This window comes from Bradyrhizobium sp. S3.7.6 (genome assembly GCF_054061875.1).
In genome coordinates this window covers 2585532-2699636 of the sequence record NZ_JBSSEQ010000001.1, presented here as the reverse complement: position 1 = coordinate 2699636, position 114105 = coordinate 2585532, and the positions used below count along the sequence as shown (strand labels likewise).

Sequence of the window (114105 nt, the reverse complement as noted above, 5' to 3'; positions counted from 1 at the left end):
CCATATGCCCGGTAATGAGCGTATAGCCGTCATTGGCCGCGCGCGCAGCGCGCGTGGTCGCGGTGGTGCCGCCGGCGCCGACCACGTTCTCGATGATGATGCTCTGTCCGAGCGTCTGCGCCATGTGCCCGGTGACGATGCGCGAAATCACGTCGGTCGGTCCGCCGGCCGCGAACGGCACGATCATGGTGATGCTGCGCGTCGGATAGGTCTGCGCCTCCGCCGGTGCGACAAAGCCGCACAACGATGCGAACGCCGCAGCACATGCGCCCGCAAGCGCGCGAATGGAAGTCATCTCGATCCCCTCGGACGTAAAACAAAAATGCCGGCCACAGGGCCGGCATTTTCATTTCACGAAGCGGTCACACAAGTCGATTGGACTTCCGAATGCGGCGTGCGGACGCAGGGCGCCGCGACGACGCAGGCGCGGTCAGTTCTCGGATTCGGTGAACACCTCATCGCGCTTGGCGCGCAGCACGGGCAGGACCGTGAGGATCAGCAGAAACGCCGCGATCGCCAGCAGCACCGCCGACAACGGACGCGTCAGGAACACGCTCCAGTCGCCGCGCGAGATCAGCAGCGCACGACGCAGGTTCTCTTCCATCAGCGGTCCGAGCACCATGCCGAGCAGCAGCGGCGCCGGCTCGAAATCGTGCTTGATCAGCCAGTAGCCGACCAGACCGAAGACGCCCGCGAGGATGACGTCGACCGGTGCGTTGTTCACCGAGTAGATGCCGATCGCGCAGAAGATCACGATCGAGGGGAACATCAGCCGGTAAGGCACGCGCAGCAGCCGCACCCAGATTCCGACGAGCGGCAGGTTGATGATGATCAGCATCAGATTGCCGATCCACATCGAGGCGATCATGCCCCAGACCAGATCCGGCTGCTTCTGCATGACCTGCGGGCCCGGCACGATGCCATGGATGGTCATCGCGCCGACCATCAACGCCATCACCGCGTTCGGCGGGATGCCGAGCGTCAGCAGCGGAATGAACGATGTCTGCGCCGCAGCGTTGTTGGCGCTTTCCGGCCCCGCCACGCCCTCGATCGCGCCGCGGCCGAACCGCGACGGGTTCTTGGCGAGCTTCTTCTCGAGTGTATAGGCGGCAAACGACGCGATGACCGCGCCGCCGCCCGGCAGAATGCCGAGGATCGAGCCGAGCACCGTGCCGCGCAGGATCGCAGGCGCCGAGTCGGTCAGGTCTTTCCTTGTCGGCATCAGGCCGGTGATCTTCTGCTGCACGAGATCGCGATTCATCTCGGCGCCGGCGTCGAGATTGCGGATGATCTCGGCGAAGCCGAATACACCCATCGCCACCGTCGCGAAGCCGAGGCCGTCGGCGAGCTCCGGAATGTTGAAGGCCATGCGCGAGGCGCCGGTCTCGATGTCCGAGCCGACGATCGAGAGCAGCAGGCCGAACACGATCATCGCGATCGCCTTCAGCACCGAGCCTTTGGCCAGCACCACCGCGAAGATCAGGCCGAGCACCATCAGCGAGAAATACTCGGCCGGACCGAACGCCAGCGCGAGCTTCGTGAGCGGCGCGCCGAGGACGGCGATCAAGACGGTCGCAACGCAGCCGGCGAAGAACGAGCCGATCGCGGCGATCGCCAGCGCCGGGCCGGCGCGGCCCTGCTTGGCCATCTGGTGGCCGTCGATGGCGGTGACGACCGAGGTCGCCTCACCGGGTATGTTGACCAGGATCGACGTGGTCGAGCCGCCATACTGGGCGCCGTAATAGATGCCGGCGAGCATGATCAGCGCGCCGACCGGCGGCAGGCCGAAAGTGATCGGCAGCAGCATCGCGACCGTCGCGATGGTGCCGATGCCCGGCAACACGCCGACCAGCGTGCCCACGAGGGCGCCGATCAGGCACATCAGCAGGTTGATCGGAGAGAACGCGACGGCAAAACCGTGAGCGAGGTTGGCAAAGAGCTCCATTACACCCTCACTGAACCAGGAAACGCGGGAACATCGGCATCGGCAACCCGAGCACGTACGGGAACAGGATTGCGCAGCCGAGCGTCAGGCAGGCGCCGACGATGGCGGCCTCCAGCCAGCGCGTCTCATGCGAGCCCAGCGCTGCAATCATGAAGCTCACGAAGGCCGTGACCACGAGGCCGAGCGGCCGGATCGCCAGCGCGAAAAACAGGATCGCGACCATCACGAACAGCGGCCCGCGCCAGGAATAATGGGCCATCGCCGGCCCATCGGTCAGAAGGCCGGTCAAGGCGATGCCGGCCGACAAGGCCACCAGCAATCCACCGAACATCCGCGGTGCCGTGCCGGCGCCGAAGGAGAAGCCGCGCATGCCCTGCAGATCGCTCGACGCCCACAGCGCGAACAGGGCGAGCGCCATCAGGATGACGCCGCCGACATAATCCTGCGCCGACCGGATCGTCATGAACAGCGTGAGGATCGCCACTGCAAACAGTGGATAGGAATAGATCAGGGCCAGCAGCACATCGGATGATGCCTTCTTGGCGCCGCCACCGAACGATCCGAATATGGCACTGGGCGCGCCGGCGAGCAGCGCGGTCGCATGGCCGGTTACGACCTGCAGTGGGCCGCGCCCGGCACCCCAGCCGAAGATCGTCCCGATCGACCAGATGAATTCGAAAATCTGCGGCGCGATCGCCAGCAGGCAGAAGCCGATCGCCACCGAGGTGTTTCGGGTGGCAGTCGCCGAGTGGCCCATCGTGTCGGCCATGCTTGTCTCCTCCGCGACTCCTAAGTCACGAGCACTGTTGTTCTAATCGGCTGGAAAAGGATCCCCCGCCCGGATCACTGCCTAGCGATTTTCATTACACAATGCCAGCAAAACCAATCAGGCCTCCGGCGAGCAGAAGCCAGAGTGGATTGATGCGCGAGACGGACGCGAGCACTGCAACCGCCGCGGTCAGAAGCAGCGCAGCAAAGGTGCGATCGGTCGACTGGGCCAGGATCAGGGCGCTGGCTGCCATCAATCCAATCGATAGCGGAACCAGTGCAGTCTGAATCAAGGCGGGCCAGCGGGATTGGCTGGGCCGGCTCAGCAGACGGCTGACATAATAGGCAAGCAGCGCCGTTGGCAGGCACATCGCCAGCGTCGCCGCCAGCGCGCCGGGGATGCCGGCGACGGCATAGCCGATTAACGTGACGATAAGCACGTTCGGACCTGGCGAGAGCTGTGCGATCGCATAGGCGTCGGCGAACTGCTTCTCGGTCATCCAGTGATGCACGTCGACCGCGATGCGGTGCATCTCCGGTACCGCCGCCGCAGCGCCGCCGACTGCGAACAGCGACATTAGACCAAAGGTGGAGATCAGCGCCCAGATCGGGTTTTCGCTGTTCATGCTGCTACCTTCCGCCGCACCCAATATGTGACGCCGATACTGATTGGAATCGCGACCAGCAGCACCGCCTGGAGCGGCAGGCGAAGCACGCCGATCGCAACGAACACGCCGAGCATGAGAATGAGCACGACGACGTCCATCCGCTTGAGCAGGGGCATCATCATGCGAAAGACCACCGCGATCAGCAGCCCGACCGCCGCGCAGGAGATGCCCGCGAGGATCCGGCGCAGCACCTCCACATCGCCGAACCGGGCGTAGATGATCGCAAGCACGGTCATGATCACCGTCGGCGGCAGCAACAGCCCGGTAAAGGCGGCAACGCCGCCGGCGATGCCGCGCAGCCGCGACCCGAACACCATCGACAGGTTGACGATGTTGGGCCCGGGCAGGAAATGGCAGAGCGCAAAGGTCTCGTTGAACTCGTCCGCCGTCATCCAGCGGTGCTGATCGACGATGGCGTGGCGGGCAAACACCAGGACCCCGCCGAAGCCGGCCAGCGACATCCGGGCGAAGGCCAGGAACAGCGCGACGAGGCCGGGCGGAGGAGCGTGGGCGGCTGGATGGTCCGGCTCTTGGGCGGCCGGTGCTGAATCCGTGGACATGTCAGGAGCTTAGAACGCTGGCCGTCCCAGGGCCAAGATCATACCGAGGCCCGGCCGGAACCTATCCAAAGGGAACCGTGGGATCGCCGCTCGAAACACCTGTCATTTGAAACCTTTGCCCCCTATATTGGGGGTGCCGGTTCGCCGGCTATGGAAATAAACGGTCGTCGCAATAAACCATTCGGACCCGGGGGCGGTACCCGGCGCCTCCACCAAAGCCCACCAGCGGGCTCACCCAGAGCGGGTTTTGGCGGGGGCGAAATAGGATCGACGAGGGCGTAAAGGGCGTGCTTTTTCCCGGTATTGTTCCGCCGTTATCGGGCTACTGCAATAGTTGCCAACGACAACTTTGCTCCGGTTGCTCAGGCTGCGTAACGCAGTTTGAAAGACCATCTTAAAGTCCTAACGGGTTAAGCTCCGTTAGGCGGGGTTCGGAGGCACCTGGCAACAGAAGCCTCCACTTACCTCTTATTTTTATTTCCTTCCCGGCGGGGACTCCTGCTGACCCGTCAGGCGCGGTACTATTGCGGCTTGGCGAGTCGGGCCGGCAGGGCCCAACTCCTGGAATGCAACAGGACCACCATGGCGACCGATCATATCCGATACGATGTGCTGGCCCGCGACGCGCTGCGCGGCGTGCTGCGGAAGGTGCTGACCGATGCCGCGTCCCATGGACTGCCGGGCGAGCACCATTTCTTCATCACCTTCGTGTCGAAGGCCGAGGGCGTGAAGCTGTCGTCGCGGCTCCTGGCGCAATACCCGGAAGAGATGACGATCATCCTCCAGCACCAGTTCTGGGATCTGACCGTGCTCGAGGACCGTTTCGAGGTCGGCCTGTCCTTCGGCGGCATTCCGGAGCGGCTGATCGTGCCGTTCAGCGCGATCAAGAGCTTCCTCGATCCGTCCGTGAAGTTCGGCCTCCAGTTCGACACCTCCGATGTCGCCGAGGTCTCATCCGAGACATTGCCGGCCGCTCCCGCGCCGTCGGCCGTCGCAGTGCCCGCGCCTGCCAGTGAGCCGGCCGAAAGTGCCGAGGAGCCGACCGCCCCGAACCAGGGCGGCGCCGAGGTGGTGCGGCTCGATCGTTTCCGCAAGAAATGATCTAGGTTGGGCGCGAAACGGTCGCGCCCGGCCAAACTGCCGATATAGAAGAGCACATGAAGAGGCTGCACGGCATTCCGTGCCGCAGAATGGATGTGCTCATGGCCAAGACTGCTCGCTCGAAGACTGCTCGCTCGAAGACTGCCCGCCCCGCCAGCCGCACCGAGACCGACAGTTTCGGTCCCATCGAGGTCCCCGCCGATCGCTATTGGGGGGCGCAGACCGAACGCTCGCGCCAGAATTTCCGCATCGGCATCGACCGCATGCCGATCGAGCTCGTGCATGCGCTCGGCATCGTCAAGCTCGCCGCCGCACAATCCAACCTCGCGCTCGGCCTGCTCGACCAGCGCCGGGCCAACGCCATCATCCGCGCCGCGCGCGAGGTGATCGAGGGCAAGCTGGACGATCATTTCCCGCTTGTCGTGTGGCAGACCGGCTCGGGCACGCAGAGCAACATGAATCTCAACGAGGTCATCGCCAACCGCGCCAATGAGCTGCTCGGTGGCGAGCTCGGCGCCAAGAAGCCGGTGCATCCCAACGATCACGTCAACATGAGCCAGTCGTCGAACGACTCGTTCCCGACCGCGATGCACATCGCGGCCGCAAGCCGCATCAATGCCGATCTCGTCCCTGCCCTCGGCGAGCTGCTGCGCGCGCTCCGCAAGAAGGAGAAGGAGTTCGCAAAAATCGTCAAGATCGGGCGGACACACACCCAGGACGCCACGCCGCTGACGCTCGGCCAGGAATTTTCCGGCTACGCCGCGCAGGTCGAAAGCGGCATCGCCCGCCTCAAGGTCGCGGTGAAGGACCTCTATCCGCTGGCCCAGGGCGGCACCGCCGTCGGCACCGGCCTCAACTCCAAGCCGCGCTTCGCAAGACTGTTCGCAAAGCACGTTACTGGGATTACGAAGCTGCCCTTCACCAGCGCCGCCAACAAATTCGAGGCGCTGGCCTCGAACGACGCCTATGTGCTGGCGCACGGCGCCATCAATTCCGTCGCGACAGGCCTGTTCAAGATCGCCAACGACATCCGCCTGCTCGGATCGGGCCCGCGCTCGGGCCTCGGCGAGCTGATCCTGCCGGAGAACGAGCCGGGCTCCTCGATCATGCCCGGCAAGGTCAACCCGACGCAGTGCGAGGCGATGACGATGGTGTGCTGCCAGGTGTTCGGCAATCACACTGCGATCACAGTCGCCGGCAGCCAGGGCCATTTCGAGCTCAACGTCTACAAGCCCGTGCTCGCCTACAACATGCTGCACTCGATCCGGCTGATGGCGGACGCCGCGCGCTCCTTCACTGAACATTGCGTCAGCGGCATCCGCGCCGACGAAAAGCGCATCAGGGAGCTGATGCAGCGCTCGCTGATGCTGGTGACCGCGCTCGCCCCGAAGATCGGCTATGACAACGCCGCCAAGGTGGCGAAGACCGCGCATGCCAACGGCACCACGCTGAAGGAGGAGGCGCTGCGGCTCGGCTTCGTCTCGGCCGACGAGTTCGACCGGCTGGTGCAGCCGGAGAAAATGACGCGGCCTGGATGAATTCCGAATTCCGATAGTCATCCGTAATGATACGGTGCCCTGGGGCTCATAAATATAAGGCCTAAGGGCCGGGATTTGATTACCGTCAATGTTGTGGCGAGGCGGCGTGCTACGCAGGCCTCTCTGCCCTTTGACGGGGCTAATTCATCGTTTGATGGCCCGAGGGGCCAATTGACGAGGACGAGCGAATGGCGATCAAGTCTCATAGGGCGCAACACGGCACCCAGTTTCTGAATGTTTCATCCTGCCAGAAGAGGAGCGGATGATGGAGACGCGGCATGGGGAACGTCATCAACCTGAATCGTTTCAGGAAGCGCGCCGAGCGGGAAGCCACGGCGAAGCAGGCGGACGTCAACCGGGCGAAGTTCGGCCGCACGAAGGCGGAGCGGTCGGCGGAGGAGACACGCGCGGACCAGGCGAAGGCGCATCTGGACCAGCATCAGATCGATCGCGAGGATCAGTCATGAAGTCGCCCGTGGTGAAACGGTCGATCGTGGTCGCCGGCCACAAGACCAGCGTCAGCCTGGAAGAGGCGTTCTGGAACGGCATGAAGGAGATCTCGGGCCTGCGCAACATGACGCTGTCCGAGCTGGTCGGCGAGATCGACGGCAACCGCCAGCAGGGCAATCTGTCCTCGGCGATCCGCCTGTTCGTCCTCGACTACTTCAAGAGCCGCGCCATGGCCGCCATCCAGCCGGAAAAGGTCCCGGCCCAGTAGCCGTTGGGCGTCCCCCAACGGCGCCTCACGGTTCTGCACTTTAAAATCACTCTAAGGTGCAGTTTCAGCCGACCCGCGCGCTTGACCTCACTGCCCTGCGTTGAAAATACAGGGCATGACCGACACCAATGACACGCGTTCGCGGATGCCGCTGGGCCTGGCCCAGCGCGGCTATATCGGCATCATCCAACACCTTTCCGCCGGGGATGCGGGCTCCGCGCTCTCGGACATCGAGCTCGAGAGCCGGCTGATCGAGCTCGGCTTCGTCGAGGGCGCCCGGGTCGAGGTCCTGCACGAGGGCCTGGTCGGGCGCGACCCGATCGCCGTCCGTGTCGACAACATCACGATTGCGGTCCGCCGTCGTGAAGCCATGGCCATCATTGTCGCCTAGATAGCGACCGGAAATCTGATCCCATGGAAGCTCCTCTGCTGCATCTCGCCCTGGTGGGCACGCCGAACAGCGGCAAGACGTCGCTGTTCAACGCGCTGACCGGCAGCCGACAGAAGGTCGCGAACTATCCCGGCGTCACCGTCGAGCGCAAGGAAGGCTTCTTCGTCACGCCCCTGGGACGCCAGGTCTCGGTGGTCGACCTGCCCGGCACCTACTCGCTGCGCGGCCGCAGCCCGGACGAGGAGATCACTCGTGACTTCGTGCTCGGCAAGGCGTCCGGCGAAACCGTGCCCGACCTCGTGCTGTGCGTGGCCGACTCGACCAATCTGCGCCTGACCATCCGCCTGCTGCTGGAGCTGAAGCGCACCGGCCGGCCGATGATCCTCGTGCTCAACATGTTCGACATCGCGAGCCGCCGCGGCATCACCGTCGACGTGGAGCGGCTCGCCAAGGAGCTCGGCGTGCCCGTGGTCACCTCGATCGCGGTGCGCAAGAGCGGCACGGCCGACCTGTTGGCGCTGACGGACGAGATCTCGGCGAAACTCGCCGCGGAGCCGCGGGAGAACAGCTGGAGCGCGCTCAGCGTCGCCGAGCTGCGCGCCACCCAGCGCGAGGCCGACCGCATCATCGCCGACTGCGTCAGCCTGCCTGCTAGACCCGACACCTGGACCGCGCGGATCGATGCGGTCGTGCTGCATCCGGTCGGCGGCCTGATCGTGCTCGCTCTCATCCTGTTCGTGATGTTCCAGGCGGTGTTCGCCTGGGCACAGCCGCTGATGGACCTGCTCAACAACGGCTTCGACGCGCTCGGCGAATTCGTGCACGCCACCCTGCCCGCCGGCCTGCTGCAGAGCTTCCTTCAGAACGGCGTGATATCTGGCGTCGGCAGCGTCATCGTGTTCCTGCCGCAGATCATCATCATCTTCCTGTTCATCCTGCTGCTGGAAGACTTCGGCTACATGGCGCGCGCCGCGTTCCTGATGGACCGCATCATGGGCGGCGCCGGCCTGCACGGCCGCGCCTTCATTCCGCTGCTGTCGAGCTTTGCCTGCGCCATTCCCGGCATCATGGCGACGCGCGTGATCGACAACAAGCGCGACCGGCTGACCACGATCCTGATCGCGCCGCTGATGACCTGCTCGGCGCGCATTCCCGTCTACACGCTGATCATCTCTGCCTTCATTCCGGCCAGGGACGTCTGGGGCTTCATCAACCTCCAGGGCCTCGTGATGTTCGGCCTCTACGCCGCCGGCATCACAAGCGCGCTGGTCGTCTCGTTCCTGATCAAGTTCTTCATGCTGCGCGACTATGCGCCGGCGCCGTTCATGCTGGAGCTGCCGGACTACAAGATGCCGCGGCTGAAATCGATCGCGATCGGCGTCTACACGCGGGCGAAAATGTTCCTGCATCGCGCCGGCACCACGATCTTCTCGATGATGGTGCTGATCTGGTTTCTGGCCTCGTTCCCGCAGCCGCCCGCGGGCGCCACCGAACCCGCGATCGACTTCAGCCTCGCCGCGATCATCGGCAAGGCGCTCGAGCCGCTGCTGGCCCCCGTCGGCTTCAACTGGCAGATCGCGGTCGCGCTGATCCCGGGCATGGCGGCGCGCGAGGTCGCGGTCGCAGCCCTCGGCACCGTCTATGCGATCGAAGGCGGCAAGGAAGCGGCCGAGCAGATCGGCCAGGTGCTGGCGACGAAATGGTCGCTCGCCACCGCGCTGTCGATGCTGGCCTGGTACATCTTCGCCCCGCAATGCGCATCCACGCTCGCGGTGATCCGGCGCGAGACCGGCAGCTGGACCTGGATGGCCGTGACCTTCTTCTACATGCTGGTGCTGGCTTATGCCGCGAGCCTTCTGACCTACAACGTCGCGGTCGCGCTCGGCGCGGGGTAGCGCCCTCTCCAAACTAAAATTGCGAAAACAACCCCATGCACAGTAGACGGGGATTGTCGGGCTCGTGATCGGTGACGTCAGTGAAGTCGTTGATGCATCCGAGGAAACAGACGTAACCCGGATGGAGCGCAGCGAAGTCCGGGAAAGCGCATCTGATGCGAGGATTCCCGGATTGCGCTACGCTCCATCCGGGCTACGGCGTGCCGGTTGCGCCGTCGGGCAAAACAGGAGCAGATGGCATCCTCCCGGGATTCCCACCTCGACTGCGCCACCATACGACTGGACGCGTTCGGTCCGAACCAAAATCAACAAATCAAATGGAGGCGACGCAAGGCCTCCTCCGGTGCCTCATCATTACTGGCAAACATAACCGCAGGAATTGATGCCGGACATCCGCGCGTTTGCTTTCGCTCCCCATGAAAAAGGCCCCGGTCGATGCCGGGGCCTGAGTTCACTGGGAGGACTTTGGATCAATAGCGCGCCGCGCCGTAACCGCCGAAGCGATAGTTCACGCGAACCGTGACCATGTCGATATCCTGGGTGACACCGCTGCCGGTGAGGGTGAACCCACCGGGTGTGACCACGCCTGCGAAGGAGGTGTTGTCACGCCCCATCCAGAGGTGGTCGTATTCGACACCGACCGTCCAGTTCGGGCTGAAGCCATACTCCCAGCCAACACCCAGGGCACCGCCCCAGCGCGTGTGACCTGCCGAGGCGAGGCCGACGCCTGTGACGTTGTTGAAGATGTCAAAGCGATTGCGCGTCACGGCGGCGCCGCCCTTCACGTAGAGCAGTGAGGCGTTCCATGCCCAACCGAGCTGAGCCGTGAACAGCCCGATCGCATCGGTCTTGCCCGTGGTCGAGATAAACGGATCGATCACGCTGACGCGTGTGTTCTTGATCTCGGCCCAATCACCCTGAGCTTCCAGGCCGAGCACGAACTGATTGGTCTGCCAGCGATACCCGATCTGTCCACCGACGAGGCCTCCGGAGCGATCGGCGCAACCACTTGCGACGTTGCCTGCGGGCGTTATCAAATCGACGCAACCGTGGCTCTGCCCCCAGCCTCCGTTGGCGCCGATGTAAAATCCGGTCCAGTTGTAAACCGCCACCACCGGTGCCGGCGGCGGCGCCTTGACGGCCATATCGGCCGCCATGGCCGGAGCCGCCATGCTCAGCGCAGCGAAGCCGATCGCCGCGATCGAAAGCTTTTTCTTCATCGTTTCGTCCCCTTTGCTCAAATTTCTTTCGTCAGAAGCGAGCCCTAATGCAGGCTGGCGTGCATAAAGCTTGCGAACATCCTGAAGTTTACGCGCGAGGGGATTTTGGGCTCGTATCAAAATGGCAACACCCAAGCGCCATCGCTGTGCACAGAAGAGTGCTTAGTCAGTCTTTGAAGTGCCGTGCGCTCCAGCACCGTCCTGTTCGTCAGCAAGCCACGCGCCGATGCCGGAGGATGGGATCACCCGCTTCGGCAGGTGCGGGTTGATCGTGCCTGCAAAGACGGAAAGTCCCTCATCGCGCTTGGCGCGCGCAAACAGCTTGGCTTCATGTTCAGTCGCGAAGGTCTTCGTCTCGCGCGGACTTCGTTGTCTCGGCAGAACGCCTCGCCGTTGCACTTCGAAGGTGACGTACCAGGTCGGACTCATTGCGCACACCAACATGTCACCAGTCCCTAGAGTCGCCTTATGGTGCGGCTGTCATCCGCCTGTTTGATTCAGATCAAGCAGCGACTTGACTGCGAACGCTTGACGCGCCGGGCTGCGAACTGAGGATCGGTTGACCCGTCGGGCAACACAGGAGCACGATGGCATCGTCGGCTTCAGTGACATCCGGCTCGCGACCTTCTCCGTCCTGCGAGTGGCGGTGCGGTACCGTCTTCGGGCTGGATCGGCGTCGTGATCAGGGCCGACCGCCACCCCATCAGCAGGGAACCCGGCGCCGATCTGAGAGTTCGTTCCAAGGCCGTTCGGCTTAACCGGGCGCGAGCCCTGGGACTCGCGCAGGGGCGGTGGCGCCCTTCTCTCGAAGCGTCAAAGGGGATCAATGAGCAGTCCATCCAGCACTGTTACGGACAGTGCGCCCCGAGAGCTGTCCAGAATATCGACCGGCAGCGCCGGGCTGGACGACATCCTGGGTGGCGGCTTCGACGCCAACCGGATGTATCTCTACGAGGGGCAGCCCGGCACGGGCAAGACCACCATCGCGCTTCAGTTCCTGCTGAGGGGGGTGCGGGACGGAGAGCGCGTGCTCTATATTTCGCTGTCCGAAACCAAGCGCGAGCTGGACGTCGTGGCGCAGCGGCACGGCTGGACGCTGGACGGCATCGACATCTTCGAACTGGTTCCGCCGGAGACGACGCTCGATCCGGAGCGCGAGCTCACGGTGTTTCATCCCGCCGAAATGGAGCTGAGCGAGACGACCGGCCTGATCTTCAGGGAAGTCGAGCGGGTCAATCCCAACCGCGTCGTGCTCGACAGCCTGTCCGAACTGCGCCTGCTTGCCCAGAACCCGCTTCGTTACAGGCGCCAGGTGCTGGCCCTGAAACATTTTTTCACCAACCGCAATTGCACAGTGGTCCTGCTCGACGATCTTTCGTCATCTCAGGACGATTTGCAGCTCCATTCCATTGCGCACGGCGTGGTGATGCTCGAACAGGTCGCGATCGATTACGGCGCCGAGCGGCGCCGGCTCCGCGTGATCAAGATGCGCGGCATCCGGTTTCGCGGCGGGTTTCACGATTTCACGATCGAGCGAGGCGGCCTGCAGATATTCCCCCGCCTGGTGGCGGCCGAACATCACAAGACCTTCGTCGGCGACTTCACCCCGAGCGGCAACGCCGAGCTCGACCAGCTCCTGGGAGGCGGCCTCGAGCGCGGCACCAATGCGCTGCTCATCGGCGCCGCCGGCGTGGGCAAATCATCGGTTGCGCTCACCTACGCGATCGCGGCGGCCGAACGTGGCGAGCACGCGGTGTTCTTCGCGTTCGATGAAGGCCGCGGCACGGTCGAAGCGCGCGCCCGGACACTTGGCCTGCACCTGCAAGAACACGTCGATTCGGGGCTTGTCCGGTTTCAGCAGATCGATCCCGCCGAGCTGTCGCCGGGTGAGTTCGCCGCAAACGTGCGAAAGAGCGTCGAGGCCGACAATGCCCGTCTCGTCATCATCGACAGTCTGAACGGCTATCTGGCCGCGATGCCCGACGAGCGATTTCTCATCCTGCAGATGCACGAACTCTTGAGCTACCTGGGGCAGCAGGGTGTGCTGACCATCCTGGTCCTCGCCCAGCATGGCCTCGTCGGTCCGATGGATACGCCTCTCGACATCAGCTATCTCAGCGATTCCGTGGTCATGCTGCGCTATTTCGAGGTCGGCGGAACGGTGCGGCGCGCTCTGTCTGTCGTCAAGAAGCGCAGCGGCCGACACGAGCATACCATCCGGGAATTTCGGCTTAGCAGCGCCGGCATCACGCTCGGCCCGCCCCTGAGGGAGTTCAGCGGCATCTTTTCCGGCAATCCGCATTATACCGGGGCACCTAAGCCCGAAGGGTCGGTTGAATGAGCGTTGAGCGAGATCACCATGTTCTCGTCTTTGCTCCGATCGGGCGCGACGGACTTGCCTCCGCCGAGCTGTTCCGGAGTTCGCACCTGGAAGCGACCAGCTGCCGCAGTCTGCCCGAACTCGTCAGCGAGATGGCAGCCGGCGTCGGCGCCGTTTTCGTTGCCGAGGAAGCTCTGTTCGGGAAAGACACCTCGCCGCTGGCACAATGGATCGAGAGCCAACCGCCCTGGTCCGACCTGCCCTTCGTCGTCCTGACCAGCCATCGCGAGCAGCCGGCCGTCCTTGCCTGGCGCCGCAGCATTGTCGCGCTTCTCCGTAACGTCTCGCTGCTCGAGCGGCCGGTTCAGCCAATGACGCTGACCAGCGCCGTTCAATCGGCACTGCGCGCGCGGCGGCGCCAATACGAAATCCGGGCTCTGTTCGCGGCGCGCGAACAGGCGGCTCAGGAGCTCGAGACGCTGGTGGTCGAGCGCACGCGGGCCCTTGCGGAAGCCGTCGAGCAATTGCGCGTCGAGATGGACGAGCGTGCCCGGGTCGAGGAGACGCTTCGGCAAGCCCAGAAGATCGAAGCCATCGGACAGCTGACCGGCGGGGTGGCGCACGACTTCAACAATCTGCTGATGGTGATCTCCGGCGGCCTCGACATGCTCGACCGCCAGACCGATCCGGACCGTCGCCGCCGGCTCATGGACGGGATGGTCCAGGCCGCCCAGCGCGGGGCCAGCCTGACCAGGCAGCTTCTCGCGTTCTCCCGCCGGCAGACGCTCCGGCCGGAGCCCGTCGACGTCGCCTCGCAGATGGGCGGCATGCGCGAACTGCTCGATCGAAGCCTGAGAGGCGACGTCCATGTCGAGTTCGATTTTCCGGACACGCTCTGGCCGGTGGAGGTCGATCCCGGCGAGCTCGAACTCGTGATCCTCAACCTCGCCGTCAACGCCCGCGACGCCATGCCCAATGGCGGCACGATTCTCGTGCGCGGGGAAAATCTGCCCGATCTGAATGACGAGCAGATCGCCGGAGACTATGTGCGCCTGTCCGTCGTCGATACCGGTGTCGGCATGAGTCCGGAGATCCTGTCACGCGTTTTCGAACCATTCTTCACGACCAAGGAGGTCGGAAAGGGCTCGGGGCTCGGGCTCGCCCAGGTCCATGGATTCGCGACGCAGTCGCGGGGGACGGTCCGCATTCGATCGGAAGTCGGCCGAGGCTCCAGCATCGAACTCTATTTGCCGCGATCGCTCAGCACTCCTTCCAGGGAGCGACACCTGATCGATCTCAACATGGTGCGGCCGAAGAAGAGCAATCATGGCCGCATCCTTCTGGTCGAAGACGATGACGAGGTTGCCGCGCTGGTGAGCGAGATGCTGGGCCAGCTCGGTTACGAGGTCACGCACGCGGCGAGTGGCGCGGCCGCGCTCGGTGCCCTGGCCGACGGCCGCGCCGTCGACCTCGTCTTTTCCGATGTCATGATGCCCGGTGGCATGAATGGGGTCGAGCTGGCGCGGGAGATCAAGAGAAGGCGAAGCGACATACCCGTGCTTCTGACCAGCGGATACTCCGAAGCCGCAGTTCACGACGCCGAATTGGCGGGTCTGCAGATTCTGCCGAAACCCTACCATATCGACGAGCTGGCCGCGGCGCTCAGCGCGGCAAAGGCAGAACCCGGGCGCGACATGGAGTCCAAGCGGTCCAGCCGCTGCTGACGCGTGCGGTGTCGCATCGCGAAAGCGATCGACGACCGGCCGCCAAAGCGGCTATCAGTCTCCATGGACCGCTTCAGCACCGACAGATTGACCGCCGAGAGGCTTCGCGAAGACCACCTCGACGACCTCGTCACGCTGCATCTCGATGCCGAGGTGTCCCGCTATCTCGGCGGCGTGCGTGCACCCGAGGTCACCAAGACCTATCTCGCGACCAACATGGCGCATTGGGACCAGCACGGTTTTGGGCTGTGGGTGCTGCGAACGAAGGACGGCGCCTTCGCCGGGCGAGCGGGCATCCGGCACATCCTCGTGGACGAAATCGACGAGATCGAGATTGCCTACGCATTCAAGCGCGAGTTCTGGGGCCGCGGATTTGCGAGCGAGGTCGCAATCGCGCTGACGGACATTGGGCTGTCGCACCACGAACTGCCGTCTCTCATCGGCCTTGTCTATGTCAGCAACGGCGCATCCCGCCGCGTGCTGGAGAAGGCCAATTACATCCTCGAGAAGAGTACGACGCGTCATGGCAATGATGTCGTGATTTACCGCGCTCGGCGGTGAGATGCGTCTCGCAGGATGGGTAGAGCGAAGCGAAACCCATCCTTGCTTCCGGGCGCGTTGAAGCGTGATGGGTTTCGCTGTGCTCTCCCCGTCCTACGGGCTATCGCAAAGCCGCTTTAGGCTCCGCCGGTGCGGAGCCGGACAACCGACTGCGGCAACGAAGCGAGAAACAGCACAACGCACACACACAGCAGGACGATGTCCTTGAACAGGAACTCGCCGGCCAGATTCCACGCCATCGGATCGGTTGACAGGCTCCATGTGACGACGCCCGGCGTCGTGAAGAAGAACGACCACGTGATCGCGAAGGTCATCATGCCCATGAACGAACCCAGCGCCGACAAGACCGGACTGAAGCTGCCGGCCACGAGCAGCGCCGCGATCACGAATTCGGCGACACCGAGAACATAGGCCTCTCCCCTCAGGCCGAATACCGACAGCCAGGAGATGAACGGGCTGTGGCTGATGAACTGGGCGATACCCTGTGCGGATTGCAGTGTGAATTTCTGCATTCCAAACGATACGAATATGACCACCATGACCCAGCGCAGAATGGCGAGCGGACGATAAGAGCCTCCACCATTCTCCGCGACGTTGAATCCCATCATGCGACGATTTCTCCCCGGATTGCGCATCCATCTATTGGCGAACGAAGCGTCCGCTACGGGCTATTCGGAGGGGAGCGTCCGTCGTTACATCCGCGGCGGGGTTCCACGATCACAGCTGCGTGCAATGCGCGTGTCCGCGCCACGGTCGAGACTCGCGCATTTCGGATCGACAGGCTCTAGCCGTCGCCGCAATTGCGATGACAGTGCATTCAATTGATGCGCACGGGGTCCCCGGCTTCGAGTTAAGTGCACTGTCACCGGCTACCCGGGTGCCGGGCCGACAAGGCCTGACCGGCAGGTAAGGCCCGCAGATGACGAAAGCAGACAAGGCGGTTTATGCGGCCGTTGAGTTTTCTAGTCCTCGCGGCGAGCGAGAACTCTGTCAGCAGATCCGCACATTCACGGACAAATCAGTACGGGAGTTTTCGCCTGTGCCAGCACCTTGTTTGTCACGCTACCGATGAGAAGCATGGAGAGTCCGCTGCGGCCATGGGATGACATCACGATGAGATCGCAACCTTTATTCTCGGCTGCTGCGATGATGGCTTGATGGGGTTGCCCGTTCTCCACTTGAATCGGTTCGCAGGAAACGCCGGCCTCCTTGGCCGCATTTGCCGCGCGATCCAACGCGCTCGTGGCCTGTTCCTTGCGCAGCTCGGCATATGTTGCGACTGCTTCACGGAACCGCCCTGTCATTTCTGAAAACGGCTCCACAACGAAGATTAGAGATACCTTGGCTCCAAGGGATTTCGCCAGCGCCAACCCATGCGCCACGCCGTGCTCCGCTAGCTCCGACCCATCTGTCGGAATGAGAATATGCCGGTACATGCTTCACCTCCCGCCTGTCTGGACGTATCGCTGCCTTCCGAATGTAAGCTGGGCCCGCGTTTCGGATACGGTCTTGAGATAGATCAATCTCTCGGCCCAGCTCGTAGGATGGATAGAGCGGAGCGAAACCCATCAACACGCCTGGATGGAACGATGGGTCTCGCTGCGCTCTACCCATCGTACAGGCCGCGAGCTACCGCTCGCCCGGCCACATCGCCATGGCCGCCTTCGCTACGCCTCTCAACTCCTCAGGCGTCGCGTCGTCCTTGGCCTGGATCGCCATGCCTTCGAAGACGCTGAGGTAGAACCGGCTCAGCGCATCGATGTCGGTTGCGGCAGGCAGTTCGCCGCTCGCGACCGCAGCCTCCAGCCGCCCGCGCAAATTGCCGAGCATATCGAGCCGGGCCTTCTTGATCTCGCGGGCAATCGTTGCCGGCCATTCGTCGCTGACGGCGCCCAGCACGGCCATGCAGCCGGCCGGCGCTCTCCGGGATTTCGGCAGGGTCTCGGCCGCCCCGATCAGCAGATTCTCGATGCCGGCGCGCGCGGTCGCGCCTTCCGCAAGCCGGTCCCAGACCGGCTGGCCCTGGGTCTCGACGTAATGCTCGATCGCGGCAAGGTAGAGTGCCTCCTTGCTTTCGAAGGCCGCATAGAGGCTGGGCGAGCGGACGCCCATGGCGTCGCAGAGGTCGTGCATCGAGGCTGCCGCAAAGCCCTTGCGCCAAAACAGCAGCATGGCGGCCTCCAACGCCGCGTCGCGATCAAATTCCCGTGGCCGACCTGCCATCGCCCGTCTTTCTGTAATGATCAACACATAATTCACTTGACCGCGGCAATCAAGACTCCACATATTCTGTGTCGATCATTACAGAATTGGAGAGATCACATGACACTGGCAGGAAAACGGGCCCTGGTGACGGGCGCAAGCAGGGGTATCGGTGCGGCCATCGCGAAGGCGCTCGCCGCGGAAGGCGCCGATGTCGCGATTACTTACGAGAAGTCGGCGGAGATCGCCGCCAAGGTCGTGGACGCGATCAAGGCGACGGGCCGGAAAGCCGTAGCGATCCAGGCCGACAGCGCCGATGTCGCTGCCGTTCAGGCTTCGGTCGACAAGACCGTCAAGGAGCTGGGCGGGCTCGACATCCTGGTCAACAATGCCGGCATTCTGCGATTGGGCGGCCTCAACGACATCTCGCTCGCCGACATCGACGCGATGCTGAACGTCAACGTGCGTTCGCCGATCGCCGCGAGCAAGGCGGCGCTGCCGCACCTTGGCAAGGGCGGCCGCATCATCACCATCGGCAAGCTATTTTGCGGACCGCGTGCCCTCGCCGGCGCTCGGCGTGTACGCGGCGTCGAAGTCGGCGCTAACCGCATTCACGAAGGCGCTGGCGCGGGAGCTTGGCCCGAGGGACGTCACGGTCAACCTCGTGGCACCGGGCTCGATCGACACCGACATGAATCCGGCGCACGGCCCGACCGCGGAGACGCTGAAACAGTTCATGGCACTGGGCCGGTATGGTGCGACGGATGACATCGCGAATGCCGTGGCATTCCTGGCGAGCCCGAAGGCAAAATACATCACCGGCTCGACCTTGACCGTCGACGGCGGCGCGAACGCCTAGACATTCTGGCGCTTCGTGTTCGTCCAACAGGAGGTTGAGAAGCTGGCCACGACGGCGATGGCAAAATAAGATGATGTTCGCGATCATCATGGCGGGCGGCCGATGCCTCGGCCGCCCCCGAGCGTTAGATGGAGCGTGTCGCGTGCTTCGTCTCTCGTCCAGCTTCGAGCATGACAGCACGACTGTCACTTTGGCTTGAACGTCAAAATGCCGTTTGCACTCATCGTTCGCACCCGTCATTGTTTCGCAACGCCGCCCGGATGTTGAGCGGGTTCCGGTGATCAAGCGGGAGGCCTTGCCATGCAAGACGTCGAGAAGCGTGTCATTGGCAAGGTTATGTGGCGGCTTATACCGTTCCTGATCGTCTGCTATTTCGTGGCCTATCTTGACCGCGTCAATGTCGGCTTTGCCAAGCTGCACATGAACCAGGCGCTGGGTTTAAGTGAAGCGGCGTTCGGACTGGGCGCGGGCTTGTTCTTCGTCGGGTATTTCCTGTTTGAAGTCCCCTCCAACATCTTCCTGGAACGAGTCGGCGCGCGCGTCTGGATCGCCCGCATCATGATTACGTGGGGGATCGTCTCGGCGGCCTTCGCATTCATCCCATCGATATCGGCAGCAACGGGAATACCGACGACGGGCGTCTTCTACTCTCTTCGGTTGCTGCTCGGCGCCTGCGAGGCGGGGATTCTTTCCGGGCATCATCTTCTATCTGACCCTGTGGTTCCCGGCGGTTTACCGGGCTCGGGTCATCAGCCTGTTCATGCTGGCGATCCCGATTTCGTCCATCATCGGGTCGCCCATCTCCGGACTTCTGCTCGGCGTGACCGTTGGGGATTGGAAGGCTGGCAGTGGCTGTTCATTCTCGAGGCGCTGCCGTCGGTCGTGGTAGGCATCTGCGTCCTGCTCTATCTGACCGATTTTCCGCGCCAGGCCCGCTGGCTGCAACAAGACGAGATTGCCTGGCTGGAAGACGTGCAGGCCACCGAGAAGCGAAACAAGGAGAAGGTCGAACACCTGTCATTGGGTCAGGCGCTCACCGATTACCGCATTTTGTTGTGCGCTCTGGTGTACTTCTGCCTGAATGCTGCAAGTTACGGCGTGGCGTTCTTCCTGCCGACCATCATCAAGGGTTTTGGCGTCAGCGATACCCAGACCGGCTTGCTCGCAGCGCTGCCCTTTATTTTCGGGGCCGCGGGCATGGTGCTGCTTGGTCGTCATTCCGATCGGACCATGGAACGAAAGGGTCACGTCGCCGCGGCACTGTTGATGGCAGCGGTGGGCATCGGAGTGGCAGGTCTCGTTTCCAACTCCGTCCTTGTCATGGCATTGCTTTGCTTCGCACAGATCGGCGTCTCCGCGGTCCCCCCGATGTTTTGGCCGCTGCCGGCGAGCTTTCTAACGGGAGCATCGGCTGCCGCCGGCATCGCCGCGATCAACTCGCTTGGAAATCTTTCCGGTTTCGCCGGTCCTTACGCAATGGGCTATCTGAAGGATTTAACCGGCAGTTTTACCGCAGGTCTTCTGTTGCTGGCGGGTTGCGCGCTGGTGGGCGCAGTCGTTGTCGTGCTGCTACGCATCGATGCAAGGCGCGAGCAAGTGTCCGGCGAAATCGCGATGGCGCACTAGACGCTGGTGATCATCGCTACCTGAAATAGCCGAGCACGAGATCGATATCCGCGCTGCCGGCAACCGTGCCGTTGAGCTCGGCGTCGATGACGCGGCGGCAGGCCGCTATCGCGGCGTGATCGCCGAGATCGTTGGCGGCTTCAAGCACGAGCCAGGCGGCGTCGACGGAAGCCTTCTCGGGAGCCGAACCGCCGGCATCGACGGGCAGGCTCTTGTTCTTGCGAATTGCGGTGCCGAATTGAGGCAACATGGCAAATACTCCCCTCTGGCTCAGTGCACCTGGAGCTCGGGCTGACGGCCCGTATCGGCACCCGCGCCGGTCTTGCGCGACTGGTAGAACTTCAGAATGCTGCGCGACGTCTCGATCTTGAGCTTGCCGAACTCGCGCTCGCTGTCATGGAGCTCGCGCGCCGTGATCAGATGATCCTTGGCGCCGAGGAACAGCAGCGACATGGTCGTGTCCCACGAGAAGTCGAGCGCCTTGCACAGCACCAGAAGTATCTCGCGATTGCGGTCCATCATCGCGCGCTCGATCACGTCGACCGGAAGCGACGACAACAGCGACAGGCCGATCTGCACCTCGTCGAAACGGTGCTGGCGCGCATAGTTCGAGATCGAGTCCTGGTTGAGGTTGCCCTGGCGGTACTGCGTCGTCACCACGCGCTTGGCGACGAAATAGCTGCGCGAGGACGGACCGAACTTGGACTGCAGATCGCCGGTGACGTCGGTCACCGAGCTCTGGATCTGCGCCATCATCTCGGGCCGCTCGTGCTCGAGGCGGCGGCGGACGTCTTCCGACGCCTTGGAAATGAGCTGCTGGAAGATGTGGCGCGGCACGTCCTTGCGCAGGCCGAGCTGCTCGGCGAGGATCGAGTCACCCTCCGCGCGCCTGACCATGTGCAGCAGGCCCGAACCGGAGAAGCGCGCGCCCTCGTTCTTGGCGACGGAGGTCACGACCGCCTGGTCGCCGCGCTTGACCAGCACGTCGGTGACGGCTTCGCCGATCGACTTGCGCTGGGCGATCGCAAGCAGGTGCGCCTGGCCCTTGGTCATGGCGCTCTCGACCAGCATCTTCTCGTCGATACGGCTGGAGTCGCGCAGCACCGGACCGGCCACGTCGATCTCGTCGTCGAGGGCGAGCTTTTCGATAACATTGAGCGGAGCATGGTCGCAGGCCGACATCAGTTCCGAGAGCTGCGCCCGCGCGGCGACCTCGATCTCGTCGGCAAGCCGTCCGATGACCTCGCCGAACATGCTGATCTCGTCGTCGCTGTAGCGGCCGGTGATCAGGATGTCGGTCGCATGCCACAACGCCTTCGCCCGGCTCTCGTCGGTGCCGCGCGCGATCGCGTCGTCCAGATCCTGCAGAAGCGATTTTGCCCCGTTCATCTCGTTACCCCAGTTCTTGGTTAGCCATCCTGCTTGTGCGGGCAGGACGCCGAATTCCTCTGGGAACCGACACTAGAGATCAAACGCGAGAATCCAGTAAAGTCGGCAGATCAGTTTTGCCGAGCAAAATTCGTTAAAATGCGCGGGAATGGGTTTACCGGCGGGCAAGGGCCAGCGCTTGCCGAACAGGCTGCCGCGTTCACGGATTCGACGGCGTCAGCACCAGCGGTGGCTTCGGCTTGGGTTTTGCGGGCGGCGGGCCTGGCGCCGGCCTCACCTCGATCGGCGGCGGCAGCGGGGCGATCTGCTGGCTCGCGAGCGGCGGGCTTGTGAGTGGCGGGCTCGGCACCGCGGGGGCGGCCTGCGGCACCTTCGGCGTCGGCGCGGCCTTTGGCTTCGGCGGCGCGCGGCGCGGATCGCGGCCGGGCAACGGCACGTCGGTCAGCGACGGCTCGGGCACCGGATCGGGCGAGACCAGCGTCGGCAGCGCCGCAGTCGCCGGCGGCGGCTCGCCACGCTCGATCGCGTCCAGCCGGCGCGTCTCGCGATCGATCGTGCGCACCGCGAGCCAGGACGACAGCGGCGCGAGATCGACGGTGCGGTTGAGCCTGTCGGGGGGACCCGCCGCGAACAACTGGATCTCCGGCGGCGCGCCCGAAAGTCCGGTCATGATCGGCGTCAGGCTGGCGCGGATGTCGGCCTGGTCGGCGGGAATATCGTAGCCGCCGGAGACGATGGCCCGCGCGTTCTTGGCTTCCAGCGGTGTCGCGCCGACGCGCAGGCGCCCGTCGCGGATCGTGAACGGGATCTGCGCCGAGGCGACCGCGATCGGACCGGCCGACAGCGCAGGCTCGACGAGCTGCCGCAGCCTGTTGTCGTCGGCAACCTGGCCGCCGTCGCTGGCGCGGATGGCGATCTCGAAGGCGCGCGGATTGAGGCCGCTGATTTCCGCGGCCTCGAGCGTCACCGTGCCATTGCCGGCGAGCGCACCGGTCAACGCCGCAACGCTGCGGCCCTGGCTGGTCAGCGCCATCTGCACCGAGGCGCGTCCCTTGGGCAATGCGAGATCGCGGTAGCGCAGCGCCGCCGCATCGACATTGCGCAGCTCGATACGTGCGTTCAGCGCAACGCCATTGGCGCCATTGCGCGCGTCGAAGCTCGCCGACATCTCACCACCGCCGACACCGCCCTTGAGCGCGTCGAGCGCGAGCGACTGGCCGTCGCTCCGGATCGTGCCGCCGACGGGGCGCAGCTCGATGCCGTCAGGCAAGGTGCCGCGCAGGGCCTGGAAGGCGATGCGGCCGCGCCAGCCGCCGAGCAGCCCCGCACTCAGGGGATCGCCGGCATCATGTCCGGCGGCGCCGATGGCCATCGCGAACGCGGGCGCAAGATCGAGCGCGTCGAGGCCGATTTCGCCATCGACGCTCTTCTCCTGATCGAGCGTCACCGCGAGATGCCCGCGCAGATGCGAGCCGGCCGCGCTGCTGTCGAGATCGTCGAAGGTCAGGCGGTTGCCGGAGAGGCCGACGCGCGAGGACAGGTTGACGCTCTGCACTGACTTGTCCGCCGGGCTGGTCCCGAACAGCGGCGCCAGATTGGCATTGCGCACGCGCAAATTCACGCTGGCCTTCGGCTGGAACGAACTGGGGTCCGACAATTCGATGCTGCCTTTCGCATCCGCATCCAGTCCGCCGCCACCGAGCTTTGCGTTCAATTGCAACGGCCGGCGCCACGCGCCACTCAACCGGCCTTCGAACTGCGAAGGGCCCTCGCCCGCGGCAGCGACGCGATCGAGGCCGAGCAGCGCCAGCAATGCGCCCGCCTTCGGCGTCGAGATTTTCGAGTCCAGCGTGAAGTCGCTGTTGCGCAAGCGGTCGATGTCGATGTCGATGCCGTTGACCGCCGCTACCGGCGTCTGCCCGGCCAGCGTCGCTGTGGCCTTGAGCTGCGGCGCATCGAGATCGAGCACGGCGCGCGCGTCGCTGCGATCGGCATGGTCGGCGTTCTTGTCGAGGCTGAGGTCGAGCTTCAGCCGCGTCGCACCGGGCAATGACGGGATGGCGTCGAACCGTGCGCGCACCGAAGGCGCGATCGGCTCGAGCAGCGCGGTGAGCTCACGCAGCGAATTGGCCGAGGATTTCAGCGCGAGCTTGCCGGTGGCATGAACGCGGTCGAAGCTGCCGCTTGCTTCCGTGGTCACCCCGCTCGCCTGGCCGAAGCGCAACTGCTCCAGCGACAGCGCCGCAGGGCCGTAGCCGAGCTTCGCCGTGAACGGCCGCAGCTCCTGTCCGGCCGACATCGCGCGGCCGACATCGAGCGCAAGCTTGGCTTCCTCCGGCCATTCGCCCTGTGGCCCCGCGAGCGCGCGCACGAAGCTTGCGGCGGCATCGAGGTCGAGACGGTCGGCCTTGAGCTCGGCGTCGATCCGCGAGCCCTTGCTCGCGCCGGTCTGGACGAAGGCGATGCGGCCCTCCACCGCGCCGCCCTCGATCTCGGCCTTCAGCCTGTCGACGGCGAGATGGTTGGCGGCGATGGTCACGTCGCCGGCAAGGCGCAACGGCCGCGTGCTGCGGCGGTTGATCTCGCTGCGGCCCTGGAGCCAGGCCACCAGCGTATCGGGGTCGGACGACTCGACGCTGAGACGGCCGCTAAAGCTGTCGGCGCCGGGCGTTGCGCCGTTGAGCGAGAGCTGCGTCATGCCGGGCGCGCGCAGCTCGAGCCGCTGGAAAGTCCAGGACCTTCCGTCGGTCTGAAGCTCCGCCGTGATGTTCTGGAGCGGACGCCCGCCCAGCATGATCTGGTCGGAGTTGAACTCGATCTGCGCCGGCATCGGCGCCTGCGGGATCGCCGCAAGGCCCGCGCGCAGCGCCGGCAGGACGCGCTGCGGCTCGGCATCATCCTTGCCCGCCAGCTTGTCGGCATCGACCTGGCGCGCCGACAGCACCGCGCGCAGTAGCGGCGAGGCGCCGAACCTGACATCGCCGACACCGCCAAACTTGAGCGCATTGTCCTCGGCGCCGAAGCTCGCGTCGATCTGATCGAATTTGGCGCCGGCCGGATCGGCCTTGAGCTTTGCCGTGAGCTTCCAGGGTGTCGGCCCCGCCGTGCCCGCCTTCTTGACCGGGGGCACAGCGAGCGTCAGCGCGCCGTCGAATTTCGGCAGGCGGTTGTCGAAGGCGAGCACGCCTTCGAGATCGGCCAAGATCGCGCGCTCGCCGGGATCGATGTTGAGGTGGAGACGGGTGGCGCTGCCGTCGGCGCTCGGGCCGGAGGAGACGCGGAACGGATAGCGCACCCCGGTGGCGGTGAAACTGCCGTCGCCGCGGACCGAGCCGGCCAGCGAGCGCACGTCGCCGGAAAAGGTGATATCGTTCAATTCCAGCGTCGAGCGGCTGGCGGCATCGTGCAGGGCGATGCGGCCGGTGAGGTTCAGCCGCTCGATCGCAAGCGAGGCCAGGTTGAAGGTGCCGCTCGCGGTGGACGGCAAATCGACCCGGCCCTTGGCATCCAGGCCGAGATCCACGGCCATGCCGTTGACGGTCAGCTCGGTGGCGCGCCATTCGCCGCGCATCAGTGAGCTCAGGCTGAACTCGACGTCGAGCTTGTCGGCGCGCAGGCGGCCGAGATCGTTGTTGCCGCCGAAGGTGACCGAGCGCAGCCGCAGCGTCGGCGCCGGCAGCAGCCGCGCATCCAGCTCGCCCGCCACCCGCACCGGCACGCCCATGATCGTGCCCGCCTCCGCCTCGAACTGGGGCCTGAACTGGTTCCAGTCGATGAAGTAAGGCCCGATCAGCGCGGTCAGCAGCGCAATGATGAAGGCAATCGCCAATCCGAGCAGCGTCGTCTGCACGGGTCTCCCCTCGGCCAAATCGGCCCGGGCCGAACCTGAGGGCCTCAGGCGCGCCGGAACAGCCCCTTATATAAGGGGAAGTGTGGCGAAGTCACAGCGACTGTTGCGCGCGGAGGTTAACGCTGGCGGGAGACCCTCATGGTGAGGAGGCGCGCTAAGCGCCGTCTCGAACCATAGAGGCCCCCGCGCCCGCGGCTATCCTTCGAGACGGCTGCTTTGCAGCCTCCTCAGGATGAGGACCGGCGCTCGCAGATGCAGCGCCGCCGGCCATCACCAGCTTGCCGGCAGGCGTTTCAGGCCGCGCAGCACGAAGGTCGGGCGCCATTCCGGGTTCTCGACGTCGTCGATGCGCAAATCCGGCAGCCGCCGCAACAGCGTCGCGATGGCGATTTCGGCCTCGATGCGCGCCAATTGGGCGCCCAGGCAGAAATGGATGCCGCCGCCGAACGACAGCGGCTTGACGTTGGGCCGGGTGACGTCGAGCCGGTCGGGGCGATCAGGGTAGACCGCCGGATCGCGGTTGGCCGAGCCGAGCAGGCAGAGCACGGTCTCGCCCTTGGGGATGCTCTTGCCGCCGAGATCCGCGATGTCCTCCAGCGCCACGCGCCCGGTCATCTGCACCGAGGAATCGTAGCGCAAGAATTCCTCGATCGCGTTGACCATCAACTCGGGCCGCGCCTTCAGGAGCGCGAGCTGATCCGGATTGCGATGGAGCGCGAGCAGGCCGTTTCCGATCAGATTGACGGTGGTCTCGTGGCCGGCGCCGAACAGCAGGATGATGTTGGCGGTCAATTCTTCGTTGGTGAGCTTGTGGCCGTCTTCCTCGGCCTGCACCAGCTGGGTGGTGAGATCGTCGCCGGGATTGCGGCGGCGCAGCTCGAACAGCTGCTGGAAATACATCTGCGCCATCATGTTGCCGGCGTTGCCCTTCGCGATCTCTTCCGGCGTGAGGGGCACGGGGTCAAGCAGCCGCCCGCCATCGCGCGAGCTGTTGTAGAAGGTCTCGCGATGATCCTCGGGGATTCCGAGCATGTCGCAGATGATGGTGACCGGCAGGCGGAAGGCGAAATCCTCGATCAGGTCCATGTGGCCGCGCTCGATCACCGCATCGATGGTCTGGTCGACGATCGCCTGGATCCGCGGCCGCATGTCCTCGACGCGACGGGCGGTGAAGGCCTTCACGACGAGGCCGCGCAGGCGGGTGTGGTCGGGCGGATCGGATTGCAGCATCCAGTGGCTCATGCTGCGAAACACCGGCTCGTCCATGATGGCAGGGCTATAGCGGCGCTTGGAGCGCTCGACAAAGTCCTTGCCGAAGCGCTTGTCGCGCATCACGAAGCTGACGTCGGCATGGCGGCTGGCGACGAACTGGCCGAACGGCGTCACATGGATCGGCTCGATCGTGCGCAGCCGGTCGTAGTGCGGATAGGGATCGCGGATGAAGTCCGGCGACAGCGGATTGAACAGCGGTCCGCCTGCGGGTTGCACTTGCTCGTTCATGGTGACCTCAATCGGTTGCCGCATGACACGAATACGCCGGCAGCCCCCTTGCGCGCGCGGCGTAACCATCCCCAAGATTATAAACTCGATACATTGTTGTATCGAGTTGCATTCTGCCCTAACCTGCGCCGATGTCAAGGGTGAGAACCAGGCCGACCAGGGACGACACGCGCGACAAACTGTTCGAGGCGGCCGCGCGCGTGTTCGAGGCGGACGGCATCGGCGGCGCCAGCATCGAGGCGATCGCGGCCGCCGCGGGCTTCACCCGTGGGGCGTTCTATTCCAACTTCAAGAGCAAGGACGAATTGATCATCGCCATGCTCGAGGATCATGTCGAGCAGTCGATCCGGCGCAACCTCGACATCCTCGCGCAGCACGACAATCTCGACGATTTCATCGCGGCGCTGAAGACGATGGATCGCAGCCGGCAAGACCCGCTCGGCCGCTCGCCCCTTCTGCACATGGAGATGATCCTGTTCGTCGCGCGCGCCGAGAAGCGCCGCCCGGAGCTTGCCAAGCGGCTGCGCGCGCGGCGCAAGCTGGTGGCCGACATCGTCGAGGCCACGTTGAAGAGCAACGGCAGGAACGACACGCTGAATCCGCCGTGGATGGCCTCCGTCGTGCTGGCGCTGGAAGATGGCTTTCGCCTGCACCGCCTGATCGATCCGGAGACGACGCCGGCCGACAGTTTTCTGCGCGCGATCACGGATCTCAGGCGTAGGACCGGATTGTCGCCGAACTAGCCCGGGTCGCCGATATCAGGCTCGCGACCGGACCGTCATCCGACCGGCGTTGGATTCTCCGACAACTCGCCGTCCGCCCCCAATCGTGCGTTTGTGAAAACGTGGGCCTGCTTGCGGCAGGATCGGACAAGGCATGGCCGCTTCGGGAAATACGCCGGGCCTCGGCGCCGCTAACCGGCTAGGCGCCGGGCGATTGGCGCAGGCGCGTCCGTTAGCAGCAATCTCTCGACAGGGACGGCAATCGCTCTGGCGCAGTCGACGATCCGGTTGGCTAAACATCGCAACGTCACATCATGGGGACGGAGACAAACGATGGACAGGAAACGGTTTGCAATCGCGCCACGACGGAAGGCGGTCTCGACGGCGCTCATGTACGGGCTTTCACTGACCGTGCGTTTCACCTCGCCGACGGCCGATGAGGCGCCGCCACAGATCGCACAAGACGCCAAGGTCTCGACGTCGATCCTGATCGATCGGGGCTGGACCAACAAACCTGCGCTGCCGGTCGCCCTGCGCGGCTGGCCATCGGGCCCGCGAATTTGCCGCGCAGGATGTGAAGGCCCTGCGCTGCTGTCCTCGCTGCCCAACTGCGCCGCGCCGTAAGGACCAGGCGGTCTCCGTCTCACCTCTTCGCGTCATCATCGCTCGCAACAGGCACTGCTCGCATCGAGCGGCGGCGATGGCGCGCGTTTCGAACCAACAAACCCAGAACCAAATCCAGGAGTGAACCAAATGCGACTGCTCATCATTGGCGCCGGCTTCGCCGGCATGTACGCCGCCCTCTCCGCCGCTCGCCTGCGCGACATTCAGGGCGTCTCGCCGGAAGAGCTCGAGATCGCGCTCATCGCACCCGAGCCGACGCTGGTGGTCCGCCCTCGGCTCTATGAGCCGAAGCCGGAAACCCTGACGGCGCCGTTGCTCGATGTCCTCAAGGCGATCGACGTCGATTACATCCAGGGGAGCGCCGAGACTGTCAACACCGAGGCGCTGACGGTGCAGATCTCGACTCCCAAAGGCACCCGCAAGACCCTGTCCTACGACCGCCTGGTGATCGCTACCGGCAGCCGCCTCTTCCGACCCAACATCCCCGGCCTTGCCGAACACGGCTTCAGCGTCGACTCGCTCGACGATGCGGTTGCCCTCGACAAGCATCTGCATGGCCTCGCCGACCGGCCGGCCGTCAATGGACGTGACACGGTCGTGGTCGCCGGCGGCGGCTTCACCGGCATCGAGGCGGCGACCGAGCTGCCCGCGCGCCTGCGCGCCATCTTCGGACAAAACGCCAGGACGCGCGTGATCATCGTCGAGCGTAACGGCGCGATCGCTCCCGACATGGGCGAAGGCTCCCGCCCGGTCATCGAGCAAGCGCTGCGCAAGCTCGGCGTGGAGACAAGGCTCGGCACCGGCGTTGCCTCGCTCGACAAATCCGGCGTGACGCTGTCGACCGGCGAACACATCGAAACCGAGACGGTGGTCTGGGCAGCCGGTATTCGCGCCGCGCCGTTGACGGCGCAGATTCCCGCCGAGCGCGACAATTTCGGCCGGCTGCTGGTGGACCGCGATCTGCGCGTGCCCGGCATCGCCGGTGTCTTCGCCACCGGCGATGCCGCGCGAGCCGCGTGCGACGACGAGGGCAATTACGCGCTGATGTCTTGCCAGCACGCCACGCGGATGGGCGCCTTTGCCGGCAACAATGCGGCAGCCGAACTCCTGCGCGTCCCGACCAGGCCGTATCACCAGAAGGCCTACGTCACCTGCCTCGATCTCGGCGAAGCCGGCGCGCTGTTCACGCGCGGCTGGGAGCGCAAGGTCGAGATGGTCGGCGACGTCGCCAAGAAGACCAAGCAGGAGATCAACACGGTCTGGATCTACCCGCCCCGCGCCGAGCGTGCCGCAGCGCTCGCCTCGGCCGATCCGGAGCGTGTGACGAGCCTCTAGAAGCACGAAACGATCACGGCCGCACCTCCCTGGCTGCGCGGCCTGCTCAACCAAGACCAGCCGGGAGCCCTACCTTGAAACAGGAGACCAACATGAACCTGCACAACACCTCAAACCCCGCGACATCGAAGCCGGAAGAGCTCGTTCCATCGCGCTACGCGCTGAAGGTCGGCGAGATCGACGTGCTGGTGGTCAGCGACGGCGTGCTGCCGCTGCCAACCACGATGCTGGCGCACAATGCCGACCCGGCCGTCCGGGCGACCTGGCTGCACGACATGTTCCTGCCGCAGGACGCTTTCGACTGGGCGTTGAATGCGGTCGTGGTCCGCAGCGGCGACAAGACCATCCTCATCGACGCTGGACTGGGGTCCGACCCGGATCTGCACTTGCCGCGCGCCGGCCAGTTGATCAAGCGACTGGAGGCCGCCGGCATCGATCTTTCGTCCGTGACCGATCTGGTGCTGACCCACTTGCACATGGATCACATTGGCGGACTGCTCGTCGACGGGGTGAAGGAGCGGCTGCGTAAAGACCTGCGGATCCACGTGGCGGCCGCCGAGGTCAAATTCTGGGAGGCGCCCGATTTTTCCCACACCGCCATGCCGCCGGGCTTCCCGGACGCGCTTCGGGCGACCGCCAAGCGGTTCGTCAAGGAGTACGGAAGTCAGCTGCGGAAGTTCGATGAGCAGCACGAGGTTGCGCCGGGCGTCGTCGTTCGTCGCACCGGCGGTCACACCCCCGGACACAGCGTGGTTCGCGTGGCATCCGGCGGCGACGGGCTGACGTTCGCCGGCGACGCCGTGTTTGCCGTCGGATTCGATCAACCCGACTGGCACAACGGTTTCGAACACGACCCCGAGGAGGCGGCGCGCGTTCGGGTCGGTCTGTTGCGAGAGATTGCCGCGAGCGGCGAGATGCTGGTGGCGACCCACATGCCGTTCCCGTCCGTCGGCCATGTGGCGGTCGCCGGCGACGCCTTTCGCTGGGTGCCGGTGTTCTGGGACTACTGATCGCTCGCTGAGCCAACGTGAGACCAGGGCGCGCGCATTCATGGCGGGCCCTGGTTTCGATGCGGCGAACCGAGTCAGCGCGGCGCGCCGCCGATATCAGATCCGATCGTTGATCAGGACGCCGGACAACGACGGATCGTTCGCATTGGTCGTATCGCCTGCTTTCGTCGCGCTATATGTCGAGTCCGCAAGCGAGCTTTTCAGCTGCTGGAGAAACTGCTGCAGCAGCTCTGCCGTCGAATTGCCACTTGACGAGTCGTCCGTGCCGTTCACCGAGGGAGGCTCGCCGGATGGCGGTGGCCCGTCCGGCGGCGGTCCACCCGCTCCGTGCGGTCCATGCGAGAGCGCCGCCTTGAAAATTCCTTGCAGCTCGGTGGCCTGCTCGTCCGTCAACTTGCCGGCCGACACTTGCTGCTGGATGAGGCCATTAATCTTCGACGCGAAGGCGTCGGGCGAAGATGTCCCGCCGCCGGATTGATCGCTTGCACCGGTTGACTGCAACGCGGAGCCGATGCTGCTGAGCGCGGCCGACAGCGCCGACTGATCCGACGCATCGATCGTGCCGGAACTGACTTCCGCTTGCAGCTCGTCTTGTAATTGTTGCAACGGTGATGAGCGGTGGTGATTGGAGGAGAGCGCAGAAATCGAGGTCATGGTGGCTTTCCGTGCTTTTGGCGGACCCGAGGTGACGTTGCCCCGAGTCCCATCCAGTCCTGAGTTCGCCCTGGCAGTTGGATTTGCCTGGTTGCGCGGTGGTAGGAACGGGAGCTGGCGCGGAGCATTTGGCAGGGCGCCGCGCCGGTTGCTCGATATTGCCAATCGGCAATTAGTAATATCCAGAAACAAAAATCCGACCAGCCGATCATCAGCCGGGGCTGGAGCTACCCGTTGAAAGGGATGACTGCCGGATTGTGCGCGAACGCCCTGGAGCCGACTATGCCGACCGCTTCACCACGTCGCGACCGGCCGGCGTAACATCGATCCGCCCCAGCATCGCCCTCGTCTGCTCGGCGCAGTGCTCGATCAGCCAGCGTTCGAATACGACCGGCGGCAGCGCGGGCGCGTAGAGGAAGCCCTGGACGACGTCGCAGCCGAGCTCGGCCAGCGTCTTGCGCTGGCCTTCGGTCTCGACGCCTTCGGCGACGACGGTCATGCCGAGGCCCTGTCCGACGCGCACCACGGCGGTGGCGACCGCGAGCGCGCCCGCGTCTCTCTCGATGTCGCGCATGAAACTGCGGTCGATCTTCAGCTCGCGGATCGGCAGATGCGCAAGCCGGCTGAGGCTGGAATAGCCGGTGCCGAAATCGTCCACGGAAAGCCCGACGCCGAGCTCGCGGATCGCGTTCATCGTCTCCAGCGCGGCAACGCTGTCCCGCATGAACGTGCCCTCGGTGATCTCGAGCATCAGTGCGTCCGGCGGCAGATCGTATTCGGCGAGGATGTCCTTGAGCCGCGCCGCCAGCGTAACGTTGCGGAAATTGATCGGCGACAGGTTCACCGACACGCTGGGAATGTCGAGCCCGGCGCGGCGCCAGTCCGCCATCTGCCGGCAGGCCTCACGCACCGACCACAGGCCGATCTGCTCGATCAGGCCGCACTCCTCAGCGAGCGGGATGAATTTCGCCGGCGAGACGTCGCCGAGCACGGCATCATGCCAGCGCGCCAATGCCTCGACGCCGTGGACGGCACCGTCGCAACTGCGGATCTGCGGCTGGTAGCTGAGGGTCAGCGCGCCCTCGGCGATGGCGCGGCGCAGCGCTGCGATCAGCGCCAGGCGCTGCTCGGTGAGCCCGTTCATTTCGGCGCTGAAGATGCGATGGGTGGAGCGGCCGGCCTGCTTGGCCATGTACATGGCCGCATCCGCCTGCTGCATCAAGGTGTCGATGTCGGTCGCATGGTCGGGATAGAGGCTGATGCCGATGCTCGCCGACATCTGCAGCTGCCTGGAGCCAAGCCGCAGCGGCGCGGCGAGCGCCTCCGCGACCCCGGCCGCGACGCGCTCGGCGCTCTCGGCATTGCGCTGCGGCAGCAGGATGACGAACTCGTCGCCGCCGAGCCGTCCCAGCATGTCCTCGGGGCCGATCTGCTCGCGCAGGCGCTGCGCGAGCTGGATCAACAGCTCATCGCCCGCGGCGTGGCCGAACGTGTCGTTGACGTCCTTGAAATGATCGACGTCGAGGAAGGCCAGCGCAACGTGGCTGCCGGTCGGGCAGGCATCGATGGCCGTGGTGATCAGGTGCCGCAGTTGCGCGCGATTTGGCAGCCCGGTGAGAATGTCGTGATAGGCGAGCCGCGCGATCTCGGCCCGCGCTTCCTTGCGCTCGATCGCGAAGGCGCCGAGGTCGACGCAGGCGTTGACGATACGGCGGTGCCAGTTGCTCGGCGCGCGCGGTTCACGGAAATAGAAGGCGAAGGTGGCGATGACCCGGCCGTCCTTGGCCTTGATCGGTGTCGACCAACAGGCGCGCAGGCCCACTTCGAGCGGACGCGTCTTGTAGGGCTGCCAGCGCGGATCGGTGTCGAGATCTTCGGCCAGCACCGGTTCACCGTAGAAGGCCGCGGTGCCGCAGGATCCGACATTCGGACCGATCGCGATGCCGTCCAGCGCACGCGAATAGTCCTCGGGCAGGCTGGGGCCGCCGAGCGGATGGACGAGGCCTGCGGCATCGACGTGGAGCAGCGAGCAAACCACGTCAGGCGCGATCTCCTCGACCCTTCGGCACAGCCTGTCGGCGATATCGGTGATCGGAACCTCGTCGGCCAGCGCACTCATGATGAGCTGCTGGAGCGAGCGCGGCTGCCTGGTCTCGGTGATGTCCTCGAGTAGCGCGAAGATGTGCCTGGCACGGCCCTTCTTGTCGCGGAAGACGTCGATACGGGCGCAGACCCAGATCTCCTCGCCGCCCTTGTTGTAGACCAGCGTCTCGATTTCGCCGCGGCGGCCGCCGGTCATCAGGCGCTTGACGAGCTTCGCGACGGCCTTCCGATCGGTGTGGCGGCCGGCGATCAGCGCGCCGGCGCGGCGGCCCTCGGCCTCCTCGCTGGTGTAGCCAAACAGCGTCGCGAAGGTGGAATTGACGTAGACGATGTTCTGGTCCGTGTCGGTGATGAGCACCGCGCGGTTGGTCTGGTCGGAGACGGCGTGGAGAAGCCCGATTCTGACGCGGCGCTCGGCCTCCGCGGTGACGTCACGCGCGAACACGACGTGATGGGTGACGCCGCCACGCGTGACGGATGACAGCGAGATGGCCGCCCGGATCCGGGTGCCGTCGCGCCGCACGAGGCTGATCTCGTCGCGGAACTCCGCGACCGGATCGGCCCGAAGGCATTTGAGCGTGAGAAGTTCGGCGTCGCGGCCGAGCACCTCGGCGCGCGCGAGTTTCCAGATCCGCTCCGCGCCGGCATTGAAATGCGTGATGCGACGCGCGCCATCGACGATGACGATGCCGCCGTCGGCGCATTCGAGCGCAGCCAGCAGCACGTCCGGAATTTCTGTGGGACAATCGGCGGCGGACATCGTTGGACCCGGATGCATCGGGAAGATGGCAAGGGGGGCCGAGGCTAGCGCCGCGATGGTGTCCAAGACGTTTTTGCAGCCAGGTCGCGTCCGGCCAAGACGCGACATGTTTAACGGCTCGCGAAAGCTGCGAAGGCAATCCGATGCATTCGGAACCTATTCGGCCGCGCTTGTGGGCTTGAGCTTGTGCAGCCGGCCGGCCACCGCCCGCACCTTGCGTGGAGCGGCCTGCCAGACCGCGAGCGCCGACAGTCCGCTCACGACCATGGCGATGGCGAAGGCGAGCGTGTAGTCGCCGGTGCGATCATAGAGGAAACCCGTGAGCCAGGGACCCGCCGCGCCGCCGGCCAGGGCCGCCAGCATGATCGTTCCAAAAATGCTGCCCTGGTGCCTGCCCTGGAAGATCTCGAACACCACCGCGCCCATGATCGAGGTGAGGCCGTAGCCGAGCGCGCCTTGCGCGAACACCATGACATAGACCAGCCACAGCGACGGCTGGAATTTCAGCGCCATCAGCGCCGCGAAGCAGATCGCAAAGCCGGCACAGCTGATCGCCCACACCCATTCCCGCCCGATCCGGTCGGAGACGTGGCCGAGCAGGATCTGGCCGGGAATGCCGAGCAGGCTGACGATGCCGAGCGCCCACACCGCGACACCCGGGCTGAAGCCGATGTCGAGCAGGAATTTGGTCTGGTGCACCTGCACCGCGTACCAGATGTACAGGCCGCTGAAATAGCCGAGCGCGATCCACCAGAAGCGTGCGGTCGCAACCGCCCGCTTGAGCGTCCAGTCGGTGCCGACCCAGACGGGATCGACGATGTTGGACACCGGTGTCGCCGCGCCCGCCGCCGGCGTGGCATCGCCGTCCGGCTGAAGGCCGATGTCTTCGGGCCGCTTGTGCAGGAACAGATTGATCGGCGCCAGCACGACGAGGATGAGCAGTCCCATCGCGGTACAGGCGGTGCGCCAGCCGGTCTCTTCGATCATGTGCTGCACCCAGGGCAGCAGCGTCACCGAGCCGATGCCGACGCCGGCAAAGGCGATCCCGATGGCGAAGCCACGCTTGCGGATGAACCAGTTCGGCAGGAACAGCGACTGGCCGGAATAGCCGAGACACACCGAGCCGGCGCCGACCATGACGCCGATGGTCACGTAGAGATGCCAGGGCGTGCTGGTGAGTGGCGCGAGCAGCAGCCCGCCGCCCATCAGCACAACACCGAGCTCCATCACCGCGCGCGGGCCGGCGCGATCCATCAGGCGGCCGATCAGCGGGCTGACGATGCCCGACACGACGAAGCCGAAGGAGAATGCGCCGGCAGTGACGCCGCGTTCCCAGCCGAATTCCGAGATGATGGGAGGAAAGAACAGCGAAAACGCGGTGCGCGCGTTGACGCCGATCGCCATGGTCACGAAGGTCACCGCGACCACGACCCAGCCGTAGAAGAACGGAAGCCGCATGTTGTGCTTATTTCATCCCTAGATGGTGCTACCGACCATCCAGGGCCGTCTGGGTCAAGCGATTTTCACGAATGTGTTTCTTGGCGGGTCGCAGAAGTTGCCACATCGTCATGGCCGGGCTTGTCCCGGCCATCCACGTCTTCGCTACGCGGAACAAAGAACGTGGATGCCCGGGACAAGCCCGGGCATGACGACCTCTCGTATATGTTCAAATGTTGCCAGGCCCGCGCTCAGGCCGCGTCGCGCTGCGAAGCCCGGACGGGCGCGTCGAACTCGATCTGGTCGACCGGCTGCGGGCGTCCGAACAGATAGCCTTGTGCAAAATTGACGCCGAGCGCGGTCAGCCGCTCGAACTCTTCGCGTGTCTCGACGCCTTCGGCGGTAACCGACATATCGAGGCCGCGTGCGAGCGTCACGATCGAGGCGATGATCGCGGAGCTGCGCGGCTGATGCGTGAGGTTGCGGATGAAGGACTTGTCGATCTTGATCTTGTCGAACGGGAACGTGGTCAGATAGCTGAGCGACGAATAGCCGGTGCCGAAATCGTCGAGCGCCAGCTCGATGCCGATGTGCTTCAGCCGCTCCATGAAGGCAAGGTTCTCGACGCCGCGTTCCAGCAGCACGGATTCGGTGATCTCGATCTCCAGCCGCTGCGGCGCAAGGCTGGAATCTGCCAACGCTGCGCAGATCGTCTCGAACAGCTCGGCTTCCTTGAACTGGATCGGTGACAGGTTCACCGCAACCATGAGATCGCATGGCCAGGCGGCGGCGTCCGCACAGGCGCGCCGCAGCACGAATTCGCCGAGCGGCACGATCAGCCCGGTTTCCTCGGCAAGCCCGATGAACTGGTCCGGCGGGATCAGGCCGCGGCTCGGATGCCGCCAGCGCACCAGCGCCTCGAAGCCGCGACGGCCACCGCTGGCGACGTCCATAAAGGGCTGATAGTGCACTTCGAGCTGGCACTGCGCGATGGCATCGCGCAAATCGCCTTCCAGCGTGTTGCGAGCCTCGAGCTCGGCCGACATCGCCTCGTCGTAGATGGTGAAGCAGTTGCGGCCGGCCGATTTCGAGCGGTAGAGCGCGAGGTCCGCCTTCTTCAGCAACTGCTCCTGGTCGCTGCCGTGGTCCGGTGCGATCGCGATGCCGATGCTGGTGCCGATCTCGACGCGATGGCCGGGCAGCAGGAACGGTTCGGCGACCAGCTTCGCGATCCGCGCGGCGAGTTCGGTCGCGCAAGTCCGCTGATCGTCGCAAGCCTCCTGGATGATGGCGAACTCGTCGCCGCCGAGCCGCGCCAGCACGTCGGTGGCGCGCAGCGCAGATCTCAGCCGCAGCGCCACCTGGCGCAGCAGCGCATCGCCCGCACCATGGCCGAGCGAGTCGTTGACGTTCTTGAAGCGGTCGAGATCGAGCATCAGGATCGCGAACGGCAGGCCCCGCACGCTCAACTGGCTGTTCATCATGTCGAGCCGGGTCAGGAAGAAGGCGCGGTTCGGCAGCCCGGTCAGGATATCGGTCTGGGCGAGCTCCAGCACCCGCCGGTTCGCCAGCGAGAGCCGCCGCGAGCTGCGGCTTGCGAGCATGAGATAGGTCGCGAGCGACAGCGTCAGCAGCATGCCGACGACGATGACGGCAACGGCGCGGTCGTAGGCCGTCTCCAGCGAACCTCCGGCCGTCGGCATGGCGCGCACCTGCCAGTCGGTATCGCCGATCTTGAGGCTGCCCGACCAGTGCAGCGCCCGGGCGACGTCCCGCATCGACTGCGGCGACGTGGCGGCCGACGCATAGTCCGGCAGGGTTTGTTCCAGGCTGACGATCTGCCCCGTGAAGGGTGGATAGACGTTCACGCTGACCGCGGGGCTTGCTCCCGTGGTCACGCGAATGGACTGGATCAGCAGCGGCAGGTCGAAGACGCCGACGACGAAGCCCGCCAGATTGCGGCGCCGGTCCGCCACCGCCTCGCGCGAGGTTCCCTTGGCGTAGACGGGAATGGCAACGAGCACGTCGGGCTGCCGGCCGCCCTCCTTCGGCTCGTAGAGGCGCGTGCGAATGGCGGCGACGCGATCGTTGTCGCGCGCGCGCTCGAGGGCTGCGCGGCGCTCCGGAACGGTCGCGTAATCCATGCCGTAGACCGACGACGTCTTCGGCTGGGTCGAGTAGAACACCGGGAAATATTCATCGGCTTGCGGCGCGGTCGCGAAGGTCTCGCCCTGGAGCGATTTGATGCGATAGCCGGACACGCCGTCCGTGGCCGCGGCGGCCTCGTATTCGGCGCGCTCTTTGCGGTTGACGCGCGGCAGCCAGGAGATGCGCAGCATGCCGGGATGACGTTCGAACAGCCGGGAGCTGAACGTCTCGAATTCGCTGCGGGTGATTTCCTCGTTGGTCGATTCGAACAGCGTACGCAGCGCGACGAGCCTGGAGATGTACTCGCTCATGCCGTTCTGCATGACGATGGCTTCGGTTTCGGCGGCGTTCTCGAACTCGATCTTGTTGACGCGGTTTTCCCATCGCGCCACGGCGGCGGCGCCCACGAGCGAGAACAGGAGACCGACGCCGACTGCGACGAGCGCAGGGCGATAGAGTCCGAGCAGCGGCGCGGCGCGCCACCATCCGGTCCTACGTTCCCGATCCTGATCGTTCTGACCCCGACCGCCCATCTTGATCCCGCAAGTCCCCCTCGGCGCGGCAACCCACTTCTGGTTGAGCTGCCGGAACTGCTATCGGACAAGGATCGGGGTTAAGAACCGCACAATTTCAGAACCGGGTCGTCGCAGATTGCGCGGCTTAGTTAACGATTGGCCTGCAAGCAGGGGCCATTGTGCGAGCATTTTGCCGCTTTTCCCCGGACTCTTACGGAGCACCGTTACATCGGGGGTTAGCGAGCTGTTCAGGGCGACGGGACTATCGTTTCCGACAGGTATTCCCTTATCCGGCAAACATCCTCATGACACGATCGCGATCAGCGGCCTGCGTCGCTCTGGCCGTCGCGCTACTCGCCGCGGCCAATCCTGCAGCGAAAGGCGACGAGGTCGGCGTCAGCGACGATGCGATTCTGTTCGGCCAGGCGGCCGCGCTCGAAGGCCCCTCCTCCGCGCTCGGACAGCGGATGCGGCAAGGCATCGTCGCGGCATTCACCGAGATCAACGAAAAGGGCGGCGTCCACGGCCGCAGGCTCCAGCTCATCAGCCGCGACGACGGCTACGATCCCGACCGCTCGGTGGCGCAGACGCTGCGGCTGATCGAGGACGACAAGGTGTTCGCGCTGATCGGCGCGGTGGGCACGCCGACCGCGATGGCGACGATACCGATCACCAGTACCAGGAACATTCCCTTCATCGGTCCGTTCAGCGGTGCCGAATTCCTGCGCGACCTCGAGCTTGCGAACGTCGTCAACATTCGCGCAAGCTATGGCGCTGAAGCGGAGGCCTGGGTCAAGCACCTCACCGAGGATCGCCACTTCACCCGCATCGGCATCTTCTACCAGGACGATTCCTTCGGCCGCGACGGTCTCGCCGGCGTAAAGCGCGCACTCGCCAGGCGCGGCCTCGAGCTCGCCGCCGAAGGCACCTTCGAGCGCAACACCCGCGCGGTCGGCGCGGCCTGGCGCATGATCAAGCGCGCCGAGCCCGAAGCCGTCGTCATGGTCGGGACCTACGGCCCTTGCGCGGAGTTCATTAAGCTCGCGCATCGCAGCGGCTTCCATCCGACCTTCGTCAACATCTCCTTCGTCGGCGCCAATGCGCTCGCCAGAGAGCTCGGCCCCGACGGCGAAGGCGTCATCGTCTCGCAGGTCGTGCCGTTTCCCTGGGATCGCTCGCAAAAGCTCGTCGCCGACTACCAGGCGGCGCAGAGGGCGTTCGACCCGACGCTGACACCGGACTTCGTGTCGCTCGAAGGCTATCTCTCCGGCCGCCTCGCGGCCGCGGCGCTGGAGAAGGCCGGGCCGCAGCCGACCCGCGCGAGCCTATTGCGCGCCATCAACGATGTCGGCCGCTTCGACATCAGCGGCAGCATCGTCACCGTCGGCGCGCGCATGACCGACGCGCCGCCGAAGGTGTTCTTGACCGTGATCCAGAAGGACGGGACGTTCAGGGCGGTGGATCGGCTTTAGGCTAACCCCGACTAGCGCCACGAAAAAGGTGCGCTCCCTCCCCCCTTGCGGGGGAGGGTTGGGGAGAGGGGTCGCCCAGGAAAAGGTGCTTGTTGCCGACGATGCACCGCTCGGTGCGCGACGGAAGGAATCCCCGTGCGGCACCCCTCTCCCTGCCCCTCCCCCGCAAGGGGGGAGGGAACGGAGAGAGCTGTGCTGTCGGCTAGAAAGTCATCAAGGCCGGCGCGTCCAGCACTCCGCGTTGACGGCGCCTTGCGGGACCTCGCCTTTGACGATCGCCTCGACCTGCCGCACCGTTTCAAGCGACTGGTATTCGATCGCCTGCGGCGTCAGCCCGCCGACATGTGGCGTGGCGATAGCGTTGGGAAGCCTCGCCAGCTCCGGGCTCGGCATCTGGTCGGGCGCGCGGCCGACATCCATCGCCGCGCCGGCGATGCGGTTTTCGCGCAGCGCGCGTGCCAGCGCAGCCTCGTCGACGAGATTGCCGCGCGAGAGATTGATGAACACAGCATCCTTTTGCATGCGCGCCAGCGCCGCCTCGCCGATCAAATTCTCGGTCTGCTCGTTGGCGATGGCGAGGCAGACGACATAGTCGGAAGCCCCAAGAAGCTCGTCGAGACTGACCTGCCGGATCGAACCGTCGCTGACATCAGCGAAGGGATCGGAGACCAGCACCTCCATGCGCATCACCTTGGCGATTTCGGCGAGATAGCGCCCGATGCTGCCATAGCCGATGATGCCGATCCGGCTGCCGGCGAGCTGGCGGCCCATCCGCGCCTCGACCCTGCGGCCGGCCTGGTAATCCGCCGTCGCCCGGGACACGCCGCGGGAGAGATCGACCATGTAGCCGATCGCAAGCTCGGCCACCGCCTGCACGAAGCCCGGACCGGCGCGGGTCACGAGCACGCCGGCGTTCGAGGCTGCATCGACGTCGACATTACGGATGTCGACGGCACAGCGGACGAAGGCACGCAGGCGCGGCAGTTGCGCAAAGATCTCGCCGCGCCCTTCCGTCATGCGATCGGCGACGATGATGTCGGCATCACCAGCCGCGCGCACGAGGGTAACCGCGTCCAGCGTGTCGTCGCTCTCGTGCAGGATCACCTCGGCGGCCGCGCGCAGGCCATTCAGGCTGCGGTCGCCGTAGTAATTGCGGCGCATCTCCGGCGTGTGAGCCAGCAAGACTTTCACGACAAGACTCCTTCAGTAGCCGAATGCCCGCGGCAGTGCGGTCGAGAGCCATGGCACGAAAGCGATGACGAGCAGGCAGAGGAACAACAGGCCGAGATAGCCCATGATCGGCTTCACCGTCTGCTCGATCGGCACGTTGCCGATCAGGCATGCGCCGTAGAGTCCGAGCCCGAGCGGCGGCGCGAACAGGCCGATGCCCATCGCGATGACCAGCACGACGCCGAAATGCAGGGGATCGACGCCGAGCTGCACGGCCACCGGCAGCAGCAGCGGCCCGAAGATGATGAGCGCGGCAGCGCCTTCCAGCACCGAGCCCATCACGATCAGCACGCCGATCGCGAGCAGGATGAACAGCCACGTCCCTGATGTCTTGGACAATCCCAACATGAAGTCGCCGACCGCGTGCGGCACCTGCTGCAGGGTCAGCGTGAACGCCAGCGACTGCGCGGCGGCGACGATGAACAGCACGAGCCCCGCACGCGTCGCGCCCTGCACGAAGCTGTGTGCGGCCGACTTAAAGGTGAGCTCGCGGAACACGACGCTGCCGACGACGAGCGCATAGGCCACGGCAAACGCGGAGATCTCCGTCGCCGTCGCAAAGCCGCTCTTGAAGCCGAAGAAGATCATGAAGATCAGGCCGAACGAGGCGATCGCGCCGCTCCAAAGGCCAGACACCGGCATCTGCGGCGCAACGTCCTCGGTATCCGCCGGCCGCTTGCCGAAGATGATGGACACCGCGATCAGGACCAGCGCCATCAGCGCCGCCGGCAGGAGGCCAGCGACGAACAGGCCGCCGATCGACAGGTTCGCGACGAAACCCAGGATGATCAAATTGATGCAGGGCGGAATGGTTTCCGCCATCACCGCGGATGCGGCAAGCAACGCCACCGCGCCGCCCGGATTCTGCTTCGAGCGGCGTGCGGCCGGGATCAGCACCGAGCCGACCGCGGCGACGTCGGCCATCTTCGAACCGGATATGCCTGAGAACAGCACCATCGACGCCACCATCACGACGTTGAGTCCGCCGCGCATACGGCCGACACCGCGTTGCAACAGCTCGATCAGGCGCACCGACATGCCGTTGGCTTCCATGAGGTAGCCGACGAGGATGAAGAAGGGGATCGCGAGCAGCACGAAATTGTCGATGCCGCGCGCCATCTGCTGGGCGAAGATCACGCCGGGCAGCGCGCCCTCGACCCAGATGAAGATCAGCGCGGCCAGCGCCAGCGCGAACCCGATCGGCAATCCGCCGAACAGGGTTGCGAAGAAGCCGATAAACATCAGCGTACCCGCTGACGGCACCGTGGACGGCGACAGATAATCCCAGGCGAGATAGAGGCCGCTGACGATGACGACCGCAACGAGGCCCCTGACGATGTCAGGCAGCGGCCGCGCGCAGAGCTGGTCGATCGCGAACACCGTCATGAACAGCGCGCCGATGCCCATCGGGTAGAAGGTCAGCTCCAGCGGCAGGCCGGACCCGGTGGTTTGGCCTGAAGTCAATGATCCCAGCTTGATCGCGTTGTAGGCGACATAGCCGGAGATCAGCACGACCAGAAGCGCGCTCGCGGCATCCACCAGCGTGCGCAGCCGCACCGGCAGCAGATCGCGGAAGAAGGACACGCCGACATTCTCGCCGCGCGCCAGCGCGCTCGCCGCGCCGAAGAAGGCCGAGCCGACCATCAGGCCGCGCGCGACGTCGTCGGACCATTCGACCGGCGCATTGAAGCAGAAGCGCAGCAGCACCGACGCGCAGACGACCACGAGATCGGCGGCCAGGAGGATGGCCGCAATCGCGTCGCTGAGGCGAAGCAGCAGCGTAATGCTCCCGTGGCGGCCGCCCGAGAGGGGCACGGCGGCTGTCAACGCCATCTCAGACTTGGTCATCTCAAGCTTGCGTCGCGCGGATGATGTCGATGACCGGCTTGGACTCCGGCCGCGCCTTGATGAAGTTCTCGTGCTGCGGCGCGACGCGCTTCTTGAAGGCTTCGCGGTCGCATTCGGCCACCGTCACGCCCTTCTCGGTCAAAGCCGTCAGCGCCTCCTTCTCGACCGCAAGCCCATGGGCGCGCGTATCGGCCGCGGCCTTCTTGGCGGCATCGAGGAAACCCTCGCGCAGCTTCGGATCCATGCGGTTGTAGGTCACGTCGCTGAAGTAGATCGCGAGCGGCGAGAAATTGTGCTGCGTCAGTGAGTAGAATTTTGCCGTTTCGAAGAACTTGCTGGCCAGAATCGTCGGCGGATCGTGCTCCAGCCCGTCGAGCACGCCGGCCTGGAGCGCCGTGTAGATCTCGCCGAAGGCCAGGGGCGTCGCGGCGGCGCCCATCAGGCGCAGGCATTCCGTGATCACCGGATTCGGCAGCGTCCTGATCTTGAGGCCGGCGAGATCCTCCGGCGTCTTCACCGGCTTCCTCGCGAGCACGCTGCGTGAGCCGAAATTATAGGCCCAGGCGATGATGCGGATGTTGCCACTCTTGAGCAGCGCGTCCTCGATCGGCTTGGCGGCGCCGGAATCGAACGCCTTGGTCTGCTGCGGGAAGCTCGAGAACAGAAAGCCGAGGTCGAAGGTGCCGACCAGCGGCACCAGGTTGGCCGAGATCGACGAGCCCGACACCATGAGGTCGATGACGCCGAGCTTCACCGAATTGATGACGTCGATCTCCTGCCCGAGCTGGTTGTCCGGGAAGAAGGCGACCTCGACCTGCTCGCCGAGCCCGTTGCCCTTCAGGTTCTTGACGAGGTTGTCATAGTAGACGCGGCCGTTGGCGTATTTCGGATCGTTCGGCAGCGAGGAGGAGCATTTCAGCTTCAGCGTCGCCGCTTCGGCGCGACCGATGATGGCAGGAGAGAGAACGAGGCCGGCGGTGACCGCCGTCGACGACTTGATGAACGTGCGACGGCTCACAGGCACGATGGTCATGGCGCGGTCTCTCCCCGAATATTCTTGCTTACGGCCGAGATCGCTGCCACGGCCTGTTGCGCGGACTGTATGGCCAAAGCGACGGGGCAGGCAAGGGTTGCAGCCGGCCGTCGCAAAGCGGCGGGTTGCGAACATCGACGGCATCGGCGCCGTCAAAACAACCATGTTTGTCCGGGATTCTCGATCGGATCGGCCTCGGGGCCGATGTGCGACAGGACGCTTCGCGCAGCAGCACGGATCAATCCAATTGGTGCATGGATCAATGCGCAATTCACATGGATGCCGCCCGAGCGATGCCCCGGCGGCTCCGGCAGACGCCCTGCCCCATTTTGCCGCAGCTTGCAGCGTGATCCAGTGCACAGACAGACGCGTGGCGGCGACCTAGGAATGATGACATCATCGCGCGCATTGCCGATGGAGGTGACACCATGCGCCGTCCGGTCCTTCGCAATTTGTTTCTTGCCTCCAGCCTTGTCGCGCTCACGCAGTTGATAACGCCGACTGACGCCGACGCCGAGGCGCGGCTCGCACTCGTGATCGGCCAATCGGCCTACCGGACCGTGCCGGAGCTGCCCAACGCAGCCAACGACGCCAGGGGCATGACGGAGCTGCTCGGCAATGCCGGCTTCACCGTCACCACGGCGGCCAATTTGGCGCAGAACGAGATGCGCGCTGCAATCTCCGATTTCGCCGGCAAGGTCAGCGCCAGCGGCGCAGACACCGTCGCACTGGTGTTCTATGCCGGCCACGGCCTCCAGATCGACGGCGAGAACTATCTGGTGCCGGTCGATCTCGATCCCAAGCGCGAGGCCGACATTCCACTCCAGGGCGTGCGGCTGAACGATCTGCTCAACACGCTCGGCGCGCTGCCGACGCGGGCACGCATCTTCATGTTAGATGCATGCCGCAACAATCCGTTCCCTGCGCTCAGCGGCGCTGGCCACGGGCTTGCGATCGTCGACACCAAAGCCGGCGCGCCCGGCTCCTTCATCTCCTATTCGACCTCGCCCGGCGCCGAAGCCGAGGACGGCTCCGGCGTCGACAGCCCCTACACCACGGCGGCGCTGACCGTTGCCAAGCAGCCCAATTTGCCGATCGAGGAAGTGTTCAAGCGCATCCGCATCGCCGTGGCGCAATCGACCGACGGGCGGCAGATCCCGTGGGAAAGCTCGTCGCTGACGACCGACTTCAAGTTCTTCGGCGGCGAAAGCAGCGGCGGACAGCCTGCTCTCCCGGGCGCATCCGCCATGGCACTCGCCAGCGGCACGCGCAGCGTCGCGGACTGGCGCAAGGATTTGCAGGGCAAGGAGCCGAAGGCTGCCTATGAGCTGGTGATCGCCGACGACACCGTCGAGGCGTATCAGGCCTATGTCGAGCTCTACGCACAGGCCTCCTACACGCCGCGTCTGCGCACGATCCTGGAGCGCCGGCGTCAGATGCTGGCCTGGGAGCGCGCCACCGCCATCAACACGCGCGCTTCGTTCGAGGCCTATCTGGCGAATTGGGACAACAGCGATCTCGCCGCAACTGCGCGCCGGCTGCTGCTCCGCGTGCAGAACCGCAACTATGCCTTGCCGGTCGCGGCCGCAGCGGCCCCTGCTCCGGTCGCGGTCGCAATGGCCCCGACCTGCCCGTGCTCGGCGCCGTCGACACCGGCAACGCCGGTCAATCCGGCGGTGGCGCCCGTCATCAAGAAACGCGTCGACGATACCCCGCCGAAGCGAAAGGTGGTCGAGACGCCGCCGAAGCCGCGCCGGCCGCCGCCCGACGAAGTGATCTACGAGCGCGCGCCACCCCCTGGCCCGCCACCTGAAGCCGTGGGCGTCGGAATTGGCGTCGGGATTGGTCTCGGCATGGGCATGGGCGGCCGTGGCGGAGGCGGCTACGGACGCGGCGACTACAACCGCGGCAGGTACTGAGCCCCAGTTCACCAAGCGAATGGATGTCCGCAGGCCCTGCCTGCGGACATTTCTGTTGATGGTGAGCGGCCAGCAACTCGCGTGCCCCGGGCGCAGCGCAGCGCTCCCGGCGATGCGACGCATCGTCCGGTGCGGTGCGCTGCAGAGCCGGGGCCCACGCGGCAGCAATCGGCGTAGCACGATGGGTCCCGGCTCTGCGGCGCAGCACTACGTGCTGCGCCGCGTCCGAGACACGCAGATCGTGGACATTCGCGAAATGCTGTAGTCTGAGCGACGCCAGCCTTTTCGGGGATTCCATATCGATGCCGCACGACGCGCCCGCCAAGAACTCATGGCCGCTGTTCCGGTCACTCGCGTCCTATTCCCTGCCCGGCGACCTCATGGCGGGACTGACGCTGGCGGCGATTGCGATCCCAGAGCAGATGGCCACGGCGCGGCTCGGTGGTTTTGCGCCGCAGATCGGCTTCTTCGCGTTCATGGCGGGCTCGCTCGGTTTCGCGCTGCTCGGCGGCAACCGCTTCCTGTCCTGCGGCGCGGATTCCACGATCACGCCGATCTTCGCCGGCGGACTTGCCGCGCTCGCTGCCACCGGCTCGCCTGAGTATCAGGGGCTTGCGATCGCGCTGGCGCTGATGGTCGGCGCGATGATGCTGGCCAGCGGCGCTTTCCGCCTCGGCGGCATCGCCAATCTTCTGTCCGTGCCGGTGATGGTCGGCTTCCTCGCCGGCATCTCCGTCCACATCATCGTCTCGCAACTGCCGGGCGTGCTCGGGCTTCCATCACCAAGCGGGCCGACACTCGAACGCATCGGCGTGCTCGCGACCGAACTCGGCCGCACCAACCCGTTCACGCTCTGCATCGGGCTCGGTGTGCTCGCCGTGGTCTTCATCGCCGAGAGGGTCAGCGCGAAAATTCCGGGTGCGCTGATCGGGCTCGTCGCCGCGACGCTGGCCACAATCGCACTCGGCCTCGAAAGCAAGGGCGTCAGCGTCGTCGGCGCGGTGCCGGGCACGCTGCCGCGACCGACCTTGCCTGACCTTGCACCGGAGCTGTGGGTGCGCCTGGTGCCGCTCGCCTTCGTCATCACGGTCGTGGTGATGGTGCAGACGGCCGCGACGACGCGGTCGTTCCCGTCCGATCCCGACAAGCCTGCCGATGTCGATCGCGATTTCCTCGGTGCGGGCGCTGGCAGCGTGCTGTCCGGCCTGTTCGGCGCGTTTCCGGTCAATGCCAGCCCGCCGCGAACCGGGATCGTCGCCGAGACCGGCGGACAATCGCAGCTCGCGGGCCTTGCGGCCGGGGCAATCGTGCTGGCGCTGCTCGCGTTCGGGACGGGGCTGCTGCAGCACGTTCCGGACGCCGCGCTCGGCGGCATCCTGCTGTTCGTGGCGCTGCGGATCATCCGGGTGAAGCAGATCGCCATGATCTACCGGCAATCGTTCAGCGAGTTCCTGCTGATCGTCGCCACTGCCGCGCTGATCATCGTGCTGCCGATCCAGCAGGGCGCCTTCCTCGGCATCGTGCTGTCGCTGCTGCACGGCATCTGGAGCACGACGCGCGCGCGGCTCGTCGAGTTCGAGCGCGTGCCGGGCACCACGATCTGGTGGCCGGCGCATCCGCACATCACCGGCGAGCGCATCGCCGGCGTCGCCGTGATCGGGCTCCAGGCGCCGCTGTCCTTCCTCAACGCGCCGGGTTTTCGCAGCGACGTGGCCAAAGTGCTCGGCACCTCGACGCCGCAACTGCTGGTGCTGGAGGCGAGCGGCATGGTCGAGATCGACTTCACCGCCGCGCAGATCCTGCTCGACGTCTTCAAGGCGTGCAGCGAACAGGGCGTCACCGTCGCACTGGCGCGGCTGGAATCGGTGCGCGCGCAGAACGCGTTCGAACGTTTCAGACTGTTCGACGCCCTGCCCCGCGAACACGTCTTCCACAGCGTCGATGAAGCCGTGCGCAAGCTGGCGAAATAACCACCGCCTTCACTCGGTCCGCCGCCCCAAAAGGGAGCGATACTTTTGGTCGCCGGCCAGTTCGCGGAGTAAGACCATGGCCGCCGCGTCAAAGCTAGCACTTGATTTCCTGCTGCGACGGGCGACAATGATGTCGCGCCAGCTTCCGGTACCGAACTTCATATAAGACGGGGAAAACCCGCTTGGCCGCGGCTATACCGTCGCTGCGCGGGAGGGATCGTTATGACGGTAGGGTTCAAGCGCTGGCTGCAGCGCCGACATGATCCAGGCCGCCGATCGTATCGCCGTTACGATTGGGTGCGATGCAATCGCGCCGCTGCTCCGCGAAGAACGCCCCCTGGTTCGCGGCGAACTCGCCACCCCGGCGCTGCAAGTGGAACGCCACCAAATGATCATCGAGCCAATACATTGCGGACGTTGTCGCGGGCGCATGCGTTGGGCCACGGAGGCGCGATAGACTGAAAGAGACTCCAAGCCGGCGTTAGACTGGCCAAAGGATATTAGCTCAGACACACCGAGGGAGGAATGCATGACGACGGTAACCCGACGTAACATCCTCAAGGGCGGCACGGCGCTTGTGGGCGGCATGGCCGGCATCCTGGCCACTGGCAGGGCTCCCGTTTTTGCACAGGGCACCACGGTACACTGGCTGCGTTGGAATGACTTCGTGCCAGCTTCCGATCAGCTATTGCGCAAGGAGCTCCTGCCTGCTGCCGAGAAGGCGCTGGGAATCAAGATCAATCTTGAGACTGTGAATGGCAACGACCTGCAGCCGCGCATCACCTCGGCGATCCAGTCGGGCTCAGGTCCCGACATCATCATGCTCTTCAACAACCACCCGCAGATCTATTCGGAGAGCGTCATCGACCTGTCCGACATCGCAGGTCGTGTGAGCGAGGCCGAAGATGGCTATTATGATCTGTGCAAGTCCAACTCCGCCGACGGCCAAAAATGGATCTCTTTGCCGTGGACCATCGTCGGCGCCATGATCGCCTACCGAAAATCCTGGTTCGATGAGATCGGCTCATCGACCTTCCCGGACACTTGGGAGAAGTATCGCGAGGTTGGCAAGAAGCTCAAGGCCCAGGGCCGGCCGATCGGTCAGACGCTCGGCCACACGTTCGGTGACGCGCCGACGTTCAGTTACCCGTACATGTGGTCGTGGGGCGGCACCGAGGTCGAGAAGGACGGCAAGACTGTCAACATCAACAAGAAAGAGGTCATCGAGTCCGTCAAGTTCATGACGGCTTTCTGGAAGGAAGCCCACGACGAGGGCGGGCTTGCCTGGGATGACACCAACAACAACCGTGCGTTCCTGTCGCAAACCATCTGCGCCACCCTCAACGGCGCTTCGATCTACATCGAATCGCTGCGCAACCCCGACAAATATATTACTGAAAAAGGCGCACAGCTGAAGACCGACATCCAGCACTCGCCGTTGCCCAAAGGCCCGGCCGGCCAATTCGCCATGCACACCTATTTCTCTCACGTCATTCCGAACTATTCGAAGAATCAGGACGGTGCGAAGGCGTTGTTGAAGTGGGTCCATACCAAGGCGAACTACGAGCCTTGGTTCGTCTCCCAGAAAGGTTTCGCGACACCGCCGACCCACGAATGGGAGAAACACAAGTTGTGGGAAGAGGACAAGGTCATGGCGCCCTTCAAGATCGCCGGCCTCCTGGGTCAGACGCCCGGGTACCCTCTGCCCTCATCAGGCAAGAAGGCTGCCGAAGTGCTCACCAAATACATCATCACAGATATGTACGCCAAAGCGATCCAGGGCGCTCCGGCGGAGGATTCCGTGAAATGGGCGGAAGTCGAACTCAAGAAGGTCTATTCTTGAAAGTACGTGCGCAGCACGTCGCACGGCTGCGAAGTGGCTGCCGCGCGCCCCGCGTCTCGGACTTGTACGGTGCGCCGTCTCTCTGTGAGGCGGCGCGATCAAAGTTTCGCATGACGCGTCTGTTGGCGTGCGCTTAGAGGTGAAGCGAGATGGCGATCGCCGAGACCCAAGTCTACATGCCGCAGGCGCCGCGGCCCAGAATCCGGCTGCTTGAGGACGAGCGTTGGCTCGCATTCGTGCTGCTGGTGCCGACCCTGGCGCTGCTCGGTACGTTCATCGCCTATCCGTTCTTGCGCGGCATCTTGTTGTCGGTGACCAACTCGCGCGTCGGCGTTCCAGGCGAGTTCGTCGGCCTCGCCAACTTCTACAAGATCTTCAATGACGGGATCTTTCGCACCTCCGTCTACAACACGTTTCTTTATACGGGCGTAACCACCGTCTTCAAGCTGGCGCTCGGGCTGTGGCTGGCCATGCTGCTCAACCGGAATTTCCGCGGCAAGGCTTTCACCCGTGCTTTCATCCTGCTGCCCTTCATCATCCCGACCGTGCTCTCGACTTTCGCCTGGAAGTGGATGTTCGACCCGACATTTAGCGTCCTCAATTGGCTCCTCTACCATCTCGGTTTGATCAGCGGTCGGATCAATTGGCTTGGCGATCCAGACCTCGCCATGATCTCGATCATCATCGTCAACATCTGGCGCGGAGTGCCATTCTTCGCCATCAGCCTGCTCGCCGGCCTGCAGACCATCAGTCCCGAACTTAGCGAGGCCGCCGCCATAGACGGTGCCAGGCCGTGGCAGCGGTTCTGGCACATCACCTGGCCCCTGCTGCTGCCCGTGACCATGGTCGTGGTGCTGTTCTCGGTGATTCAGACGTTCGCCGACTTCCAGATCGTCTATGTGATGACAGGCGGCGGACCAGCCAATGCAACGCACCTGTTCGCCACCTACGCCTATCAGATCGGCATCGGCACCGGCCTCCTAAGCGAGGGCGCTGCCATCTCGCTCGCCATGTTTCCGGTCCTGTTTCTGGTCGTCATCATCCAACTTCTCTACATCCGCCGCGTGGAGGTCCGCTGAGCCATGATCGAGGGCGCAAGGTGGCGAAAGTGGGCGTTCTTCTACGTCCCCATGGCGATGTTCCTGCTTTTCCTGCTGTTCCCGTTCTACTGGATGGTGATCACTTCGGTGCGGCCGGACGGCGAGCTTTACCGACCCTGGAATTCGATCAACTACAATCCGTTCTGGACCTGGAACCCGACCTGGGACCATGTCAGGTACCTGTTCGAGGAGACGCTGTTTGCATCGTGGCTGTGGAACACGACGTTCATCGCGCTCGCGTCAACCGCCATCTCGCTCGTGTGCGGCGTGTTCGCCGGCTATGCTCTCTCGCGGCTGAACTTTCCATTTGCAGGCAGCCTGGGCACCGGCATCTTCATCACCTATCTGGTGCCTCAAACGCTGCTCTTCATTCCGCTGGCAGAGATCATCCGCAACTATCGGCTGGGTGACACGCCCTGGTCATTGATCCTGACCTATCCGACCTTTCTCATTCCGTTCTGCACCTGGCTCATGATGGGCTACTTCAAGGCGGTGCCCAAGGAGCTCGAGGAATGCGCGCGCATTGACGGCGCCTCGCGCTGGCAGGCCATGCTCTACATCGTCATCCCGGTGGCGATCCCGGGCATCCTCTCGGCCGGCATCTTCGCTTTCACCCTGTCGTGGAACGAGTTCATCTACGCACTTGTCTTCCTGTCCTCGCCTGGACAGAAGACCGTGCCGGTCGGCGTCACATCGGAGCTGATCCGCGGCGATGTATTCTTCTGGGGACCGCTGATGGCTGGCGCCCTGCTCGGATCGATTCCGGTTGCTATCGCCTATTCGTTTTTCGTCGAGCACTACGTCGCAGGACTGACTGGATCGGTGAAGGGCTGACAGCACCCCGGATCATCAGGAAAGTGGGCATGCGGAAGGCGGGTGGAGCGAATGGGCCAGGTCGTCCTCAAGGGGATCAACAAGTTCTACGACAGCGTGCACGCTGTCAAAGACGTCAATCTGCAGATCCGCGACAAGGAGTTCGTGGTGTTCGTCGGACCGTCCGGCTGCGGCAAGACCACGACGCTGAGAATGATCGCCGGGCTTGAAGCGATCAGTTCCGGCGACATTTCCATCGACGGAAACGTGGTCAATGAATTGGCGCCGATGGACCGCGACATCGCCATGGTGTTCCAGAACTACGCCCTGTACCCGCACATGAGCGTGCACGACAACATGGCGTTTGGCCTGAAGATGCGCAAATTCGAAAAGCCCGAGATTGACAAGCGCGTGCGGGAGGCGGCCGACATCCTCGGCATCGGTGAATTGCTAACGCGCAAGCCGCGCCAGCTGTCCGGCGGCCAGCGCCAGCGCGTGGCGTTGGGTCGTGCCATTGTGCGTCACCCCCGCGTGTTCCTGTTCGACGAGCCGCTGTCGAACCTCGATGCCAAGCTGCGGGTACAGATGCGCGTTGAGCTCAAGAAACTGCATCTCCGTCTCGGCACCACCGCCATTTACGTTACCCACGATCAGGTCGAGGCCATGACGCTGGGTGACCGGGTCGTCGTCATGAAAGACGGCGTGGTCCAGCAAGTGGGGGAGCCGCTCGAACTGTACAATCAGCCCGCCAACAAGTTCGTCGCCGGCTTCATCGGCTCCCCGGCCATGAATTTCGCCGCCGTTACGGTGACCGAGGCGAACGGATCGCTGATTGCCGAGAACTCCGGCCTGCGCATCAAGCTGCCGGACGAGACCGCGCAGCGGCTGCGCGGCCATATCGGACGCGAGGTCATGCTCGGCGTGCGGCCGGAGGACCTTACCGTGGCGGGTAGCGCTGATCTCGGCCACTCATGCTTCGATGCTGTGATTGAGGTGGTCGAGCAACTCGGCTCGGAAATCCTGCTCGATATGAAGGTCGGCGAGAGTATCATGGTGGCGAGCGTCGAGCCGACCGCGAGGGTGAGGGTGGGCGACAGGCTGCGCGTTGCCATGCGGCCTTCCAGGCTTCATGTTTTCGACGCGCAGACCGAGGCGGCCATCTAACCCCGGCAGAGGATCAATTCCACCGGTGAGCGGGAATTCGCCTTCTTGTCACCAGCTTCGATGACGCCCGGAGAGCTCGATGGCACTTGGCTCGTTGCCGGGCACACCGGATTTACGAGTACACGCCTCTAGGCCAGGGTCGGATGATCCCGCTGTATCGCCTCACGGATCCAGCTGGCATGGATCGCGCGAAACAGGATCTGCGCGGTCTTGAGGTCGTTCGCTGTCATGCAGAGATCGACGATGCGATGGACGGCGGCGTCGCGCATCAATCCATCCGAGATCTTCATCGCGATTTCCATCGCCACCTTGGCCGCGCGTTCATAGCGCTCACCTTCGCGCGTGTCGTTGCGCGCCGAACCGGCCGCGCTCGCGGCTGCGGCGTCACAAATCGCGCGGATGCGCTCGGCGGCCTCGATGTCGCCGAGCGGTCCTTCGATCGTCTCGTCCCAGATGTCCGCCGGCTTCTGCTTCGCGAACCACTTCATCGCCCCGTCACCAATGGTCTTCCAGCCGCCGTAGTTCCGCGCTCCCGCCTCGCCCAGCATAGAGAGGCCGATCGAGATCGGCGAGGCGATTTTTCCGCCACGCATTATCGATATGCAGTCAGGACGTCCGACGTGGTCCGATGGCCTCGAACTGCGCCTTCTGCTCGTCATTCAGCGTGGCGTAGAAATCCTCCAGCGCTGCGCGAACCGACTTGACGCCGTCGAGCATCGTGTCGAGCCGCTTGCGAACCGCGGCCATTCGCGCCGGCGGCGTCATCACGTCGCTGGGCTCGCAGGCCGCCTTGAGCGATGCGCTGACCTTGGCGCTGGTATCCTGGAGCACCTGTAGCGCGGCGCGCTGAGTGTCGTTGGGATGAAGCCTCGCGTCGATGTCAGTGCTGGGCCAATCGAGCGCAGCAGGCGTCGCGCAATTCTGGACCAGCGATCCCCCGGTGTTGCTGGAAGCCGTCGCACGACGCTGATCCTCGGCCAGCGCATTGAAGCGCGCCTTCTGCTCGTCGGTGAGCGAGCCGTAGAATCGATCGAGCGCGGGCTGAACGAGATCGACGGCTTTCTCCATCGCCTCGATGCGCTGCTGCATCGCCGTCAGCCGACCTGGCGCTGTCGCCGCGACCTGCGACGGGCAGGACGCGCGGATCATCTCGGACGCCTGGATCGAGGCATTGCCGAGTTCGTCGAGGCTTGCGCCTTGCGCCTCGGTCGGCTGCACCGCGGCGGCGATCTGGTCGATCGGCAGACCGACGATTTCGCGGCGGTCGCTGCCGCAGAGCCGATCCAGCGGGACGCCGCGCGCCTGGCGCCGTCCCACCGGCCGCTGCGGCAGATAGGCCGAGAGACCGTCATAGCCGTAGGGCCCGAAGATGCCGGCATAGATGTCCGGATAGCCGTAGCCCCAGAAGCCGAGACCGTCGCCCCAGATCGTGTAGTCGTAGAGATCGTTGTAGGCGAACGGCCAGAACAGCGGTCCGACCCAGCCATAACCGCCGCCCGCATGTTGCCACCACCCGCTGCTGGCGCCGTGCCAGCCGGCCAGTGCGGCCGCCGCTGCGATCTGGGCTCGCGCGGCCGGATTGCTGATCAGACGGCCGTTGCGGAAGGCGCTGGAATGCACGTTGAGGGCGTTGCGAAAATTCGCAGGACGGACGGCCGCATTGCGGATCTGGCCGAAGTTCGGGCCGCGATGTCGCGCGCCAGTTGCGAAGCGGGGCCCGCCATGATGCCCGCCGCCATGCGCGTGCCCGAAGCCATGACCACCAAAATGGCCGCCTCCATGATGACCACCACCATGATGACCGCCGCCGTGATGGCCGCCACCATGATGGCCGCCGCCATGCCCGCCTCCGTGCCCACCACCATGGCCGCCACCGTGCCCGCCCTTGCCCAGAGCCGTGCCCGCCAGCATGCAGGCAAGCGCCATCACGGCAATTCCAATGACAGGTCGCAACATCGCATCCTCCCGCAGAGCCGCGCCATCGAGGCATCGGAAATTGACGGAATTGGAACCGGCCTGACTGCCGAAAGTTCCGCGACCGCGACGCAGCGGACGGCGCGCTATGCCTCCGGCACGATCTTGCCGGGATTGAAGATATTCAGCGGATCGAGCGCCTGCTTCAGCGCCCGCATCGCGTCGAGCGCTTCGGGGCCGAGTTCCGCCTTGAGATATTTCTGCTTGCCCTGGCCGATGCCGTGCTCACCGGTGCAGGTGCCGTCCATCGCCTGCGCGCGCTCGACCAGGCGATGCATGAACTCCTCGCCGCGCGCCATCTCGTCGGCATCGTTGGTGTCGCAGACCAGCGAGCAGTGGAAATTGCCGTCACCGACATGGCCGACGATCGGCGACAGCAGGTTGAGGCGCTTGAGATCTTCCTCGGTCTCGCCGACGCAATCGGCAAGCCGCGAGATCGGCACGCAAACGTCGGTTGCAACCACGCCGATGCTGTCGCCGGGACGCAGCGCCTTCACCGACCAATAGGCGTCGTGCCGCGCTTGCCACAGCTTGGTGCGATCCTCCGGCTTGGTGGTCCAGGAGAAATCGCCGCCGCCGCAATCCTTTGCAATCTCGCCGAACGCCTTGGACTGCTCGCCGACCTCGACCTCGCTGCCGTGGAATTCCATCAGCAGCAACGGCGTTTCCGGCAGCGTCAGCTTCGAATAGGCGTTGCAGGCCTTCACCTGCGCGGCGTTGAGCAGCTCGATGCGCGCCACGGGAATGCCGGTCTGGATCGCCAGGATCACGGCCTGACATGCCCCGTGCACGGTCTCGAACGACACCGCACCGGCCGCGATTGTGTCAGGGATGCCGCGCAGGCGAATGGTCAGCTCGGAGATGATGCCGAGCGTGCCTTCGGCGCCGACGAACAGATGCGTCAGGTCGTAGCCGGCAGAAGATTTCTTGGCGCGCGTGCCTGTCGTGATGATCTCGCCGTCGCCGCGCACGACCTTCAAAGCGAGCACGCTGTCGCGCATGGTGCCGTAGCGCACCGCGTTGGTGCCGGAGGCGCGGGTCGAGGCCATGCCGCCGAGCGAAGCATCCGCGCCGGGGTCGATGGGGAAGAACAGGCCCTGGTCGCGCAGATGCTCGTTCAGCGCCTTGCGGGTGACGCCGGGCTGGATCACGCAGTCGAGGTCCTCGGCGTGCACCGCGAGCACCTTGTTCATGTCGCGCAGGTCGATCGAGATGCCGCCGGCGGGCGCGTTGACCTGGCCCTCGAGCGAGGTGCCGGTGCCGAAGGCGATGACGGGCACGCGGTTCTTGGCGCAGATCCGCACCACGTCCTGGATGTCGGCGGTCTCCTGCGCCATCACCACGCCGTCCGGCGGCTGGTTGACGATCCATGTGGTGGTATGGCCGTGCTGCTCGCGAACGGCCTGCGAGGTGATGAGGCGGTTGCCGAACCGTGCGGCAAGCTGCTCCAGCGCGCTTGCGAGGGCTTTCGGCTCAACCCGCGGCGGATTATTGGTGATGGTCGTACCCACGGACATTCCTCCCGACAGAAGAACCGTGGCAAAGGACATCTGACCGGTCAAGTCAAGCGACCGCGCGCATAGCAGGAAAGACACATGCCGGAGACCGCCGCTGCCGAGCCGTTCCGCTCGTCGATCATGCAGATCGAGCCGCAATGGATCGACTATAACGGCCATCTCAACATGGCCTATTACAACGTGATGTTCGACCGCGCGATCGACCAGATGTGGTTACAGCTCGGGATCGGGCCGGGCTACATGAAGGAGCGAGGCGGCTCGACCTTCACTGCCGAATGCCATGTGCGGTATCTGCGCGAAATCCACCTTGGCGATCCCGTGCAGGTGTCGGTCTGGCTGCTCGAAGCCGACGACAAGCGGCTGCATACGTTCCAGGAGTTGCGGCACGCGACCGAAGGCTGGCTGTCGGCGACCTCCGAAAACATGTCGCTCCACATCGACATGGGCTCGCGAAAGGTGGCGGCCTTTCCGCCCGATATCCGGCAGCGCATCGCAGCCGTCGTCGGCGCCCACGGCGCCCTGCCGCGGCCCGAGGGCATCGGCCGGAACGTGGCGATGCCCTCGAAGCGGTAGCTGAACAGCTCGCTCTAACCCCTCATCCTGAGGAGCCCGCGAAGCGGGCGTCTCGAAGGATGCAAGGCCACAGTCGGGCCTTCATGGTTCGAGACGCGCGTTCCGCGCTCCTCACCATGAGGATCACACCTATATCCTTCGTCCGCGCGCTAGTCCCACCACGGCCGAGACCAGGAACAGCACGACCGCGATGAAGAAGATGATCTTGGCGATCTCGATCGAGGCGCCGGCGATGCCGCCGAAGCCCAGGATGCCGGCGATCAGTGCGATAACCAGAAACGTCACAACCCAGCCTAGCATGGTCAAATCCTCGTCTTGATGTCTGTCTGCGTCGGCGCGGCTGGCCGCGCCACCTGTCCAGACAATCTCGACGCGGGAACGATGGTTCCGGCCCACGCAAGCTGGAAATTCGCCCTCGCGGAGGGAACAAATCGGCCCGCCGCGCACGTGGAAAACCTTGCCCCGACGCCCCATATAGGCAGCAATCCCTGTTAAGAAGGCTCCCTTCCACCACCCCGCGGTGCCATCGTGGGGCCAATGATTCGCATGACCGAGCCGAGCAAGATCACAAGCGTACCCGACCACCAGCCCGCAGCCGGCGGCATCGCCGCGCGTGCGCGCGCCTCCGTGGGCCCGAAATATCTGTCCGGGCTCAATCCTGAGCAGCGCGACGCCGTGGAGACGCTGGACGGCCCGGTCCTGGTGCTGGCCGGCGCCGGCACCGGCAAGACGCGCGTGCTGACCACGCGCATCGCCCACATCCTCAGCCAGGGCCGCGCCCGCCCCGCCGAGATCCTGTCGGTGACCTTCACCAACAAGGCCGCGCGCGAGATGAAGCATCGGCTCGGCCAGATGCTCGGCCATGCGGTCGAAGGCATGCCGTGGCTCGGCACCTTCCACTCCATCGGCGGCCGCATCCTGCGCACCCATGCCGAGCTGGCGCAGCTCAAGTCGAACTTCACGGTGCTCGACACCGATGACCAGGTGCGGCTGCTCAAGCAGCTTTTGCAGGCCGACAACATCGACGACAAGCGCTGGCCGGCACGCATGCTGGCCGGCCTGATCGACGGCTGGAAGAACCGCGGCCTGACGCCGTCGCAGGTGCCGTCAGGCGAAGCCGCCGTGTTCGCCAACGGCAAGGGCGGCAAGCTCTATGCGAGCTACCAGGAGCGGCTGAAGATCTTGAACGCCGCCGATTTCGGCGACCTGCTGCTGGAAGACATCCGGATCTTCCGCGAGCATCCGGACATCCTGCGGCAGTACCAGCAGCGCTTCAAATTCATCCTGGTCGACGAATATCAGGACACCAACGTCGCGCAATATCTGTGGCTGCGGCTGCTGTCGCAGGCGCCGACGGCTTCTTCCTTCGCGTCTCCCCGCGTGCGCGGAGAGGCCGCATCGCAAAGCGATGCGGGTGAGGGGGACTCTCCGCAGACTGAACTCGTGGAGACGGCCCCTCACCCCGACGCTCTCAGCGCGAGCGAAGCTCGTCGCGACCCCGCAAGCGGGGCGAGGGAGCAGATGCCCCACGTCAAAAACATCTGCTGCGTCGGCGACGACGACCAGTCGATCTATGGCTGGCGCGGCGCCGAGGTCGACAACATCCTGCGCTTCGACCACGATTTCCCCGGCGCCAAGGTCATTCGCCTCGAGCGCAATTACCGCTCGACCGGCCACATCCTCGCCGCCGCCTCGCATCTGATCGCGCACAACGAAGGCCGGCTCGGCAAGACACTGCGCACCGAGGACCATGACGGCGAGAAGGTCACCGTCACCGGCTCGTGGGATTCGGAAGAGGAAGCCCGCGGCATCGGCGAGGAGATCGAACAGATCCAGCGCCAGGGCGACAAGCTCAACGAGATCGCGATCCTGGTGCGCGCCTCCTACCAGATGCGCGAATTCGAAGACCGTTTCGTCACGCTCGGCCTGCCCTACCGCGTGATCGGCGGCCCGCGCTTCTATGAGCGGGCCGAAATCCGCGATGCGCTGGCCTATCTGCGCGTCATCAATTCACCTGCCGACGATCTCGCCTTCGAGCGCATCGTCAATGTGCCCAAGCGCGGCCTCGGCGACGCCACCGTGCAGATGCTGCACGACCACGCCCGCAAGCGCCGCATCCCGCTGTTCGAGGCGGCGCGCGCGGTGGTCGAGACCGACGAGCTGAAGCCGAAGGCGCGCGGAAGCTTGCGCGACGTCGTCGCCCAGTTCGACCGCTGGCGTGCCCAGCGCGAGGTCACCGCGCACACCGATCTCGCCCAGATCGTGCTCGACGAGAGCGGCTATACCGAGATGTGGCAGAAGGACCGATCGGCCGACGCCGCGGGCCGGCTGGAGAACCTGAAAGAGCTGGTGCGCTCGATGGAGGAGTTCGAGAACCTGCAGGGGTTTTTGGAGCACATCTCGCTGGTGATGGATCGCGACGGCGGCGCCGAGGAAGACGCGGTGTCGCTGATGACGCTGCATTCGGCCAAGGGTCTCGAATTCGACAACGTGTTCCTGCCCGGCTGGGAGGAAGGCCTGTTCCCGAGCCAGCGCACGCTGGACGAACAGGGCCGTGCCGGCCTCGAGGAAGAGCGCCGGCTCGGCCATGTCGGCCTGACCCGCGCGAGGCGCCGCGCAAAGATCTATTTTGCGACCAACCGCCGGATCCATGGCACCTGGTCGACCACGATCCCGTCGCGCTTCCTCGACGAATTGCCGTCCGCCAATGTCGAGATCACGGAATCCAAGGGCGGCTCGGCCTGGGGCGGCACCGGCGGCTACGGCGCCTCGCGTTTCGACGACATGGAGGCGTTCGGTTCCACCTATTCGACCCCGGGCTGGCAGCGCGCCCAGGCCAACCGGAACCGGGGCGGTGGACGCAGTGGCGGCGGCCAAGGCGGCTTCGAGGAACAAGCCTCGTCGTTCTCCTCCTCATCCGGCCCGGATTTCGGCAGCTTCTCCTCACGCCGCCGCGGGCCGATGACGATCGAGGGCGAGCTGGTCGCCAAATCCACCGGCACCACCTCGGAATTTTCCCTCTCCGACCGCGTCTTCCACCAGAAATTCGGCTACGGCCGCGTCACCAAGATCGACGGCAACAAGCTCACCATCGCCTTCGACAAGGCCGGCGAGAAGAAGGTCGTGGACAGTTTTGTGCAGCGGGCGTGACGCCTGATATGCCTCAGTACGTCGCCATCATCGAGGACGCCGACCCGGACGACGCCGTCAGCTTGTGGTTTCCGGACTTGCCGGGCTGCATTTCCGGCGGCGACGACGTCGACGAGGCCCTGGAGAGTGCGCCCGAGGCGCTCGCATTTTATGCGCAGGAGCTGAGCGCGGACGGCCGCCAGCTTCCCCCGCCGCGGACGTTGGACGAGCTCAAGGCCGACCCTGCTGTGGCCGACGACCTCAGGAAACACACGGTCGCCCTGATCGAATGGCCGCCCCTCCCTGAGGCCGAGTGAGGACTGTTCGCCGCACTGGCCGGACGTTCGACAGTTCTCGCCCGAACGCCCCTTGACCACCGCGAACTTCCCCGTATCAGATGCGCCCATGGTCCGGGGCTCCATCACACTGATCTTGCTGGCATTGGGGATGCCGTCGCTAGCGGCGGCGGAGACCATGAGCTTTGGCGATTCGATCGGGCTCCTGGCCAAGAGCTGCGGCGCGGAAATCGTCGCCAATTGCCGCGGCGTCAACCCGGACTCGACCCGGCTGAAAGAGTGCCTGTCCCGCAACCGCGACGTGCTCTCCCAGCAATGCCAGAGCGACTATCTCGGCGCCTTCGATGCCATCCAGAAGCGCGTCGCCGCGCGCGTCACGGTGGCGAACGCCTGCCAGCGCGAGATCGTCAAGGTCTGCGGCGGCTCGACCAAGGAGACCAGCAAGTCGATCCCCTGCCTGGTCTCGACGCCCAAGGGCATCAGCAACAACTGCCTGAAGGCCGTCGACGACGCGGGGTATCGGTGATGCGCGCGAACGGAATCGCCATCACGCTGGTCGTGGTCTTGGCCCTGCTCGCGGGCGCAGCAAGCGCGCAGACGGCGGCGCCGACCCGTGACGACATTGTCGGCAAGCTGAACCATTTCGAACAGGCCGCCGAGGTCGACCTTCCCGCGCTGAAGCAGCAGGTGATGGAGCGCGCCAAGGCCAGGATCAAGAACGATCCGGGTCCGGTGAACCGCCCGCTGATCGCGCCTGACCTCGCCAACCTGCCCGCCTTCAACGCGCAGATCCAGTTCGACGCCGACACGCCGATCATCCAGCCGGCGTCCTATCAGACCGTCGGCCGCATCGCGGACGCGCTGGTTAACTCCTCGCTGCTGCCGTACACGTTCCTGATCGTCGGCCATGTCGAATCCAATGCGAAAACGCGCGAGGCCAATGCGATCCTGAGCCAGCGACGCGCCGATGCGATCCGTGACGTCCTGGTGAACACGTTCAAGATCTCGACCAAGCGGCTGCATCCGATCGGCCTCGGCGAGGAGCAGTTTCTCGACCGTGCCAAGCCGACCTCGGCGGTCAACGGTCAGTTGCAAATCCTGACCTATGCCAAGGTGCCGGAGGAGGCGCCTGCGCATCCGGCTGCGGCGCCCGGGCCTGCGGCGAAAAAGCCCGCCAAGAAGCGCTGAGCAAGATCGCTTCCCCTGACGGAACTCTTTGAAGTTCCAACCGTTTTGCGGCCTGTCGAAAGCGCAACAGCCATGCTTTGCGCGACACGCGAGCCGGTTTGTGCACTGCCCTATCAGGTGCTATAGCCAGTTCTCGCCCTTCCCCGACCCCATGCTGCACGAGACCGAGATGGCTGGTTATTTTCAACGCCAACTGGCCGATTACGTCGAATATCATCGCGATCCCTGGAACTGCGCGATGCACGTGGTCGGAATCCTCCTGCTCTTCACCGGCGCCGTGCTGCCGCTCACCCTCGTGCGTTTTCCCATCTTCGGGATCGAGGTGAGCCTGGCCGTGGTTGCGGCCCTGCCGGTGCTGGTTTACTGGCTGATGCTGGACGCCGGGATTGGACTCGGCATCCTTGCCGCGATGACCGTGCTGCTTTCGGTCGCAACCGCAATCGGCAATCAGGCCTCGATCGTCATGATGTGGTCGATTTTTGCGGTGCTGATCGGATCTGGCGTCGCAGCGCAGATCGTGGGCCACAGGGTTTTCGAGGAACGGCAGCCGTCGATGGTCGACCACCCCGCGCATTTCCTGCTTGGACCGATGTTTGTCATGGCGAAATTATTCATTGCACTGGGCTTCCGTCGCGACCTTGCCGCGATTTTGGCGCCTGTTCCGACCAATTCCCTTTCAACCCGATAGCTCTAGAAGCGAAACAGCAAACCTTCTGCATGGCTCTCGTACTGGTTACCGGTGGCAGCGGCTTCATCGGACATCATCTCGTAGAAGCGCTCCGCGCCCGTGGGCAGCGGGTACGCGTTCTCGATGTCCGTGCGCCGGCCGCGGCGAACGCCGACGTTGAACACGTCCACGGCTCGGTGCTGGATGGCGCCGCGGTCGACGCCGCGATCGCCGGTGTCGATCAGGTCTATCACCTCGCCGGCCTGCCCGGTATGTGGGTCGCCAACAAGCAGGACTTCCACGACGTCAATTGCCGCGGCACCGAAATCGTGCTTGCCGCGGCGATGAGGCGCGGCGTGTCGCGCTTCCTGCACTGCTCGACGGAATCGATCCTGTTCCCCTATTCCGACCTCAACGGCGTTGCCGCAGAAGAGGCGCTGCAGCCGGCCGATGCGATGCCCGGCGCCTATACGCGGTCGAAGTCGCTCGCCGAGCACCACGCCGCGAAGGCGGCGGCCGCGGGCTTTCCGCTCGTGATCGGCACGCCGACCATGCCGATCGGTGCCGCCGACCACAACCTGACGCCGCCGACCGCGATGCTGTGGTACTTCCTCCAGAAGAAGGTGCAGCCGCATCTCAACTTCCTGGTCAATCTCGTCGATGTCCGCGACGTCGCGATGGGCCTTGTGCTGACCATGGAGCGCGGCCGCATCGGCCAGCGCTACATCCTCGGCGGCGACTGCGTCCCGCTCGGCAACATCCTGCGGATGATGTCGGCGATGAGCGGCCGCCGGCAGTTCCCGGTCGTCGTGCCCGGCAAGATCGCCGAGCTCTCCGCGATCATGCTCGAATCCATCTCCGATCGCATCACGCGCCGGCCGCCCAACGGCACCGCCGAGGGCGTGCGCATCGCGCTTGCCGCGAGCGACCTCTCGATCGGCAAGGCGCGCACCGAGCTCGGCTACGCGCCGCGCCCGATCGAACCGGTCTTGCGCGAAACCATCACCCATCTGCTCGCCCGCAACGGCCAGCGGCCCTCCGGCGCCATCGAGCATCACGCGCTTTCCTCGCGCGCGAGCTAAGGCCTCCGCCCAAACGCAAAGAACCTTCATGTCCTTCGATTTCAGCAAGCTTCTCTCCGTGGCCTGGGGTGGCTGGACCACGACCTGGCCGACCGAACTCCTGGCCTTGATCTGGCTCGCCTTTCTCGCCAGCTGGGTCGGCGCCTCGTTCTGGCAGGGCCGCACCCAGAAGCAGGTCATGACGCTGGAGTCGCAGCGCTATCGCCTGCCGATCCTGGTCGGCGGAATCCTGTACACGCCGTGGGTTGCACAGGTCCTGGGCTGGAAGCCGCTCTGGGTGCTCGGCAACACCGGCATCTACATCGCCGCGGTCCTCTCGGCCGCCGGCATCGCCTTCGCCTGGTGGGGCCGGCTGCATCTCGGAAAATTCTGGTCCAACACCATCACCCACAAGGAAGACCACCGCGTTATCGACACTGGCCCCTACGGCATCGTGCGTCACCCGATCTACACGGGACTGATTGCAGGCATGCTCGTCACCGGCATCGCGATCGGCCTCGTAACGACGATCCTCGGCGCCATCCTGATCTCGCTCGGCATGTGGCAGAAGGGCCGGATGGAAGAGGTGTTTCTGTCCAAGGAGCTCGGCGAAGACGCCTACGGCGCCTATTGCCGTCGCGTGCCGATGATCATTCCGTTCCTGTCGCCGCGGTGAAGCGTCCTGAAGGCGCGGTCGCTGCGTTCCGCTTTCTCTGCACGACGTTACTGCTAGTGTCGGACTTGCGCTCGATCCAAGCTTTACCATCAGTCGCTTGCTTGTCAGCCAAGCAAGCGACGATACGAAATATCTCGCAGGACGAGAGCGGGTCTGCGAGGGCATGCGGCCTAGCCCTAGCCGGGGTTCCAGAGGAGTGATGTCCGTAAACTGACAACGCTACGGAGAAGCCTATTATGCAGTTGTCAAAGGTCGCCGCGTTGGCGCTCATCGCTAGCTGTCCAAGCCTACTGTCTGTATCTCGGGCGGCGGCCGTTTCTGAATGCTCAATCTCTGGCACACTAGCGGATTGGGGCGAGAACTCGACGGCCGACATTGACCTCACGTCCGGAGGAAGTTGCCAATTTCCAATCCAGATGCGCGGCACGGTGAGTGGCTCGGACATCTCTCAAAAGCCGTCACACGGCAAGCTGAGAAGGCTCAACCTGTCTACGTTCGAAGGCTAAATATAAGGGTAGCGATACCTTTGCCATCAAAGCGACGGGGCAGGGACCGACAGCTTCTGGCATGTCGGTAATCACTGTGCACGCGACGATCAAATAGCGTTCCTCGCTCGATTGCATGGTGAACGCGGAAGCAACAGCCGCCCGATGTCTCGCGCCAATGGCACCACAATGAAAAGGGACCATCGGAGTAACCGATGGTCCCAAAAGCCTCAAAGGCTCTTCGCTGGCAAAGGCCTTGCCGTGTCTTGCCAAGTTGGGCTGCGAGCAGACTTGGCGGGCTGCTTGCAGGGTTGATGCTCGCTCTACGCTGGCCTTCTGGACCCTGGCCTCTTTGACGCTGGCCTTATGGACGCTGGTCCCGTCGGACACTGGTTGCCATGGGCTCTGGTCACGTCGGCGCTCGTCGCTCTCGGCGCTGGATGGTGCGAGAAACCGACTCGATCAACCAATGCCAATTGAACTGCCGACCCGACGAATAGTCTAGGTGTTGTTGTCTGTTCCTCTCGAAGAAATTTGGGTTAGCGAGGCTGCCAATTCCCGCATCGTTGGATGTCATTTCTAACGACGACCGGCAGCCCGCCGACCGAATTGCGAATGGCGCACGTCCTCGCGCTGGACCCGTCAGCGCGAGTTTTGCTTTTTCGGGGATCGCACCCTTCTGGCGGGCTTTGTCACTGCGATGTCAGCCACAGCAGGGTTTGCGACTGACGCCTCGAGAATTTCGTATTGAGCATGCATCCAATGGACTTCCGCCTTTCCGTCGGGTTGCCCATCGGCGACCCAGAGGTGGTAGGCGCGCTCGCGAATTGCCTCTTCCAGATTTGGCATGGGATTTTCCTTGCGAATGATCCGCCCGGCCCCAGCCAAAAGACTTGCTCTCGTAGGGTTAATGAAATCTTAACGGGGCAGCGGAAGCCAAGCGTCGCGCGGGTGCCGCTCAGGGGCGGTCGGCGCTCATTGCGAGAGATCTCGGCAGCGCTCGCGGACGCAGGTCGCAACGAACGGTAATCCGCATGCGGCGACCGGCATCAAACTCATGCTTACCGAGGGTCGACGAGGCCGTGCACGGGCCGCCTCTTTTGGGGGCTCGGGGCTCGATTGACACCAGCACAGCGAAACTAGTCAGTCGATTGGCGCGAGCCGTGCGTTCCACCGCGCCGCAAGGTTTTTGATCTGCTCGAAATGCAGGATCGCCGGTTCACCCTCGCGGACGATTGTCGTCCGCTTGCGTTCCTTGGGTGGCAACGTCATCGCGCGCGATACTGCCGCGCGCAGTTTCATCGAGCCGTGATCTGTCAGGGTGACGAGTTCTTCCGGGTCAAGGGCCATGGGTCCACGCCTATGCTACCGGCTGGCCCGCAAGCCAGCACACGCGCCCCGAATGCCCAATTCTCCAGATAGCCCAACATGGTTAATAGTCGTTATCGTTTGGCTCTGTCATTTGGATTGGCGCGCGGGTCACGCGGCGTCTTGTCCCGCAAGTAAAATGAGCCTCTCAGGCTGCACCAGCCCCTGTTTGGATCGAACCCAATCCCAGCCGATTTCAAATGCTAAAGGAGGTGGCTACCGCCAGGCTTGCAGCAGGGGTAGTTCGCCCGCTCCGCGCCTGCCCGCGCGGTAGCCCCCAGTGAGTCATTGCAGTCGCAATCGATCAGGCTACCGCTGCCAACCTGCCATCGGCATGCGGGTTTGCGCAAAGCAGACGCTTGCGAATGGCCTCTTCAACGAGCGCGAGCGCTTCCTTGGCTTGTCGCGCTTCGGCTTCCGCAACTTCGGCGCGAAGCTCTACGGCCGTCAACTTATCCTTTTGAGCTTCAATGCAGCACTGGGCTTGCTCCAGCGCTCGGCAAGCATCTTGCAGCTTAGTTTGGGTGGCTACGGTGAGTTCACGCTGTGCCCGCTCGGCGGCCTCCGCTCGCCCTTCGGCCAGCCGCAATCTTTCTATGGCGCTCGTGCAAAGTGATTGGGCACGGGCTTCGGTCTCGCGGGCGTGCTTCTCCATATCGCGGAAGACATCGGCCGCTTGATATACCAGATCGAGAGCTGTTGCTCCCTTGTCTGGTGCCAGCGGTGAGGGAAAGCTCAGGATGCCCTCATCCCCTCCAACTGGCGCTCTGGAACCACGCTGCGCCATGCAGTTCAAGCTCGTCGCGAACACATATACACGGGCAGTATCATGAATAGCTATGGTTAACGGATGGTTAAACAGTTGCATGCCTGGAGATGTCGTCACGGCGCGCGGCGGGCAATGGCACCGAAAATTAGTCAGTTCTTTGGGCGTGCCTAGCGTAGCAGCAGAGGCTCGCGCCGGCGGCTGGACCGGCACATCGGCCGCTGACTTTCCTCTCCATGCAAATTTGGTCGGCTGCCATTCCTCGGGAATAGGCGCTGATCGAGTTCCGTAACGGTTGACCTTTTTGCCGCTACCCAGTTGGATGCGCGCGCAAAAAGGCACGACGACATCCCATCGTGGATCTGGAGAGGTCGACGATAAGGTCTGAGCCCGCGCGGGGCTTTGGGCGATCCGTCGTTGGACTGTGCCGTACGTTCAACAGGGGATTTCCATGACCTTTTCCAGCATCTTCGCGCAGTTCGTCGCGCTGATCGGCGGTGCCGCGCTGCAATGGCGGCGGCTGTCGGGCACCGCGCCCGCGCCGGCCTGGGGCCAGGCGCCGGCGATTCCCGAAGCGAAGCCGCAGGGGGCGCTGCCGACCTTGAAGATGCCGACGGCCAGGGGCTGGAGCGAGGGCCAGAAGCCGACGGTCGCCCCCGGGCTCAAGGTCAATGCGTTCGCAACCGGGCTCGACCATCCGCGCTGGATCGAGGTGCTGCCGAATGGCGACGTGCTGATCGCGGAGGCGACGCAGATTGCGGGCGCGCCGAGGTCGGTGTTTCACTATGCGATGCAGGCGACGATGCGGCGCGCCGCAGCGCTCGGAGTCAGCGCCAACCGCATCACGCTCCTGCGCGACAAGGACGGCGACGGCGTCGCCGAAGTGCGCGGCGCCTTCATGGAGAACCTCAGCCAGCCCTTCGGCATGGCGCTGGTCGGCAACACATTCTATGTCGGCAACACCGACGGCGTGATGGCCTTCCCCTATGTCGCCAATGCCGACCGCATCACCGCGCCGGGCAAGCGGCTCACGACGTTCAAGCCGAGCGGCCATTGGACGCGCAGCCTGCTCGCAAGCCCCGACGGCAAGAAGCTCTATGCCGGTGTCGGCTCGCTCAGCAACATCGCCGAGATGGGCATGGAGGTCGAGGAAGGCCGCGCCGCGGTCTATGAGCTCGATCTCGCCGCCGGCACGCATCGCATTTTTGGTGCGGGACTGCGCAACCCGGTTGGACTCGCGTGGGAGCCCAATACGAACGTGCTCTGGACCGTCGTCAACGAGCGCGACGGTCTCGGCGACGAGACGCCGCCGGACTATCTCACCTCGGTGCGCGACGGCGGCTTCTACGGCTGGCCCTATTGCTACTGGGGCAAGACGGTCGACGATCGCGTGCCGCAGGATCCCGCGATGGTCGCCAAAGCGCTTCAACCGGACTACGCACTCGGCGGCCACACCGCTTCGCTCGGCCTGTGCTGGATGCCCGCAGGGACCCTGCCCGGCTTCCCCGACGGCATGGTGATCGGCCAGCACGGCTCGTGGAATCGCAGCACTCTCTCGGGCTACAAACTGGTGTTCATCCCGTTCGAAAACGGCAAGCCCTCCGGCCCCAGTCGCGACATCCTGTCGGGCTTCCTGTCCCCGGACGAGAAGGAATCCTACGGCCGTCCGGTTGGCGTCGTGATCGGACCCGACAAGAAGTCGCTGCTGATGGCCGACGACGTCGGCAACGTGATCTGGCGCGTCACGGGCGCGTAGAGGTTACGTCCCGACACAAAGCGTGGCGCGCTGCTTGCGTAGCAGCGCGATCACGGAGAGCGCCGTGATCAGGCCCGTCTTGGGATTCTCCGACGGGATGTTCTCGATCGACATCGAGAAGCGCGCCGAATCCGCCTCGACTTCGATGCGGTGAACGTTGCGCGTCACGGTCGGATCGGCCCAGATCTGCACGGAGGTGCGGTCCGGCCCGACGCCCGCGAGCGACAGCGCGACCGCGACGTTGAGATTGGCTGGAAAGCCCTTTGCGGCCTCGCGCGCGGTGCCCTCGAACAGTTTGAGCGGCTCGCGTAGATTGTCGATATCGATGTTGTTTTCGACGATGAAGGGCGCGCCCTTCAGACCGTCGATCGGCTTGCGCGTCACCATCTTCACCGAGTTGATGGTGCCGATTGCGGCGGCGTTGACGGCGTCCAGCCCGATCAGCGCTCCGGTCGGCACGATGATGCGGCCGCCATTGGCGCGGGCGAGATCGACCAGATCAAAATTGTCGAGCAGTCCGCCGACGCTGACGACGACGGCGGCCTTGCCGCGCTTCACCGCGGGCTCGACGATCGCGCGCAACTGGCCGCTCGGCGCGCATTCGACCACGATATCCGCGGCGTCACCGAGCTGATCGATCGGCAGCACGGATGGCGCACGACGCAGGCCGCCCAGAAACGCCTGATGCTTGGCGGGATCACGCACGGCGACAGCGGACAGCGTCAGCCCCTCGATGCCCTGATCGAGTGCGGTCGCGATCTTGGTGCCGATCGAGCCCAGGCCTGCGATGGCAACCCGCAATTCGTTCGAAGCTTTCTGTGCAGTCATCGCGTCCCACCTTCTCGCCAGGCCAATGTCATAGCCGCTCACGCCTCCCGCGCATAGCTGCGCAGGCGCGCCTCCAGCACCGCCAGCATGGCATCGCGGGCCGGGTCGCGCGAACCGCGCAGCCATGCGGCGGCAAGCGGCAGCCGGCCGATGGGGCCGCTCTGCTTCGGCCGCAGCGGCACGAAGCGCACGCCTGATACCGCCATCCGCGTGGTCCAGCGCGGCACGATCGCAACGCCGAGCTTCGTTGCCACCAGATGGATGATGGTCTGCTTCTCGTCGGCGACCTGCACGATGCGCGGCGTCAGCCCGGCCTGCTCGAACAGCTTGATCGTGAGGTCATGGCTGTGTGGCCGCGAGCGGCGGTCCGGCACCAGCATCGCCTCGTCGGCGATCTGCGCCAGCGTGATCGACTTGCGCTCGGCGAGCGGGTGGCGTTGCGGAAACGCCACGATCGCGGTCTCCTGGAGCAGATCGCGGAATTCGAGCCGCTTGTCCGCACTGTCGGGCGGGCGGACGAAGGCGAGATCCAGCGCGCCGGTCAAAATCTTCGGCAGCAGCCGGACGGTCTTGTCTTCGAGCAGCTGCACCGCGATCTCAGGATGCTTGTCGCGGAAATCGCGCAAGAGCGGCGGCAGCAATCCCGCTGCCGCGCTGTCGATGGCGCCGACCCGCAGCCGCCGCGCGGCGCCGGCACGCGAGCGGTTGCGCAGATTGCTCTCAACCGCCTCGACCTTGGCGAGGATGGCGCGGGCATCGCGCAGCAGCGTCGAACCGTCTTCCGTCAGCGACACCGCGCGCGTGGTCCGTGCGAACAGCCGCGTTCCCAGATCTTCTTCCAACAGCCTGATCTGCCGGCCGAGCGCGGAGGGCAGCATCTGGAGCTGCTGCGCCGCATGGCCGAAATGCAGCCGCTCGGCCGCCGCCACGAAGCATCGCAACTGATGCAATTCCATCCAAGGTCCTCTCGTCTCGCCAGGCGAGGATTATATCATTTTTTTGTATAAACCAGCGCCAATTGAGTATGCCTCCTTCCCCCGCCTAGGCTCGTTGCCGGCGTGGACCTCCGGGTCCGCCGATACAACAACAAACCGGAACTCGAGGAGGCCAGGGTGGCGAGCGAGATTCAGACGCGCGTGCTGCGCAAGATCACCTGGCGCATCGTTCCCTTCATCATGCTGCTGTACTTCGTGGCCTTCATCGACCGCGTCAATATCGGCTTCGCCTCGCTGACGATGAACAAGGACATCGGCCTGTCGCCCACCGTCTACGGCTTCGGCGCCGGCATCTTCTTCTGGGGCTATTTCCTGTTCGAGGTGCCCTCCAACATCATCCTGCACAAGGTCGGCGCGCGGATATGGATCGCGCGGGTGATGATCACCTGGGGCCTCGTGTCGGCCGCGATGGCCTTCGTGCAGGGCCCGACCAGCTTCTATGTGCTGCGCTTCCTGCTCGGCGTCGCCGAAGCCGGCTTCTTCCCCGGCATCATCCTCTATCTCTCCTACTGGTTCCCGGCGCGCCAGCGCGCCGCGGTGACCGCGCTATTCATGGCGGCGGCGCCGCTGTCGACCGTACTGGGATCGCCCGTCTCCGGCGCGCTGCTGGAAATGGATGGCCTGTTCGGCTTCAAGGGCTGGCAATGGCTGTTCGTGCTGGAGGCGCTGCCGGCCGTGCTGCTTGGCTTCGTTGTGCTGGCATTCCTCACCGACCGCCCGGAAAAGGCAAAATGGCTCGCGGACGACGAGCGGCGATGGCTGGTCGATGTCATGAATGCGGAAACCACCAGCAAGGCCGCGACCGCGAGCCACAGCATCTGGCGCGGGCTCGCCGATCCGCGCGTGCTGGCGCTCGCGCTCATCTATTTCGGCACCTCGGCAGGCCTCTACACGCTCGGCGTCTGGGCGCCGCAGATCATCAAGCAGTTCGGCCTGTCCACGCTCCAGGTCGGCTTCCTCAATGCGCTGCCGGCAACCGCCGCCGTCGTCGCCATGGTGCTGTGGGCGCGGCATTCGGACCGCACCGGCGAGCGCACCTGGCACGTCGTGCTCGCCTGCCTGCTCGCGGCCGTGGGGCTCGCCTTTGCCGGCCTTGCGACCGGCGTGGTCACCGTGCTGGTGGCGCTGGCGCTGGTGAACATCGGCATCTCCTCGGCCAAGCCGCCGCTGTGGAGCATGCCGACGCTGTTCCTGTCCGGCCCCGCGGCCGCAGCAGGGATCGCCACCATCAACTCGATCGGCAATCTCGGCGGCTTCGTCGGACCCGCCATGATCGGCTGGATCAAGGAGCAGACCGGCAGTTTTGTCGGCGGACTCTATTTCGTCAGCGGCCTGCTCGTTCTCTCCGCGGTCCTGACCCTGCTATTGTCGCGCGCGCAGACCGCGCCCGTCGAACCCGTCCCGCAATCCCACTGACATCTCAAACGGAGCATCTTCATGCGCACCCATTCGATCGCAGCAATTCCCGCCGACGGCATCGGCCCCGAGGTCATCTCGGCCGGAATCCGCGTGCTGGAGGCTCTGGCAAAACGCAGCGGCGACCTCGCCTTCAACGTCAAGACGTTCGACTGGGGCTCGGACTATTACAAGAAGCACGGCATCATGATGCCGGCCGACGGGCTCACCGAATTGAAGAAGTTCGACGCGATCTATTTCGGCGCAGTCGGTGCGCCCGACGTGCCCGACCACATCACGCTGTGGGGCCTGCGCCTGCCGATCTGCCAGGGCTTTGACCAATACGCCAATGTGCGCCCGACCAAGATACTGCCCGGCGTCGCCTCGCCGCTGCGCAATGTCGGCGTCGGCGATCTCGACTGGGTGATCGTGCGCGAGAACTCGGAAGGCGAATATGCCGGCATGGGCGGCCGTGCGCACAGGGGCCTGCCGGAAGAAGTCGGCACCGAGGTCGCGGTGTTCACCCGCGTCGGCGTCACCCGCATCATGCGCTACGCCTTCCAGCTCGCGCAGTCACGCCCGCGCAAATTCCTGACCGTCGTGACCAAGTCGAACGCGCAGCGCCATGGCATGGTGATGTGGGACGAGATCGCAGCCGAAGTTGCGGCCGAATTCCCCGACGTCACCTGGGACAAGATGCTGGTCGACGCCATGACGGTGCGCATGACGCTGCATCCGAAGAGCCTCGACACGATCGTCGCGACCAACCTCCACGCCGACATCCTCTCCGATCTTGCCGGCGCGCTCGCCGGCAGCCTCGGGGTGGCGCCGACCGGCAACATCGATCCGCAGCGCCGCTTCCCCTCGATGTTCGAGCCGATCCACGGCTCGGCGTTCGACATCACCGGCAAGGGCATCGCCAACCCGGTCGCGACCTTCTGGACCGGTGCCCAGATGCTCGAGCATCTCGGCGAGAAGGACGCGGCAATACGGCTGATGTCGGCGGTCGAGCGCGTCTGCGCGGCCGGCGTGCTGACGCCCGATGTCGGCGGCAAGGCGACGACGAAGGAAGTCACGGACGCCGTGATCGACGCGATCCACGGGACGAACGTGTAATCGCTACTCGACGTCATGGCCGGGCTTGTCCCGGCCATGACGAGTTGTGGATCAACTACTTCCGCCCTTGCGGCGGCGGCGCCGCCATCGCGGCCACAGGCTCCGGCGGCGTCAGATGGCGCGGGACGATGATGGACTGGCCGGGGGTGAGGGTCGCGTTCTCCGCCAGCGAATTGCTCTGCGCCAGCGTCCACAGCGGCACGCGGCGGGCTGCAGCGATGCTCTCCATGGTGTCGCCGGCGCGCACGGGCACCCGCACGCCGCTGTCCCACAATTCCACCGGCGTGTTCGGCGGCACGAGATAGCGCAACGGTACCGCATCGGCCTGGCTCTGCGCGGGGATGCGCGGCAGCTGCGTCACCATCTCGATGATCTGGCGATGGATGTCGTCCGACTTCTCGATGTTGATGTGCGAGACGCGGCTGTTCTCCTTGAGGTCGTAGCTCGCGTAATGGCCCCGATAGCCGGGCACGGCCACGACGTCGCCGCCGCCGAGCACGCTGTCGGAGAGGAAGATGTTGATGAAGCGCTCGACATTGAGCGGCACGTCGCCGGTCGCATGCGCGGAATCGATGGCGATGACGAGGCTGATCCGGATGTTCTCCTTGGCCGCCATCTCGGAGATCACGACCGAGCACAGCCCGCCCATGGAATGGCCGATCAGCACGATCGGCGCCGGGTTCTCCTTGTAGCTGGAGATGACACGATCGCCGATCCATCGGCAGATGGTGAATTCATAGACGTCGGCCGAGAAGCCGGCCTTCGTCAGCTTTTCGCTGAGCCGGTCCATGCCGGTCGAGAAGATCGGCCCCATGGCGCCACGGAACAGGTAGATTTTTGGCGGCGGCAGCGGCTCGACCGGCGGAGCGGGAGGCGGCGGCGCAGCGGTCGCGACCGCGGGGCGCTTCGGCTTCGCAGGTGAGGCAACGGCCATGCCGGTGCCTAGGGCGAGCAGCGCAACCGCTGCCAGCACGACTAGCCGCCTCAAATCGATCATCCGTCCAGCAGTCCCGCCATAGGAGGCAAAGGCCTCCTCCGCGGGCTTAGTGACCACCGATTGGGTGGATTTTGGGGCACGGAACCGCGCCCGTGACGCCCGTCGGTCGAGGTTCTCATTCTGCCCCTTACATCCCCGGCATCATTTGAAGGGAACCCATGGCTGGGCTTCGCAGGCGTCGAGGATCACCGAGCTCTGGATTCCCTTGTAGGCGTCATCGTCGAAAAAGACCGAATAGGCCGGGTGTCTATCGGACGGACCACCGCGCTGCCTCAGGCAGACGAAATACGACGCCGGCCCGTGGTCGGTAGGACGGACGGCGGATGTCTCGAGTCCCCCGGTCAGCTTGACTTCGGCGACTGCCTTCCTGACGCCCTCCTGCACCGCCTTGGCACCAGGCGGACGCGGAGGATGATAGACAGGAGGCAAATTCCCGCTCGATGCGCATCCCGCCAGCAAAAGCGTCAAGACGGCGGACAAGGCCGCCAGAGATCTGCGGCGGCCGAAGACGGACCTTCGCTGGCCGCACGCCAACTCATATCGTGAATGCATCGCTTGTCCCCGGTGCCGCGCTCGCTGCGCGCCTCATCCCTGGGTCAGGACGAGATAGAGGCAGCCGGCGACCGTGGGCAGGAACGCGACCAGGGCCGTCATCCAGAAGCCGGGCTCGAGCATCGAGTCCTGGTCATCCCTCTCGTCGACTGCATGCCGATCTGCGTTCGTCCGGCACCACGCCTCATCGGCCGTGAACAGGGGAACGCTGCTCGCGCGCGCATCGTCGCGTGCTGCGCTTTGGCGCAAGGCGCGTTGGGAAGGGCGAGTTATTCCGGATGTCAGCATGTCATCAACTCTGATCGGCTACCAATATGTCGAGCTCGGATGTTGCGGGGCGCGCGGCCGCGTCACTGTGTCAGCGCCTGCTCTGAATTCGCTCCGGGCACAGGCGGCGGGGCCGGATTGTTGGCCGGGCTCTCCTTGGCGCCGGAATCGGTCCAGGCCGGCGGCAGGCCGAGCCCCTGCCCCGCGATGCCGGTGATGCCGGGAAACCGTCCGAACGCTTCGCAGGCGACGTATTTGGGTGCACCGCCGAGGCGCACGGGAATGCTGTCCATCGGCGGCAGCGCAGGGATGCCGCCGAACGGCGACTCTCCGGTCGTAACCAGTTTTGCGAAGTTCGTGCCGAAATCGGCGGCGAGATCGTAGGCATCGCCCTCATTGGCGACCCGCGGAGAGTTGGTAATCGAGTTGGCGCCGCGCGCCCAGACCATGGCCGCCTTCTGAAATCCTGCAAAATCGCGCGCTTCCGCCTCGACCGACAGGCTGCCGAGCCCGACCGGAAGCCTTGGCACCGGTACCGGCACGCCGGGAAGCGCAACGGTCTTGGCAATCGACAGGGCCTTCGATGCGCCGGAGGCGGTCGGGCTGGTCGGCGCGGCATGCGTCACCGTCGCCTGCACCGTGAGATCGGCATCGTCGTCGGATGAGACAATGCGGAAGCGCTCGCTCAAACGGAGACACAGCTCGCGGCTGATGGCGTTCGCAACCAGGCGACGTTCCTTTTCGTTCAACACGACATCGGTGCGCGCGGGAAAGACGGTCGATGCGATCCGGATCGTCTTCGCCGCCAGCACATCCTGCTTGTTCACGCGGATTTTCGATCGCGTCACCAGCCCGTTCGCTTCCGACATCCGGTCGTAGCTCCTGAGCGAGCCGGCCTGTTCGAGCGGCGCGGTCGCACACCCTCCGAGCGCAAGCGCGGCACCCATCAGGGCCGTCCGTGGAAAGCGCATAGTCCCATTCCCGCATCGGCAGCTTATTAGAGAGATCGCTCTAATAATCACTTCTCACGCCTCGCAACATCCGTCAACATAAATAGATGGAACTCTCTAATTTTGATTTTCTCGTGGCGGACCGTCGTGCTAAACGGGGCGGGTGTGAATGGAGATGTCCCGTTTGAGGAAAGTCGACCCCGTCAAGCATGAGCAGAAGCGCGGGGAAATCCTCGGCGCGGCGATCCGCTGCTTCATCAGGGACGGCTTCCGCGGCGCCAGCACGACAGATATCTGCACCGAAGCCGGCATCAGTCCGGGCCACCTCTATCACTACTTCGCGAGCAAGGAGGCGATCATCGAGGCGATGATCGACCTCGGTCTCGCGCGGTCGGCCGAAAAGTTCGAAAAAATTCTGGCCGCCCCCGACGTGATCGAGGCGCTGCTCGTCGATATCGAGGAATCCAGCCTGCGATTTCGTCCCGCCCAGATCCTCAATCTGGATGGCCTCGCGGAGGCCGCCCGCAATCCGGAATTCGCCAAGGTCATCGAACGGCACACGGCGGCCGTCCGCCGTATGTGGAGCCACTTCCTGCGCCAGGCGCAAGACCGGGGACGGGTGGATCCGGGACTCGATCCGGACGCGACGGCAAACATCCTGATCGCCCTCATCGACGGATCCCGCGCCATGCCGATCCGCAATCCGAAGCTGGATATCAAGCAGAGCGTAGAGCATCTGAGAACGATGCTCGTCCGCTTCCTGAACCCGCCCGACGCACAGAGCGCTGCGATCAAGCCCCGCATTCAGAAGACCGGTCGTCCCCTGAAGCTGGTCAGGAAGCGATAGAGCCCGCCCCTAGAGCGGCAGGAGCCGGTTCAGCAATTCCAGCAGCGTGCGCTGCTCGGACGCGCTGAGCGGGGCCAGCATCTTTTCGTTATAGGGCTCCGTCAGCCTTGCCCCCTCGGCAATGAGCTTAGCGCCCTTCGGCGTCAGCATCAGCTCGACGGCGCGGCGGTCCGCCTTCGAGCGGTTGCGCTTGATGAAGCCGGACGATTCGAGCTCGTTCAGGATCTTGATCAGGTTCGGCAGGCGCAGCCGAAGCAGGCTGGCGAGGCTGCTCGGCGGCACGCCGGGATTGTCACGAATGACGGCGAAGATCGCATAGGTCGCCGGCGTCAGGCCCAACGCGGCGAACTCCTCGTAAAAGCCTTCGAAGAACTTCAATTGCGCGAGGCGCAGCATGAAGCCGGGCGTCCGCCGGAGCGCGCGCAGGTCCAGCGATTTCTCCGGCTGCTGATCGGACTTCAACCCGGGTCTTACGGTTTTCGAGCTCATGATCCTCAATCCGCGGCGGCCACAGCCGAATTGACACTCTCAAAAATAGCTATAAAATATAACTATTATTTAGCGGCACCAAGACCGCATATGGGAGGGACACAATGAACAGCAAATTCCTGCACAAATTGTGCATTTTGGCTTCGATGATGGTTGCCGCGCCGGGCTTTGCCCAGGATGCCGTGAAGATCGGCATCCTGAACGACCAATCCGGTCCGTTCGCGAGCTATCAGGGGATCGGCTCGGTCGTCGCCGCAAAAATGGCGGTCGAAGACTATGGCGGAAAGGCTGCCGGCAAGCCCGTCGAGGTCGTCGCGGCGGATCACCAGAACAAGACCGACATCGGGATCGGCATCGCCAGGCGCTGGTACGAGAATGACGGCGTGGACGCGATCTTCGACATCCCCAACTCCTCGATCGCGCTCGCTGTCGCCGGCATGAGCGCCGAGAAGAACAAGGTCTTCGTCGGATCGGGCGCCGGCACGGTGCTGCTCACCGGCGAGAAATGCACGCCCAACACCGTGCACTGGACCTACGACACCTATGCCTACGGGCGTGGCCTCGGCAAGGCGATCGTGCAGCAGGGCGGCAAGAAGTGGTTCTTCATCACCGCCGACTACGCGTTCGGCCACGATCTGGAGAAGCAGGCCGCGGAGGCCGTGAAAGCGTCCGGCGGCGAGGTGCTCGGCAGCGTGCGGCATCCGCTGGGAACGGCCGACTACGCCTCCTTCCTGCTCCAGGCCCAGGCTTCGGGCGCGAACGTCGTCGGCTTCGCCAATGCCGGCGACGATACCATCACCTCGATGAAGCAGGCCGCCGAGTTCGGGCTGACCAAGGACCACAAGCTGGTCGGATTGATCCTGGGGATGAACGGCCTTCCCTCACTCGGACTGAAATTTGCACAGGGCGCGCAGATCATGAACCCGTTCTACTGGGATCTGAACGACGGCACGCGGGCTTTCGCCAAACGCTTCGCCGAGCGCATTCCCTCGAAGGCTTATCCCAACGACATGCAGGCCGGCGTCTATGCCTCGGTCATTCACTACCTCAAGGCGGTCGACAAGGTCGGCGGCGCCAAGGACGGCAAGGCCGTCGTCACCGCGATGAAGGAGATGCCGACGGACGATCCGCTGTTCGGCAAGGGCTACATCCGCAAGGACGGACGCAAGATCCACCCGCTCTATTTGCTCCAGGTCAAGGCGCCCGAGGAGTCGAATTCGGCCTGGGACCTGCTGAAGGTCGTCGCCACGATCAAGGGCGAGGACGCATTCCGCGCGGAGAGCGAAGGCAAGTGTCCGCTGACCACACAATAACGGCCGGGAGCTGACCATGAGCGGCATTGCATCCAGTCCGATCGACCCGTTCGCGCCTGACTTCCTGATGGATCCCTATCCCGCCTATGAAGCGCTGCGCGCGCTCGGGCCTGCGTTCGCGCTGGAGCGGTATGGCGTGTGGGCCATGGCAGGCTATGCCGAAGTCGAGCCCGCCCTGAAGGACTGGAAGACCTTCATCAGCGGCGAGGGTGTCGGCCTTCACGGGATGAATCCCGCGCTGCCAAAGCCGCTGACGCTTCAGATCGACCCGCCCGATCACGACAAGGGCCGGCGGGTTCTCGGCCGCACGCTGTCTCCGGGCGTCGCAAGGAAGCTGCGCGAGACGTTTCAGCAGGAGGCGGAGAGGAAGGTCTCGGAACTGATCGACAAAGGCACCTTCGATGCCGTAACCGATCTTGCGGAGGCCTATCCCATGAAAGTGTTTCCGGATGCGATCGGCATCCGGCCTGACGGCCGCGAGAAGCTGCTGGCCTGGAGCACCTTCGTGTTCGACAGCTTTGGCCCGGAGAACGAAATGCTGGCCACATCGCGCAAGGCGGGCCTCGCCGCACAGAGCTGGATCATGGAATGCTGCGCCCGGGACGCATTGCAGCCAGACGGGCTCGGCATGATGATCTATCAGGCGGCCGACGACGGCGAGATCACCGAGCACGAAGCAACGCACCTGGTGCGGCCGTTCCTCACCGCCGGGATCGACACCACCGTCAACGGCATCGGGAACACCCTTCTGGCACTCGCCACGCATCCGGATGAATATCGCAAGCTGCACCACAAGCCGGAACTGGCGCGCAACGCCTTCGAGGAAGGATTGCGCTATGATTCACCGGTGCAGACGTTCTTCCGAACCACTTCGCGCAAGGTCGACACGAGTGGCGGCGTGATCCCGGCGCACCGCAAGGTGCTGCTGTTCATGGCCTCCGCCAACCGCGATCCGGCGCGGTGGGGCAAACCCGACCGCTTCGATGTCGAACGGAGTGCGACCGGGCATGTCGGCTTCGGCGCCGGCATTCACGCCTGCGTCGGCCAGATGATCGCGCGTCTGGAAGGCGAATTGATCTTCGGCGAGCTCGCAAGGCGCGTGAAGACCATCGAGCTCACGGCGGAGCCCAGACGCAGGCTCAACAATTCCCTGCGTGGGCTGGAGAGCATGCCCGTCCGCGTGACCGCCGCTTAGGCGGCATCACGCGGTGCTGCGGGCGCCACGCGCCCTCAGTTCCTGGCCGTCGCCGCCGCCGAGCGCGCCTGCCGCGGGGCCCTGGGTGCGCCGGGTTCGGCGACCGGACCTGCCGGGGCGCGCGAGCGCAAGATGGCGGCGTCGATCTCGCCGATGACGCGGCGCTGGATCGCCTCGTTCTTGTCGATCGAGATGTGGCCGACGCCGGTGCCGCGGACGTCGACATTGTCGAGCTTGCCGCGGAGGCCAGCCGCGGCGCGCACAGGCTCACCGGGACCATCGCCGATATAGATGTTGATGTAGCGTTCGGCGCCGGTCGACAGCCTGGTCTTGAATACGGAATCGAGGCCGATCGCGAGCTTCACGGGCACGCCGAGCTGGTTGAGCTTGGCGATCATGTCCGGCAGCGCGGTCGCGCCGGAGGAATGGCCGACCAGGACAATGGTCTTGACGCGACCGGCCCGGTAGTCGGCCGCGGCCTCATCGGCGAGCGAGGACCAGGACACGAAGTTCGCGACGGTCACCTGGACGCCCTGCGCCTGGAGGCGGGAGCCGATCGTATCGAGCCCGAGCGAGAAGATGTTGAGCACGCCGCGGAGCAGGTAGACATGGGTGGTCGCGGCCGCGGACTGGCTCGGCGCCGCCCTGGCTGTGGTCGGGCTGATGGCAACAGCTGACAGCAGGAGCAGGCAGATCGCCCACACACGGAGGGCGGGCAACTGGCTGGCGCCGGCGGTGTGACGGCCGTTCGGTCTCATCTCGATGTTTTCCCTGGGGACGATACGCTTTGCGACTGGCCGGAATCGTAGCCACGGCCTGCTCGCAGACGCAACAAAGAGGCGCGTGAGCGGCAATCTTAGCCACAAGCCGTGACCATCGCGCAACACTTGCCCGGAACCTGCCACCGAAGGGGCTGTTTTGAGACCATTTTTCTCCGGCCAATTGCGGCCGGGCAAGTGCATTCCTATTTCAGGGCTCCGCTGACCTCCTCCCGGACGGTTCCAGCCTCCCCTCCCCAGTCTTTACCTTTCAGCCCTGCGGCCATCATGTCCTCCATCATTTCCGTCGCCAATTTGTCGAAGACCTATGGGTCCGGCTTCAAGGCGCTCAAGAACGTCAATCTCGACATCAAGCGCGGCGAGATTTTTGCACTGCTCGGCCCCAACGGCGCCGGCAAGACCACGCTGATCTCGATCATCTGCGGCATCGCCAACCCAAGCGAAGGCACGGTGCTCGTCGGCGGCGAGAACATCCAGACCTCGTACCGCAAGGCCCGCTCGCTGATCGGCCTCGTGCCCCAGGAATTGCACACCGACGCCTTCGAGAGCGTGTGGGCGACGGTGAGCTTCTCCCGCGGCCTGTTCGGCAAGCCGAAGAACCCCGCCCATATCGAGAAGGTGCTGAAGGACCTCTCGCTCTGGGACAAGAAGGACAACAAGATCATCACGCTCTCCGGCGGCATGAAGCGCCGCGTGATGATCGCGAAGGCGCTGTCGCACGAGCCGCAGATCCTGTTCCTGGACGAGCCGACCGCCGGCGTCGACGTCGAGCTGCGCAAGGGCATGTGGGAGGTGGTGCGCACCCTGCAGCAATCCGGCGTCACCATCATCCTGACCACGCACTACATCGAGGAAGCCGAGGAGATGGCCGACCGCATCGGCGTCATCAACAAGGGCGAGATCGTGCTGGTCGAGGACAAGGCGACGTTGATGGAGAAGCTCGGCAAGAAGCGGTTGACGCTGCATCTGCAGGGCAAGGTCACGACGCTTCCGGACAGCCTCAGCCATTACGAGCTCGACCTCTGCGACGGCGGCGCGACGCTCGTCTACGACTACGACACCAAGGGCGAGCGCACCGGCATCACCAGCCTGCTCAGCGACCTCCGCAACGCCGGCATCCGCTTCAACGATCTCGACACGACGCAATCGTCGCTCGAGGACATCTTCGTCGACCTCGTGAGGACGTCATGAATCATCGCGCCATCCGCGCCATCTATCTGTTCGAAATGGCGCGCACCTGGCGTACGCTGCTGCAAAGCATCGTCTCGCCTGTCGTCTCGACCTCGCTCTATTTCGTGGTGTTCGGTGCCGCGATCGGCTCGCGCATCAGCCAGGTCGAGGGCGTCAGCTACGGCACCTTCATCGTGCCGGGCCTGATCATGCTCTCGGTGCTGACACAGAGCATCGCCAACGCTTCCTTCGGCATCTACTTTCCGAAATTCACCGGCACGATCTACGAAATCCTGTCGGCGCCAATTTCCTATGGCGAGATCGTGCTCGGCTATGTCGGCGCCGCCGCGACCAAGTCGATCATTCTCGGCCTGATCATTCTCGCCACTGCCGGCCTGTTCGTGCCGCTGCACATCCATCATCCGGTCTGGATGCTGACCTTCCTGGTGCTGACGGCGGTGACGTTCAGCCTGTTCGGCTTCATCATCGGCATCTGGGCCGACGGCTTCGAAAAGCTCCAGATGATCCCGATGCTGGTGGTGACGCCGCTGACCTTCCTCGGCGGCAGCTTCTATTCCATCGACATGCTGCCGGCAGGCTGGCGCACGGTGGCGCTGCTGAACCCGGTCGTCTATCTGATCTCGGGCTTCCGCTGGAGCTTCTACGAGATTGCGGATGTCAGCGTGTCCGTCAGCATATGCATGACGACGGCGTTCCTGGTGATCTGCCTCGCCGTGATCTGGTGGATTTTCCGCACCGGGTACCGGCTGAAGAACTGAGCTGTCATTCCGGGGCGCGACGAAGTCGCGAGCCCGGAATCCATCGGGCGGCAGAGTTGGTGGATGAATGGATTCCGGGCTCGCCCTTCGGGCGCCCCGGAATGACGATGGTGGACTTACCTGTAGCAGTGGAAGCGATGGTAGCCGTCATAGTAGCCGCGGCAGCGGTAGTGGCGGTGATGCGGAATACCGAACACGCCCTCCACCGCACCGACGGCCCCTCCAACACCGGCGCCCACCGCGCCGCCAACCACGCCACCGACAGGCCCGGCGATCCGGTTGCCTTCATAGGAGCCTTCCTGGGCGCCGCGCACGATGCCCTGGGCGTGGCCGGGTTGCGGCAGCGACAACAGCGCGAGCAGGATGGCGGTGGCTGCGAACAGCAGGCGGATGGGCAAACCGGCCGGCAATTGCGCGGCGGCGATACGGGCTTTGTTCATCTTCGGTCCCAAGGGAATTAAAGGGGAAAGGGCAGCGGAAGCCGCCCGTCGAGGGCAGCCACGATCAACGCCTGAAGCGGCCGAATGGTTGCGCCTTTGTGACGAATTGTCGGCGTTGTGACTGCTCGGCACGCTCGCGAAAATGTCAGCGCCGCCGCCAGCCACGCGGCACAAAGCGGCCTTGCTTACGCCCGGCATCGCGTTAACGATGGAGGGGCAGCCCGCTGGAACGAAAGCCGGATTGCAGGCATATTGCACGCCGGGGGACGGAGAGCCGCGGCGCCTAGCGTGAACAGGCCGGAGGCCAGAACTCAAATGCGTTTCCAGATGCGTTCTTTTTTCATCGCTTTTTCCTCATTGATGTTTTTGAGCGCGGGCGCCGCCCAGGCCAAGGTCGAGATCACCGTCGACAAGGACAATCAGCAGATGACCGTCGCCGTTGACGGCGTCGCGCGCTATCGCTGGCCGGTGTCAACCGGCATCCCCTCGCGCGAAACGCCGGGCGGCGCCTTCCGCGCCTTTCGCATGGAAGAGGATCACTACTCCAAGGAATTCGACGACGCGCCGATGCCGCACGCGATCTTCTTCACCAAGGTCGGGCACGCCATCCACGGCACCGACTCGGTCAGCCGCCTCGGCTCGCCGGCGTCGCACGGCTGCGTGCGACTGTCGCGTCAGAATGCCTCGACGCTCTATGCGCTGGTGCAGCAGCAGGGCGTGCTCAACACCACGGTGACGCTGACCGGCTCGGCCCAGGTGGCTCTGGCCCGCAACCCGCGCGGCCGCAACCCCACAGCAGTGGCCCGCGCGCCGCAGCCGGCCGAAGAGCAGTACGCCACCTCAGGCGATCCCGTGAATCTCGCACCGCCGGCGCAGCCCGCCCGCCGCTACATGCCGCAGGACGACAATTACATCTACCCGGCCGACGGCAGCGACACCGGCACGCGCTATCCCGCGCCGCGCTCGGCTAGCCGCCCGCTGTATGACGCACAGGTCTATCAGCAGCAGCAGCAGCCGCAGCAGTACTACAATCAAGGCTACGGCCAGCAGGGCTACTATCAGCCACAGCCCCGGCAATACTATCAGCCGCGCGGTTACTATCAGAACTGACGCTACCGAAACGCGGCGTTGCCGCGTTCGACGATCTTTCGCACAGCATCGACGAAGGCACGCGCGACCGGCTCGAGGATCTCGGGCCCGGTCGCGGCGAGATCGTCCGACGGCGTATGAAACGTCCGATGGCGCCCAGCCATGCCGAGGAAATTGGCGTAGCCCGCCGCGTGCACATCGCGCAGCTCACCGACCGCCTGCTTCTCCGTCACCAGGCGCTTGGCCTCGACATTCGCAAAAGCCTCGTCGGTCAGTGCGACGGCGGATTTGCTCAGCACGAGATAACGCTCTTGCTCGGGCCGATCGGTGCGGGCGCCTTCCGCGAAGGCATAGCAGGCGTTCGACGAACCGAAATGAATCCACGCCAGCGTGTCCTTCGGTGCCGGCGCTCCGTGCTTCAAAAACAGTTCCATGCCGCCATGGCCGATCTCGTGGCCGGCGGTGGCGATGAAAACAAGATGCGCCGGCCATTTCTCGGCGGCGACGGTGCGCGCCAGCGCGAGAAAGTTGGCGATGCCGGGGCCGCGCTCGCAGACGCACGAGTACCAGCCGGTCATCGGCGTCGAGACGACGATGACCGGCCCACGGCCGGCCCCGATCTCGGCGATGACGTTGCGGCCAACAACATCGCGCTCGTAATGGCCCTTGACGTCGAAGGTGACGCGCGCGCCTGAGGCGAGCGCGCGCTCGAACACCGCTCGCGACGCCGCGCCGACCACGATCACCGGCACCGGCCAGGGCGCATCCTCCTGCGTGACGTTATAGGCGAAGCGGTCGTCGGCGGGGTTGCCGATCATCAGCAGGATGGCCGCCGGCTTCCTTGCCGCGGCTTCCGCGATCGCCGTACGATGGGTCGGCCCCAGATAGGCGCCGCGATCGAACGGCAGATCGAGCAGAAGGATCTTGCCGGTGACATCGCCATCGCGCGCGAGCGGCGCGGCGAGATGGAAGCTGGCCTTGTCCTCCGGCGGCCACCAGAATGGCGTCGCCTCGACAGAGATGCCGGCAGCTTCAGCGCTGGCCCGCTCGACGACATATTGCCGCCCGAGCACGACGGGCTGGAAGCTGATTTCGAAACCCGCCTGCTTCATCTCGCCGGCGATCCAGTCGGCCGTCGCGCGATCGCCCGCCGAGCCGAAGCGGTGCAGACCGAAGGACGCATAGCGCGCCACATCTTCGTAGAGGCTCGCACCCGAGAGCACATCCTTGGCTAGCGCCTGTCCGACCATGAGAATCGCCATCGTTGCGATGAAGATAAGCCGCATATGAATGGCTCCCTGAACCGTTGTTTTTTGAGAGCCAGTTTCCGCCTTCCCCGGCCGCCGTCAAGCACCTGTCGACCACGAAGCTGGACGAACCGGGCGAAGATTTCATAAGCTCCTCTTTTCACCTGGGCTGCGAACCTTGATGCCGTCACGTGCCGCGACAATCCTGATCGTGCTCTCGGTTCTCACTGCGGGACAAGCCATGGCCTTTGATCTCGAGGCGCATCGCGGCGGGCGCGCGCTGTTGCCGGAAAACACCCTGCCGGCCTTCGCCAACGCGCTGTCGATGGGCGTGGACACGCTGGAGCTCGACGCCGGCGTGACCGCGGATGGCGAGGTCGTCGTGTCGCATGAACGCGGGCTCAATCCCGACCTCGCGCGCGATGCAGGCGGCGCTTATGTCGCCGCGCCCGGTACACCGTTCGTGAAGCTGCGGTTGGCCGACGTCAGGACCTATGACGTCGGCCAGATCCGGCCCGACAGTTCCTACGCGAAGCAATTCCCCGACCAGCGGGCCGTGCCAGGGACACGCATTCCCACCCTGGGCGAGCTGTTCGCGCTGGTGCGCAAGGCCGGCAACACGCGCGTGCGTTTCAACATCGAGACCAAGATCGATCCAAACCATCCGGACGAGTCGCTCGATCCGCGAGGCTTTGTCGCAAAGCTGCTCCAGCTGATCGAGGCCGAAGGATTTTCCGATCGCGTCATGATCCAGTCGTTCGACTGGCGGACCCTGTTGCTCGTCCAGCAGCAGGCGCCCACGATTCCGACGGTCTACCTGACGCTCCAGCGCGGCTCGGGCCAGACGGTGGCGTTGGACAAGGCGACGAACTGGACGGCGGGTTTCAGCCCGGCCGATCACGGCGGCTCGCTGCCGCGGACGATCAAGGCTGCGGGCGGCACGGTCTGGTCGCCCTATTTCGGCGATGTAACCGAGGCGGTCGTCTCGGAGGCACACACGCTCGGACTGCGTATCGTGGTCTGGACCGTCAACAAGCGCGAGGACATGGCGCGCATGATCGAGCTCGGCGTCGACGGCATCATCTCGGACAGGCCGGACCTGCTGCGGCAAGTCGCGGGCGAGAAGGGAATTGCATTGCCGGCGGGAACGCCGGTCGTGCCGTAGCGCTCGATCTCGTGTCCCGGACGCGGCGCGGCATGAAATAACGCGACGCAGAGCCGGGACCCAGAAACGTAGGCCCCGGCTCTGCAGCGCACCGCTACGCGCTGCGCAGCGTCCGCGGCGCGCGATGGTGTCGTAGCAGCCCTACTCCCCATCCCGCAGACGCCGGTACAGCGCGCCCAAAATATTGGAATAGTCGTCGGTCCAGACCCGCACCCGGTCGTCGGCTTCGGTCTGCTCCCATGACTTGGAGGAGGCGAGCCGGCCGACGTCGGCCTCCTCGCGCGCGGAGATGACGACGTCGGTCGAGAAGATGTAGTCCCCGTCGCGTCCGGAATCCTCGTTGAAGACCCAGCTCTTCAGATCGTTGGCATCGGCGATGCCGACCACGACGGTCTCGAGATCGAGGTGCCGGTTGGAGACGTGCATCACCACGGCGCCGTGCGGCGCCAGCTTGTCCTTGTAGATACCCATCGCCTCTTCGGTGGCGAGATGAATCGGGATCGCATCCGACGAATAGGCGTCGACGATGATCAGGTCATAAGCGCCGTCGGGCTCTTTCGCGAAGGTGAGGCGAGCATCGCCGATCACCGGCTTCAGGCCCGGCATGCAGCTCGATATGTAGCGAAAGTTCTTCGGATCGCTCGCCGCGTCGACCATGGACTGGTCGATCTCGAAGAAGGTCCAGCTTTCGCCGGGCTCGGCGGCACAGGCGAGCGTGCCCGATCCGACGCCGATTGCCGCAACCTTCAGCGGCGCGCCCTTGCGCTCGCGGATCGCGGTGATGGCCTGACCGATACCGCCGTCCTTGTGGTAATAGGTGATCGGCTCGGGCCGGCCGACGACCGGCGTGCCGTCATTGTTGCGGAAGCGCTCGGCGCCGTGGATCGTGGTGCCGTGCATCAGCACATGGAAGTAGCCGCCGGGCGTCACCACGATCTTGTGCACGCCGAAGAAGCTGCGCACCGTCGTGACGCGGCCTTCGTCCGCCGGATAGACGCGGATCAACGCCAGCGCGAGCGCGGCGGTGGCGAAGATCTTCCAGCGGCTGGCGTTGAGCGCGAGCGCCAGAAGTGCCGCGAGCACGCCGACGGCCCCCGCGACCCAGACGCGATGATCCTCGAACCAGGTCGAGAGATCGCCGGTCATGTAAGACGGCGCGACCAGCGCCACCGCGAGCACGGCGAGTGCCAGCCAGTACCATCTAACGATGCCCGCCAGCCGCTCGTTCGCCGGCGGCCGGCACAGCGCGGCGAGCGCGACCAGGATCGGGTATTCGGCGATCCAGGAGAAGGTGAATGGAGCAACGAGGCCGGCAAAGAGGCCGCCGACCATGCCGCCGAACGACAGCGCGACATAGAAGCCCGTGAGATATTTGGCGGCCGGCCGTGTCCGCGCCAGCTCGCCATGGCAGGCCATGGCGATGACGAAGAAGCACAGTTGGTGGCCGCCGAGGGTCAGCAGCAGATTCTGTTCGCCGCCGAACGCCAGCAGGACGATGACGCCCGCGATCGCGACCGGCTGGAGCATCAGCATCCATTTGTGCGGCAGCAGCGGCCGCGACTGGAACACCACCACCCAGGTGAGCAGATACAGCGACAGCGGCAGCACCCAGAGCAACGGCGCCGCCGCGACGTCGGTCGAGATGTGTGCCGTGACGGCGATCAGCAGGCCGGACGGCACTGCGGCGAGGAAGATCCAGCGCAGCCGCGTCACGATGCCTGGCGCCGGCGCATTGACGTCCTCGGTCTTTGCGTCGACCACGGCCAGCTTCGGCGAACGCAGCAGCAGCACGCCGCAGGCGGCGATCAGGAGGATCAGGAGGCCATAGCCAAGGGTCCAGAACCGGTTCTGCGTGTGCAGCGTGAAAATCGGCTCCAGCAGGAACGGATAGGACAACAGCGCGAGGAAGCTGCCGATGTTGGAGGATGCATAGAGGAAATAGGGATCGTGTCCGGCAGGATGGCCGGTGCGGACGAACCAGGCCTGCAGCAGCGGATTGTTGGCTGCGAGCGCGAAGAACGGCAGGCCGATCGAGACCACGAACAGGCCGAGCAGCCAGAACGCATAGCCGGAGGCCGGTGGATCGCCGTAGGCCGTGGCGACGCCGAGCGGCAGCGTGGCGAAGGCTGCGATCAGCAAAACCAGATGCACCGCGACCGGAACGATGCGATTCCTGATCTGCATCAAGAGATGCGCATAGGCATAGCCCGCCAGCAGCAGCGACTGGAAGAACACCATCGCCACCGACCACACTGCCGGCGAGCCGCCGAGCCGCGGCAGCACCATCTTGGCGAACAGCGGCTGCACCGAGAACAGCAGCAGCGCGCTGACGAAGATCGCGGCGGTGTAGACCGTCAGCAGCAGCCGGTTGCGCGACGAGGACGGCTGCTCCGTGGCGGCGGGTTGCACGATCGAATCCATGGAAGCTCCGGCTCAAACCCCGGCGGGCGCCGGACGCGCGCAATGGAGCACAGGGCGCATGAACGGGCAATAAAGGGTCTCGTGATGTTGCAGCGACGATTGCTTGATATACAGATGTCATTCCGGGTCTGGTCCTTCGGACCATCCCGGAAAGACCGCGGAACATTTTGAATCCTTCATGAGCGAAACCGACGTCATCATCATCGGCGCTGGCCATAACGGCCTCACCTGCGCGGCCTATCTCGCGATGGCGGGCCTGCGCGTGCGCGTCGTCGAGCGCCGCAAGGTGGTCGGCGGGGCCGCGGTCACGGAGGAGTTTCACCCCGGATTCCGCAACTCGGTCGCGGCCTACACGGTGAGCCTGCTCAATCCGCAGGTGATCCGCGACTTGGGCCTCACTGAACAGGGCCTGCGGATCGTCGAGCGGCGCGCCCAGAATTTTCTGCCCGCGCCCGACGGCAGCTATCTGCTCACCGGCGAGGGGCGGACGAAGGAGTCCGTCGCGCGGCTGAGCACGCGCGACGCGAGCGCGCTCGACGGGTTCTCGCGCGAACTGGAAGACATCGCCGACGTGCTGCGGCAGTTCGTGCTGCGTGCGCCGCCGAACCTGCTCGACGGTTTTGGCACGAACGCGATCCGCGAAGTGGTGAACGCGATCCAGAGTGCCAACATCCTGCGTGGGTTGACGCTGGAGCAAAGCCGCAGCCTGCTCGATCTCTTCACCCGCTCGGCCGGCGAGATGCTGGACGAGCGCTTCGAGCACGATCTGGTCAAGGCGCTGTTCGGCTTCGATGCCATCGTCGGCAATTATGCCAGTCCGTACGCGGCGGGCTCGGCCTATGTGATGCTGCACCACGCCTTCGGCGAGGTGAACGGCAAGAAGGGCGTTTGGGGCCACGCCATCGGCGGCATGGGCGCGATCACGCAGGCGATGGCGCGCGCCGCGCAGGGCCGCGGCGTCACGATCGACACGGATGCGGGTGTGCGCGAGATCATCGTCGAGCGCGACCGCGCCGTCGGCGTGGTGCTGGACAACGGCGAGACGATCCGCGCGAAATATGTCGCGGCCAACGTCAATCCAAAGCTGCTCTATACGCGGCTGATCGCGGCCGACGCCCTGCCCCCGGACTTCCTCGCGCGCATCCGGCACTGGAAGAACGGCTCCGGCACCTTCCGCATGAACGTGGCGCTGGACCGCCTGCCCTCCTTCACCACGCTCCCGGGCGACGGCGATCACCTCACCTCCGGCATCATCCTGGCGCCAAGCCTCGGCTACATGGACCGCGCCTATCTCGACGCGCGCGCGCTAGGCTGGAGCCGGGAGCCTGTCGTCGAAATGCTGATCCCCTCCACGCTCGACGACACGCTCGCACCGACGGGCAAACACGTCGCGAGCCTGTTCTGCCAACACGTCGCGCCCGAACTGCCCGACGGAAAGTCCTGGGACGACCATCGCGAGGAGGTCGCCGATCTCATGATCGCGACGGTGGACAAATACGCACCCGGCTTTGCGGCAAGCGTGCTCGGCCGCCAGATCCTCTCCCCGCTCGACCTCGAACGGCAATTCGGCCTGCTGGGAGGCGACATCTTCCACGGCGCTCTGACGCTGAACCAGCTGTTCTCGGCGCGGCCGATGCTGGGCCATGCCGACTATCGCGGTCCCCTGAAGGGCCTCTATCATTGCGGCTCCGGCGCTCACCCCGGCGGCGGCGTCACCGGCGCCCCAGGCCACAACGCCGCACAGGCGATCTTGAGGGATCACCGCTCGCTGTTCGGAAGCCGTGGATAGGTCTGTGGAAAGGGCTGTGGACAGGCTGTTGGCAAGGCTGTGAGAAAGCAGTGGGTCGCCTGCGCGCGGCAGGCCCGGCGCGCCCCGTACAAGGCGGTGCAAAAGCTGCGGATGAGTGGCGGGATAAAGCCGTGGACAACTTTGGGGAAACGGGTGGAGGGCCTGTGGGCATTCCGGTGCCCCCAAAACGACCTCGCCCGCCGGGGGCAACTCCCCGTGCGGGCGATCGTCAGGTAACAGCCTCTAAAGAAAAACAGCCCCCGCCAGGAAATGGGAGGCGGAAATTACTTCAAGGAACTGCTAATCGAACCGAACTTGTCGTTCAAGCTGGTGCCCAGGCTGTTCACCACGGTGATGATCGCCAGCGCGATGCCCGCTGCGATCAGGCCGTATTCGATCGCGGTTGCACCGGATTCGTCCGACCAGAACTTCAAAACCATGCTCTTCAAGACTCGCCTCCGTTTCAATTCCAAGATGCGTTGGGCGATTCCAACACCCGGAAATGTACGGGGTACAACCTGCAGTCAGGTTAAATCGGAACCTGCAAGTTATGCGGAAAATTGGGAACAAAAGTCCCAAAAATTGAACTGACGGAACCCTAGAATGCAGCTTTCTCCCACTCATCGCGCCTGCTTTTCGATCGGCACCGAGGCCGCGGCCAAGCGCGTCGTCGACGTGCTCACGGAGGTCTTTTTTGACGGCGACGCGGCGGTCGCCGCCTTTGAGCGGCCGGACGGACAGTGGGACGTCACGCTCCATTTCGCCGAGACGCCCGATCAGGCATGGCTGCGGGAACTCATTGTAACTTCGGCAGGAAACGAGATCGCCGAAACGCTCATCTTCGACATTGTCGAAGCCAAGGATTGGGTCAAGGCGAGCCTCGAAGATCTCATCCCGGTGCCGGCCGGGCGCTTCGTCGTGCACGGCAGCCACGACCGCGACCACGTCGCGCCGAACAAGCTTGCCATCGAGATCGAGGCAGCGCTCGCCTTCGGCACCGGCCACCACGGCACCACCCGCGGCTGTTTACTGTTGCTTGACCACGTCCTGAAGAGTTCCCGGCCGAGGAATCTGCTCGACCTCGGCACCGGCACCGGCGTGCTGGGCATCGCCGCCGCGAAGGCGCTGCATCGCGCGGTGCTCGCCTCCGACATCGACCCGCCATCGGTGCGGGTGGCGGCCGAGAACGCGACGCTGAACCACGTCGGCAACCAGGTGCGGGTGATCCGCGCGACCGGATTTGCCGCACCGGACTTTGCCAGATGCGGCCCGTTCGACCTGGTCCTGGCCAACATCCTTGCCAATCCGTTAAGGCAATTGGCCGGCCCGATGGCGCGGCACCTCGTGCCCGGCGCGCGCGTCATCCTCTCGGGCCTCTTGACCCACCAGGCCCCCGCCGTGATCGCCGCCTACCGCGCACGCGGCCTCGTGCCGCTGCGGCACGTGCGGATCGAGGGGTGGAGCAGTTTGTTGCTGCGGAAGATGGGGTAAGGCAGCGTAGGCGCCGTAGGGTGGGCAAAGCGGCTTGTCCGCCATAGCTCGAAGAGCGACGGCGGTGCCCCCTACGACACCGCCCTACTCCGCCGGCTTCTCGTCCCGACGTGTCGCGCGCTTACCCTGCAAGGCACGCCTGGCGCGGCGCTCGGCGAAACGGTCGATCATCTGGCTGATGAGGCCGCGCGGCTTCTTCGGTGTCGTTGCAGCCGGGGCGCGGTGGGCCGGCGGCGAAATCTTCTCAAACATGAACGCTGGCATCGTGTGTCCCCTCGCCGTTGAGATGAACCACCCGCTCGAATTTCCCTGTTATCCGGACGAAGCGCAACTGCTGCATCCTCTACTCCACTCAATTCGAATGGACCATTTTCAAGCACGGTCCGTGCCAGATGCGACCCCAAATGCGTCTACATTGCGGACTGATCGGCATGATCCTAAACTGAGCCATGTTCGAAGCACACTTCCAGACATTCGAGGAGCCCGAGGCCGGCGTCGCATTGACGGCGCGCCTGGCCGCGCTCCGTGAAGAACTCGCCCGCCGCAAGCTGACCGGCTTCGTCGTTCCGCGCGCCGATCAGCAGCAGAACGAATATGTGCCCCCCTCGGAAGAGCGGCTGGCCTGGCTGACCGGCTTTACCGGTTCCGCAGGATTGGCGGTGGTGCTGACGCATGAGGCCGCGATCTTCGTCGACGGCCGCTACACGATCCAGGCGGCCAAGCAGGTCGACGCAAAGGCCTGGGCGGTGGAATCGCTGATCGATCCGCCGCCGGAGAGCTGGGTATCGACGCACCTGAAAGCCGGCGACCGCCTCGGATTTGATCCGTGGCTGCACACTTCTTCGGCAGCCGAGCGCCTCGCCGCCGCCTGCGCCAAGGCCGGCGCCGAGCTGGTCGCGGTCGACAGCAACCCGGTCGACGCGATCTGGCAGGACCGGCCGCAGCCGCCGCTGGCCCCGGTCGCCGTGCACAGCCTGCAAAATGCCGGGGTCGCCGAGGCCGAGAAGATCACGCAAATCAAAAGCGAGATCGCCAAGCTCGGCGTCGACGCGCTGGTGCTCTCCGACAGCCACGCCGTGGCTTGGACCTTCAACATCCGCGGCGCCGACGTCGCCCATACTCCTTTGCCGCTGTCCTACGCGCTGGTGCCGAAGGACGGCCGGCCGACCGTATTCATCGACCACCGAAAACTCTCCAATTTGACCCGCGACCATCTGGAGCAGTCCGCCGACGTGCGCGAGCCCGATGCGATGGCACCGACGCTGATGGCGCTCGCCAAGAGCGGCGCCGCGATCGCACTCGACAATGCCACCGCGGCCGACGCGCTCAGCCGGCTGATCGCAAGCGCCGGCGGCAAGCCGGTGCGCGGCAGCGATCCGATTGCGCTGCTCAAGGCCGTCAAGAACGCGACCGAGATCAAGGGCACACGGACGGCGCACCGCCGCGATGCCGTGGCGCTGGCGCGCTTCCTCGCCTTCGTCGATCGCGAGGCATCAAGCGGCAAGCTGACCGAGATCGACGCGGTCGAGGCGCTCGAGACGTTCCGCCGCGACACCGGCGCGCTGAAGGACGTCTCGTTCCCGACCATATCAGGCACCGGTCCGAACGGCGCCATCGTGCACTACCGCGTCACCCGCAAGAGCAACCGGCGCATCGCGCCGGGCGATCTGCTGCTGATCGATTCCGGTGCGCAATATGAAGACGGCACCACCGACGTCACCCGCACGATGGCCGTGGGCGAGCCGACCGGCGAGATGCGCGACCGCTTCACCCGCGTGCTCCGCGGCCACATCGCGATCGCGCGCGCGGTGTTTCCCGACGGCACCACCGGCGCGCAGCTCGACACGCTGGCGCGGCAATATCTCTGGGCCGCCGGCGTCGATTTCGAGCACGGCACCGGCCACGGCGTCGGCAGCTATCTCAGTGTGCACGAAGGACCCGCGCGGATCTCGAAGCTCGGCACGACGCCGCTGAAGCGCGGCATGATCCTCTCCAACGAGCCCGGCTATTACAAGACCGACGGCTTCGGCATCCGCATCGAGAACCTCGAGCTGGTGGTCGCCGCCGACATCGAGGGCGCGGAAAAACCGATGAACGCGTTCGAGACGCTGACCCTGGCACCGATCGACCGCCGGCTGATCGATGTCGCGATGCTGGGCAAGGACGAGCTCGACTGGCTCAATGCCTACCACGCGCGCGTCCGCGCCGAGGTGCGGCCGGCACTGGACGAAGCGACGAAGGCCTGGCTCGATCAGGCGACGGCCGAGCTGAAGGCGTAAGCTCGCGCCGGAGATGCATGGCGCTACGCGATTTGCGCAACGCTCTCACCTCACACTCGCTGTCATGCCCCGCGAAGGCGGGGCATCCAGTACGCCGCAGCCTCTCGATTCAATCACTACGGCCTCTGGAATACTGGATTCCCCGCCTTCGCGGGGAATGACACCGAAGATGTGGCACGACCGCACAACATCTCAGCACACGCACCCGTAGGATAACGGTCTCCACACGCTGTTATCACAACCGTCCCGAAATCCGAATAGCCGCATTCCGAAACGCCGATATCCGTCTTGCGTGAGCACGCTACAGTCGATTCGACTTCGAAAGACGGACGACTATGCACGGCATGATCAGCAGGCCGCCGGACGCGGCGACGAAAAACATCGCGACCTCGCGCGTGGTGTTGCTGCTGCTGGTCGTCATGACCGGGATCGCGCCGATCTCGCTCTATATCCTGGTTCCGGCGCTGCCCGTGCTGGCGACGACGTTCGGCCGCGACATCTCGATCGCGCAGATGACGGTGTCCCTGTACATGGTCGGCATCGCACTGTCGCAGCTCATCATGGGACCGCTGTCGGACAGGTTCGGCCGGCGTCCGGTGCTGCTTGGCGGCCTCGCGCTGATGGTCGCGGCGAGCATCGCCTGCATCTTCGCCGAAACCCTGCCGCAACTGATCGCAGCGCGCTTCTTCCAGGCGCTCGGCGGCGCCTCCGGCATGGTGGTGAGCCGCGCCATCATCCGCGATATCTACGAGCGCGACCGCGTCGCCTCCATGATCAGCCTCGTAATCGCAGCGCTCATGATCGGCCAGATGGTCTCACCGCTCACCGGCGGCCTGATCGAGACCGCATTCGGCTGGCGGGCCATTTTCTACGCCGTCACCTTCGCCGCGATCGCGGTCGCAATCGGCATCGCGATCGCGTTGCCCGAGACCCGCCGCGATCGCGCGGTCGGCAGCGGCGGCTTTCGCAGCGACGTCGGCACCCTGATCAAGAGCCGCGCCTTCATCGGCTACGTGATGTGCCAGGTGCTGGCGTCCCAGATTATCTTCACCTTCGCCGGCGGCGGCCCCTACATCGTGGTGACGCAGATGGGCCGGACCAGCGCCGAATATGGCGCCTGGTTCGCGACAACAGGTTTTGCATATCTCGTCGGCAATCTGCTCTGCGTGCGCTTCGCGCCGCGACACTCGCTGGAAAAGCTGATCTGGTTCGGGCTCGGCCTGCAACTCTGCGGCAGCCTGTTGAACCTGCTCTGGAGCTTCACCGGCTGGAACGAGGCTCCGAGCTGGCTATTCGGCACGCAGATGATCGTGATGGTCGGCAATGCCTTCGTGATGGCGAACTCCGCCGCCGGCGCCATCAGCATCCGCCCTGAAGCCGCCGGCACCGCATCAGGCGCGATGGGCTTCCTCCAGCAGGGCATCGGCGCGCTGATGTCGCAATTCGGCGCCTATCTCGGCGGCCACTCCGCCACCACGCTGCCGCTGACCTCCGCGGTGCTGGCGATCTCGCTGCTCTGCGCCTGCATGATGATCTTCGTCGTTCCTCGCCGCGAGGTGGTGGTGAGCGAGGAGTTGATCGAGCAGGCGGAAGAGGAAGAGACGGGGATGATGTGAGAGGGGCGATTGGCCTCGCACCAATCTCGGTGTCATTCCCCGCGATAGCGGGGAATCCAGTACACCGCGGCCCATCGGTTCTATCACAGCCGTCTCGGAGTACTGGATCGCCCGGTCAAGCCGGGCGACGACAGCGGAGTGAGTGGCACGAGCGCGCCCCTCTCACTCCCCGATCAGCGTCAGCCACTCGTCCTCGGTCAACACCTTGACGCCGTGCTTGTTGGCTTCCGCGAGCTTGGAGCCCGCACCGGGACCGGCGACGACGAGATCGGTCTTCTTCGACACCGAGCCTGACACCTTCGCCCCCAGACGCTCCGCGGTCGCCTTGGCTTCGTCGCGCGTCATCTTCTCCAGCGATCCCGTGAACACCACCGTCTTGCCGGCGACGGCGGAGTTGCTCTTCGGCTTCTCGGCGTCGATGATCTCGACTTCCTTGGTCAGCCGTTCGACGATGCCGCGATTGTGGCTCTCGCCGAAATAGTCGGCGATGCTCTTGATCACGGTGTCGCCGATCTGGTCCAGCGCGTCCATCTCGGCCATCGCCTCCTCGTCGCCCTTGGCGACCTTGAGGCAGGCGTCGTGGAAAGCGTCCCACGAGCCATAGCCGCGTGCGAGCGCCAGCGCCGTGGTCTCGCCGACATGACGCATCCCGAGCGCAAAGACGAAGCGCTCCAGCGCGATTCTGCGCCGGCTCTCGATGGCGCCGAACAGGTTGCGCACCGACGTTTCGCCGTAGCCCTCGATCTCCTCGAGCTTCAGCTTCGCGTTGCGCTTCTCCAGCGTGAAGATGTCGGCGGGCTCCTTCACCCATTCCTCGTCGAAGAAATACTGGAGCTGCTTCTCGCCAAGACCGTCGATGTCGAAGGCGCGCCGCGACACGAACAGTTTGAGGTGCTCGATCTTCTGATAGGGACAGGCGAACTCGCCGGTGCAGCGGGCGCGCGAGCCCTCTTCACCGGCCGCCGTTTCCTCGCGCGTGACGTCGGTGTGCAGCGGGCACGGGCACTTCGTCGGGAAATGGAATTCCTTGGCCGTCTTCGGCCGCTTGTCGAGGACGACGTCGACCACCTGCGGGATGACGTCGCCGGCACGCTGGATCACGACGGTGTCGCCGATCCTGATGTCGCGCCCCTCGCGCAGCACCTCACCCTTGTTGCCGATGCCCTTGATGTAGTCCTCGTTGTGCAGGGTGACGTTCTGCACGATCACGCCGCCGACGCCGACCGGTTCGAGCTTGCCGACCGGCGTGAACGAGCCGGTGCGGCCGACCTGGATCTCGATGTCGCGCAGCACCGTCACGGCGCGCTCGGCCGGGAATTTGTGCGCGATGCCCCAGCGCGGCGTGCGTGAGACGAAGCCGAGCCGTTCCTGCCAGTCGATGCGGTCGACCTTGTAGACGACGCCGTCGATGTCGTAATCGAGTTTTGCGCGCTGCTCCTCGATCGAATGATGGAACGCGAGCAGCTCCTCAACGGAATGACAGAGCCTGGTCAACGGATTGGTCTTGAAGCCGCAGCGCTCGAACCAGCCGATCATGCCGCTCTGCGTACCCTCCGGCATCGCGCTCATCTCGCCCCAGGCATAGGCGAAGAAGCCCAGGGGGCGCGAGGCGGTGATGGTCGGGTCCTTCTGCCGGAGCGAGCCTGCGGCCGAATTGCGCGGATTGGCGAACGGCGCCTCGCCGGCCTCGACCTGCTTCTTGTTGAGTGTCAGGAAGGCCCTCTTGGTCATGTAGACCTCGCCGCGCACCTCGCAGATGTCAGGGACGTTGCGGCCTTTCAGCTTCTGCGGCACGTCTTCGAGGGTGCGGATGTTGGCGGTGACGTCCTCGCCTTCGGCGCCATCACCGCGGGTCGCCGCGGTGACGAGCTCGCCGCCCTCGTAGCGCAGCGACATCGAGAGGCCGTCGATCTTCGGCTCGGCCGAGAAATCGACCTTGTCGTCGTCGAGCTTCAGGAAGCGCACGATGCGGCCGACGAAGTCGCGGACGTCCTCTTCGGCAAACGCGTTGTCGAGCGACAGCATCGGAACGGAATGCCGGACTTTCCTGAAGCGACCCGACGGTGCCGCGCCGACTTTCTGGGACGGCGACTCCGCGCTGACGAAATCCGGAAAGCGCTTTTCGATCGCGTTGAAGCGCTGGCGCAACTCGTCGTACTCGGCGTCGGTCACGGTGGGCGCGTCGTCTTGATAGTAGCGCCTGTCGTGCTCTTCGAGTTCGAGTGCGAGCCGCATGTGCTCGACCTTGGCCTGCGCCTTGGTGAGGTCGGCGACGTCGCGAAGCGGCCTTGCTTTGGATTTTGCTGCTCTTGCCATGGTGCTTGGATACGACGGAGCGGGCGGGAGGGTAAAGGCGGTTGGTCTCGTGCCCCGGACGCTGCGCAGCGCGGAGCCGTGCGCTGCAGAGCCGGGGCCTGTGTGGCGGCATTCCGTGTCCCGGCTCGCGCTACGCGCATCCGGGACACAAAGTCTAACTCGCCGCCTTGAGCAGCCGATCGGCGGCCGCCCTCGCCTCGGCCGTGATCTCGGCGCCGGCGAGCATGCGGGCGATCTCCTCGCGGCGGTGGTCGGCGGCCAGCGCATTGACGCGGGTGGCGACGCGCTTGCCCTTGTCGAGGGCGTCCTTGGAGATCAGCAGATGCTGGCCGGCACGGGCGGCGACCTGCGGGGCGTGGGTCACGGCCATCACCTGCACCTTGCCGGCAAGCCGCGCGAGCCGCCCACCGATGGCGTCCGCGACCGCACCGCCGACCCCGGTGTCGATTTCGTCGAACACCAGCGTCGGCGCCGAGCCACGGTCGGACAGCACGACCTTGAGCGCCAGCAGGAAGCGCGAGAGCTCGCCGCCGGAAGCGACCTTCATCATCGGACCCGGCTTGGTGCCGGGATTGGTCTGCACCCAGAACTCGACGCGGTCGAAACCCTGCGGGCCCGGCGCGGCCTCATCGGTCTCGACCTGCGTCATGAACTTGGCGCGTTCGAGCTTGAGCGGTGCGAGCTCGGCGTTGACCGCCTTGTTGAGCTTGTCCGCCGACTTCTGCCGCGCCATCGACAATTTCTTGGCGGCAGCGGCATAGCGCGCGTCGGCCTCGATCGCCGCCTGCTCCAGCTTCTTCAACCGCGAAGCACCGGCATTGATCAGGACGACATCGGCAGCGTATTTGGCGGCAAGTGCAGCGAGGCCATCGACCGGCGTCGAATATTTGCGCGAGGCGGCGCGTAGCGCGAACAGCCGCTCCTCGATGCGCTCGAGCTCACCCGGATCGAAGTCGGTCGCGGCGAGCGCGGCCAGGAGATGCTGGTCGGCTTCCTCCAGCGCGTTGATCGCGACGTCGATCGCCTTCACGGCGGGCTCGACCAGCGCCGGCGAGTTGACACCGCGCCGCTCCAGCCGGCGCACGGCGGCCGACAGGGAGGCGACCGGCGAATGATTGCCGCCGACGGCTTCCTGCGCCTCCCGCAAATCGGAGGCGATCTTCTCGCCCTGCATCATGGTGGTGCGGCGACCGGCGAGCGAGGTCTCCTCGCCTTCCTTGGGCGCGAGCTGCTTCAGCTCGTCAGAGGCGTGGCGCAGATAATCGGCCTCGCGCGCGGCGCGCTCCATGGCGGCGCGGTGCTCTTCCAGCGCGGCGCTGGCCGTACGGCGCGCGTCCCAGAGCGCTTCGACCGCGGTGACGTCCTTTTCGAGACCTGCGAAGGCGTCGAGCAGGCGACGGTGGGTGGCAGCATCGACCAGCGCACGCTCGTCATGCTGGCCGTGGATCTCGACCAGGGCGCCACCGACCGCCTTCAGCGTCTGCACGCTAATCGACTGGTCGTTGATGAAAGCGCGGGTGCGGCCGTCGGCGAGTTGCACCCGGCGGAGAATCATCTCGCCGGTATCATCCAGGCCGTTCTCGGCCAGAATCTTCGTCGCGGGGTGATTTTTGGGGATATCGAAGACGGCGGTGACCTGCCCCTGCTCCGCGCCATGGCGCACGAGCCCGGCGTCGCCGCGGCCGCCGAGCGCCAGTGCAAAGGCATCGAGCAGGATGGATTTGCCCGCACCGGTCTCACCGGTCAAAACCGCAAGTCCGGTGGCGAATTCGATATCGAGCCGCTCGATCAGGACGATGTCACGGATCGACAGACGCGCCAGCATGGAATCAAATTTCCTAGCCGAGACTATAGGCCTATCTTCTTGAAGGCCCTGCTCATCCAGGAACCCTGATTCTCGCTCGGCTCGAGACCCCCGGATTTTACAAGATTATAGGCGTCCTTGTACCAGCGGCTGTCAGGAAAATTGTGGCCAAGCACCGCGGCTGCGGTCTGCGCCTCGGCGACGATGCCGATCGTCATATAGGCCTCGGTGAGCCGGAACAGAGCCTCCTCGACATGGCGGGTGGTCTGGTACTGCGTGACGACGGCCTTGTAGCGGTTGATCGCCGCCGTGTAGTCGCGCTTCTGCATGTAATAGCGGCCGACATTCATTTCCTTGCCGGCGAGCTGGTCGCGCGCACCCTCGATCTTGGCCTTGGCCGAGGTCGCATATTCCGAGTTCGGATATTTGCGGTTCACCTCTTCCAGCGCGGCGATCGCCTTCTCGGTGCGGGCCTGGTCGCGGCTGATGTCCGGGATCTGGTCATAGTGGGAGGCGGCGATCAGGTACTGTGCATAGGCCGCGTCCGGGCTGCCGGGATGCAGCGTGACGTAGCGGGTCGCGGCGCCGATGCAGCCGTCATAGTCGCCGCCCTGGTAGGAGGCATAGGCCGACATCAGCAGCGATTTGCGGGCCCAGTCGGAATAAGGATGCTGGCGGTCGACCTCTTCGAACTTCTTGTTCGCCCCCTTCATGTCCTTCTTCTCGTTCATGAGGTACAGGCCCTCATTATAGATCTTGTCGGCGGGCTCCTCGGTGAAGGTGTCGTCCTTGGCGGTGAACTTGTCCCAGAGCGCGCCGGTGCCGCAGCCGGCCAGCGGCAGCGCGAGCACCACGAAGGTGGCGGCTTGAAGCAGCCCGCGAACTCCAGGCGAGACCGAGAGATATCCGCGCGTCATACGCTGTGCCGACATGAATTTAAGCCCTGACGCCCTGTGATGCGGTGTCCGCCAGCCCATGAACCCCGTCATGGGCGCGAAATGTAGCCGTGGCGCCTGCCATGCGACCACGCCGTGTAACCGAAAAACGATCTCGAACCAACCGGATAGGCAGGCATTTCGCCCGGATTAAGGCGAACGCGCCGCAATCCTAGCCGATCATCGTTACCAGGAGTTTCCCGGGGAAAGCTGCCGCCAAACGCAGGCGGCAACAGAACGCCAGTGGCGACAGGTCTCGTCAGGACACGTCCGGCCCGTAGGCCGCGGCGATCCGGCCGCCGACGATGCCGCGACCGACTTCGCCCACGGGACGCGTGGTGCGGCGGACGGCCTCGCCCTCGACCACCCGCCAGGCGGTACGGTCGGCGAGCAGCGCGGTCAGGACAGCGTGGTTGAGCTTGTGACCGCCACGCACCGAGCGGTAGGCGCCAAGCAGCGGCAGGCCGGCCAGCGCGAGGTCGCCGATCACGTCCAGCACCTTGTGGCGGGCGCATTCGTCGGCGTAGCGCAGGCCCTCGGTGTTGAGCAGCCGCTCGTCGTCGAACACGACGGTATTGTCGAAGGAGGCGCCGAGTGCGTAACCCGCGCTCCAGAGCCGGGCGACGTCGCACATCAGGCCGAAAGTCCGGGCGCGGCCGACTTCGCGGCGGAAGCGCTCCGGGCTCAGATCGAAGCCGTAGCTCTGCTGGCCGATGACGGGATTGGTGAAGTCGATCTCGATATCAACGCGGAACCCGTTGGCGTAGGGCCGGATCTCGCCGAAGGAGTCACCGACCTTGGCCGAGATCGGCTTCAAGACCTGAATGAAGCGGCGCTGTGCCGGCTGGCTGACGATGCCGGCCTGGTCGATCGCGGCAATGAAGGCCGCGGCGCTGCCGTCCATGATCGGCACTTCAGGGCCGTCGATCTCGATGGTGGCGTTGTCGACGCCCATGCCCCGCAGCGCGGCAAGCACATGCTCGGCGGTGGAAACCAACGGGCCGTCACGATCGCCGAGGACGGTGGCGAAGTCGGTCGCGATCACCTGGTCGGCGGTCGCCTGAATCTCACGGTCACTTCCCTCGAGGCCGGTGCGGACAAAAACAAACCCCGCATCGACGGGCGCAGGCCCCAGCGTGAGAGTGACGGGAAGCCCGGAATGAACGCCAACGCCGGCCACGGTGGCTTGCGCACGAAGCGTTGTTTGCCGGCTAAATTTCATCAGGAATCCGCCCCACTACGACCCACTGCGACTTATACTAGGCCCGCTTGGCCGGCCAGTGCCGACGGTTGCGAATCTCCGTATCCCCAAGTCACGGCAAACCATAGTCACAGCCTCAAACAGCGCCAACTCACGCTTTTTTACCGATTGTTACCCCAAACCTGCCGTATTCGCGCCAAGGCTTAACCAAATTGCGCCGGAGTTTGGGACCGTTATCGGCAGTTTTACTGAACCACCAAATGCGTAATTAATGATTTAAAATCAGTTGTTTGATCCCGCAATCCGGGCATGCACGGGACCAAAGGAAAGGTCCCGGCAAGCTTCCCGCCGGGACCTTTTTTCGTCGGCCTTATTGTAACAATCCTCAGGTCGCCTGACGCCTCAGGAAGGCCGGGATATCAAGATGGTCGTCACCCTGTGGCGCCGGCGCAACAGGCGCCGGGCGGCCATGCATGTCCAGGCCCTGAGGCGCAGGACGGCGGGCATACTCCGATACCGGCTCGCTCGCCGCGATCTGCTGCGCCACGCTCTTCTGGGGCCGGCGATCGGGCAGCGGCGGCATCGCGGGACCGGCGGTGCGGGCTGCGACCGGCGCCTCACTCTCCTCGTCGCGGCGGCCGAGGCCGACATTGGCGAGGCGCTGGAGCAACGACAGGCGGGTCTTCTGCGGGGTCTCTTCTTCAACCTCGCCGCGGGCCTGGCGAAGCTCGGCCTGGGCCGGCATCGGCAGTTCGTCGATACGCGGCATCCGCGGTGCACGGACCGGCCCACGCTCGGCCTGCGGCGGGATGAAGGTTTCCGGCGTCATCGGCTCCTGCATCGCGACCGGGGCCATGTCAGGCTCCGGAAACAGCGTCGGCTTCTGCGCGATCGGGCGTACCGTGACGTCGCCATAGGTCTGCATCGGCGCGGGCGCCTGCGGGACCTCGGCAACGGCAGCCGCGATGGCGGCAAGCGCGGCGCGCTCGACATTCTGACGCGGCGCGGTCGGGGCGGCGGCCGGGATCTGGGCTTCCAGCTTCTGGGCGCGCTCGGCCATGCGCTGATTGTCGGCGCGCAGACGCGCGGTCAGATCGGCGAGACGGCTCTCGGCAGCGGCGGCCGGAGCAGCGGGAGCCTGCTGCACCTGTTGAATCTGCTGCGGCGCCGCGTTCGCGACCGGGGCGCTGGTGGCCTGGGTGTTGCGGGCGATCGTTGCCTGCTCGATGCCGGTGGCGACGACCGAGACGCGGATCAGGCCGTCGAGCGCTTCGTCGAAGGTCGCGCCGACGATGATGTTGGCGTCCTGATCGACTTCCTCGCGGATGCGGGTCGCGGCTTCGTCAACCTCGAACAAGGTGAGGTCCTTGCCGCCGGTGATCGAGATGAGGAGGCCCTTGGCGCCCTTCATCGAGCTATCGTCGATCAGCGGGTTGGCGATCGCGGCTTCAGCGGCGGTCAGCGCGCGCTTGTCACCGGAAGCTTCGCCCGTACCCATCATCGCCTTGCCCATCTCGCGCATGACGGCGCGAACGTCGGCGAAGTCGAGGTTGATCAGACCTTCCTTGACCATCAGGTCGGTGATGCAGGCAACGCCGGAGTAAAGCACCTGGTCGGCCATCGCGAAGGCGTCGGCGAAGGTGGTCTTCTCGTTGGCGACCCGGAACAGGTTCTGGTTCGGGATGATCAGGAGCGTGTCGACGACCTTGTGCAGCTCGTTGATGCCGGCCTCGGCGGTGCGCATGCGGCGGCCGCCCTCGAAGTGGAACGGCTTGGTCACGACGCCGACGGTGAGGATGCCCATGTCGCGCGCGGTCTTGGCGATGACGGGTGCAGCGCCGGTGCCGGTGCCGCCGCCCATGCCGGCGGTGACGAACACCATGTTGGCGCCCGAGAGATGGTCGCGCAGTTCGTCGATCACCTCTTCCGCCGCCGCCGCGCCGACGTTCGGCTGCGAACCCGCGCCGAGGCCTTGCGTGACCGCGGTGCCCATCTGCACGATGCGCTGCGCCTTCGACATCGTCAGCGCCTGCGCGTCGGTGTTGGCGACCACGAAGTCGACGCCCTGGAGGCCCGCCGTGATCATGTTGTTGACGGCGTTGCCACCGGCGCCGCCGACGCCGAACACGGTGATCCGGGGCTTCAATTCGTGAATATCAGGAACATTGATGCTGATGGTCATGTTTGCCTCTCGATCACGCGCGCGTGGGTTCGCCCCGGCCGGCGGCCGCGGGAGTTGGTGAAATGCGAAGGTTGCGGAACCGGTTCATCAGAAGCCCTCGCGTAGCCATCGTCCGACCTTTCCAAAATAACCGCCCGTCCCTGTCTTGACCTGCTGCCGCGTATGCCGCGGTTCGACATGCTCGTGATGAACATATTGCGGGTAGACGAGGAGCCCGGCCGGCACCGCGAACGCGGCGTTCTTCGCCTCGTTGGGCAGCCGGCCGAAACCGAGCGGACGTCCGACCCGCACGGGCCGGCCGAGAATCTGTGTGCCGAGTTCGACGAGTCCGGTGAGCTGCGAGGCGCCGCCGGAGAGCACGACGCGGCCGTTGGGCTCTGAGGCGAAGGGCGAATCCTTCAGCTTGTCCCGAACCATTTCGAAGACTTCCTCGGCACGGTGCTTGACGATGTTGGCGATGGTCGCGCGGGAGACGATCTGCGGCAGATCCTGCTCGTCACCGGCTGTCGGTACAGACATCAGCTCACGCGAGTCCGATCCGCCGGTGATGACGGTCCCATATAACGTCTTGATTCGCTCGGCATCGGCAATGGTCGCGGAGAGTCCGCGCGCGAGATCCATCGTGATGTGTTGCCCGCCGACCGCAAAGCCCGCCGCATGCACGAAGCGGCCGCCGGAATAGACCGCGATGGTGGTGGTGCCCGCGCCCATCTCGACGACGGCGGCGCCGAGATCGGCTTCGTCGTCGGTCAGCACCGACAGGCCGGCCACATAGGGGCTCGCCGCCATGGCTTCGACATTGATGTGGCAGCGCTCCACCGCCAGCATCAGATTACGGGCAACGGTGGCCTCGCAGGTGACGACGTTCATGTCGACACCGAACTGATGGGCGACCATGCCGCGGGGATCGCGGATGCCCTTGACGCCGTCGAGCGTGTAGCCGACCGGCAGCGCGTGCAGCACGGTCCGGCCCTCGCCGGTGGCGTGGCGCATGCCGGTGGAGGTGACGCGGCTGACATCGGCCGGCGTCACGGCGCCACCGCGGATGTCGGCCGCGGCTTCGACCAGCTGGCCGGAGAGGCGCCCGCCCGAGACCGACAGCAGCACGGACTCGACCCGCACCTTGGCCATTTTCTCCGCCAGCCCGACGGCCTGGCGCACCGCCTGCTCACATTCGGCGAGATCGACCACTGCGCCGGCCTTCATGCCGCGCGACTGGATCTGGCTGTAACCGATCAGCTCCACCGCGTGGGTACGGTCGCGCAGGGCTTCGCTCGGCGCCGACGGCCTCAGCCGCGCAATCATGCAGGCGATCTTGCTGGTGCCGATATCGAGGCAGGCGACGATGCCGCCGCGCTTGTGCGGCATCGGGCGCGTCTTCGGGGTCTGGGTGCGATCAAGACCGGTCATGCGGCGTCCCCGGCCTTCTTTTTCTTCTTGTCCTTGAACAGGTCCTCGCGCGCCTTGGCGGCGTCGTCGGACAGCTGCACCACCAGGCGATCGGGCAGGCGCATGTCGACGGCGACGATGTCGCGGGAGAACAGCTTGTCCTCCTTGTCGAGCCTGGACAGCATCGCGAGGGCGTTGCCGACGTCCTGCTCGGGCAGACGGATGTCGAGGCCATCCTTGAGCCTCAGATTCCAGCGCCGCTCGCCGACATAGATCGCGGCCTTGGTCACCGAATTGATCTGCGGATAGCGCGCCAGCAGCGCCAGGAAATCGCGCGCCTGGGTGTCGGCGCCCTTGCCGACCACGAGCGGCAGCGACAGGAACCGGCGCGAGACGTAAGGCTCGAGCACCGCGCCGTCATCGGCGATGACGGAGAGCCGGCCGGCCTCCTGCCACAGCGCGAATGCCTGGCGCTCGGTGATGTCGATCATGAGCCGGCCCGGATAGAGCTTCAGCACGGTCGCATCCGCAATCCAGGGATTGGCCTTGAGCTTGTCGCGCACGACGTCGGCGTCGAGGAACAGCAGCGAGGAGCGGCCGCTGACCCCGCCGACCGCGAGGATCTCGTCCTGGCTGAGCTGCTTGCGGCCGTTGATCACGACGGAGGTGATGCGGAAGCCCGCGGAATTGGCCAGCGCGTTGCGGGTGTCGCTGACTGCGGCGATGAAATCCTGGAGGTGGCCGCCCCTGACAATGCCGAAGCCGCAGCTTCCGACCAGCAGCAGAACGGTCATGGTGATCCCGATCCGGCGCGGCGCATAGCGCTCGACCAGCGCGACCACGCGCGGCGGCGGCTCGCGCTCGACGACGGGCTTGGCCTTGGTCTTGGACCTGATCTTGTTCTGGGCGACAGCGCGCTTCTGGTCGCGCTTATCCTGTACCCACTCGCGCAGAAGCACGACCGCTCCGATAGCGGCCGCCTTCAGGTCAGCTTGGGGCCTCAGCGATCTCAGAAACGACCGAGTGAGGCTTCCTGCACCATCCATTGCACGAGCTCGTCAACAGTTAGCCCGCGACATCGCGCGGGTCCTGGCGAACATGACGTCTCGGACTTGCCGGGCCGGGTGCTGGTCTTCAGAAGAAGAAAACCTCTCCCCTTCAAAGCGTTCGCTGGAGGTGACATCACCCGCAACAGCCCACGCGCCGGCAGCCAAAGCGTCATATGCGCCGCCAGCGTTAACCTTCGGACGTCCTGGTAAACAAAAGGTAAACTTCGTTAACGCGGGATGCGTTTTGCCCAGGCATGTGAGGCATTTATGCCGCGATGTCCGGCATTTTACCGGTTTTGGGTTCCAAAACCGGCCATTTCGCCGGTTCGGCCGTTAACCAGTCCTAATTATTTTCTCACGCCCCGCCCGGCGAGCTCGACCAGGCCGCGCAGGAAGTCGACGAACTCGATGCCTTCGGCTTTCAGCGCCTTGGGGTAGAGCGAGGACTTGGTCAACCCGGGCAGCGTGTTGGTCTCGAGATAGATCAGGCCCCTGTCGGAGACGATGAAGTCCGAGCGGGAATAGCCGGTGCAGGACATCGCGCGATGCGCCAGCATCGCCTGCTCCTTCAGCGCGGCGGTGATCTCGGGCGCAAAACGGCCGGGGCAGATCTCCTGGGTCGACTTCAGGAGATATTTTGCGGCGTAGTCGAAATTGCCCTCGCCCGGAATGATCTCGATCGGCGGCAGCGACATGATCGAGCCGTCGGTGCGCTCCAGCACGCCGCAGGTTGCCTCGACGCCCGCGATGTAGGGCTCGATCACATAGTCTTCGTGCTTCGCCGCATTGCGGACGGCGACGAGATCCTGCCTGGCGTTGACGAAGATCAGGCCATAGCTCGAGCCGTCGCGCGCCGGCTTTGCGATCAGCCGGCCGTATTCGGTGAAGGCCTCGTCGATCTTGTCCAGCGCGACGTTGGCCGGCGGCGTCACGCCGCCGAGCGCGGCGAAATGCTTGGCCGCGATCTTGTCGAAGGCGAGATGCGAGGAGGCCGAGCCCGATCCGGTGAAAGGCACGCCGCGCGCCTCGCACATCACCTGCAATTCGCCGTTCTCCGCGCGTCCGCCATGCAGGCCGAGCACCAGCACGCGGCCGTCCGTCTTGGCCTGGTCGAGCGCCTGCCCCAGCGGAATGCCTGATGTGCCGGGCTTGAACTCGTCCTCGAACGGACGGGCGTGTTCGAGCAGTTGCTTCGACTGCACGACATGCACCTTGTCCTCGACGTCCCACCACCAGAGATCGGCCTCGGGCAGCGCCTGATGTAGCGCCTGGGCTGAGGCGACCGAAACCAGACGCTCCCGGTTGGAGCCGCCGAAGAGGATGGTGATGCGCATGTTCTCTCGTCGCCTGTCCAGGTTAGTCGGGAATTCCAATCCGCTTGATTTCCCAATGTAGCTCAATTCCGGAGTTTGCCTTCACGCGTTCGCGCACGGTCTCGCCCAGCGTCTCGATGTCGTGCGCGGTGGCATCGCCCGTGTTGATCAGGAAATTGCAGTGCATCTCCGAGACCTGCGCGCCGCCGACGCGCAGGCCGCGGCAGCCGGCGGCGTCGACCAGCTTCCAGGCGGAATGGCCGGGCGGGTTCTTGAAGGTCGAGCCGCCGGTCTTTTCGCGGATCGGCTGCGCGGTCTCGCGGTGGGTCTGCACCTCCGCCATGCGCGCGCGGATCGTATCAGTATCCCTGATCTCGCCGCGAAAGCGCGCGGAGGTGAAGATGATGGAGGGGTCGACGCCGCTGTTGCGGTAGACGAACTTCATGTCGGCGTTCGAGAACACGTGCTTGCTGCCGTCCCTCGCAACGCCGGTCGCCTCGATCAACACGTCCTTGGTCTCGCCGCCATTGGCGCCCGCATTCATGCGCAGCGCACCGCCGATGGTGCCGGGAATGCCGAAATAGAATTCGAGCCCGCCGATATTGGCGGAGGCCGCCACTTCCGCCACGCGCTTGTCGAGCGCGGCAGTTCCAGCGGTGACGACATCGCCGCTCGCGCTCGCCTCGCCAAAGGCGCGCGGCGCCAGCCGAATCACCACGCCCGCGATGCCACCGTCGCGCACGATCAGGTTGGAGCCGACGCCGACGACATAGACGGGAATGTCGGACGCAAGATGCGCGAGGAAGTAAGCGAGATCGTCCTCGTCCGCCGGCGTGAACAGCACCTGCGCGGGACCACCGACGCGAAACCAGGTGAGCTCGGCGAGCGACTGGTTGGCGAGCAGTCGTCCGCGAAGTTGCGGCATTGCGGCTTTGAGTTCGGGCGTGATGTCCGGGAAGCTCATGGTGCGCTGACCGACATGCGAGCTGGATTGAGATTGCGCCGTGTGACGTTGTCCGCCAGCGCCCGGGGCTTACCCCTCTCCCCAACCCTCCCCCGCAAGGGGGGAGGGAGCGCAGTGTGCCGTGTGGCGGTCTGTGAGACTCTCATGAGAGCGCCTACCCCAACGCCTTCAATTCGTTGGGCAGCGCATACGCCCATTGCGTAATGTTGCCGGCGCCAAGGCACACGACGAGATCGCCCGGCTTCGCCAGGCCCTTGACGATACCTGCGAGCTCCGGCGCTGCCGGCAGGCCGATCACCTCGCGGTGGCCATGGGCGCGCAGGCCGGCGACGAAATGGTCGCGGTCGATGCCGTCGATCGGCGTCTCGCCGGCGGCGTAGACGTCGGCGACGATCACCGCATCCGCATCGTTGAAGCAGGTGCAGAATTCCTCGAACAGCGATTGCAGGCGAGTGTAGCGATGCGGCTGCACCACGGCGACGATCTTGCCGTTGCTGGATTCCCGCGCCGCCTTCAGCACTGCCGCGATCTCGACGGGGTGATGACCGTAATCGTCGATCACCGTGACACCGTTCCACTCGCCGGTCTTGGTGAAGCGGCGCTTGACGCCGCCGAAGCCTGCGATCGCCTTGCGGATCGCCTCGTCCGACACGCCGAGCTCGCGCGCGACCGCAATCGCGGCCGTCGCGTTCGAGGCGTTGTGGCGTCCCGGCATCGGCAACATGAGATCGGCGATCTCGTGCACGGCGCCGGTCTTGCGATCGCGGAACGCGACCTTGAACTTCGAGCCACCCCCCATCGGAGTGAGGTCAAGCAACCGCACATCGGCCTGCGGATTCTCGCCGTAGGTGATGATGCGGCGATCCTCGATCTTGCCGACGAGGCTCTGCACGACGGGATGGTCGATGCACATCACGGCGAAGCCGTAGAACGGCAGGTTCTCGACGAAATGCCGGAACGCGTCCTGCACCGCCTCGAAGGTCTTGAAGTGATCGAGATGCTCGGGGTCGACATTGGTGACGATCGCAACATCGGTCGGCAACTTCAGGAACGTGCCATCGCTCTCGTCCGCTTCGACCACCATCCAGTCGCCGGCGCCGAGGCGCGCATTCGAGCCATAGGCATTGATGATGCCGCCATTGATCACGGTGGGATCGAGGCCGCCGGCATCGAGCAGCGTTGCGACCATCGTGGTCGTGGTGGTCTTGCCATGGGTGCCGGCAATCGCGACGCAGCTCTTCAGCCGCATCAGCTCGGCCAGCATCTCGGCGCGGCGCACCACGGGAATGCGCCGTTCGCGCGCCGCCATCAATTCCGGATTGTCGCGCTTGATCGCGGTGGACACGACGACGACCGCAGCGCCGTCGACATTCTCGGCCTTGTGGCCGACCGAGACCTTCGCGCCCGCCTTGCGCAGACGGTCGAGATTGTAATTGTCGGAGGCGTCCGAGCCCTGCACGACATAGCCGAGATTGACCAGCACCTCGGCGATGCCGCTCATGCCGATCCCGCCGATCCCGACGAAGTGGATGGGTCCGATCTCGCGCGGCAGTCTCATGCTCTGTTCCCTGACCTCGCCGCCGGAAAGGCGGCATCTGGCGAAGGTCACGGCCAAATCAGCCGCGCCGTTGTTACTGGATGCCCCGCTTTGGAAGGCCAAGACAAGGGCTTTTTCGCGTCAGATTCCCGCGACTTTGACCACCAGATCGGCCAACCGTTCGGCCGCATCGAGCCGCCCCGCCCTCTTCGCGGCTGCGGCCATGGAGGCAAGACGCGCGGGCTCGGCGGCGAAGGCGGAGATCTCGGCGGCGAGCCGGTCGGAGGTAAACTCGGTCTGCGGGATACGGATCGCGCCGTCGACCTTGGCCAGCACGCCGGCATTGGCGAACTGGTCCTGGTCGATCGAGCCGGGTAGCGGCACCAGGATCGAGGGCCGTCCGATCGCGGCGAGTTCGGCGACCGTGCCGGCGCCTGAACGCGACACCACCAGATAGTTGGAGGCGAGCCGCGCCGGCAGATCGGTGAAGAACGGCGCGAGCTCGGCATTGATCTTGAGCTTGTCGTAGACCGCGCGCACGCGCGCCATGTCTTCGTCGCGCACCTGCTGGGTCAGGACGAGCCGGCTCCATAGCGCAGGCTCAAGGCGCTCGATCGCACCGGGGACGACGTCGGCCATAATGCGCGCACCCTGGCTGCCGCCGACGACGAGCAGGCGCAGCGGTCCGTTCGCTTCAGGCGCGACATATGGCACGGCGGCTGCGGCGAGGATCGCCGGACGCATCGGCGTGCCCACGGTCGTGGTCTTGCCTGCCAGCGCCGGATCGCGGTCGAGCACGCCGGGCAACGACGTCGCGATGGCGCGGACGCGGCTCGCCAGGAACCGGTTGGCGCGGCCGAGCACCGCATTGGCGTCGTGGATGATGCTGGGCACGCCCGCAAACTTTGCAGCGACCAGCGGCGGCAGCGTCGGGTAGCCGCCGAAGCCGACGACGGCGACGGGCTTCAATCGCCTGATCAGGCCGTAGGCGGACAGCGTGCCGGCGGCGAGCGTGAGGCCGGCATAGGCGAGCTGCAATGGATTGCGGCCACGCGCGGTCTCGCTCGAGACGACGTCGATCATGTCCTTGCTGAACAGCCCGCTATAGCGCAGGGCACGCTCGTCCGTGACGAGGCGGACGCGAAAGCCGCGCCGGATCAGCTCGACGCCGAGCGCCTCGGCCGGAAACAAATGGCCGCCGGTGCCGCCCGCGGCGAGAAGAATCAGGGGGGAAGTGTCCATGGGTGCCCCTTTTACAAGCCCTCCGCCGTCATTGCGAGCGTAGCGACACCGTGCTCGCGCCCCCGGGCGCAGCGCAGCGCGCCGCCGAACCGGGGCCCATGGGCGCGGCATTCTGGGTCCCGGCTCTGCGCTCCGCTTCGCTACGCTTGTCCGGGACACGAGAGGGTCACGCGTAACTGCGCATCGCCTCGGCGTGGCCGCTTGCCTCGACTTCGGTGCGCGGGCGCAGCCGCGTCAGCGCCAGCATCATGCCGACACCATAGGCCAGCGACACGATCGAGGAGCCACCATAGGAGATGAAGGGCAGCGTCATGCCCTTGGCGGGGATGAGCTGGAGGTTGACCGACATGTTGATCGCGGCCTGCACGCCGAACAGGATCGCAAGGCCGGACGCCGCAAAGCGCGAGAACATGTCCTCATTGGCGTAGGCGCGCGACAGCGTGCGGATCACGACGAAAGCGAACAGCGCCAGCATCGCAAGGCACAGGATGATGCCGAACTCCTCGGCGGCAACCGCGAACACGAAGTCGGTGTGACTGTCCGGCAGGCTGCGCTTGGCGATGCCCTCGCCGGGCCCGAGCCCGAACCATCCGCCGTTGTAGAAGGCTTCCATGGCGGTATCGACCTGGAAGGTGTCGCCGGAAGCAGGATTCATGAAACGCTTGATGCGGCCGGCGACGTGCGGGACGAACAGATAAGCGCTGAACAGACCGGCCGCGGCGGCGCCCGCCAGGCCGAACACCCAGATCATGCGCATGCCCGCGATGAAGAACAGCGAGCCCCACACCATCAGGATCAGCATGGTCTGGCCGAAGTCGGGCTCCATCACCAGCAGCGAGACCAGCATCAAGAGCAGCACCAGCGCCATCGAGGTCGCCGGCATCTCCGGCCGCCTGGTCGATTCCGCGAACAGCCAGGCGGCGATGACGACGAACGACGGCTTTGCAACTTCGGAGGCCTGGATGTTGACGCCGAGCAGCGTGATCCAGCGCCGCGATCCCTTCACTTCGGGGCCGATCGCGAGCGTCAGCACGATCAGGATGATGCTGGCCGCGAAGATGATCAGGGCCGAGCGGCGGATCGCGCGCGGCGTCAGGAAGGACACCCCGAGCAGCACCAGGCAGGACGGCGCCAGGAACATCACGTGCCGGCTGAAGAAGTGGAAGGGATCGAGCCCGATGCGGGTCGCAACCGGCGGGCTCGCCGCCAGCGACAGGATCACGCCGGTGAGCATCAGCGCCAGGATGGCGCCCATCAGCGGCTTGTCGACGGTCCACCACCACTCGGAAAAGGGGGTGCGTTCTTCACGGGAGAGCATGGGCGGCCGCTTTCGGACAGAGGTCGGTCCATTGGTCGCCGAGGTTGGTTACCGGGGGGTTAAGGAGATCGATAACTTTGGAGATAGCGCACAACGCGACCACAAATGGTGGTCATGCCCCGGCTTGACCGGGGCATCCAGTACGCCGCGGCCCCTCGGCTCAAGCACGGCCTCTGGATACTGGGTCGCCCGGTCAAGCCGGGCGACGACAGCGGAGCAAGGAGTAGCCGCGCCCTACACCACCGGCTTCACACCCGGCAGCGCCTGTACCAGCTCGCGGAACTTGGTGCCGCGGATCTCGAAATTGCGGTACTGGTCGAAGGACGCGCAGGCGGGTGACAGCAGCACCACTGCATCCGCGAGGCCCGAGGCTTCGGCATCGCGCGCGGCGTGCTCGACGGCGATGTCCAGCGTCTGGCTGATCTCGTGCGCCACCTGCGTGCCCAGCGTTCCCGAAAACTCCTGCGCGGCCTCGCCGATCAGATAGGCCTTGCGGATGCGCGGGAAGAAGCCGGTCAGGCCAGTGATGCCGCCGGCCTTGGGCTTGCCGCCGGCGATCCAGAAGATTTCCGAAAAGGACGACAGCGCATGCGCGGTGGCATCCGCATTGGTGCCCTTGGAGTCGTTGACGAACAGCACGTTGCCGCGGCGGCCGACCTGCTCCATGCGATGCGCGAGGCCCGGAAAGCTGCGCAGGCCGTTCTGCAGCACATCGAGGCTGATGCCCATCGCGAGCGCGGCGGCGGCGGCGCAGGCCGCGTTCTGCGCGTTGTGCTGGCCGCGCAGCGAGCCGATGCCGCCGAGCTTTGCGACCTCGCTCCTCGCGCCGCCCGCGGTGCGCACGATGGTGCCGTGCTCGACATGGATTCCGGAGGCCAGCGGGTTCTTGACGGAGATCCGCACCACGTTCTTGCCGGCGCGGTCGAGCCGGTCGGCGATGTCGCGGCAGAAGCCATCGTCGACGCCGACGATCGCGGTGCCGCCTGCCTGCACGCCGGCGACAAGGCGCTCCTTCACCGCAGCGTAATGCGCGAGGGTGCCGTGACGGTCGATGTGGTCCTCGCTTACATTGAGCAGGATACCGACGGAGGGATCGAGCGAGGGCGTGAGGTCGATCTGGTAGGACGACATCTCGATGACGTGGACGCGGCCCGTGCGCGGCGGTTCCAGCGACAGGATCGCGGTGCCGATATTGCCGCCCATCTGGGTGTCGTAGCCGGCGACCTTTGTGAGATGCGCAATCAGCGCGGTCGTGGTCGACTTGCCGTTGGTGCCGGTGATCGCGACGAACGGCGCGTTGGGCGCGTGACGGCGACGCTCGCGGCAGAACAGCTCGATATCGCCGATCACCTCGACGCCCGCCTCGCGCGCCTTCAGCACGCTCCAGTGCGGCACGGGATGGGTGAGCGGCACGCCGGGCGCGAGCACCAGCGCCGCGAAATTCGCCCAGGAGACATTGCGCAAATCGGCGGTGATGAAACCCGCTTGCGCGGCCTTGGCGACGTTCTCGGCATTGTCGTCGGCGGCAATCACCTCGGCGCCGCCCGCTTTCAACGCGTGACAGGACGCAAGCCCCGAGCCGCCGAGGCCGAACACCGCGACCGTCTTGCCGGCGAAGGATGTGACCGGGATCATCGATCGATCACCGCAGCTTC

The 114105-nt window shown here is 65.1% G+C and carries 99 protein-coding genes, 1 other RNA gene and 1 pseudogene (2 of these 101 running past the window's edge); 45 read left to right on the top strand and 56 right to left on the bottom strand.

The genetic code is table 11. From position 1 onward, the window contains the following. The 5 genes from ACVJ5M_RS12800 to ACVJ5M_RS12780 form a co-directional block, all read right to left on the bottom strand. Window positions 1–295 carry the start of a tripartite tricarboxylate transporter substrate binding protein BugD gene (locus tag ACVJ5M_RS12800; protein WP_063981616.1) on the bottom strand. 686 nt of this gene lie to the left of the window's left edge, so the window shows 295 of its 981 coding nt (coding positions 1–295); the start codon lies at window positions 293–295; its stop codon lies beyond the left edge, outside the window. A 135-nt stretch (window positions 296–430) separates the two neighbouring features. Continuing rightward, the gene (locus tag ACVJ5M_RS12795) at window positions 431–1945 is read right to left on the bottom strand and encodes a tripartite tricarboxylate transporter permease (protein WP_028147708.1); all 1515 of its coding nucleotides are present in this window, start codon (window positions 1943–1945) and stop codon (window positions 431–433) included. Window positions 1946–1952: 7 nt separating this feature from the next. Next, window positions 1953–2714: a tripartite tricarboxylate transporter TctB family protein gene (locus tag ACVJ5M_RS12790; RefSeq protein ID WP_071910507.1), complete on the bottom strand. Its 762-nt coding sequence runs from the start codon at window positions 2712–2714 to the stop codon at window positions 1953–1955. 94 nt (window positions 2715–2808) lie between these two features. Further along, on the bottom strand, window positions 2809–3339 hold the full coding sequence (locus ACVJ5M_RS12785) for a chromate transporter (protein WP_063981614.1): 531 nt from the start codon (window positions 3337–3339) through the stop codon (window positions 2809–2811). Then, window positions 3336–3941, bottom strand: a complete 606-nt coding sequence (locus ACVJ5M_RS12780) for a chromate transporter (protein WP_063981613.1) — start codon at window positions 3939–3941, stop codon at window positions 3336–3338. Before ACVJ5M_RS12780 ends, ACVJ5M_RS12785 begins: the two co-directional genes overlap by 4 nt. A 96-nt stretch (window positions 3942–4037) precedes the next feature. Here ACVJ5M_RS12780 and ssrA point away from each other — a divergent pair. The 7 genes from ssrA (at window position 4038) to feoB (ending at window position 9584) form a co-directional block, all read left to right on the top strand. Beyond that, window positions 4038–4403, top strand: a transfer-messenger RNA (tmRNA) gene (gene ssrA, locus ACVJ5M_RS12775). Between the two features lie 120 nt (window positions 4404–4523). Continuing rightward, entirely contained in the window at window positions 4524–5042 is a 519-nt protein-coding gene (locus ACVJ5M_RS12770) for an SspB family protein (protein ID WP_063981612.1), read from the top strand. A gap of 89 nt (window positions 5043–5131) precedes the next feature. Further along, window positions 5132–6580 (top strand): class II fumarate hydratase, encoded by a 1449-nt coding sequence (fumC, locus tag ACVJ5M_RS12765; RefSeq protein WP_028156440.1) that lies wholly within the window; start codon window positions 5132–5134, stop codon window positions 6578–6580. A gap of 278 nt (window positions 6581–6858) precedes the next feature. After that, on the top strand, window positions 6859–7047 hold the full coding sequence (locus ACVJ5M_RS12760; protein WP_063981611.1) for a DUF4169 family protein: 189 nt from the start codon (window positions 6859–6861) through the stop codon (window positions 7045–7047). Further along, entirely contained in the window at window positions 7044–7298 is a 255-nt protein-coding gene (locus ACVJ5M_RS12755; RefSeq protein ID WP_014493044.1) for a ribbon-helix-helix domain-containing protein, read from the top strand. Before ACVJ5M_RS12760 ends, ACVJ5M_RS12755 begins: the two co-directional genes overlap by 4 nt. 115 nt (window positions 7299–7413) lie before the next feature. Then, the gene (locus tag ACVJ5M_RS12750) at window positions 7414–7689 is read left to right on the top strand and encodes a FeoA family protein (protein ID WP_063981610.1); all 276 of its coding nucleotides are present in this window, start codon (window positions 7414–7416) and stop codon (window positions 7687–7689) included. A gap of 23 nt (window positions 7690–7712) precedes the next feature. Then, window positions 7713–9584, top strand: coding sequence for a ferrous iron transporter B (gene feoB, locus ACVJ5M_RS12745; RefSeq protein WP_063981609.1), 1872 nt, complete (start codon window positions 7713–7715; stop codon window positions 9582–9584). A 470-nt stretch (window positions 9585–10054) separates the two neighbouring features. Here the strand turns inward: feoB and ACVJ5M_RS12740 are convergent, their stop codons facing one another. Both ACVJ5M_RS12740 and ACVJ5M_RS12735 read right to left on the bottom strand, forming a co-directional pair. Beyond that, on the bottom strand, window positions 10055–10804 hold the full coding sequence (locus ACVJ5M_RS12740) for an outer membrane protein (protein WP_063981608.1): 750 nt from the start codon (window positions 10802–10804) through the stop codon (window positions 10055–10057). A 162-nt stretch (window positions 10805–10966) separates the two neighbouring features. Beyond that, window positions 10967–11233 carry a hypothetical protein gene (locus tag ACVJ5M_RS12735; RefSeq protein WP_063981607.1) on the bottom strand — a complete coding sequence of 89 codons (267 nt, stop codon included), beginning with the start codon at window positions 11231–11233 and terminating at the stop codon, window positions 10967–10969. Window positions 11234–11630: 397 nt separating this feature from the next. Here ACVJ5M_RS12735 and ACVJ5M_RS12730 point away from each other — a divergent pair, with 397 nt between their 5' ends. The 3 genes from ACVJ5M_RS12730 (at window position 11631) to ACVJ5M_RS12720 (ending at window position 15409) form a co-directional block, all read left to right on the top strand. Next, window positions 11631–13145 (top strand): ATPase domain-containing protein, encoded by a 1515-nt coding sequence (locus ACVJ5M_RS12730; RefSeq protein WP_063981606.1) that lies wholly within the window; start codon window positions 11631–11633, stop codon window positions 13143–13145. Beyond that, window positions 13142–14848, top strand: a complete 1707-nt coding sequence (locus ACVJ5M_RS12725) for an ATP-binding protein (RefSeq protein ID WP_063981605.1) — start codon at window positions 13142–13144, stop codon at window positions 14846–14848. The genes ACVJ5M_RS12730 and ACVJ5M_RS12725 overlap by 4 nt, the downstream gene beginning before the upstream one ends. A gap of 63 nt (window positions 14849–14911) precedes the next feature. Continuing rightward, a complete protein-coding gene (locus ACVJ5M_RS12720) occupies window positions 14912–15409 on the top strand; it encodes a GNAT family N-acetyltransferase (protein WP_283017496.1) in 498 nt (165 codons plus the stop codon). Window positions 15410–15525: 116 nt separating this feature from the next. On the opposite strand, the gene ACVJ5M_RS12715 is transcribed toward ACVJ5M_RS12720, so the two are convergent. From ACVJ5M_RS12715 to ACVJ5M_RS12705, 3 genes are all read right to left on the bottom strand, one after another. Next, on the bottom strand, window positions 15526–16017 hold the full coding sequence (locus ACVJ5M_RS12715; RefSeq protein ID WP_084794996.1) for a YkgB family protein: 492 nt from the start codon (window positions 16015–16017) through the stop codon (window positions 15526–15528). Window positions 16018–16416: 399 nt separating this feature from the next. Further along, complete coding sequence (locus ACVJ5M_RS12710; protein ID WP_063981602.1) at window positions 16417–16845, bottom strand: universal stress protein; 429 nt, start codon at window positions 16843–16845, stop codon at window positions 16417–16419. Window positions 16846–17038: 193 nt separating this feature from the next. After that, window positions 17039–17581, bottom strand: a complete 543-nt coding sequence (locus tag ACVJ5M_RS12705) for a TetR/AcrR family transcriptional regulator (RefSeq protein WP_245328564.1) — start codon at window positions 17579–17581, stop codon at window positions 17039–17041. Between the two features lie 150 nt (window positions 17582–17731). Between ACVJ5M_RS12705 and ACVJ5M_RS12700 the strand changes: the two are divergent. Next, window positions 17732–18470 (top strand): annotated as a pseudogene (locus ACVJ5M_RS12700) (3-oxoacyl-ACP reductase family protein). Window positions 18471–18770: 300 nt separating this feature from the next. After that, entirely contained in the window at window positions 18771–20096 is a 1326-nt protein-coding gene (locus ACVJ5M_RS12695) for an MFS transporter (protein ID WP_456679295.1), read from the top strand. Window positions 20097–20112: 16 nt separating this feature from the next. On the opposite strand, the gene ACVJ5M_RS12690 is transcribed toward ACVJ5M_RS12695, so the two are convergent. The 4 genes from ACVJ5M_RS12690 to ACVJ5M_RS12675 form a co-directional block, all read right to left on the bottom strand. Next, window positions 20113–20346 (bottom strand): hypothetical protein, encoded by a 234-nt coding sequence (locus ACVJ5M_RS12690; protein ID WP_063981598.1) that lies wholly within the window; start codon window positions 20344–20346, stop codon window positions 20113–20115. Between the two features lie 20 nt (window positions 20347–20366). After that, on the bottom strand, window positions 20367–21485 hold the full coding sequence (locus ACVJ5M_RS12685; RefSeq protein ID WP_063981597.1) for a DUF2336 domain-containing protein: 1119 nt from the start codon (window positions 21483–21485) through the stop codon (window positions 20367–20369). Between the two features lie 199 nt (window positions 21486–21684). Beyond that, window positions 21685–25335 carry an AsmA family protein gene (locus ACVJ5M_RS12680; protein ID WP_456679294.1) on the bottom strand — a complete coding sequence of 1217 codons (3651 nt, stop codon included), beginning with the start codon at window positions 25333–25335 and terminating at the stop codon, window positions 21685–21687. 270 nt (window positions 25336–25605) lie between these two features. Then, the gene (locus ACVJ5M_RS12675; protein ID WP_063986151.1) at window positions 25606–26835 is read right to left on the bottom strand and encodes a cytochrome P450; all 1230 of its coding nucleotides are present in this window, start codon (window positions 26833–26835) and stop codon (window positions 25606–25608) included. 131 nt (window positions 26836–26966) lie between these two features. Between ACVJ5M_RS12675 and ACVJ5M_RS12670 the strand changes: the two genes are divergently transcribed. From ACVJ5M_RS12670 to ACVJ5M_RS12655, 4 genes are all read left to right on the top strand, one after another. After that, entirely contained in the window at window positions 26967–27578 is a 612-nt protein-coding gene (locus ACVJ5M_RS12670) for a TetR/AcrR family transcriptional regulator (protein ID WP_063981595.1), read from the top strand. Between the two features lie 312 nt (window positions 27579–27890). Beyond that, a complete protein-coding gene (locus ACVJ5M_RS12665; protein ID WP_063981594.1) occupies window positions 27891–28181 on the top strand; it encodes a hypothetical protein in 291 nt (96 codons plus the stop codon). A 129-nt stretch (window positions 28182–28310) separates the two neighbouring features. Then, complete coding sequence (locus ACVJ5M_RS12660; RefSeq protein ID WP_063981593.1) at window positions 28311–29516, top strand: NAD(P)/FAD-dependent oxidoreductase; 1206 nt, start codon at window positions 28311–28313, stop codon at window positions 29514–29516. A 92-nt stretch (window positions 29517–29608) separates the two neighbouring features. Continuing rightward, the gene (locus ACVJ5M_RS12655; protein WP_354099570.1) at window positions 29609–30526 is read left to right on the top strand and encodes an MBL fold metallo-hydrolase; all 918 of its coding nucleotides are present in this window, start codon (window positions 29609–29611) and stop codon (window positions 30524–30526) included. Window positions 30527–30622: 96 nt separating this feature from the next. Here ACVJ5M_RS12655 and ACVJ5M_RS12650 read toward each other — a convergent pair whose 3' ends face one another. From ACVJ5M_RS12650 to ACVJ5M_RS12635, 4 genes are all read right to left on the bottom strand, one after another. Continuing rightward, window positions 30623–31180, bottom strand: coding sequence for a hypothetical protein (locus tag ACVJ5M_RS12650; protein WP_063981591.1), 558 nt, complete (start codon window positions 31178–31180; stop codon window positions 30623–30625). A gap of 280 nt (window positions 31181–31460) precedes the next feature. Then, complete coding sequence (locus tag ACVJ5M_RS12645; RefSeq protein ID WP_456679293.1) at window positions 31461–34043, bottom strand: EAL domain-containing protein; 2583 nt, start codon at window positions 34041–34043, stop codon at window positions 31461–31463. A 156-nt stretch (window positions 34044–34199) separates the two neighbouring features. Next, window positions 34200–35501: an MFS transporter gene (locus tag ACVJ5M_RS12640; protein ID WP_063981589.1), complete on the bottom strand. Its 1302-nt coding sequence runs from the start codon at window positions 35499–35501 to the stop codon at window positions 34200–34202. Between the two features lie 230 nt (window positions 35502–35731). Then, entirely contained in the window at window positions 35732–38161 is a 2430-nt protein-coding gene (locus ACVJ5M_RS12635) for a bifunctional diguanylate cyclase/phosphodiesterase (protein ID WP_063981588.1), read from the bottom strand. Window positions 38162–38448: 287 nt separating this feature from the next. Between ACVJ5M_RS12635 and ACVJ5M_RS12630 the strand changes: the two genes are divergently transcribed. Beyond that, complete coding sequence (locus ACVJ5M_RS12630) at window positions 38449–39615, top strand: ABC transporter substrate-binding protein (RefSeq protein WP_063981587.1); 1167 nt, start codon at window positions 38449–38451, stop codon at window positions 39613–39615. 213 nt (window positions 39616–39828) lie between these two features. On the opposite strand, the gene ACVJ5M_RS12625 is transcribed toward ACVJ5M_RS12630, so the two are convergent. Genes ACVJ5M_RS12625 through ACVJ5M_RS12615 form a run of 3 tightly spaced genes read right to left on the bottom strand, consistent with a single transcriptional unit; the run spans window position 39829 to window position 43726 of the window. After that, on the bottom strand, window positions 39829–40806 hold the full coding sequence (locus tag ACVJ5M_RS12625) for an NAD(P)-dependent oxidoreductase (RefSeq protein ID WP_063981586.1): 978 nt from the start codon (window positions 40804–40806) through the stop codon (window positions 39829–39831). A gap of 12 nt (window positions 40807–40818) precedes the next feature. After that, window positions 40819–42693: a TRAP transporter large permease gene (locus ACVJ5M_RS12620; protein ID WP_245328563.1), complete on the bottom strand. Its 1875-nt coding sequence runs from the start codon at window positions 42691–42693 to the stop codon at window positions 40819–40821. Between the two features lies 1 nt (window position 42694). After that, on the bottom strand, window positions 42695–43726 hold the full coding sequence (locus ACVJ5M_RS12615) for a TRAP transporter substrate-binding protein (RefSeq protein ID WP_028147675.1): 1032 nt from the start codon (window positions 43724–43726) through the stop codon (window positions 42695–42697). Between the two features lie 428 nt (window positions 43727–44154). On the opposite strand from ACVJ5M_RS12615, the gene ACVJ5M_RS12610 reads away from it, so the two are divergent. Together ACVJ5M_RS12610 and ACVJ5M_RS12605 are read left to right on the top strand one after the other, a co-directional pair. Continuing rightward, window positions 44155–45645: a caspase family protein gene (locus tag ACVJ5M_RS12610; protein ID WP_063981585.1), complete on the top strand. Its 1491-nt coding sequence runs from the start codon at window positions 44155–44157 to the stop codon at window positions 45643–45645. Between the two features lie 302 nt (window positions 45646–45947). Continuing rightward, on the top strand, window positions 45948–47615 hold the full coding sequence (locus ACVJ5M_RS12605) for a SulP family inorganic anion transporter (RefSeq protein ID WP_063981583.1): 1668 nt from the start codon (window positions 45948–45950) through the stop codon (window positions 47613–47615). 235 nt (window positions 47616–47850) lie between these two features. Here ACVJ5M_RS12605 and ACVJ5M_RS12600 read toward each other — a convergent pair whose 3' ends face one another. Next, window positions 47851–48024 (bottom strand): hypothetical protein, encoded by a 174-nt coding sequence (locus ACVJ5M_RS12600; protein ID WP_155257718.1) that lies wholly within the window; start codon window positions 48022–48024, stop codon window positions 47851–47853. Window positions 48025–48201: 177 nt separating this feature from the next. Between ACVJ5M_RS12600 and ACVJ5M_RS12595 the strand changes: the two genes are divergently transcribed. The 4 genes from ACVJ5M_RS12595 (at window position 48202) to ACVJ5M_RS12580 (ending at window position 52535) form a co-directional block, all read left to right on the top strand. Next, window positions 48202–49458, top strand: coding sequence for an ABC transporter substrate-binding protein (locus ACVJ5M_RS12595; protein WP_224517445.1), 1257 nt, complete (start codon window positions 48202–48204; stop codon window positions 49456–49458). A 149-nt stretch (window positions 49459–49607) separates the two neighbouring features. Next, window positions 49608–50537, top strand: a complete 930-nt coding sequence (locus ACVJ5M_RS12590; RefSeq protein WP_063981581.1) for a carbohydrate ABC transporter permease — start codon at window positions 49608–49610, stop codon at window positions 50535–50537. A 3-nt stretch (window positions 50538–50540) separates the two neighbouring features. Beyond that, window positions 50541–51392, top strand: a complete 852-nt coding sequence (locus tag ACVJ5M_RS12585; RefSeq protein ID WP_085399493.1) for a carbohydrate ABC transporter permease — start codon at window positions 50541–50543, stop codon at window positions 51390–51392. 51 nt (window positions 51393–51443) lie between these two features. Further along, window positions 51444–52535 carry an ABC transporter ATP-binding protein gene (locus ACVJ5M_RS12580; protein ID WP_063981580.1) on the top strand — a complete coding sequence of 364 codons (1092 nt, stop codon included), beginning with the start codon at window positions 51444–51446 and terminating at the stop codon, window positions 52533–52535. A 128-nt stretch (window positions 52536–52663) separates the two neighbouring features. Here ACVJ5M_RS12580 and ACVJ5M_RS12575 read toward each other — a convergent pair whose 3' ends face one another. The 3 genes from ACVJ5M_RS12575 to ACVJ5M_RS12565 all read right to left on the bottom strand — a co-directional run bounded on the left by ACVJ5M_RS12575 (window position 52664) and on the right by ACVJ5M_RS12565 (window position 56020). Then, entirely contained in the window at window positions 52664–53023 is a 360-nt protein-coding gene (locus ACVJ5M_RS12575; RefSeq protein WP_063986149.1) for a hypothetical protein, read from the bottom strand. Window positions 53024–53141: 118 nt separating this feature from the next. After that, on the bottom strand, window positions 53142–54491 hold the full coding sequence (locus tag ACVJ5M_RS12570; protein ID WP_063981579.1) for a Spy/CpxP family protein refolding chaperone: 1350 nt from the start codon (window positions 54489–54491) through the stop codon (window positions 53142–53144). Window positions 54492–54595: 104 nt separating this feature from the next. Continuing rightward, on the bottom strand, window positions 54596–56020 hold the full coding sequence (locus ACVJ5M_RS12565; RefSeq protein WP_038935153.1) for an FAD-binding oxidoreductase: 1425 nt from the start codon (window positions 56018–56020) through the stop codon (window positions 54596–54598). 84 nt (window positions 56021–56104) lie between these two features. On the opposite strand from ACVJ5M_RS12565, the gene ACVJ5M_RS12560 reads away from it, so the two are divergent. After that, on the top strand, window positions 56105–56599 hold the full coding sequence (locus tag ACVJ5M_RS12560; RefSeq protein WP_063981578.1) for a thioesterase family protein: 495 nt from the start codon (window positions 56105–56107) through the stop codon (window positions 56597–56599). Window positions 56600–56728: 129 nt separating this feature from the next. Here ACVJ5M_RS12560 and ACVJ5M_RS12555 read toward each other — a convergent pair whose 3' ends face one another. Further along, entirely contained in the window at window positions 56729–56899 is a 171-nt protein-coding gene (locus tag ACVJ5M_RS12555; RefSeq protein ID WP_014493008.1) for a DUF1328 domain-containing protein, read from the bottom strand. A 237-nt stretch (window positions 56900–57136) separates the two neighbouring features. On the opposite strand from ACVJ5M_RS12555, the gene ACVJ5M_RS12550 reads away from it, so the two are divergent. The 7 genes from ACVJ5M_RS12550 to ACVJ5M_RS12520 all read left to right on the top strand — a co-directional run bounded on the left by ACVJ5M_RS12550 (window position 57137) and on the right by ACVJ5M_RS12520 (window position 63616). Next, a complete protein-coding gene (locus tag ACVJ5M_RS12550) occupies window positions 57137–59749 on the top strand; it encodes an ATP-dependent helicase (RefSeq protein WP_063981576.1) in 2613 nt (870 codons plus the stop codon). An 8-nt stretch (window positions 59750–59757) separates the two neighbouring features. After that, the gene (locus ACVJ5M_RS12545; RefSeq protein WP_063981575.1) at window positions 59758–60045 is read left to right on the top strand and encodes a type II toxin-antitoxin system HicB family antitoxin; all 288 of its coding nucleotides are present in this window, start codon (window positions 59758–59760) and stop codon (window positions 60043–60045) included. An 88-nt stretch (window positions 60046–60133) separates the two neighbouring features. Then, window positions 60134–60550, top strand: coding sequence for a hypothetical protein (locus ACVJ5M_RS12540; RefSeq protein ID WP_063921531.1), 417 nt, complete (start codon window positions 60134–60136; stop codon window positions 60548–60550). Further along, a complete protein-coding gene (locus tag ACVJ5M_RS12535) occupies window positions 60550–61212 on the top strand; it encodes an OmpA family protein (RefSeq protein WP_063981574.1) in 663 nt (220 codons plus the stop codon). Before ACVJ5M_RS12540 ends, ACVJ5M_RS12535 begins: the two co-directional genes overlap by 1 nt. 151 nt (window positions 61213–61363) lie before the next feature. After that, window positions 61364–61900 carry an Mpo1 family 2-hydroxy fatty acid dioxygenase gene (locus ACVJ5M_RS12530; RefSeq protein ID WP_063981573.1) on the top strand — a complete coding sequence of 179 codons (537 nt, stop codon included), beginning with the start codon at window positions 61364–61366 and terminating at the stop codon, window positions 61898–61900. Window positions 61901–61929: 29 nt separating this feature from the next. Continuing rightward, window positions 61930–62961, top strand: a complete 1032-nt coding sequence (locus ACVJ5M_RS12525; protein WP_063981572.1) for an NAD-dependent epimerase/dehydratase family protein — start codon at window positions 61930–61932, stop codon at window positions 62959–62961. A gap of 28 nt (window positions 62962–62989) precedes the next feature. Next, window positions 62990–63616 (top strand): methyltransferase family protein, encoded by a 627-nt coding sequence (locus ACVJ5M_RS12520; RefSeq protein WP_063981571.1) that lies wholly within the window; start codon window positions 62990–62992, stop codon window positions 63614–63616. Window positions 63617–64743: 1127 nt separating this feature from the next. On the opposite strand, the gene ACVJ5M_RS12515 is transcribed toward ACVJ5M_RS12520, so the two are convergent. The 3 genes from ACVJ5M_RS12515 to ACVJ5M_RS12505 form a co-directional block, all read right to left on the bottom strand. Further along, on the bottom strand, window positions 64744–64950 hold the full coding sequence (locus ACVJ5M_RS12515; RefSeq protein ID WP_071910441.1) for a DUF2934 domain-containing protein: 207 nt from the start codon (window positions 64948–64950) through the stop codon (window positions 64744–64746). 294 nt (window positions 64951–65244) lie between these two features. Continuing rightward, entirely contained in the window at window positions 65245–65451 is a 207-nt protein-coding gene (locus ACVJ5M_RS12510; RefSeq protein ID WP_063981569.1) for a hypothetical protein, read from the bottom strand. Window positions 65452–65773: 322 nt separating this feature from the next. Continuing rightward, on the bottom strand, window positions 65774–66337 hold the full coding sequence (locus ACVJ5M_RS12505) for a hypothetical protein (protein ID WP_245328559.1): 564 nt from the start codon (window positions 66335–66337) through the stop codon (window positions 65774–65776). 349 nt (window positions 66338–66686) lie between these two features. On the opposite strand from ACVJ5M_RS12505, the gene ACVJ5M_RS12500 reads away from it, so the two are divergent. After that, window positions 66687–67991: a PQQ-dependent sugar dehydrogenase gene (locus tag ACVJ5M_RS12500; protein WP_063981567.1), complete on the top strand. Its 1305-nt coding sequence runs from the start codon at window positions 66687–66689 to the stop codon at window positions 67989–67991. 3 nt (window positions 67992–67994) lie between these two features. On the opposite strand, the gene ACVJ5M_RS12495 is transcribed toward ACVJ5M_RS12500, so the two are convergent. Continuing rightward, window positions 67995–68819 carry an aspartate dehydrogenase gene (locus tag ACVJ5M_RS12495; protein ID WP_063981566.1) on the bottom strand — a complete coding sequence of 275 codons (825 nt, stop codon included), beginning with the start codon at window positions 68817–68819 and terminating at the stop codon, window positions 67995–67997. 38 nt (window positions 68820–68857) lie between these two features. After that, window positions 68858–69775: a LysR family transcriptional regulator gene (locus tag ACVJ5M_RS12490; protein WP_063981565.1), complete on the bottom strand. Its 918-nt coding sequence runs from the start codon at window positions 69773–69775 to the stop codon at window positions 68858–68860. A 156-nt stretch (window positions 69776–69931) separates the two neighbouring features. Here ACVJ5M_RS12490 and ACVJ5M_RS12485 point away from each other — a divergent pair, with 156 nt between their 5' ends. Both ACVJ5M_RS12485 and ACVJ5M_RS12480 read left to right on the top strand, forming a co-directional pair. Continuing rightward, window positions 69932–71230 carry an MFS transporter gene (locus ACVJ5M_RS12485; RefSeq protein ID WP_063986148.1) on the top strand — a complete coding sequence of 433 codons (1299 nt, stop codon included), beginning with the start codon at window positions 69932–69934 and terminating at the stop codon, window positions 71228–71230. A gap of 21 nt (window positions 71231–71251) precedes the next feature. Then, complete coding sequence (locus ACVJ5M_RS12480; RefSeq protein ID WP_231143112.1) at window positions 71252–72325, top strand: tartrate dehydrogenase; 1074 nt, start codon at window positions 71252–71254, stop codon at window positions 72323–72325. Between the two features lie 55 nt (window positions 72326–72380). Here the strand turns inward: ACVJ5M_RS12480 and ACVJ5M_RS12475 are convergent, their stop codons facing one another. The 4 genes from ACVJ5M_RS12475 to ACVJ5M_RS12460 all read right to left on the bottom strand — a co-directional run bounded on the left by ACVJ5M_RS12475 (window position 72381) and on the right by ACVJ5M_RS12460 (window position 75088). Beyond that, a complete protein-coding gene (locus ACVJ5M_RS12475; protein WP_231143113.1) occupies window positions 72381–73322 on the bottom strand; it encodes a LysM peptidoglycan-binding domain-containing protein in 942 nt (313 codons plus the stop codon). Window positions 73323–73463: 141 nt separating this feature from the next. Further along, window positions 73464–73790 (bottom strand): hypothetical protein, encoded by a 327-nt coding sequence (locus tag ACVJ5M_RS12470; RefSeq protein ID WP_354099554.1) that lies wholly within the window; start codon window positions 73788–73790, stop codon window positions 73464–73466. A gap of 117 nt (window positions 73791–73907) precedes the next feature. After that, window positions 73908–74162: a hypothetical protein gene (locus ACVJ5M_RS12465; RefSeq protein WP_231143115.1), complete on the bottom strand. Its 255-nt coding sequence runs from the start codon at window positions 74160–74162 to the stop codon at window positions 73908–73910. Between the two features lie 62 nt (window positions 74163–74224). Further along, complete coding sequence (locus ACVJ5M_RS12460; RefSeq protein ID WP_354099569.1) at window positions 74225–75088, bottom strand: DUF3313 domain-containing protein; 864 nt, start codon at window positions 75086–75088, stop codon at window positions 74225–74227. Window positions 75089–75260: 172 nt separating this feature from the next. On the opposite strand from ACVJ5M_RS12460, the gene ACVJ5M_RS12455 reads away from it, so the two are divergent. Next, window positions 75261–75938: a TetR/AcrR family transcriptional regulator gene (locus tag ACVJ5M_RS12455; protein WP_425364254.1), complete on the top strand. Its 678-nt coding sequence runs from the start codon at window positions 75261–75263 to the stop codon at window positions 75936–75938. Window positions 75939–75947: 9 nt separating this feature from the next. Here ACVJ5M_RS12455 and ACVJ5M_RS12450 read toward each other — a convergent pair whose 3' ends face one another. Beyond that, window positions 75948–76427 (bottom strand): MarR family winged helix-turn-helix transcriptional regulator, encoded by a 480-nt coding sequence (locus ACVJ5M_RS12450; RefSeq protein ID WP_231143117.1) that lies wholly within the window; start codon window positions 76425–76427, stop codon window positions 75948–75950. Between the two features lie 104 nt (window positions 76428–76531). Here ACVJ5M_RS12450 and ACVJ5M_RS12445 point away from each other — a divergent pair, with 104 nt between their 5' ends. Continuing rightward, window positions 76532–77740 (top strand): ABC transporter substrate-binding protein, encoded by a 1209-nt coding sequence (locus ACVJ5M_RS12445; RefSeq protein ID WP_354097210.1) that lies wholly within the window; start codon window positions 76532–76534, stop codon window positions 77738–77740. 16 nt (window positions 77741–77756) lie between these two features. Continuing rightward, window positions 77757–78935: a cytochrome P450 gene (locus tag ACVJ5M_RS12440; RefSeq protein ID WP_231143120.1), complete on the top strand. Its 1179-nt coding sequence runs from the start codon at window positions 77757–77759 to the stop codon at window positions 78933–78935. Window positions 78936–78970: 35 nt separating this feature from the next. Here ACVJ5M_RS12440 and ACVJ5M_RS12435 read toward each other — a convergent pair whose 3' ends face one another. Further along, on the bottom strand, window positions 78971–79693 hold the full coding sequence (locus ACVJ5M_RS12435) for a hypothetical protein (protein ID WP_231143122.1): 723 nt from the start codon (window positions 79691–79693) through the stop codon (window positions 78971–78973). 288 nt (window positions 79694–79981) lie between these two features. On the opposite strand from ACVJ5M_RS12435, the gene ACVJ5M_RS12430 reads away from it, so the two are divergent. After that, on the top strand, window positions 79982–80905 hold the full coding sequence (locus ACVJ5M_RS12430) for an ABC transporter ATP-binding protein (protein ID WP_231143124.1): 924 nt from the start codon (window positions 79982–79984) through the stop codon (window positions 80903–80905). Continuing rightward, entirely contained in the window at window positions 80902–81663 is a 762-nt protein-coding gene (locus ACVJ5M_RS12425) for an ABC transporter permease (protein WP_028147642.1), read from the top strand. Before ACVJ5M_RS12430 ends, ACVJ5M_RS12425 begins: the two co-directional genes overlap by 4 nt. 116 nt (window positions 81664–81779) lie before the next feature. Here ACVJ5M_RS12425 and ACVJ5M_RS12420 read toward each other — a convergent pair whose 3' ends face one another. Next, a complete protein-coding gene (locus ACVJ5M_RS12420; protein WP_063981556.1) occupies window positions 81780–82103 on the bottom strand; it encodes a hypothetical protein in 324 nt (107 codons plus the stop codon). A gap of 327 nt (window positions 82104–82430) precedes the next feature. Between ACVJ5M_RS12420 and ACVJ5M_RS12415 the strand changes: the two genes are divergently transcribed. After that, window positions 82431–83213: a L,D-transpeptidase gene (locus tag ACVJ5M_RS12415; RefSeq protein WP_063981555.1), complete on the top strand. Its 783-nt coding sequence runs from the start codon at window positions 82431–82433 to the stop codon at window positions 83211–83213. A 2-nt stretch (window positions 83214–83215) separates the two neighbouring features. Here the strand turns inward: ACVJ5M_RS12415 and ACVJ5M_RS12410 are convergent, their stop codons facing one another. After that, on the bottom strand, window positions 83216–84478 hold the full coding sequence (locus ACVJ5M_RS12410; protein ID WP_063981554.1) for a hypothetical protein: 1263 nt from the start codon (window positions 84476–84478) through the stop codon (window positions 83216–83218). Window positions 84479–84620: 142 nt separating this feature from the next. On the opposite strand from ACVJ5M_RS12410, the gene ACVJ5M_RS12405 reads away from it, so the two are divergent. Further along, complete coding sequence (locus ACVJ5M_RS12405; protein ID WP_063986145.1) at window positions 84621–85604, top strand: glycerophosphodiester phosphodiesterase; 984 nt, start codon at window positions 84621–84623, stop codon at window positions 85602–85604. A gap of 141 nt (window positions 85605–85745) precedes the next feature. On the opposite strand, the gene ACVJ5M_RS12400 is transcribed toward ACVJ5M_RS12405, so the two are convergent. After that, window positions 85746–88025, bottom strand: coding sequence for a fused MFS/spermidine synthase (locus ACVJ5M_RS12400; protein WP_063981553.1), 2280 nt, complete (start codon window positions 88023–88025; stop codon window positions 85746–85748). Between the two features lie 178 nt (window positions 88026–88203). Between ACVJ5M_RS12400 and ACVJ5M_RS12395 the strand changes: the two genes are divergently transcribed. Next, window positions 88204–89814 (top strand): phytoene desaturase family protein, encoded by a 1611-nt coding sequence (locus tag ACVJ5M_RS12395; RefSeq protein ID WP_063981552.1) that lies wholly within the window; start codon window positions 88204–88206, stop codon window positions 89812–89814. Between the two features lie 284 nt (window positions 89815–90098). On the opposite strand, the gene ACVJ5M_RS12390 is transcribed toward ACVJ5M_RS12395, so the two are convergent. Beyond that, entirely contained in the window at window positions 90099–90254 is a 156-nt protein-coding gene (locus ACVJ5M_RS12390; protein ID WP_094183922.1) for a Flp family type IVb pilin, read from the bottom strand. A gap of 163 nt (window positions 90255–90417) precedes the next feature. On the opposite strand from ACVJ5M_RS12390, the gene ACVJ5M_RS12385 reads away from it, so the two are divergent. Continuing rightward, window positions 90418–91305 (top strand): 50S ribosomal protein L11 methyltransferase, encoded by an 888-nt coding sequence (locus tag ACVJ5M_RS12385; RefSeq protein ID WP_063981550.1) that lies wholly within the window; start codon window positions 90418–90420, stop codon window positions 91303–91305. Window positions 91306–91389: 84 nt separating this feature from the next. On the opposite strand, the gene ACVJ5M_RS12380 is transcribed toward ACVJ5M_RS12385, so the two are convergent. Further along, window positions 91390–91569 (bottom strand): hypothetical protein, encoded by a 180-nt coding sequence (locus tag ACVJ5M_RS12380; RefSeq protein WP_028147633.1) that lies wholly within the window; start codon window positions 91567–91569, stop codon window positions 91390–91392. A 185-nt stretch (window positions 91570–91754) separates the two neighbouring features. On the opposite strand from ACVJ5M_RS12380, the gene ACVJ5M_RS12375 reads away from it, so the two are divergent. Beyond that, window positions 91755–93584: an aminopeptidase P family protein gene (locus ACVJ5M_RS12375; RefSeq protein WP_063981549.1), complete on the top strand. Its 1830-nt coding sequence runs from the start codon at window positions 91755–91757 to the stop codon at window positions 93582–93584. Window positions 93585–93919: 335 nt separating this feature from the next. After that, window positions 93920–95200 carry a multidrug effflux MFS transporter gene (locus ACVJ5M_RS12370; protein WP_063981548.1) on the top strand — a complete coding sequence of 427 codons (1281 nt, stop codon included), beginning with the start codon at window positions 93920–93922 and terminating at the stop codon, window positions 95198–95200. 162 nt (window positions 95201–95362) lie between these two features. Here the strand turns inward: ACVJ5M_RS12370 and ligA are convergent, their stop codons facing one another. From ligA to mraY, 14 genes are all read right to left on the bottom strand, one after another. Next, on the bottom strand, window positions 95363–97516 hold the full coding sequence (gene ligA, locus ACVJ5M_RS12365) for an NAD-dependent DNA ligase LigA (RefSeq protein ID WP_063981547.1): 2154 nt from the start codon (window positions 97514–97516) through the stop codon (window positions 95363–95365). Between the two features lie 154 nt (window positions 97517–97670). Then, entirely contained in the window at window positions 97671–99341 is a 1671-nt protein-coding gene (recN, locus tag ACVJ5M_RS12360) for a DNA repair protein RecN (RefSeq protein ID WP_354099553.1), read from the bottom strand. 23 nt (window positions 99342–99364) lie between these two features. Further along, window positions 99365–100252 (bottom strand): outer membrane protein assembly factor BamD, encoded by an 888-nt coding sequence (locus ACVJ5M_RS12355; protein ID WP_028147628.1) that lies wholly within the window; start codon window positions 100250–100252, stop codon window positions 99365–99367. A 262-nt stretch (window positions 100253–100514) separates the two neighbouring features. After that, window positions 100515–101477 (bottom strand): UDP-3-O-acyl-N-acetylglucosamine deacetylase, encoded by a 963-nt coding sequence (lpxC, locus tag ACVJ5M_RS12350; RefSeq protein WP_063981545.1) that lies wholly within the window; start codon window positions 101475–101477, stop codon window positions 100515–100517. Window positions 101478–101841: 364 nt separating this feature from the next. Then, window positions 101842–103638 (bottom strand): cell division protein FtsZ, encoded by a 1797-nt coding sequence (gene ftsZ, locus ACVJ5M_RS12345; RefSeq protein ID WP_063981544.1) that lies wholly within the window; start codon window positions 103636–103638, stop codon window positions 101842–101844. Window positions 103639–103725: 87 nt separating this feature from the next. After that, window positions 103726–105048: a cell division protein FtsA gene (gene ftsA, locus ACVJ5M_RS12340; RefSeq protein WP_063981543.1), complete on the bottom strand. Its 1323-nt coding sequence runs from the start codon at window positions 105046–105048 to the stop codon at window positions 103726–103728. Continuing rightward, the gene (locus tag ACVJ5M_RS12335; RefSeq protein WP_063981542.1) at window positions 105045–106073 is read right to left on the bottom strand and encodes a cell division protein FtsQ/DivIB; all 1029 of its coding nucleotides are present in this window, start codon (window positions 106071–106073) and stop codon (window positions 105045–105047) included. Before ACVJ5M_RS12335 ends, ftsA begins: the two co-directional genes overlap by 4 nt. A gap of 350 nt (window positions 106074–106423) precedes the next feature. After that, window positions 106424–107410 carry a D-alanine--D-alanine ligase family protein gene (locus tag ACVJ5M_RS12330; RefSeq protein ID WP_063981541.1) on the bottom strand — a complete coding sequence of 329 codons (987 nt, stop codon included), beginning with the start codon at window positions 107408–107410 and terminating at the stop codon, window positions 106424–106426. A gap of 22 nt (window positions 107411–107432) precedes the next feature. Further along, a complete protein-coding gene (gene murB, locus ACVJ5M_RS12325) occupies window positions 107433–108353 on the bottom strand; it encodes a UDP-N-acetylmuramate dehydrogenase (RefSeq protein WP_063981540.1) in 921 nt (306 codons plus the stop codon). Window positions 108354–108507: 154 nt separating this feature from the next. Beyond that, entirely contained in the window at window positions 108508–109911 is a 1404-nt protein-coding gene (gene murC / locus ACVJ5M_RS12320; RefSeq protein WP_063986144.1) for a UDP-N-acetylmuramate--L-alanine ligase, read from the bottom strand. Window positions 109912–110031: 120 nt separating this feature from the next. Continuing rightward, complete coding sequence (gene murG, locus ACVJ5M_RS12315) at window positions 110032–111132, bottom strand: undecaprenyldiphospho-muramoylpentapeptide beta-N-acetylglucosaminyltransferase (RefSeq protein ID WP_063981539.1); 1101 nt, start codon at window positions 111130–111132, stop codon at window positions 110032–110034. A 166-nt stretch (window positions 111133–111298) separates the two neighbouring features. Further along, on the bottom strand, window positions 111299–112450 hold the full coding sequence (gene ftsW, locus ACVJ5M_RS12310; protein ID WP_063981538.1) for a putative lipid II flippase FtsW: 1152 nt from the start codon (window positions 112448–112450) through the stop codon (window positions 111299–111301). 234 nt (window positions 112451–112684) lie between these two features. Then, window positions 112685–114085 carry a UDP-N-acetylmuramoyl-L-alanine--D-glutamate ligase gene (gene murD / locus ACVJ5M_RS12305; protein WP_063981537.1) on the bottom strand — a complete coding sequence of 467 codons (1401 nt, stop codon included), beginning with the start codon at window positions 114083–114085 and terminating at the stop codon, window positions 112685–112687. A gap of 7 nt (window positions 114086–114092) precedes the next feature. Continuing rightward, window positions 114093–114105: the final stretch of a phospho-N-acetylmuramoyl-pentapeptide-transferase gene (gene mraY / locus ACVJ5M_RS12300; protein WP_014492955.1), read on the bottom strand. Its footprint extends 1091 nt past the window's final position; only the last 13 of its 1104 coding nucleotides appear in the window; the start codon falls outside the window, past its right edge; the stop codon is at window positions 114093–114095.

Excerpts from the sequence above, each read along its gene's own strand:
- ACVJ5M_RS12530 (WP_063981573.1), top strand. The coding sequence starts at position 61,364 with ATGCTGCACGAGACCGAGATGGCTGGTTATTTTCAACGCCAACTGGCC.
- ACVJ5M_RS12690 (WP_063981598.1), bottom strand. The coding sequence starts at position 20,346 with ATGTTGCCTCAATTCGGCACCGCAATTCGCAAGAACAAGAGCCTGCCC.
- fumC (WP_028156440.1), top strand. The coding sequence starts at position 5,132 with ATGGATGTGCTCATGGCCAAGACTGCTCGCTCGAAGACTGCTCGCTCG.
- ftsA (WP_063981543.1), bottom strand. The coding sequence starts at position 105,048 with ATGACCGGTCTTGATCGCACCCAGACCCCGAAGACGCGCCCGATGCCG.
- ACVJ5M_RS12525 (WP_063981572.1), top strand. The coding sequence starts at position 61,930 with ATGGCTCTCGTACTGGTTACCGGTGGCAGCGGCTTCATCGGACATCAT.
- ACVJ5M_RS12505 (WP_245328559.1), bottom strand. The coding sequence starts at position 66,337 with ATGCAACTGTTTAACCATCCGTTAACCATAGCTATTCATGATACTGCC.
- ACVJ5M_RS12390 (WP_094183922.1), bottom strand. The coding sequence starts at position 90,254 with ATGGTTTTGAAGTTCTGGTCGGACGAATCCGGTGCAACCGCGATCGAA.
- ACVJ5M_RS12410 (WP_063981554.1), bottom strand. The coding sequence starts at position 84,478 with ATGCGGCTTATCTTCATCGCAACGATGGCGATTCTCATGGTCGGACAG.
- ACVJ5M_RS12560 (WP_063981578.1), top strand. The coding sequence starts at position 56,105 with ATGCCGGAGACCGCCGCTGCCGAGCCGTTCCGCTCGTCGATCATGCAG.
- feoB (WP_063981609.1), top strand. The coding sequence starts at position 7,713 with ATGGAAGCTCCTCTGCTGCATCTCGCCCTGGTGGGCACGCCGAACAGC.
- ACVJ5M_RS12580 (WP_063981580.1), top strand. The coding sequence starts at position 51,444 with ATGGGCCAGGTCGTCCTCAAGGGGATCAACAAGTTCTACGACAGCGTG.
- ACVJ5M_RS12370 (WP_063981548.1), top strand. The coding sequence starts at position 93,920 with ATGCACGGCATGATCAGCAGGCCGCCGGACGCGGCGACGAAAAACATC.
- ACVJ5M_RS12695 (WP_456679295.1), top strand. The coding sequence starts at position 18,771 with ATGCAAGACGTCGAGAAGCGTGTCATTGGCAAGGTTATGTGGCGGCTT.
- ACVJ5M_RS12465 (WP_231143115.1), bottom strand. The coding sequence starts at position 74,162 with ATGCTGACATCCGGAATAACTCGCCCTTCCCAACGCGCCTTGCGCCAA.
- ACVJ5M_RS12635 (WP_063981588.1), bottom strand. The coding sequence starts at position 38,161 with ATGGGCGGTCGGGGTCAGAACGATCAGGATCGGGAACGTAGGACCGGA.
- ACVJ5M_RS12420 (WP_063981556.1), bottom strand. The coding sequence starts at position 82,103 with ATGAACAAAGCCCGTATCGCCGCCGCGCAATTGCCGGCCGGTTTGCCC.
- ftsW (WP_063981538.1), bottom strand. The coding sequence starts at position 112,450 with ATGCTCTCCCGTGAAGAACGCACCCCCTTTTCCGAGTGGTGGTGGACC.
- ACVJ5M_RS12385 (WP_063981550.1), top strand. The coding sequence starts at position 90,418 with ATGCAGCTTTCTCCCACTCATCGCGCCTGCTTTTCGATCGGCACCGAG.
- ACVJ5M_RS12355 (WP_028147628.1), bottom strand. The coding sequence starts at position 100,252 with ATGTCGGCACAGCGTATGACGCGCGGATATCTCTCGGTCTCGCCTGGA.
- ACVJ5M_RS12795 (WP_028147708.1), bottom strand. The coding sequence starts at position 1,945 with ATGGAGCTCTTTGCCAACCTCGCTCACGGTTTTGCCGTCGCGTTCTCT.
- ACVJ5M_RS12460 (WP_354099569.1), bottom strand. The coding sequence starts at position 75,088 with ATGGGTGCCGCGCTTGCGCTCGGAGGGTGTGCGACCGCGCCGCTCGAA.
- ACVJ5M_RS12555 (WP_014493008.1), bottom strand. The coding sequence starts at position 56,899 with ATGCTAGGCTGGGTTGTGACGTTTCTGGTTATCGCACTGATCGCCGGC.
- ACVJ5M_RS12445 (WP_354097210.1), top strand. The coding sequence starts at position 76,532 with ATGAACAGCAAATTCCTGCACAAATTGTGCATTTTGGCTTCGATGATG.
- ACVJ5M_RS12645 (WP_456679293.1), bottom strand. The coding sequence starts at position 34,043 with ATGTCCGCCGCCGATTGTCCCACAGAAATTCCGGACGTGCTGCTGGCT.
- ACVJ5M_RS12770 (WP_063981612.1), top strand. The coding sequence starts at position 4,524 with ATGGCGACCGATCATATCCGATACGATGTGCTGGCCCGCGACGCGCTG.
- ACVJ5M_RS12405 (WP_063986145.1), top strand. The coding sequence starts at position 84,621 with ATGCCGTCACGTGCCGCGACAATCCTGATCGTGCTCTCGGTTCTCACT.
- ACVJ5M_RS12335 (WP_063981542.1), bottom strand. The coding sequence starts at position 106,073 with ATGGATGGTGCAGGAAGCCTCACTCGGTCGTTTCTGAGATCGCTGAGG.
- ACVJ5M_RS12725 (WP_063981605.1), top strand. The coding sequence starts at position 13,142 with ATGAGCGTTGAGCGAGATCACCATGTTCTCGTCTTTGCTCCGATCGGG.
- ACVJ5M_RS12750 (WP_063981610.1), top strand. The coding sequence starts at position 7,414 with ATGACCGACACCAATGACACGCGTTCGCGGATGCCGCTGGGCCTGGCC.
- ACVJ5M_RS12650 (WP_063981591.1), bottom strand. The coding sequence starts at position 31,180 with ATGACCTCGATTTCTGCGCTCTCCTCCAATCACCACCGCTCATCACCG.
- ACVJ5M_RS12600 (WP_155257718.1), bottom strand. The coding sequence starts at position 48,024 with ATGTATTGGCTCGATGATCATTTGGTGGCGTTCCACTTGCAGCGCCGG.
- murB (WP_063981540.1), bottom strand. The coding sequence starts at position 108,353 with ATGAGCTTCCCGGACATCACGCCCGAACTCAAAGCCGCAATGCCGCAA.
- ACVJ5M_RS12510 (WP_063981569.1), bottom strand. The coding sequence starts at position 65,451 with ATGGCCCTTGACCCGGAAGAACTCGTCACCCTGACAGATCACGGCTCG.
- ACVJ5M_RS12590 (WP_063981581.1), top strand. The coding sequence starts at position 49,608 with ATGGCGATCGCCGAGACCCAAGTCTACATGCCGCAGGCGCCGCGGCCC.
- ACVJ5M_RS12545 (WP_063981575.1), top strand. The coding sequence starts at position 59,758 with ATGCCTCAGTACGTCGCCATCATCGAGGACGCCGACCCGGACGACGCC.
- ACVJ5M_RS12330 (WP_063981541.1), bottom strand. The coding sequence starts at position 107,410 with ATGCGCATCACCATCCTCTTCGGCGGCTCCAACCGGGAGCGTCTGGTT.
- ACVJ5M_RS12615 (WP_028147675.1), bottom strand. The coding sequence starts at position 43,726 with ATGACCATCGTGCCTGTGAGCCGTCGCACGTTCATCAAGTCGTCGACG.
- ACVJ5M_RS12675 (WP_063986151.1), bottom strand. The coding sequence starts at position 26,835 with ATGAACGAGCAAGTGCAACCCGCAGGCGGACCGCTGTTCAATCCGCTG.
- ACVJ5M_RS12640 (WP_063981589.1), bottom strand. The coding sequence starts at position 35,501 with ATGCGGCTTCCGTTCTTCTACGGCTGGGTCGTGGTCGCGGTGACCTTC.
- ACVJ5M_RS12440 (WP_231143120.1), top strand. The coding sequence starts at position 77,757 with ATGAGCGGCATTGCATCCAGTCCGATCGACCCGTTCGCGCCTGACTTC.
- ACVJ5M_RS12570 (WP_063981579.1), bottom strand. The coding sequence starts at position 54,491 with ATGTTGCGACCTGTCATTGGAATTGCCGTGATGGCGCTTGCCTGCATG.
- ACVJ5M_RS12380 (WP_028147633.1), bottom strand. The coding sequence starts at position 91,569 with ATGCCAGCGTTCATGTTTGAGAAGATTTCGCCGCCGGCCCACCGCGCC.
- ACVJ5M_RS12515 (WP_071910441.1), bottom strand. The coding sequence starts at position 64,950 with ATGCCAAATCTGGAAGAGGCAATTCGCGAGCGCGCCTACCACCTCTGG.
- ACVJ5M_RS12495 (WP_063981566.1), bottom strand. The coding sequence starts at position 68,819 with ATGACTGCACAGAAAGCTTCGAACGAATTGCGGGTTGCCATCGCAGGC.
- ACVJ5M_RS12605 (WP_063981583.1), top strand. The coding sequence starts at position 45,948 with ATGCCGCACGACGCGCCCGCCAAGAACTCATGGCCGCTGTTCCGGTCA.
- ACVJ5M_RS12670 (WP_063981595.1), top strand. The coding sequence starts at position 26,967 with ATGTCAAGGGTGAGAACCAGGCCGACCAGGGACGACACGCGCGACAAA.
- ACVJ5M_RS12455 (WP_425364254.1), top strand. The coding sequence starts at position 75,261 with ATGGAGATGTCCCGTTTGAGGAAAGTCGACCCCGTCAAGCATGAGCAG.
- ACVJ5M_RS12660 (WP_063981593.1), top strand. The coding sequence starts at position 28,311 with ATGCGACTGCTCATCATTGGCGCCGGCTTCGCCGGCATGTACGCCGCC.
- ACVJ5M_RS12620 (WP_245328563.1), bottom strand. The coding sequence starts at position 42,693 with ATGACCAAGTCTGAGATGGCGTTGACAGCCGCCGTGCCCCTCTCGGGC.
- ACVJ5M_RS12375 (WP_063981549.1), top strand. The coding sequence starts at position 91,755 with ATGTTCGAAGCACACTTCCAGACATTCGAGGAGCCCGAGGCCGGCGTC.
- ACVJ5M_RS12575 (WP_063986149.1), bottom strand. The coding sequence starts at position 53,023 with ATGAAGTGGTTCGCGAAGCAGAAGCCGGCGGACATCTGGGACGAGACG.
- ACVJ5M_RS12450 (WP_231143117.1), bottom strand. The coding sequence starts at position 76,427 with ATGAGCTCGAAAACCGTAAGACCCGGGTTGAAGTCCGATCAGCAGCCG.
- ACVJ5M_RS12740 (WP_063981608.1), bottom strand. The coding sequence starts at position 10,804 with ATGAAGAAAAAGCTTTCGATCGCGGCGATCGGCTTCGCTGCGCTGAGC.
- murD (WP_063981537.1), bottom strand. The coding sequence starts at position 114,085 with ATGATCCCGGTCACATCCTTCGCCGGCAAGACGGTCGCGGTGTTCGGC.
- murG (WP_063981539.1), bottom strand. The coding sequence starts at position 111,132 with ATGGACACTTCCCCCCTGATTCTTCTCGCCGCGGGCGGCACCGGCGGC.
- ACVJ5M_RS12400 (WP_063981553.1), bottom strand. The coding sequence starts at position 88,025 with ATGGATTCGATCGTGCAACCCGCCGCCACGGAGCAGCCGTCCTCGTCG.
- ACVJ5M_RS12475 (WP_231143113.1), bottom strand. The coding sequence starts at position 73,322 with ATGATCGATTTGAGGCGGCTAGTCGTGCTGGCAGCGGTTGCGCTGCTC.
- ACVJ5M_RS12480 (WP_231143112.1), top strand. The coding sequence starts at position 71,252 with ATGCGCACCCATTCGATCGCAGCAATTCCCGCCGACGGCATCGGCCCC.
- ACVJ5M_RS12415 (WP_063981555.1), top strand. The coding sequence starts at position 82,431 with ATGCGTTCTTTTTTCATCGCTTTTTCCTCATTGATGTTTTTGAGCGCG.
- ACVJ5M_RS12585 (WP_085399493.1), top strand. The coding sequence starts at position 50,541 with ATGATCGAGGGCGCAAGGTGGCGAAAGTGGGCGTTCTTCTACGTCCCC.
- ACVJ5M_RS12685 (WP_063981597.1), bottom strand. The coding sequence starts at position 21,485 with ATGAACGGGGCAAAATCGCTTCTGCAGGATCTGGACGACGCGATCGCG.
- ACVJ5M_RS12665 (WP_063981594.1), top strand. The coding sequence starts at position 27,891 with ATGGACAGGAAACGGTTTGCAATCGCGCCACGACGGAAGGCGGTCTCG.
- ACVJ5M_RS12435 (WP_231143122.1), bottom strand. The coding sequence starts at position 79,693 with ATGAGACCGAACGGCCGTCACACCGCCGGCGCCAGCCAGTTGCCCGCC.
- ACVJ5M_RS12785 (WP_063981614.1), bottom strand. The coding sequence starts at position 3,339 with ATGAACAGCGAAAACCCGATCTGGGCGCTGATCTCCACCTTTGGTCTA.
- ACVJ5M_RS12720 (WP_283017496.1), top strand. The coding sequence starts at position 14,912 with ATGGACCGCTTCAGCACCGACAGATTGACCGCCGAGAGGCTTCGCGAA.
- murC (WP_063986144.1), bottom strand. The coding sequence starts at position 109,911 with ATGAGACTGCCGCGCGAGATCGGACCCATCCACTTCGTCGGGATCGGC.
- ACVJ5M_RS12735 (WP_063981607.1), bottom strand. The coding sequence starts at position 11,233 with ATGAGTCCGACCTGGTACGTCACCTTCGAAGTGCAACGGCGAGGCGTT.
- recN (WP_354099553.1), bottom strand. The coding sequence starts at position 99,341 with ATGCTGGCGCGTCTGTCGATCCGTGACATCGTCCTGATCGAGCGGCTC.
- ACVJ5M_RS12760 (WP_063981611.1), top strand. The coding sequence starts at position 6,859 with ATGGGGAACGTCATCAACCTGAATCGTTTCAGGAAGCGCGCCGAGCGG.
- lpxC (WP_063981545.1), bottom strand. The coding sequence starts at position 101,477 with ATGAAATTTAGCCGGCAAACAACGCTTCGTGCGCAAGCCACCGTGGCC.
- ligA (WP_063981547.1), bottom strand. The coding sequence starts at position 97,516 with ATGGCAAGAGCAGCAAAATCCAAAGCAAGGCCGCTTCGCGACGTCGCC.
- ACVJ5M_RS12655 (WP_354099570.1), top strand. The coding sequence starts at position 29,609 with ATGAACCTGCACAACACCTCAAACCCCGCGACATCGAAGCCGGAAGAG.
- ACVJ5M_RS12535 (WP_063981574.1), top strand. The coding sequence starts at position 60,550 with ATGCGCGCGAACGGAATCGCCATCACGCTGGTCGTGGTCTTGGCCCTG.
- ACVJ5M_RS12705 (WP_245328564.1), bottom strand. The coding sequence starts at position 17,581 with ATGCTGCTGTTTTGGCGCAAGGGCTTTGCGGCAGCCTCGATGCACGAC.
- ACVJ5M_RS12780 (WP_063981613.1), bottom strand. The coding sequence starts at position 3,941 with ATGTCCACGGATTCAGCACCGGCCGCCCAAGAGCCGGACCATCCAGCC.
- ACVJ5M_RS12490 (WP_063981565.1), bottom strand. The coding sequence starts at position 69,775 with ATGGAATTGCATCAGTTGCGATGCTTCGTGGCGGCGGCCGAGCGGCTG.
- ACVJ5M_RS12710 (WP_063981602.1), bottom strand. The coding sequence starts at position 16,845 with ATGTACCGGCATATTCTCATTCCGACAGATGGGTCGGAGCTAGCGGAG.
- ftsZ (WP_063981544.1), bottom strand. The coding sequence starts at position 103,638 with ATGACCATCAGCATCAATGTTCCTGATATTCACGAATTGAAGCCCCGG.
- ACVJ5M_RS12755 (WP_014493044.1), top strand. The coding sequence starts at position 7,044 with ATGAAGTCGCCCGTGGTGAAACGGTCGATCGTGGTCGCCGGCCACAAG.
- ACVJ5M_RS12790 (WP_071910507.1), bottom strand. The coding sequence starts at position 2,714 with ATGGCCGACACGATGGGCCACTCGGCGACTGCCACCCGAAACACCTCG.
- ACVJ5M_RS12730 (WP_063981606.1), top strand. The coding sequence starts at position 11,631 with ATGAGCAGTCCATCCAGCACTGTTACGGACAGTGCGCCCCGAGAGCTG.
- ACVJ5M_RS12425 (WP_028147642.1), top strand. The coding sequence starts at position 80,902 with ATGAATCATCGCGCCATCCGCGCCATCTATCTGTTCGAAATGGCGCGC.
- ACVJ5M_RS12395 (WP_063981552.1), top strand. The coding sequence starts at position 88,204 with ATGAGCGAAACCGACGTCATCATCATCGGCGCTGGCCATAACGGCCTC.
- ACVJ5M_RS12610 (WP_063981585.1), top strand. The coding sequence starts at position 44,155 with ATGCGCCGTCCGGTCCTTCGCAATTTGTTTCTTGCCTCCAGCCTTGTC.
- ACVJ5M_RS12500 (WP_063981567.1), top strand. The coding sequence starts at position 66,687 with ATGACCTTTTCCAGCATCTTCGCGCAGTTCGTCGCGCTGATCGGCGGT.
- ACVJ5M_RS12630 (WP_063981587.1), top strand. The coding sequence starts at position 38,449 with ATGACACGATCGCGATCAGCGGCCTGCGTCGCTCTGGCCGTCGCGCTA.
- ACVJ5M_RS12520 (WP_063981571.1), top strand. The coding sequence starts at position 62,990 with ATGTCCTTCGATTTCAGCAAGCTTCTCTCCGTGGCCTGGGGTGGCTGG.
- ACVJ5M_RS12430 (WP_231143124.1), top strand. The coding sequence starts at position 79,982 with ATGTCCTCCATCATTTCCGTCGCCAATTTGTCGAAGACCTATGGGTCC.
- ACVJ5M_RS12540 (WP_063921531.1), top strand. The coding sequence starts at position 60,134 with ATGGTCCGGGGCTCCATCACACTGATCTTGCTGGCATTGGGGATGCCG.
- ACVJ5M_RS12550 (WP_063981576.1), top strand. The coding sequence starts at position 57,137 with ATGATTCGCATGACCGAGCCGAGCAAGATCACAAGCGTACCCGACCAC.
- ACVJ5M_RS12595 (WP_224517445.1), top strand. The coding sequence starts at position 48,202 with ATGGCCGGCATCCTGGCCACTGGCAGGGCTCCCGTTTTTGCACAGGGC.
- ACVJ5M_RS12715 (WP_084794996.1), bottom strand. The coding sequence starts at position 16,017 with ATGATGGGATTCAACGTCGCGGAGAATGGTGGAGGCTCTTATCGTCCG.